This is a genomic window from Candidatus Dependentiae bacterium, from assembly GCA_035445995.1.
In the GTDB taxonomy this organism is placed as follows: Bacteria; Babelota; Babeliae; order Babelales; family Vermiphilaceae; genus DAOMRS01.
In genome coordinates this window covers 749,731-865,073 of record DAOMRS010000001.1, presented here as the reverse complement: position 1 = coordinate 865,073, position 115,343 = coordinate 749,731, and the positions used below count along the sequence as shown (strand labels likewise).

Here is a 115,343-nt window from a genome sequence, read left to right as displayed (position 1 = left end):
TCTATAGTGCATGCTAGCTGCAACGTAGGAATCATGTGTACTGACAATAATTCCCATATTGTACGTTTTATGACAGGTATGCAAGAGCTCTACTATAGCTTTACCCGTTTGCTCATCTAAATTCCCGGTAGGTTCATCGGCAAGTAAAAATGCCGGTTTATTGAATAAGGCTCGCGCAAGTGCTACGCGTTGTTGCTGCCCACCTGATAACATGGCAACTTTAGTATCTTTTTTGTGACTTAATTGTACGTGATCAAGTAGCTCAGTTGCACGCGCACTGCATTGATCACGAGTCATGCCTGCAATAATACCCGGTACCATAATGTTTTCTAGCACGGTCAATTCGCGGATTAAATACGGTGCCTGGAAAACAAGACCTACTGATTGATTCAGGAACAATGAACGCTCATGTGCGGAAAAATGTGCAATGTTTCTATCATTAAATAACACAGATCCCGCATTAGGTTTATCAAGTCCAGCCAAAATATGCATCAATGTAGATTTACCTGTACCAGATACGCCGGTAATAGCATACGATGCACCCTGAGCAAATGAGGCTGACAAATTATGCAAAATATTTATTTTTACACCACCAACAATAAAAAACTTTTCTATTTGTTTTATTGCTAGTACGGCAGTACTCATAATTGCCCCCTATTCATATCTGTAAACCCCAAAAAATACGTATTTTAAACGATTCATATCATCAAGACTGCCTTGCTCATCAGTTTTTCTGCGCAGTTGTTACATAATTATTGTATTGCACATAGCACCTTCCGTAAACTGATTCATAGAAAGCCGTAAATTATGGCTCTTCTTACCAAAAGTCGTCTTTGTCAAATATAGGGGGAGCACAATGAAGACTGTATTGAACACTCATGCACTAGATAGCATCCCGGATATATTCCCGGTTATCCCAACTATGGATGTTGTAGTGTTTCCACACATGATTGTGCCATTATTGGTTCTTGATGAAAAAATCATCAAAGGCATTAATGCTGCTTTACAATCATCCAAAAAAGTTCTATTACTTGCGGCACGCAATCCGGTAGATAATCATGGCGCAATTGGTACCAATGATTTATATCAAACAGGAACCATTGCAACTATCATGCGTCTGATTAAAATACCTGAAGGCGGGATAAAAATCCTTGTACAAGGTCTATGTAAAGGACGTGCATTAGAAATCCTGACCGAAGAAGATAGTCTGCATGCACGAGTAGAATATGTGCAAGTAGAAGAAAATGATCCCGCTACCTTATTCACTGCCGTAAAAAATATAAAAAGCATTGCAGAAAAAATGGCTTCTGCAGGCTATACATTCAGCCCTGACTTTCATACCATTCTTGCCAAAATGGAAGATCCAGAAAAAATTGCCGATTTTATTTTATCTCATCTGAACTTGGATGTGATACAAGCACAAAAATTACTTGAATCTCCAAGTCAGAAAGAATTTCTGGACCTGGTTTATCAATATCTTAAAAAAGAAGTCGAAGTCGCTGAAGTTCAAGAAAAAATACGCAACAATGCCCGAGAATCAATGAACAATTCACAAAAAGAATTTTATTTACGTGAACAACTAAAAGCTATCAAACGTGAATTGGGCGATGATGATCAAGAAGATTTTGATAAAATGCACGCACAACTTGATGCTCTTAATATGCCCGAAGATCAAAAAACAGAAGTCCGCAGGCAAATTAATCGCCTTGAACGTACCGCTCCTGAATCATTAGAAGCTACGGTAACACGTAACTACTTAGAATGGGTATTTGCATTACCATGGGGCATAGAATCCGAAGAAAATTTAGATATAAGTCATGCAAAAGCAGTACTTGAGGAAGATCACTTTGGCCTCAAGGAAATAAAAGAACGTATCCTGGATTTTATCTCAGTGCGTAACTTAAAACAAGATGGCTATGCACCTATTTTGTGTTTTGTTGGTCCTCCAGGTACCGGTAAAACTTCTCTGGGTAAATCAATTGCAAAAAGTTTGAATCGTGAATACGCACGTATCTCACTTGGTGGGGTAAAAGATGAAGCAGAAATTAGAGGTCATCGCCGCACATATGTGGGGGCAATGCCAGGTAGATTTATTCAAGCATTACGCAAGGCTGGCTCGTGTAATCCAGTGGTAATTATCGACGAGCTTGACAAAATTGGCTCGGACTTTAGAGGTGATCCATCAGCAGCTATGCTTGAGGTACTGGATCCACAACAAAATAAAACATTTTATGATAACTACCTCGGTTTGCCTTTTGATTTATCAAAAATAATGTTTATTGCAACTGCGAATGGCTTAGATAGTATTTCTGGCCCATTACGTGACCGTATGGAAGTCATTGAGCTCTCTGGCTATACACTCGAAGAAAAAACAAATATTGCTCATCAACATTTGGTACAAAAAGCTGTTATTGATACGGGACTTGAAAACCAAGGTATTACTATATCTGATGAGGTACTCAAAGAAATTATTTCTACCTATACGCGTGAATCGGGTGTTCGTCAATTGGAACGTGTCATCCGTACTTTGTGTTCAAAAGCAGCACGAAACCTAGTAGAAGGCAAAAAACTAGAATCATTTAGCGTAGAAAACATTGAGCGCTTTTTAGGTCCACGTAAATTCCTTGAAGATGAAGTCCACAAAAATGATCAAGTTGGTATTTCAAATGGACTTGCCTGGACAATATATGGTGGTGAATTGCTTAAGATTGAAACAGTACTCATGCCTGGCCGTGGTAAATTACTATTGACCGGACAAATGGGCGATGTTATGAAGGAATCAGCACAGGCAGCATTGAGTTATGCACGTGCACACGCTAAACAATTTGGCATTGATGACAATGCGTTTGTTAAAAACGATTTACATATTCACATACCGGCTGGCGCAATACCAAAAGATGGTCCGTCTGCAGGTATTACCATGCTGACTGCTATTCTTTCTGCATTAACTAATAGACCAATTAACGCACATTATGCCATGACTGGAGAACTCAACCTACAAGGTGAAGTTATGCCAATTGGTGGGGTAAAAGAAAAAATACTCGCTGCAAAACGTAACAAAATGTCTCACGTAATTTTACCGCACAAAAACAAAAATGATTTAGTTGGCCTGGAAGATATTGCAAAAGATATAGAAGTGGTGTTGGTACAACATGCAGATGAGGTGTTAGAACGCGTATTATTACAACCAAATAAAATAATACGGGAACAATAAAAGAAATGAAAAAGGTACTAACCATTGGAGGAGCCACACAAGACATATTTCTAGAATATATATGTCCACCAGAATTACATCAATCCGGGTATGTACTATTACCAATTGGCAAAAAGCTAGAGGTTAAGGATCTCGTATACGCAACAGGTGGCGGCGCTACAAATGCCGCCACCTCATTTGCTCGACTTGGTTTTACTACAGAAAGCTTTTTTAAAATAGGCACGGACACCGCTGGCGATATGTTGCTCAAAGCACTACATACGGATTATATAGCAACCACGCATGTAATACGCTCACATGAAGTACAAACAGGAACTTCTTTTATTATTCCATGCCCATCAGGCGAACGTACCGTGCTGGTATATCGTGGTGCAAATACTACCTTACAGCAACAAGAGCTTCCCCTACATGTTATTGATACACATGATATTATATACATCACTTCATTAAGTGAAACTACAGCTTCACTCATTGTACCCATAACCACACATGCAGCAGCGCACAAAAAACTGGTAGCAACCAATCCGGGAACCAGTCAATTGATTGATGGTGCACGTTATTTGCATGATGCGCTACCATACATCGATATTTTAATTTTAAATAGCCATGAAGCCCAACTACTTGCACAAACATTCAACAAAAAATCACATTCTATCAGTCTAGAGGCTAAATCTGATCTGCCACCACTGCTTAATTCTGTACAAAAAAATAAATTTAATATTCTTGAATTTTTTGCGATCATACACAACCAAGGCGTACAGACTATAGTTGTTACTAATGGTGCAGATGGTGTGTATGTATTTAATCAAAACGAAATCTATTATCATCCAGCACCTCAAGTTGAAGTAATCAGCACTATAGGAGCCGGCGATGCATTTGGTTCAAGCTTTGTAGCATATCTTGCACAAAGCAAACCCGTAGAGGATGCAATACGTGCCGGTATTATACAAAGTGGTTCTGTGTTGCAATACACTGATGCAAAAACAGGATTATTATCCACACAAGACCTTGAACAACAGATAGTACAATTAAATAAGCAGTTATTACAAAAATTCATGGTAAAAAAGTAGACCATGCTTTTTTTACACATGGTCTTTCAATATGGAATCTATTTATAATTCTAACATTTGCAACAGCCCGAATATACCGTTAAAATAAGCATATAATCATATTTAATGGAGCTATTATGAAAAAACTTATGCTACTAATACCTGTTTTGTGTGCGAGCATTGATAGCCTTTCTATGGAAACCTCACAAAACAAGGACCTTGCTCAACTAGATTTATACTTTAATCAAGTAAGCCAAATGTCGTATTTATCAACTAATGATATTGCATACCTACTCAAGCTAGCACTCGTAGCAAGAGTAAGTTTTCCGAGTATTTTATCACGTGTAAAAAAATTAGCATCTGAAAAACTCATTCTGTCAGAACCCATTCAGACTAAATATTACTTTTTTATACTCAATAGTTTTTTTGATCGTGTATTATTCACCAAACAACACAAGGACTATGCAGAAAATGTTATATTAGATGCAATTTTCCCTTGTCTACAAGCTATAAATTACGATCAACTGCACCCCGTTACACAACAGCCTTCTCATACTTGTGTTGATCATTTTTTTTCAGACGAACTTATGTCCACCGATTCAGATACTATTTCTCTAAAATATTAGTTTTAAAAGCAATCTTTACAAACACCTATCCTTACGTTAGCATTAATAAAATTATGTGATGTTTTCAATGCTTTCTCGAGGATACATCCAATGGCACACACTGCCACTCAAGACAAACACGGCACCGTACTGCGCATTAGCGGTACCATTATAGATGTTCAGTTTCCACCAGAACACACTCCCGATATTTTACATGAACTTGAAGTTATCTTACCAGCCACACGTACGATAAAAAAGCGAGAAGCTGCTTATGCCCAAGCAACTGGTGATACACAAGACACCAATAAAGCAAGCTTAGAAGTCGCCCAGCAATTGGGTGATGGTGTTGTGCGCTGTATTGCTATTGAAAATATATTTAATATTAGACGTGGCCTGAAAGTTATTGACACTGGATCGCCTATTCAAGTACCGGTTGGTGATGACGTTCTCGGGCGTATTTTTAATGTGCTCGGCCATACTATTGATGACAAACCAGCACTAAAAGCTCCGCATGAATGGTCTATTTTTCGACCTGCACCACGTTTGGTAGAACAAAAAATAGAAGATGAAGTACAAGAGACCGGCATAAAAGTTATTGATGTCATGTGCCCATACATCAAAGGAAACAAAATTGGACTATTTGGTGGGGCCGGCGTTGGTAAAACCGTAGTAGTACAAGAGCTTATTCGCAATATTGCAACTGAACATGGCGGTGTTTCTGTATTTACCGGTATCGGAGAACGTACACGCGAAGGTAATGAGCTCTGGCTTGAAATGAAACGGACCGGCGTACTCGAAAAAACAGCTTTAGTTTTTGGTCAAATGGGAGAAATGCCCGGTGCACGTTTGCGCGTTGGCCTGACCGGCTTGACTATGGCAGAATATTTCCGTGATGAACAAAAAAAAAATGTACTCTTTTTTGTTGATAATATTTTCCGCTTTGTACAAGCAGGCTCAGAGGTCTCTGCATTGCTTGGCCGTATGCCATCTGCTGTCGGCTATCAACCAACATTAGCTACTGAAATGGGTTTTTTCCAAGAGCGTATTGCCAACACCATTAATGGTTCGATTACTTCGGTACAAGCTGTCTACGTTCCAGCAGATGATATTACTGATCCTGCACCAGCAACAACCTTCTTACATTTAGATGCAAGTACCGTGTTGTCACGCAAGTTAGTTGCGCTTGGTTTGTATCCCGCAGTAGACCCGTTAGTATCTAGCTCAAAAGGTTTGCAACCGCACATTGTTGGTGAAAAACATTATCGCGTTGCGCGTGAAATCCAACGTATTTTACAACGATATAAAGAATTGCAAGATGTAATTGCTATCTTAGGCATAGATGAATTGTCTGAAGAAGATAAAGTTATTGTAAAACGTGCTAAAAAAATACAAAAATTCTTAACTCAACCATTGTTTACTGCAGAGTTTGCTACTGGTATTCCGGGCAAGTATGTCTCTCGAGAACGTGCAGTTGATGATTTTGCAAAAATAATTGCCGGTGATTATGACCATTTACCAGAAGATGCATTCTATATGGTTGGAACACTCGAAGATGTAATTCAAAAAGCAAAAGAACTAAAAGCCGGTAAATAACCATGGAATTACACATTACAAGCCCAGAAAAAACTCAAATCTTTGAAGTTGAATGGGTAGAAGCATTTACACCAACCGGAAGCTTTATTATCCAGCCAGGGCATGCCCCAACTATTTTAATGTTATCTCCCGGTAAAAAATTAATCTTCGGCCTTAAAAATAATACCGAACAATCAATTACTATTCCACGTGGCATCCTAGAAGTAACACGAACACAAGTTATTGCGCTCATTAATAAGCCTATTTAAGACCATTGATTATTTTTCCTGCAATTTAGTAGATTACATACAAATATACTTGAAAAATTGTAAGGGGGAAAAATTATGCAAGCAAGACAACCATTTAATATCATGAACGCACTGCGGTTTGGATTCCGACAATTCAAACATAACTTTTTATTATTAATAGGTGTATCTTTACTCAGCGTTATAAATATATTTGTTTATCAATTTGTTATACAAGTTATTATGAAACAACAGAACATCGTGCTGAAAGAGTTTTTCTTCAAAGGCATTGTACATAGTATGTGGGTATATGGCGGTAATATTAGTGGCTATTTGTTAATTCTTCTTTTTTATATACTCTATAACGTCATTGATTTGTTAATCACTATGGGTTGGATCCGTATAGCATTGGATATTTATGACAATGGAACCAGCTCCATACAGCGTATTTTGAGTACCGGACCCGTATTGGTAGATTATTATATCACGGCACTTTTGTATGGATTAATTGTACTTGGTGGCCTTATTCTATTTGTTATTCCGGGTATTTATTTTGCAATTCGCTATAGCTTTGCACTATGGTATGTTGTCGATACCGGCTGTAGTCCATTTGAAGCATTGCGAAAAAGTGCCGATCTTACTCGTGGTAATATAAAATTGTTAGGTTTGTTTTTATTAATTTGTATTGGTATTACCCTGGCAAGTGTTATCACTATTGTAGGACCTATTATTCTTTCTTATACGTTATTTTTATCATATGGCTACATCTTCCGCACATTACAAGAAGAACAAGCTGGCAATATTCCCGTACCTATTGATGTGCCATAAAAATTTTGCATAAAAACTAGAGCTGTTTCATACTTAATACATTACATTATTTTTATGAAAAGATTTTTTACGTATGAAACAGCTCATTGGTTCTATTATTTCCGGTTCACTGACAGAAGGCTTTGTCATGCGCGTACAGCCTGATGCAGATTTAGAAACTATAAAAACAGGCAAATTTGTATCTATTGTCGGAAAAAACCATAAATTCTTTTCACTTATTACTGACTTAAGCTTGGAAGTTACGCATCCTGATATTCTATTATTTCCACCCAGTGAACATGAAACTTTATTGCAACGCACCCTCAAGCATAAAGATATTTATGCTACCGCAACTCTCAAGCCTATGCTTATGCTTGATTACGAACAAAAACCAAAACCGGTTAAAACAATCCCTCCACATTTTGCCCAAGTTTTTGAAGCAAGCAAGCAAGACGTGGCCCTTATTTTTGGTGATGAGCATGATCCGAGTAAAAAATTCTTTAGCATTGGATCACCGCTTGATATGAGCACGCCCGTGTGCTTGAATCTTGAAAAATTAACTGAACGAAGTAATGGTATATTTGGCAAAACAGGAACGGGTAAAACATTTTTAACTCGATTAATTTTAGCAGGCCTTATTAAGCATGAGAAAGCGGTTAACTTAATTTTTGATATGCATAGTGAATATGGCCTACAAGCGCGCAAAGAGGGTGCACAAACATTTGTTAAGGGGTTGAAAACTTTATTTCCAAGTAAGGTAGTAATTTTTTCTCTAGACCCAACGTCTACACGCCGTCGTGGTGGCAGCCCAGATGTGGAAGTTACCTTGAGCTATCAATCTATCCAAATAGAAGACATTATGTCACTTAAAGATGAACTTAATTTGCATGCTACCGCAGTAGAAGCTGCATACTTGATTGCTGCAAAATATAAACACGATTGGCTCCAAGCATTACTCAACCATGGTGAAGATTTAAAAGAATTTGCACAATCACTCGGTGCACATCCAGAATCAATTGCAGCACTCTATCGCAAGCTTAAAAAATTAGAACGCTTACCATTTTTTAAGCCTATGCATACCGGCGCATACCATACTGATGTCATCGATCAAATGATGGAATACATAGATAAAGGTATTAATATCATTGTTGAGTTTGGTAATTATACCTCGACGTTTGTATATCTATTAATTGCTAACATTATATCCCGCCGTATACACAGCCAATATGTAGCAAAAACTGAGCAATTTTTGGGCTCTCAACACAGTGCCGATGAACCAAAAAAATTACTAATCACGATTGAAGAAGCTCACAAATTCTTGAACCCAAGTGCAGCACGACAAACAATTTTTGGTACTATTGCGCGGGAAATGCGCAAATATTATGTATCATTACTTGTTGTTGATCAGCGGCCATCTGGTATAGATGAAGAAATACTCTCACAGATTGGTACTAAGGTAGTTGCGCAACTGAATGATGAAAAAGACATTCAAGCAGTGCTAACCGGCATTAATGGTGCAGCAAATTTACGCACCATTTTGGCATCTCTTGATAGTAAAAAACAAGCACTGCTCATGGGTCACGCAATGACCATGCCGGTAGTTATAGAAACACGTGAATATGGTCAAGATTTTTATCGCGCCATGGGTGAAAGCATTACCACAAAACAAATTGATGAGTTTGTAGAAGAAATATTTTAACTAGGTAATTTTTTTTAATATTTCTTTTCCTAATTCTAGCTGTTCTGTATCGGATAGTTGTTTATATGATGTTGACCGCATGAAATGATATAGGTCCTCACCCGTTTTTACCTTATCTACCATTCGCTTGCACAATGCATAGGCAAATGAACCTAATCCCCATACACTAATAATCTTATCATTAGAAACTAAAAATAGTCTGTTATGCTGATTATCGGGGCAAACAAGTGTATTATTTCCTTCAAATACTTGCGTTCGTATACGCTTTGAAAGGCCATAGTCATAATTAGTATTTTTATTATATGGAGATGCTCTACGTACAATAGTTGCCATATCCCATACCTGAAGATTTGCCCATCTGCCCCATAAAAATAATCTAGTATGGTGTGGATCATATGTAAACCTATTAAATGAATGATTATTTGTGCTCAACCTATATATTCGCTTACCATTCTCCACGTTCCATACATCAATATATTTCTTATTATCAGCTAGGTCATACTCGAATCCCGTAATCAGTCGGTCATGCTCAACATCATACGCGAGATCCCATATTGCTTTAAACTTATATATATCATCACGCATCATTATAGTAGAAATACATGTCCCCTGGGCTAGATCCCATACATTAATGCTCCTATCGTCTCTATGACCAGATGTAGAAAATAATCGGTTGCGTTTTGAATCGTATGCCAGATGCCTAATATCGCACGTATGTCCCATTAATACATGCGTCCGTATACCACTCAGCATATCCCATATACTGATTGTTTGATCTTGACTACCTGAGAATAATCGATCACCCTCTTGATCATACAAAAGACATGTAATAAACTGCGTATGCCCCGTGAGTGTGTTTATTTGTTCACCACGTGCCATATCCCATATACTAATTACATCATGATTATTAAAAAATAATCGATTATGTTTTGCATCATAGACAAGACACGCAAGTGCATCAACGTACCCTGTAGTCAACATTTGAATTGGTAAACTACCAGAAGCATGCCATACACCAATTCTGCCAGAGCCAAATCCTAAAAACAACCGATCATGCTGTGCATCGTACACCATACAACAAACAGTTTTATGTTGTACAGATAGTTCTTTGGTCTTCTGGTACAGACCATAACGCTGTAGATATGTTTGTTGTATATCTTGCTGCACGTCTTGATTAATTAGACGCTTTTTTATATCCAAACACGGCAGCTGTTCGGCTGCGTTGACTCCTTTGTGATCAAGAGTTTCCCATATTTGCTGACAACATTTTTGCAACAGAATGTTTTTAAGCGTAGGTACTTCTACATTGGTTGGAATATCTTTTTCCATGCAACATAGTGCCACATGTACACCTAACAATATACATATGCTATATAACTTCATCTTACTTAGATAATCCATCTATTCCCATCAATGCAAATCTAGTTGCTGCAAAAAGACATTTAGTTCTTCTTCTATGTGCTGATTTTCTGTAAAGGATAAATTTTTATATGTTCGCGAACGCCTAAAAACGATACCGTCTTTCTGGGTCTTTATATTACTTATTGCTTGCCGGCACAATGCATACGTAAATGAAGCCGGCTTCCATATGTCAATTGATTTGCCGGATAATGAGAATAACCGGTCTTGTGCTTTATCATATATAGTAGAGGAAAATAGCGTTTGCAGGCGTGAATTATACAGTGTATTACGCCACTCGCTTATACCCCATATTTTAATTGTCTTGTTACTAGATCCTGAGAATAATCGAGCATACGCCACATCACATACTGAATGCATGAGTACTCTATTCCTTTCATTTCTAATATAAATATCCTCTCCTTGTATGCACTGACCATACGGTGTATCCCATACGGTAATCGCTTTATCATCCGATTTGGAAAACAAGCACCCTGGTGCTCCATTATTATATATACCAAGAACATGCTCTGGGTTTGACAACTGTTCATGATCTATCAGACATAGAGCCCTACTACAATGAAAACACAGCTTTCGTATGCATTCACCATGTACAATATCCCATACTCTAATCGCGGTGTCACTACCTCTAGAAGAATTCTCTGCTGAAAACAAATGTCCATCTGCTGCATTGTATGCTAATCCAACTAAATCATGTGAGCAAAACAGTGTTTGTGTACACTTACCACTCATTGTATTCCATATTTTAATTGTGCCATCATCAGATCCAGAGAATAATCGATCTTGTACCGCATCATATGCTAAACAGGTAATGTCTCTAGTATGACCTTCTAGAGTATGCATACATTCACCACTCATTACATCCCATATTCTAATAGTATTATCCCTAGATCCTGAGAATAAGCGGTCTCGTGCCACATCATACACTAGGCATTCGACCGGATAAGTATGACCTTCTAGCATTTGTATACACGCACCGGTATTAGTGTCCCATATTCTAATAATGTGATCCTCATATCCTGAAAATAATCGATCATATGCCGCATCATATACCAAACAAACAACGGGATCATCATTTATCTGACTTAATATCTTTATCAACTTACCACTTTCTATATCCCATATTTTAATTACGATCCTCTCATAACCATTAGATCCTGAGAATAATCGATTATGCACCGCATCATATGCCAAAGGACACATACAAAAATTATCATTGTTCTGTAGAGATGTTGTCTTTTGATATATGCCACTTTGTTTAACATAAGCTTCTTGTATTTGCTGTACGATATGTTTATGAATTTTATTTTTTTTAATAAATCTTTTTTTTAAGTATGGAAGCCGCTCAACTGCTCGAATACCTTCTTGCTCCAATGTTTCTTGTATTTCTTTGCAAAACTTTTGCAAACACAGCGCTTGGAGCGTGGGAATTTCTACGTTAGTTGGAGTATCTTGCTTATCCATCACCAAGTCAGATTCCATACCATGCAATTGCGCGGTAAATAACACAAGAAAATTTATAACATGTAATTTTCTTTGCATCATTTTTTTAACCTTTTAATGTGCCGATCTATTGCTTTTTTTTCTTCATCAGACAATTGTTGGTATGTTTGTGATATTTTCACATTATTCAATTTATCTTTGTCCTTTGTGCTACACACTGCTAATGCACACAATGTGTATCCAAATGACCCTAGTTGCCATATTCTAATAGTATTATCATCAGATCCTGAGAACAATCGTTTGGTATCTGCATCATAAATTAGACATTTGACCCAATCAGTATGGCCTTTTAATGTCTGCATGCACACACCAGTATTGGCGTCCCATATTCTGATATCCCAATCATTAGATCCTGAAAATAATCGGCTAGTGACTGCATCATACACCAGACATGCAATACTATTAGTATGACCTTTTAATATCTGTGTACACATATCAGTATTGGTATCCCATATTCTAATAGTATTATCAGCAGATCCTGAAAATAATCGCTTGGTAGCTGCATTATAAATTATACATTCGACCCCATTAGTATGGCCTTTTAATTTATCTTCCCATATATCGGTATTGGTATCCCATACCCCAATAGTGCTTTCCCAAGACCCTGAGAATAATCGCTTGCTCGTTGCATCATACACCAAACATTGAGGATGTCTTTCTCTTAATCCTTGTATACGCGTACCAGTATCAGCATTCCATATTCCAATATTATAATCAGATCCTGAGAATAATAGTTTGCTAGCCGTATCAAAAACTAGACATCTGATCCAACCAGCATAGTCTTCTAGTATCTGTACGCACACACCAGTATTGGCGTCCCATATTCTGATAGTATTATCATCAGATCCTGAAAATAATCGGTTAGTGACTGCATCATACACCAGACATGCAATACTATCAGTATGACCTTCTAATGTCTGCATGCACGCACCAGTATTGGCGTCCCATATTCTGATAGTATTATCATCAGATCCTGACAACAATCGCTTGCTCGTTGCATCATAAATTAGACATATGATCCCACCAGTGTGACCTTCTAATATTTGTGTACACGTACTGGTATTGGTATCCCATACTTTGATAGTATTATCGTCATGTATCAACCCATTGGATCCTGAGAATAATCGCTTGCTAACTGCATCATATACCAAACATGTAATACTATCAGTGTGGCCTTTTAGTAATGCTGATTTTTTATATAATCCAACATCTTGCACTAATGCTTTTTTAATTTGATCTGCTATTTCCGGTGCCACAATTTCCGGATTCAAGTACGGCAGTTGTTCTGCTTCCTGTATTCCTTCTTCATCCAATGTCTCTTGTATTTCTTTGCAAAACTTTTGCAAACACAATGCTTGGAGTGTGGGTATTTCTACGTTGGTTGGAACATCTTGCTTGTCCATAGTAAAGTCAGATTCCATACCATGCAATTGTGTGGTAAATAACATAAGAAAACTTATAACATATAATTTTCTTTGCATCATTGTTTTAATCTTTTAATGTGCCGATCTATTGCTTCTTTTTCTTCATCAGACAATTGTTGGTATGTTTGTGATGCCTTCACATTATCCAATTTATCTTTGTCTTTTACGCTACAGACTGCCAATGTACACAATGTGTACGCAAATGATCCTGGTTGCCATATTCTGACAGTTTTATCACTAGATCCCGAGAACAATCGCTTACTAACTGCATCATATACTAGAGAGAGAGTCCAATTAGTATGGTGTTTTAATATCTGTGTACAAGTACCAGTATTGGTATCCCATATATTAATAGCGCAATCACCAGATCCTGAGAATAATCGGTTATTATCTGTATCATACACCAAACATGCAACCCATTTAATATGGCCTTCTAGTGTCTGTATACATGTACCGGTATTGGTATTCCATATGTTAATAGTACAATCATTAGATCCTGAAAATAATCGATTACTAACTGCATCATATACCAGACAGAGAATATTATCAGTATGGCTTTCTAATGTCTGTGCACAAGTACCGATACTGGTATCCCATATTCTAATAGTATGCTCATTAGATCCTGAGAACAATCGCTTACTAGCTGCATCATATACCAGACATTGGACACGATCAGTATGACCCTTTAATGTCTGTGTACACACGCCAGTATTGGTATCCCATATATTAATAATGCAATCATCAGATCCTGAGAATAATCGCTTGTCAGCCTCATTATATACTAAACATGAGACACAATCATTGTGACCTTTTAGCGACATGGATTTTGTATAGAGCTCAACAACTTGCACCAATTCTTTTTTAATTTGATTTGCTAGTTCTGGCGCCACAATTTCCGGATTCAAATATGCAAGTTGTTCTGCTTCTTGTATTCCTTCTTCATCCAATGTTTCTTGTATTTCTTTGCAAAATTTTTGCAAACACAGTACTTGGAGCGTGGGGATTTCTACGTTAGTTGGAGCATCTTGCTTGTCCATCGCAAAGTCAGATTCCATACCATGCAATTGCGCGGTAACACAAAAAACAAAAAATATAATAGAAAAATTACGGTATACCTTTACCATAATGCCCACCAAAGACACGTTGTGATTGCCTGCAACCCAAGTACATACAATTCATATATTGCCTCATGTTGAGGCAATCCGCTTTGTTTAATGAGTTGATCATAAGGGACTGTTGCGTCAATGTTATATTTATCTGCAAATGCCTCCAATGCCATCCCATACACGGGATTAATAGCACTCTTCATAATGCGGTCAGCCGTGTCAGGAGACCATGTTTTGGCAAGTAAATATCCCTGTGCAACCACCGGGATTCCCTGTAATATGTGCGCACTTATATTGTTTTTATCCGTAATCTTCAACCCGGTACGCACCGTGTTTTGTAACATCTTGAGCGTTTTGATTACCACTGCACGCTCTTTCTTTGTCAATTTGCGAAAACATCCAACGTACCACATAACCGATTTCACCTTAATCCCGGCCCATGCTTTGGCAGTATATAATGGGTTCGCTGCGCATATGGGCAAAAATACTACCATAAAACTCAATATTATTAATCGAATTAATTTCATAAAGATTTACCTAAGAAAAAGTGGATATATTCGCATTTCTACACTTTTTAGTGTAATAATGACTTGTAAAATGTAAATGATAACCCGTATTATCAACAAAAAAAGCGCCCGAGTAGGCGCTTTCTCACGTTACAACATAGATTCTATTCGTTATGGCTGCATCTGTTTCATAAACTCTGCCAGCAATGCATCTTGTTCTTCTTTAAGCTCATTAACCAGTTGTGTATAATGCGTATTAATATAATCAACGTATTTTTGTAATTCTTGTACTTGATCAAGGAATACTTTTTTAATTTCACTCTTATATGTTTTGTTACGTAATGCTTTATTGGTTGCACGTTTAAGTGCCTTATCCAAATCTTGCTCATCATGCGGCATGAGCTGTTCAATTTTTTTCCATGCAATATCAAATGTAGGCAAGATCGCCAGCGCGGGAAACGCTGGCAACATAACTTCTTTATATTCATCATTAAAAGGAATAAATCCACCGGTAGCAATTTGAGTATAATATTGCATCAGCATGTTATATGATTCCAAGAACGCATCTGCACCTTTTTCCGTTGCATCAGCACACATGCCCAGTACTTGACTAGTTGCCTGTATATGACCAATCACAAATTTTTTACTTGCATCTTGCAAATCAGTAAATAAAGCAGTATCCCATTGTTGCGGTGTTTGAGCAGAAATAACAGTACTAATAATCAGGATGCTTATAGCTAGTTTTTTCATAGAAAAAATCCTTTTTTTGCAATTAAGTGAAAATATTTTGTTGCAGTATAACAACATAATACCCTGGTGTATATTATTACCTAAGCAGTATGATTATAGTGTCGCCACTCTTGAAACGCTTGCCAAAGTGCTGCTCCGGTTTGATAGTTAAACAGTAGCATGCGTGATTTATCGATTGGCATCCAATTTTCTTTAACCAAGTTACACATAGAAACCATAGAGTTATGCACATCAAGCGAGGTAGTTAATACATCCTGTTTTTCAAAATGAGCAAGTTCCAAACGTAAAACGTGATACGTATCTACAATATTGCAATCTATGTGATCTGCATCTAATGTTAGTTCACGTTTATCAAATAAATCGAGCAATAACGGTGTTAGTATCGCAATAGGTAGTGGATCGAATGTATCACTAATCTTTTTTTCACGCCCCATAAGCCACATATGTGTATGACCAATAGTACGCTTGTTGCCATTCAATAATAAACGTACATCATAAATCTTGTTTTCATGCACATCAGGACAATTAAGTGTAGCTTTTTCATCAAAGATACGCTTGTAGCTATAACGTTCTTTGGTAGAAAAACGATCATTATTTTGTACATTATCGCCATCTGAATAACAATTGATAATACGCTTGAATATAGGGTGATATGCGTGCATAACTGTTTCTGGTTGTATTGGCGTACCAAACATAACCACATTATCTATTGCAAGACTTCTTTTGCACTGCTCATGTACATCCGCCAAGTTCAGTACAATGTTACCACCATGGCTATGTGCAATCAGCGTAACACGCACCTGCCAGTATTTTTTCTGTAATTTGGCTAGTTCATCACATAATGCATGATACAGTTCATCTGCTGCATTACGGCGATACCGCTGGCTCAATAAACCCAAATGACCGAATAAGTAATATTTTCTCTCAACATGGGCATTATGCGCCTGAAATAGTTTGTCATATACCGGAATAAACTGATAAGCAGCTTTTGGACGATCATCTGGAATTAAGGTACGTGCAAAAAATTGATCTATGTATACCTGATCAAATGGATGCAATCCTTCAGCTACCATAATTTGATCTTGCCAAATCAGCGGGTTTTTGCGCACACTTTTGACCAAATTTACATAGGGTGAATTTTCTTGTAATGCATCATTCAAAACACGTTTTGCATCAAGCATAGAAAGTACCGTGTAGACAGAACCATGCACAAAGACGGTTACCTCTATACTTCTTTTACCTCGGTAGTACTGTTGAATCAATGCAGAAAGATCTCCCATCAAGAGTAAGCTTGATCCCAAGGTAAAAACTATGATACCGATACGGAATAATGAAGTGTTTTTAAAAAAAATCAATATGTTCATGAGTGCTTAGGCCTAGATTGCCTTACTAGAAATGATATTCTGCTTTCTTTTAGATTGCACCAATAAACAGACCCCGTCAATCAAATTTCAAATAACCACCCCATTTGACCGTCTTTGACAAGCTCGCTCGTGTAGAAAATCTACTTGAAGATTTAGATATTTAAAATAAAAAAAGGAGCCTAATTTACAAGCTCCTTTTTTTATTTACATACATATTTATTTATCTATGTTGTTCCATAAATGCTTCTACTTTTTCATTGAATTGCGCAATTGCATCACTCAACTGATTAAGTTCAAAGTTTACTTTTTCACTCAACATAGTAGCACTTGGGTACGTTTTTAAGAATTTACGTGCATTTGCTTGTAGATTATCAAATTCTTGATCAAGCATCCCTAATCCAGAATTAACACTACTTTGTATGTTTACACAATTTTTTTCTAGCTCATAACATTTTTGAATTTTCTTTACAATATTGTGTGTTTGTTGTGAAACACGATCTTCATTAATTTTTACTGCTTTAATTTGCTCTTGCTTAAGGTTGTTCTCTTTTACAAATGATTCAAGGGCATCTTCAACGTTACCTGCATATTTCTCAATGTTCTTACCCCACGCTTCTACACCTTCGTATATACTGCCTCGGTGTGCTAGCGCCGACATTGATGCACCTACTGATGTCATAAGCAACGCTATTGCCAATTGTTTCTTCATGTTCCTACTCTCCTTTTTTTATTATTAATAATATTATTCTCTTTATTAAATTCTATTGATTATGTTGCTGGATAAAAGCATTCACTTCTTTTTCAAAATTCGAGATTGCTTTATTAAGCTGTTCTATTTCATCATTTATTTTATTGTGTAATGCTTGAGCATCTGGGTACATTTCTAGAAATTTGTTTGCATTACTTATCAAATAACCAGATGTGCGATCAAGTAGTTGCAGTTCTTTATTTATTTTATTATGAACAGGTAAACATAACTGTTGTTTACAACATTTTTCAATCATGTCTTCAATATTATCTGCATGTCTAATAACTGCTTTTTCCCATTTGCTTACTAATCTGTATTGCGTCTTATCAAGATTATTTTGAGACACAAAAGACTCTATAGCATCCTCAATATTATCAGCATGTTTTTTAATCGCATCTTCATACATATCTACTTTTTTGTATTGTGCAGACATATTCATGTGAACCGCAAACATAGATGACCCACTTGCTGATACTACTAATAACATTAACCACAATTGCTTTTTCATACACTTCCTTTTATTTTAACTAACAATTTATTTCTTATTATTTTTTAGCATTTCTTTCAGTCATACGTTTTTGCATTAATTCAGTATGTTTTTTCTGTAAATTATCTAAACGACGCTGCAATATATTCTTTTCTACTTCTTTACTTGGAATATCTTGGCTAGCAAAATCACATACGGCGCTCTTTGTATATCCTTGCGCCTGCTCACAATTCATTTCTGACTTGCTTATTTGCTGTTCTAATTGTTGTATCTTCATTCTTATTTGTCTTTGTTCCATTTCATTCTGCTCTATTTTCATTTGTGTTGCTGATTCATAATAAGGTGTGCTCTCTTTAATCCATGGGAACCAACCGCTTTTTGCATCTTCTGCTGCCTTCACCTGCGCACCACACACAAAACTTGCACATGTAAGGATAAGCATTACTTGTTTTTTCATACAATTTCCCTCTTTTTTTAACCTTTTAATTTTTCCTAATTAAAACTGATATAGGTATTTACTATATCTTCTATAACTATATTACAAATAGTCAATTGAGTATTGCAACAATTTTATTAAAAAAAGCCTATTTTATCCTTAAAAATTCCCCATAATACCCATATAGCAGACGAGCAATATCATGAAGCGTATTGACTGTTAGGCAGATACTGGTATTATTTGACCAACTTTGGTTACCCTCCGGCTAAAAAAAGGAAACTTTATGAAAAAACATATATCTATGATTTTTTTAGTACTTTTAACCGTTAACATCCATTCTCAAGAAACTCCTCAGAATCAACCGTTGGAAGAGCCTACTCCAGGAGCACGTATCCAATTTGTAGACTTCATGTTTACCGATTTAAGCGGATCCTTTAAATCTGTAACGTATCCTTTTTGGCTCGTTGACCGTGCAATGCAAGACGGTATTTGCTTTGATGGGTCATCTGTACCTGGATGCACCAGTATTAAAGATAGCGATATGCTCCTTAAACCAGATATCAATACCGCTCGAGATATACCATGGACGCAAAACCCCGACCGCTCGGCATGTGTAATTTGTGATATAGGCCGTAATGAAACCACACCATATGAAGGCGATCCACGTTACATCCTCAAAAAAGAACTCGCTCGTGCTCATGCTATGGGGTACACCTTTGTGGTAGGACCTGAACTAGAATTCTTTTTGTTCAAAAAAGATGAACACGGCAAACAAATACCTTCTGACAATCGTAACTATTTTACGCCCGAAACAAATGTAGGGGTTGCACGTTTTAAAAAACATATGTTACGCGCACTAAGCGAACAAAACATAAAAATAGAAAAATTACATCATGAAGTTGCCCATGGACAACTTGAAGTAAGTATTCGCTATGGAGATGCATTAGAACTTGCTGATCAAGTTATGCTCGCAAAGCATACTATTGCATCGTTAGCACCTCTGGGCGGTTTTGAGGCAACCTTTATGCCAAAACCGGTATTTGGTCAAAATGGCAGTGCAATGCATGTTCATTTCAGCTTATATGATCATGTTAATAACCGTAATGCATTCTATGATCCACAAAATCCCTATAAACTTTCTGACATTGCTCAACACTTTATTGCTGGCATACTCAAACACGCAGAAGAAATTACCGCAATTCTAAACCCTACGGTAAACTCCTTTAAACGACTTGTTCCTGGCTATGAAGCACCAATATTCGTTTGCTGGGGAACCAAAAATAGAAGTGCGCTCATACGTATTCCTCATATTAATGAAGGAAACGGTAATGCAGTACGCGCAGAAATCCGCTCACCAGATCCTATGAGTAACCCATATCTTGTGTTTGCTGCATTACTCCATGCAGGACTTGAGGGTATACAAAACAAAGAACCATTACCCAATGCTGTTGAGCATTCGTTATATGAATACACATCAGAACAATTAGATAAAGAACATATTCGTTCATTACCAACATCATTAAGCCAAGCCTTGGATATTTTGAAGAATAGCTCATTTATTAAAGAATTACTTGGAGAAAAAGCTTTAGAAGAATTTGTTCACCTTAAAACAAAAGAATTACGTTCATTCAACACTACAATAACTGATTGGGAACTTAATCATTATTTTAGGCCCTAAAAAATGTTTTTAAATAAGGGCTAAAATCAGTAGGCTTGACACATGAATATTCTATTGTTACGTTCATAAAAATTATATAATGTCCCTACATGAGCAATACATCTTCCGTATTGTTCACCCCCTAACCCTTCAGCTTGTTCTAAGTTGAAGGGGTTATTTTTTCTAGGAAATACGCAATATTTTAATAAGACACGTGCACATATATGTATCTTGCTCTGTTCGAACATATTGTATGTGCGTACATGTCATCAACTGACGTAAATTATGTAATTGTGTAAGAAATGAATCAATTTGTTCTAAAGATCCAGAAAAACTAAACTGTATAGGACTACTGGCATACCAATCTTTTTGTTTCTCGTGTTGTTTTGCATACGAACGTACGTAGAGCCCTGCTTGCTGTACACACATTAACGCTTGTGCACATTGTTTTTGTTGCTCAAGATTATCTTGTTTGTACGCATCTATTTCTTGGCGTAAATCAGTAAGATATGCAACATCTTGTGTATTATTTTGTTTCTTAAAATACATCATGCTTTGTTTCTCGAATAAACATCCGGTAGCCATATATGATGCTATCGTCCTGGTAATAGGTTGATATATACAAAACCACCATAAGGCAGCAATACCACATAAACCACTGAAGGTAATCATATATCTATATCGAGGTGCTATATGCGCAACCCAAGCATACAAGCGATGACGCTTTGGCATAAAATACATACTATTCTCCTTGAAAAAAAACTGCGGCTTTTACACCGCAGTCTATTTTAAAATGTATTTTTAGTCCATTGCATCGGATCAACTGCAATGTTGTTGACACGCATCTCCCAATGCAAATGATAACCAGTTGCATAGCCAGTTTTGCCAAGTGTGCCAATTGGATTACCTTTGGCAATTTTGTCGCCAACGTTTATTTTTGCAAAATCATCAAGATGGAAAAATAAAGACAGCACCCCACAACCATGGTCAATAACCACCGTGTTACCACTCGCGTCATACCGCTCTTTCAAAACGATTTGTCCATCCTGTGGAGCCCACACTACACTCTTTGGTGTATTAATTACATCAAGAGCTTTATGTGCATAGCGCCCTTTATGTTGCGTGGTACGTATCGTACCAAATTCACAGGTAACACGTTGAATATCAATCGGCGCACAGAAAGTCCCTCGCCATAATTTTTCATGAGGAGAACTCTGTGCAAGCACTTGTAGCTGATCTTCTAACTCTTTCATAGATATACCCATTTCTTCTTCGTGCTTAATTTTTTCTGCATCAACTTGCAGTGTTGTTTTTTTGAAAGGATACATAACTACCTGAAATTTGTTATCAACATGCAGGGTATTACCAACACGATCGGTTATATCAACTGATAGTAAATATTCGTTCGGATTTTCTTCACAGGTAATAGGAATAAAACATTCATACACTAAAGAATTCTTAGATTCGGGAAAACATTCATAGGTATTTGCTAATGCTTGTACACGTGCAGAACGAATCGGTTTACTTACTTGAAATTGTAAGTGTAATGTGCGGCCCTGCAATACTTTAAGATCAGATTCTGTCTTGGTGAATGCTGCTTGCAATGGCAAGTTATCTACATAAAATTCTCGCTCGATGATAGTCTTATTTTTATGATAGGTAGAATCAACAAATTCTGCTTTCAGAACATGTTTGCCATTTGCAATGGTTTTAGTTGGGATAGTAAATGGCTGTTCTTGTTGGCTTTTATTTAATCTAAAATTATTCACTAATTGTTGCTGATCATCAAGCACAATAGATATTACACCTTTTTTATCACAAGAAAATACACAAGAAACTTCACCCGCATAATAGTTGCTATCTTCAATTCCCATAATTCGTACATGCGGTACTGACATATCAAAAAAATAAGCATATGAAGACCAGCCTAGCCAACCACTCAGTAAGACACCAAAAAGAATTAAGAAATTTTTTAAACGAAAAATCATTACTGTAACCTCATTATCGCAAAATAGGATATATGTTAGACATGTTTAATTGGTACCTAGTATACTTTTTTTAGTTGAGTGCGCAAAACAAAAAATATTTTTTTTTAATCACATGAAAATAACACCAATAATTATTTTAAGTACATTGCTTATACACGTTCACACTACTCAAACTTCATACTTCAAATCATTATTTGCAATTACGGTATGTAGCGTAAGTATTGTTGGCATATACACTTTATTCAAACCACGTACGCCCGAACCGTTTATACCTTCAAAAGATAACTTGAACGTGTACACCTTTGGACCGGCTCAATCAATCGATCACACGCATGATATACAAACTTCTATAGGTATTAATGATCTTGTTGATACTATCGTGCAGAATAAAAAATCTGAGCATGTACAATTGGTAGTAACCGATGACCAACAAAAGCCACAAAAAATTGTGTCAGTGGATCGCGGCATCAAGCCATATCCCGACCATAAAGTAATTTTTATTTCATCACGCGGATACGCCAAACGTAATGTACCATTGACTGATGATTATTTAGAGTTAATAAAAAATGGTGGCTGCGCAATTGCAGCGCATGCATTCATTAAAGATAATATTATTCACGATGCACCATGTATTACATTTGATTATCCAGATACGCGTGATTATTTTAATTTTGGACAAGACCTTGATGTTGCTTGCTTGAAAACCGTATGGAATGAAGTTACCAAGTTACATCCTCATGCAGACTTAGTTGGTATCGGTGATTGCCGCGGTGGTAAAGCATTGTTAGAATTTGCAACTGAACAACCAAAAAATCTAAAAGCATTGGTATTATTATCTCCCTTTGTCTCAACAAAAGATATGACTAATCAGCTCGCAAAAAGTTATCTCAATTGGTTACCAAAGTCTGATATATTACTGTACAATTTTTTCGATCGTTATTTCCCCAGCTTTAATACAGCGCGCGATAATTTGTTGGACAAAGCACACTTAATCAGCCCAACATTACCTATATTTATTGGATATCGTAAAAATGATCGGCTAGCATCCTTGCAAAGTATGTATGATCTGATGAGTATTTTACGATCACATGGCAATCAGTATGTGCATTTTGTTGCAGTATCAGATGACCATGCAACCCATAGTCGCATAACCCCTATAGCCAAGCTCCAATGCTCGGTTAATGCCTTCTTGGCTATATATGGATTACCACACAGCCCAGAGCTAGCGCAAGCAGGAATACACCATTTATTCAAGAAAAACAGCTTCAAGCTGACCCTAGCACCCATAGGCAACTAAGCCATTTTTTGCTATACTAGCTATAGATGGAGAGATTTCTTGGGAGTACCCATATGCACACAAAACTTACCAAAACCCTGCCGGCATTACCTGGCGTATATCTATTTAAAAATCAACAAGACACGGTTATCTATATTGGCAAAGCAAAATCCCTTAAAAACCGTGTACACTCCTATTTCCAAGATCACAATAAAGATTGGAAAGTCATAGCCTTGCGAGCAGAATATGCTGACCTAGACTTTATAATCACCAAGAATGAAGATGAGGCTTTATTGCTTGAAGCACAACTTATTCAAGAACACAGACCAAAATTCAATACGCTCTTTAAAGATGGCCAGCCATTCGTATACATAGTATTTACCCAAGGTGACATGCCTACTATCAAGGTAGTACGTAACAAAAAAGAAAAGGGAACTTATTTTGGCCCCTTTTTGCAAAAAATAGACGCACGGCGCGTACATGACTTTTTAATGCATACTTTTCGTCTTAAGCTATGTAATAAAACGCTAGAAAATGGCTGTTTAAATTATCACCTGGGCACATGTCCGGGTAATTGCAAAAATGACTTTGATCGTGATGCATATATGTTTAGATTACAACTTGCACATGATGCACTCAAAAAAAACCACCAAGGATTTTTACATAACCTAAAAACTAAAATAGCTGAACACACACGCAAATTCGAGTTTGAACAAGCAAAGCGTTTAGTCCAATACCTAGATAATATAGACAGTATCTTTAATACACTTGATACAAAATATCACACAGCAAAATACGCTCAGCATATATTCGCCACTACTACACCTACACCATATGCACATATAGATGCAGATGAAACCGCATACGTATTACAAGCCCTACTCGCATTGCCTCATCCAGTACGCACCATTGATTGCTTTGACATTTCACACTTTCAAAGTAAATATATTGTAGGTTCATGCGTGCGCTTTACCAATGGCAAACCGGACAAAAACAAATTCCGTCGATTCAAAATTCAAACTCTTGATACACAAAATGATTATGCCGCACTACAAGAGATTGTCGCACGCAGATATAAAGATAGTGATGATATACCTGATCTTATATTGATTGATGGTGGGAAAGGACAACTACATGCTGCACAACAGGCAATACCGTATGGATTTTTTGCAAGCTTGGCAAAGCGCGAAGAAATCTTGTATAGTTCTACCATGAAAGATGGCATACACCTGGATATACAAACAAACATAGGAAAATTATTAATTGCACTACGCGATTATGCACATCATTTTGCTATTAGCTACCATCGCCTAAAAAGGAAAAAATCGATACTGCAATAAGGAGGCATCATGAACGGTCAATTTGCTGAAAAATTAACAAATGCAGCACAAGATGTTATTCAGAACAGTATTTATATCGCACAGCAACATCATAATCCAGTTTTAAAACCTTTGCATATTTTGGCAGCATTGATTGACCATGATCTTATTCAATCATTACTGCATTCATTCAATGTCCCACTCACTGGATTATTCGAACTCACTGAAAAACATATTGAACGATTACCACAAGTATATGGTGGTGAGCTTGGCATTGATGAAACAACTCAAGGGTTTTTCCAGAATTGTAACCAACAAGCACATAATCTAGGTGATCAATACATCAGCCTTGAGCACCTACTACTTGCATGCGTATCCACAACACACCTACCAGAAGAAATACGAACATTTTTTACACAACATCAATTGACTGAAAAAACTATACTCACGTACATGAATACACTCAGACAAGGTCGCTCTGTCGATAGCAAGACAGCTGATACACAATACCAAGCACTTAACAAATACTGTATAGATATCACCAAGCAAGCACAAGATGGCAAACTTGATCCGGTTATTGGTCGTCATGAAGAAATTAGACGGGTTATGCAAATATTGTCTCGTCGCACCAAAAACAATCCCGTACTCATTGGAGAACCGGGTGTGGGTAAAACTGCCATTGTAGAAGGTATTGCACAACGGATTGTTGATCATGATGTTCCGGAAAGTTTAAAAAATAAAAAAATACTATCACTCGATCTTGGGCTACTTATTGCCGGCGCTAAATATCAAGGAGAATTTGAGGACAGACTCAAAAGTGTTCTTAAAGAGATAGAACAAAGTAAAGACAACGTTATTCTATTCATCGATGAGTTACATATGTTGGTTGGCGCAGGATCAACTGGTGGCGGTATGGATGCATCTAACTTGCTCAAACCAGCTCTTGCTCGCGGCACATTACACTGCATTGGCGCCACTACGCTTAAGGAATACAAAAAGTACATAGAAAAAGATGCGGCACTTGAACGCAGGTTTCAACCAGTTGTAGTACAAGAACCATCGGTAGAAGATGCTATTTCTATTTTACGCGGCATAAAAGAACGATTAGAACTACACCATGGTATTCGCATTAAAGATCAAGCGTTAGTTGATGCAGTTGTATTGGCAACAAAAAATATTCCAGACAGATTCTTACCGGATAAAGCAATTGATTTGGTTGATGAAGCAGCTTCTATGGTAAAAATGACTATTGACGCACAACCTGAAGCGCTCGACAGACTTGAGCGCAGCATACGGCAGCTGGAAATAGAAAAAGTTGCTCTTGCCAAAGAAAAAGAAGACCCAACAGCACAAAATCGCCTGAAAGCCCTAGAAAAAGAACTGGCCGATCTGAAAGAACAACATAAAACACTACGTGTGCAGTGGGAAGCTGAAAAAAAACCATTAGAAAAAATCAAAGACATTAAACGCAAAATTGAAGAAGCAACTTATCAGTATCAACTTGCAGAACGTGAATACAATTATGACAAAGCATCAGAAATAAAATATGGCACTATTGAGAAACTCAACAAGCAGCTCGAACAAGAACAAGAAAAGCTCAAAACACTGCGTACAACACTAATTAAGCAACAAGTTGATGAAGATGATATTGCCAAAGTACTGGCACGCTGGACCGGTATTCCAGCAGAAAAACTCAAAGCAACAGAACAACAAAAACTATTAGAATTACCAAACATATTAAAACAACGAGTTATTGGGCAAGATGAAGCAGTCGAAAAAGTTGCACATGCCATTCAACTACATCGTACCGGGCTGACTGACCCGAACAAGCCGATTGGTTCATTTTTATTCTTAGGCCCTACCGGTGTGGGTAAAACTGAAGTTGCCAAAACATTAGCAGACTTTTTATTTAATGATGAAAAAGCCATTATTCGCATAGATATGTCTGAATATATGGAACGTCATGCAGTAGCACGTTTGATTGGTGCTCCTCCCGGGTACGTGGGATATGAAGAAGGTGGCCAGCTGACTGAACAAGTGCGCCGTAAACCATACAGCGTGATATTGTTCGATGAAATTGAAAAAGCACATCCAGAAGTGTTTAATATCTTTTTGCAGATTCTTGATGAAGGGCGTCTGACTGACAGCCAAGGACGCACGGTAAGCTTTAAAAATACCATCATTATTATGACGTCTAATATTGGCTCACACATTATATTAGAAGCACCTAAGTTGACCGAAGAAGTAAAACAAAAAATAGAAAAAATATTGCATCAAACCTTCAGGCCGGAATTCTTGAACCGTATTGATGATATTGTGTTCTTTAATAAACTCAGTCAAAAAGATGTACTTGAAATCGCCCACTTACATATTAATAAACTAATTGCTCGTTTACACGAGCAGGGTCTTTCTCTGCATGTAACAGAAGCGGTTATCAAAGAACTAGCCGAACGTGGTTATGAACCGGAGTTTGGTGCTCGTCCGCTAAAACGGGTCATTCAACGCGATATTGCCGTACCACTATCCCAATTCATGCTTGCCAACCCGGAGGTTAAAGATCTCCAGGCAACCATGAAAGGAAATACTATTGTAGTTGATAAGAAAAAGTAATAACCAGTTTTCATACATTTTTAAGCTCAACCTTACCCTACATAGCTAATTTTCTCCCTCCTTTGCTAACTATTGCTATTTGTAAATGATATCTGCTAAGGTTTGTAGTAAATAGGTATTCTGCAGGTATCATAAAAAGGATGGTTGTATGAAAAGCATGAAAAGGTTACTCGTTATTCTTGGGCTCATAACACTCAGTAGCTCAATCCTGGGCATGCAAAAAGAAACCCACATAACTCTGGTTGGCAAAGACGGCAAACAAATCAATATAGCACGAGAAACTGCGCAAAGAATTCCAACCATTCAGAATATGCTTACACCTGGACTTCAAGAAGCAGAAACCCGTACTATAAAATTCGAATTATTTGATGGAGCTACTTTGCAATCAATTGTAGATATTGTGGAAGAAGTATACACGCAAGCACCAGTGTTAAAATTAGATCCTCTATTCTTTGAACAAACTGATAAACACCCTGCTTACACACCCGCTGATATTCCTGAGCAAGTTAGAAATATAATTACTGCACAGGGGTTGCAAAATAATACAGCATTTATGCAAGCTGCCGACTTCTTAGGTCTTGATTGGGTACAAACAGTCATGCAAGGTGGCAAGAGTATTGCTGATTTGATTGCATACAATCAATCGCCTCCAATATTCGATAATACACTTGATTTAAAAAATAAAAATATAACAAGTATTGTAGGGCTTCATTTGTTGCCTCAGGATATTCGTGATAATTTACAACACCTCTGGCTCCATAATAATCAACTAACTTCTATTCCTGAACATGCCTTTGCTGGCCTTAACAATTTACAAATGCTCGGTCTGAGTAATAATCAACTAACTTCTATTGCTGATAATGCCTTTGCTGGTCTTAACAATTTACAACAGCTCAGTTTGACTAGTAATCAACTAACCTCTATTGCTGAACATGCCTTTACTGGTCTTAACAATTTACAACATCTCTGGCTCAGTAGTAATCAACTAACCTCTATTGCTGATAATGTCTTTGCTGGCCTTAACAATTTACAACAACTTAGGCTCGGTAATAATCAGCTAACTTCTATTGCTGCTAATGCCTTTACTGGCCTTAACAATTTACAACAGCTCTGGCTCGGTAATAATCAACTAACCTCTATTCCTGAACATGCCTTTGCTGGCCTTAACAATTTACAACTGCTCAGTCTGAGTAATAATCAACTAACTTCTATTGCTGATAATGTCTTTGCTGGCCTTAATAATTTACAACAACTCAGGCTCAAAGATAATCAGCTCGACCAAGCAACCAAAGATCGTATACGGGAACAATTACCAAATGTAAGAATAACATTCTAGCGACAGAAATTTTTATCCCTCACACATTGTTGACTTATAAGACACGTCTTATATCATAATGACCAGTTATTTTAACTATTCACACCCAGGCCATTATGATTTTCAAGCACATACTAACATGCTGTATATTAATTACATGTATTACATTCTTAATACAATCCATGGAACCTGAAAACACACTTTTTCATCAGGCTGAAAAAATAACATTTTTATGTAAAGACAATGTGGAAGTTGACATTGATCGATCTACTGCGCAACTTATGCCTCTCATACAGGATATTATTGATTCCTCAATACCAACCAATCTTATTCCAGTACAACAATTCAAAGCTCATACAGTAAAACTGCTCATTAATATAATCAAACATGTATATACACAAGCACCTATCTTAAAATACGATCCCCATTTTTTTGAAAAGACTGATACGCATCCAGCATTTACCCTTGCAGATATTCCATATCAATTAAAGCAAGCTATTAATGAAAAATATCATCCCATTTTTGCTCTTGGTACAACAAATGAACATATGGATAATACCATACAATCTATTTTTGCTGCTATCAGCTACTTTTTTTACTTAAGTGATCGAGTAATTACAAATCCTTGTGTAGGAGATAAGAGCATTGCTGATATTGGTGCATGCTCTGATCAGGCATTATTTAATGAAACAAGTACATGTAAACAGCTAGATATTCATCATATAAAAAGTATAGCTGGCATTCATTTATTACCCTCTGAAATCACAGCATTACGTTTAAAATCAAATTATATCACTACAATATATCCGTATGCTTTTACACATTTTAAAAACTTAATCAAACTTAACTTAAGTAACAATCAATTAACTTTCTTACGCAGTAACACCTTTGCAGGATTACATGCATTAGGATTTTTAGATTTGAGTGAAAATAGAACATTAATTATTGATGATAATGCATTTGCAGGACTTACTGCACTGGAAAAACTTTATCTTCAACATAATTACTTAAAAGATGTACCAACACTTACTTGCCTACACAGTCTCCAACATCTTGACTTGAAACAAAATCACATCAAAAGACTCAAAAAACATGCGTTTTCTGGGTTATCAAATCTTCTATCTTTGAATATATGCTATAATCGAATTACCTCCCTGCATAAACACGCTCTTAGAAGTTTAAATTCTCTGGAAGGTCTATATCTTAACAGCAATAGAATACCTCGCATTCCTGACAATTTATGCCGATATTTAAGCAATTTAAGAAGTTTTAATTTAAGATCTAACCGCATAGAATTTTTATCAAAAAAAAGTCTGAGAGGGTTGTGTCAAGCTGATTATATCGACATATCATCTAATAACATAGAAATTATAGCTGATCATGCATTTCAAGATTTATCACAAGTAAAGACTCTTTATCTGGAATCCAACAGAATTACCACTATTACAAAGAATACGCTTGTAGGCTTGAGCAAGCTTAATTATTTATTTTTAAGTGAAAATAACATAACCAAAATTGAAGATAGCGCACTTGTTGATCTACCAAATTTAAAACACCTTTTTTATGGCAATGATGGCGATAACAAGTCTCCCTTCAAAGAAACAAACAATAAAAATACATAAGCATATTACTTTTTTTAAGTTGACTTGCAAAGCAATCCTTATATCATAATGACCAACATACTTTAAACCATTAAAAAAGGGAGTAATTATGGTATCTAAGCACATATACTTACTAAGTATATTGATATTCAGTTCATTCATCACTAGCTTTGCAGATAGCCCACTTTCGCAAGAATTGCATATAGGATCTCAATATCTACCGGTCGTTCTAGTTGCTGGTATTAATTCTGATTATACCGATATGCAGCCAACCGAAGAATTAATTAGAAAACATATGCCAGGAGTATACGTAAAAAACGTTAACCTTGGACTGGGCAGGTTAACCTCTTTCTGGAATATGTATGACCAAGCAAAACTACTTGCACAAACATTGTATGAAGATTATAACTTACGCAATGGATGCAATATTATTGCACACTCACAAGGTGGTTTGACTGCACGTTATTTTATCCAAAGATTCAATTATCCACGCGTGTACAATCTAATTACCTGGGGCACCCCGCATCGCGGTGTTTGTGGCACACCAAGCACTATTGACGATAAATATATATGGCTTAATTTTATGGAATCATATGCTTCATATGTACTCTATTTATCAACATTTCAACAATGTGTAAGTTTTGCAGGCTATTGGAATGACCCAATTCATTACCGCGACTATTTAACAAAATGCTGTTTTTTGCCATATCTAAATAATGAAATTGAACATGAATATACATCTGTTTTTAAAGAAAACTTATTAAAGCTCGATAACTTTGTGATGGTTAACTCAACTCAAGAAGAAATTGTAGAGCCGGCCATTTCTTGCCACTTTGGTTTTTATATACGTGGATCTATGTCTGAGACAGAATCCCTGCTCACATCAGATCTTTATAATAATGATGCACTTGGTTTAAAAACATTATATGAAAGTGGACGCCTACACTTTAAAGAAACCAATTGCCCACATTTCTGTTACCAAGAACATGAAGAAAACTTTATAAAAAACACCCTGCCATTTTTAACACAAAGTACATATAATAACCAAGCAACTACTAGAGCTATCATACATGACAAAGAAATTATAACAGAAGACATAATCGAGGCATAATGGCACAACAGTTTACCTATATAGCGAATTGGAAAATGCAAAAATCATTCCACGATGCCGTGGATTTTTGCATAACACACAAAACTCAATTGCAAGAACTCGCACAAGAAGCTGCTCTAATTTTATGTCCTACGTTTCCTGCTTTGTTTCCCACCGCACAACACATGCATGATACAGGGGTATATATAGGTGCACAAAATTGTTCTCAACATCAACATGGTGCATTTACCGGACAGGTAGATGCACTTTCTTTATTTCAAGCAGGATGCACATATTGTTTAGTAGGGCACAGCGAACAGAGAAATTTATTTGGTGAAAGTAATGAAGTTGTAGCAGATAAAATGCTACGTGTGCTTGAAAACAATATGACCCCCATTATATGCATAGGAGAAACTCAGGAACAGTTCCATCATAAAGAAACATATCATATACTCGAAGCACAATTGGAGTCGGCACTGCAAAAGCTTATCGCGTATCAAAATAGTACGTTCTTAATCGCCTACGAGCCGATATGGTCAATTGGAACCGGAATTGTCCCTCAGATAGATTATTTGAACAACCTGTTTTCATGGCTAAATCAACACATAAAAACCTACGCTCCTACAAACCCTATACTCCTATTATATGGTGGCAGCGTAACAGACATGAACATTCGTGATTTAAAGCAAATACCTTATGTTGATGGCTTTTTAATTGGGGGTGCAAGCCTTGATTTCAAAAAATTGCAAAATATAGTAAAATATACATACTAAAAACTTAGAAATTATAATCTATACGGAGCTCATCATGCTATATGGTTTACTTATTACTGTTTATACGTTTATTTGCTTTCTTCTCGTCTTGATTATTCTCATTCAAAAAAGTAAAGGCAGTATGGGTTTAGGCGCTTTTGGTGGCGGAACTCAAATGTTATTCGGTGGCTCAGGCGGACAAGATATTTTCCAAAAAATTACGTGGGGACTTGGTGCAATTTTTCTGGCCGGATCACTCGTGCTTTCACTCATGAAATCAAATCAAAGCAGAGACATGCAAATTAGAAAAAGCTATACACCGGTACAACAAATGCCATTTTTTCCAGAAGAATAAAATCTAACCACTCGTCATCACAGGATGACCGATAAAGAGAGAGTAGTGTGGTTCGAGTTACATATATTCTAGATTATATAGGTCAAGTAACCATAGCAGCATGCGAGCATGTGGGATTTTTTACGCTCTTTCTTGTACGTGCAATCAAAACACTATTTACAACCAAGCTCAAACTTCACAAAGTATTTACCCAAATGAACCGCATTGGTGTGGAATCATTCAATATTGTTGCCCTTACGGGCGGATTTACCGGCATGGTATTTGCACTACAAAGTTATATTGGATTCCAACGTGTGGGCGGTGAGCAATTTATTGGTGCAGTAGTAGCGCTTGGATTAATTCGTGAACTCGGTCCCGTGCTGACTGGGCTTATGATTACCGGACGCGCCGGATCGGCAATTACTGCAGAAATAGGCACTATGCGTATTACCGAACAAATTGATGCATTGCGAACACTCCGTATCAACACATTCCAATACTTAGTAGTTCCACGTATTTTGGCAAGCACCTTGATTGTGCCATGCTTGACTATCTTTGCAATGATTTTTGGTATCGTGGGTGGTTACATAATTTGTGTATACGTACTACAGCTAAGCCCAGAAGACTACAAAAGTAGCATACAAAATTTTGTTGAACTGAGTGATGTACGTGGCGGCCTCATTAAATCATCAGTATTTGGATTTATTCTTGCTTGGATAGGTACCTATAAAGGTTATTACACAAGCGGTGGTGCTCGTGGTGTTGGGATTGCAACTACACAAAGCGTAGTACTGAGTTCAATTTTAATTTTAGTTTCTAATTATTTCTTGACCAAAATGTTAGAGCAAATGTGACCATATGGAAACGGTAATAAAAATTGAAAATCTTAGAAAAAAATTAGGTGATCGCTATATTACTGATGGCGTCAATCTTGACATTCCTGCAGGTCAAATGACCGTAATCATCGGACGATCCGGTGAAGGTAAATCAATTTTGCTCAAACAGGTGATTGGCCTAATCCGTCCAACATCCGGTAAAGTTATTGTTGAAGGTACTGACATTACGCAGTTGTCTGAAGTTGAGTTAAATAGAGTATTCAAAAAAGTAGGCTATGTGTTCCAATTTGCAGCACTACTTGATTCACTCAACATATTTGAAAACATCGGTATTACATTATTAGAGTCCGGCATGCCGGAATATAACGTGTTGCCCATTGTCAAAGAAAAACTCAGGCTCGTACACTTAAAAGAAGAAAACCTATACAAATATCCATCAGAACTATCCGGAGGTATGCGCAAACGCGCTGGATTGGCACGTACATTGGTAACCAATCCAAGTATTATCTTATATGATGAACCGACTACTGGTCTTGATCCCATTACCACACGCGTAATCCATGAGTTAATGTATGATATGCAACAACGACTCAAACTAACTTCTGTCGTTATTTCACACGATATTGAAATTTTCAAATACGCAGATAATGTTGCATTATTGTATGAAGGTAAGATAAAATATTTCGGTGATGCCAAAACTATTTGGGAATCGGATAACCCATACATTTATCAATTTATTCGCGGCTTATCAGAAGGCCCCATGCAAACTGATTTTAATCATTTTAAAGATAGATATTAATTTTTATATCTACGCAGCCTTCATCCTTTCTTTAAAAACAGTAAAATATAGACATTAACCATAATGGGAAACAATGTGCGCATATTAGCAATTGTTATTTTTTGTACACAACTCTCATGTGCCATGACAAAAGATATTTCATCATCTTTGTTAACCGAGCAAGAACTCGCTGCATACCTTGAAAAAGAATTATTATTTATAAAATGTCTTCAAACTGCATCTTCTTCTGAAGACCTACAATCAATTCTATTGTTCTTTGAACAATATACCTCTTTTGTTCAATGGCGCGCATATGATTTTATACGCATTGTAGAGCAAAATCCTTACCTGATTAACCAAACTACTATTGTATCCATATTGATTATTTATAACCAACAATTCATTAGTCAAATGCCAGCAACTATACATGAAAAACCATTACCATTGGCTAAGCGCCATACCATTGCTAAAATACAAACTAAGGAGCTTGTAAAAAAATCAAAGAAAAAAGTTTCCTTTGATGAAAAAATCACTACATGGTTTAATGATCTTGGTCAAAATATTGCCGGATTATTTAAAAAGAATGATTAGAATTCTTTATACAGCAAACTTGGTTGTATTCCACGGTTGTTTTGATATTTATCACTTTGATAGTTTACAAATTCACCTTCGATGGTGTGGTAAAATATTTGGCAAATTTCTACACCGGCATAAATACGTATTGGCTGAACACAAAATATTTCTAATGTCCAATAGCCACGGAACCCAACATCGCCAAATCCCGCAGTAATATGAATAAATAATCCAAGACGTCCGATAGAAGAACGACCCTCTATCATAGGGACTAATCTATCTGTTTTGGTATATTCAATCGTACGACCTAAATACAATCTACCAGGCTCAAGTAATAATCCTTCTGCAGGAATAACCAAAGACTTAACTTTGTGTTCTTTTTTCAGATCAAGGACTGGCTCATCATACACAAGTAATTCATCATATAAACGTAAGTTATAGCTATTGGGACCCACTTGTTTATCGTTAAATGGCTCAATAATAATATCAGTGTTTAATCTTTTTTTTATTTCTTTTCCAGATAAAATCATAAAAATCTCCTTAGTATACTGAATGTGTCGCATTTGTAAGATTACCACAATATTGCTACAATTGAGATAATATTTTTGTGTTACACAAAAGGTATATAATTATGAATAATTTAACAGCAACTACAACCCCAGCTCTTACGCCTACACCTGAGGTTATTGAGCAGATTAAAGATGCAAGCGAACGATTTCAAGGCTTAAGCATCGAAGTAAGCAAGGTCATTGTTGGACAACGTGAAATTGTTTCTTTTATTTTGAATGCTATTTTGTGCGATGGCCATATTCTCCTTGAAGGTGTGCCGGGTGTTGCAAAAACAACTATGATCAAAGCAATCACGAATGCACTTGGTCAGACATTCAACCGAATTCAATTTACACCAGATTTGTTACCAGCAGATCTAATTGGTTCATTAATTTACAATCCGCGCACACAAGAATTTGAAACAAAAAAAGGCCCTATCTTTGCCAACTTAGTACTTGCAGACGAAATTAATCGTGCACCATCCAAAGTGCAAGCGGCACTGCTTGAAGCTATGCAAGAGCGACAAGTCACTATTGGATCAAATACCTATCTTCTTGATAAACCATTTTTGGTATTTGCTACACAAAATCCTATTGAACAAGAAGGTACATATAGTTTGCCGGAAGCACAGGTAGATCGCTTTTTATTTAAACTTATTGTCGGCTATCCTACACTGCAAGATGAGCGAGAAATTTTGAAACGTTCACTTGATGTACATACTATTTTGCCAATTTTGCAAAAAGAACACGTTTTTGAAGCACAAAAACTAGTACGTTCCATTTATCTAGATGAAAAAATCGTGGATTATATTGTTTCTATCATTTTTGCAACACGCGATCCAAATGCATACGGGCTGAAAGATATTGCATCATATATTAACTATGGCGTGTCACCACGTGCTACACTTGCATTGCACATTGCGGCAAAAGCACATGCTTTTTTGAAAAAGCGTCATTTTGTGACGCCTGATGATGTAAAGGCTATTGCGCCGGCAGTATTGCGACATCGCTTACTCCTTACTTACCAAGCAGAAGCAGATCATATAACCACTGACCATATCATCAAGCAAATACTTGGTACAATACCATCACCATAGTGCTCTTATCAACGAACATTATGGTTCGGTGATCCTCTTTGATCAAAAAACCCCTTAACTTGACAAAGAACTGACAAGGAGGGTATTGTGGTGAAAGTACAATAATGTAAGGAAATGTTGGATGAAACATCCTTTTTGGATAGCAAATAGCATACTTCTTTTTCTTCTTTTGGTGAGCCTTATAGTTATGTATATTGCTCGTACCACATTGAGTGAGCGCGAAGAAATTGAACCGCGCGAACTTGCACCGCGCAAAAAAGAAGCAACCATTGCCATTAATATAAGCAAAATATATGAAAACGATCTATTCGATACCTATATAAAGTCTGCTCAACAGCCAGCAGAAATTGCATTGCCTCGTATGCCAGAGCCACCGCGTCCACAAATAGCTCCGCCACCAAAAGCACTCGAGCCACAGTTCGTTGATCCACTCGACGTTACGCTCAAAGGCATTGTGGTATTAAGTGCCCAAGATGTAAAAAATCGCGCTATTATAGAAGATAATAAAACAAAAAAAGAAAAAACTTATAAAGTTGGCGACACTATAGAAGATGCGCAACTTATTCGTATTTTTGGTAATAAAATTATTTTACTTCGTGCAAACGGCCAACAAGAAGTACTTTATTTGCGTGAACAAGATGCACAATTAGATCCTATGTACGCACAATTGGGCAATTGGCATGAAGTAGTACAAGAAATAACTGCATACAATTTTATTATTAACCAAAAAGCATTTTTAATGCGTATAAAAAATCTGGCACAGTTTATTGATTTGGTAAATTTAACTTCCGTATACAAAGCAGGACAGAGTGTGGGATGTCGTGTTGGACAATTAGAAAACAACTCGCTTGGTACAGCGCTCGGATTAGAAAGTGGGGATATTATTGTAACTATTAATAATATACCAACTGCCACAACAGATGATCGCCTTAAAATTTACAAGGCTATTACTGCTATGCAAGAAAATGATGAAATTAATGTAAAAATCTTGCGTCGAAATAATAACATAGAACTTACCTATTTATTGCAAGAATTCAAGAAAGATGAAAAATCACCTGATAACAAAAAACAATCAGAACAAGAAAAAGTAAAAATTATGCGGGAACGCTATAAGTTTGCACCAACTGTACAGGAACTACGCAATCAAGAAAAGCAATTTATGTACAATCATGGAAAAGCTCCCCGTACGGCAATGCCAGATAAAAAAATAACTGAAGAGAATACCCATGAATAAGATACGCATTTCATTCTTGTATAATCTTGTACTTGTATGCGGATTTTTAACTCACACATACACTGATGCATCATGGCTTACACGCCATCGCAATCGTCGATCAGAACGTCTACAAAAAGATACTGAAATAAAAAACAGCCTTCCTAGAAAACATAAAGATGCTGACTTAAAAGCACTTATAGATACTTCAGATGACTTAACACAAATAACAGCAACAAATCAAACTGTTACACCTCAACAACAAGATAAAAAACAACCTAGTATTTTTGATGAAGATAAATTTGTATTACCTCCTGAACTACAACCAACTCCGCAAAAAGAATTAAAAAAATTAGAACGAAAACCAGAAGAATGTATTGAACTTCAGTTTGAAAACGCTGATTTAGAAAATTTAATTAAACAAATTGAAGCTATATTTGAAGTTACTTTTATTACTGATGATATGATTGAATCAGCAAATAAACAAGCAAAAGGTACCATTAGGGGCAACAAAATATCATTTAAGACTAATAGACCGTTAACTAAACAGCAAACATGGGGACTCTTTTTAACTTTTTTAGAAATAGCTGGGTTTAGTGTTGTCAAGCAACCAGAAAAAGATATATATCGCATTGAACAATTAGCAAGTGCGCGAAGATCAGCTATTCCAGCATACATTGGCAGTAAACTAGAAGAACTACCTTCCAATGATCAAATTATTAGGTATGTATATTTTATTGAAAACAGCTCAATAGATTCATTACGCCCGGTAGTTGAATCGCTCAAAAGTAAAGATGCACCACTTGTTGTTCTGCAGGATCATAAAGCATTTATTTTGACCGATAAAGCGTATAACATAAAAACATTAATGAACATTGTTAAAGAATTAGACAAAACAAGCATGCCGCAAGCAATGTCTGTACTCAAATTACAACGTGCTGATGCACAACAAGTCAAAAAATTATATGATAGTTTAATTCAAGCTGATCAAGGAGGTCCTGGTGCACGTATGCTTGGCCCTCGCAAATCACCTACTTCATTATACTTCCCTGAAAATACACGTATTATTGCTGAGCCACGCACAAACTCATTAATTTTACTCGGTGCGCAAGATGCTATTAAAAAAATAGAAGATTTTATTAAAAAGAATGTGGATGTTGATCTCGAACAACCATATTCACCACTCTATGTATATCAGCTCAAATATGCTGATGCAGCAACTGTAGCAAATATTATGACTAAAGTTACCGAATTTGGCAGAAGCACTGCTGCCGGACAATCTGGTGGCGTGCGGGGTGATGACAAATATATGCAACCAATAGCATTTATACCTGAAAAAGAAACAAATCAGTTGGTTATAAAGGGTAATTATGAAGATTATTTGGCTGCCAGAAACATTATTGAAAAACTAGATGAACCACAACCACAAGTTGCTATCGAGGTGCTCATTTTAGATATTACCTTACAAGATCAGAAAAATTTAGGTGCACAAATACGCTCTAAGGTGCCAGGCATAAATGGCCTTGTCGGTAATAATATAAAATTTCAAACATCAGGATTGTTTGGTAAAGGCATCGTAGAGAACCAAAATGGGCCCGGTGTAGATCGTCTTTTGGGTAACCTTGTTGATTTGGTTACCGGTGTTGCACCAGGTAATACCATTTTTACTTTAGGACAAGATATTTTTGGCGTTTGGGGAGTGCTATCTATTTTACAAACAATTACCAACGTACAAATAGTATCTAATCCATTTTTAGTAGCAACAAATAAAACTCCAGCTAAGGTTAAACTTGGTGAAACTCGTCGCGTAGTCAGTGGACAAATTACAACTGGTAGTGGTGGCGAAGATTCTTTTGACGATTCTAATGCTTTTTTAGAAGTTGGTATTACACCGCAAATTAACTCTGATGGTATGATTATTATGGAACTTGAAGTGCATATAGATCAGTTTACCAACAGAACTGATCAAAGGAATGGTAATAAGTCGGTCAAACACATTAAAACCCATACTATTGTTGCAGATAAAGAAGTGCTAGCTTTAGGTGGTCTCATAAAAAACACTACCGATGATAATATGAGCAAGGTACCCGTACTTGGCAATATTCCTATTCTCGGTTGGCTCTTTAAAAACAGGCAAAAACGAGAAGATAAAACTAATTTGCTTGTACTAATCTCTTCCCAAATCATAAAGCCACAAGCAGATACCGTAGCAAAACGATTCACGGATGAATATTTGAACGAATACAATAAAGATCGTGCAAGCGTATTATCAGCACCGGATTTACGCGATCCAATTACTCGTTCTTTCTTCCGCCCACAAGAGGTAACCCAACAGGATACTTTAGACAACTTTTTATTCAAACGACGCGTCCAATCAAGCACACGGCGTACACGAGAATTTATAAAAAATAAAAAAGAAAACCATATACAATCAGTTACGCAAGCTGAGTTGCCACAAAAAACTACCGATACTTCGCCAATAAATAACAGCACAGATCAAGCTACAATACCTATACAAACAGAAGTATTACCCGAGCAAATTACGGCTACACGTATTAAAAAAAGAAAGCTAACTCGACAATCGTTGCATGATTTTGTAGTACCTGATGAGGAGGCAGAAGCATGATAAAAAATATATTTCTGCCAGAAAAAATTGGAAATAACTATTTATTTGCCAAGCGTATTGTTGGTATTGATATAAATACTACCCATGTACATGCAACGCAGGTATATGCAAAGGGTACCATGCTGACTATTGAACGAGCAGTTGAGCAAGTGGTAGAAAGTGGTGATCATAATGAGCGCATTATTGAAGCACTAAAAATCCTGATTACCAAGCTTAATAATTATCAAGAAATACGTTCAGCTATACCAAGTGCACATGTAGTGTTTAAAACATTAAAATTACCATTTACTGCATATGACAAAATAAATTTGATCATAAATTTTGAGGTTGAACCTTTATTGCCATTTTCTCTTGATGATGCAATTATAGATTTTATTATTACTAAAATTCATCCACAAGAAAACAGTGCTGAAGTTTTGGTAGCCGCCGTACAAAAACAATATATTGCACAACATCTGGAATTATTAGCACAGGCAGGAATAAATCCCCAGGTCATTACGGTTGATCTATTCGCATTGTATGGACTATATAATGCGATACCACAATATGCCGAGCAGAGGGGAAACGTTGCACTGATTGATTTACGTTTACATGATACACGCATTGCCTATATTGAAAACGGCCAATTACGTTTAATACGTACATTGCCAAAGGGCATGTCTCATATTGCAAAAAAAATTAGTGATGCATTATCTATTACTCCTGCACAAGCGCTTGACCATATGTTACGCTTTGGGCTTGAAAAACCTGATTGGCAAGAATATGAAACAGCTCTCAAGCAGGCATATGAATCGTTTTGGAAAGAAATACAATTTACATTAGCTTCATGCGCTGCACAAGCCGGGTCAACGCAAACAACTAATACCATTCTGTTATTAGGGGAAGGGGCATCACTCAAGGGTATTGCTTCTTTTGCAAGTAACGCTCTAGAGCTATCGGTATCATTATTTAACATACAGTACATTACACAAGCCCCTCACATTAACATTAAAACAAAATCTGCACTTGCCAGCAGCGCTATTATGAGTGCTGCTATTGCATTGCCATCTGAAACAACAGCTTTATTTAATTTACGCAAAGATGAATTCGGCATGATGGACACGGCTTTATTTTATAAACAATTTGTTGTTACTTGTGGGCTCATACTTATATTACTCGGCACACTTATTGGTTATAGCTATTGGAAATCAAGTAGGCTAGCGGCACACGTGCAAGCATCTGAACAAGAAGCACGACAAATGCTTATAGAGCAATTTCCTAAATTAGAAGAAGAAGATTCTCTTGAAGATATGATTGAGGATGCACGTACCGAATTAACACGCGGTGAAAAAACATGGGTAACTTTTGCATCACAACCTTCGTATTTAAAATATTTACTGGAATTAACTGAACGAATAGACAAGGAATCAACAGGCTTGGTCATTGAAAAAATGGATTTAACCGGAGATACGCTCACGCTAAAAGGACAGGTCAAAGATTTTAAGGCACTCAAAATACTTGAGCGTGAATTACGTCAATCACCATTATTTAAATCGGTTGAACCACAAACTGATATCCGATTTGATGCAATGAAAATTAAACTTGCAGCAAATGGTAGAGGGGGTTAAATGGAACTAATCGATAAGTTGTATATGTATATAGAATCGCTTGATAACAAATCTTTTTATCAATATCTAGGTATTGTTCTTGCAATCATATTAGTACTCGTCAGCCTGGTTACATTTAATTTTTATCGTACCGTGTGGTATTGGCAAGAGCGAAATGAAGTGGTCAATGAACAACGTGAAGAAGTTCGCGAATTGCTGACAAAAGCAAAACAAGTTAAGCTATTGCAAACTGATGCAGGGCGCATGATTGAACAAGATGAAGACTTTAAAATTCGCGATTACTTTGAGACACTTCTACAACAACTACAAATACCACGCGCAAGTGTAGTAGAAATTAATATTACTCCGGTAGAACACGATGCAGCAACACGAGAAGATATATTAAATGCAAAATTAACTGACTTGGATATGAAACAACTATCAGAGCTACTTGAAGCTATTGAGCAAAATAAACGCGTATACATAAAAGAATTGGACATTGTTAAATCAAAAAGAAAGCCGCGCTCGCTCGAAGTCAATATAACCTTTGCGACACTCAATAAAATTACCGGAACATAATAAGGGGGATGCGCATGAATGTATATGTAATATTTATTCTACTTTTCAGCATGCAATCATATGTATATGCCGTTGATATACAAACAGAATCAACTACTGAGCCAGTGACTACAACTAAACAAGACAAAAAAAGAAATAATAAAAAAACATTTTTATTTCAATACAAAGATGAAGATTTAATTAATATTATTAATCTTATAGCTGCAGAAAAAAATATTAATGTTGTGCTGCCACAAGGGGGCAATGCTATACAAGCAAAGGTCACGCTTGATATAGAAAAAAAACTTTCATTACAAGAAGCATGGAATATTTTGCTCACCGTACTTGAAGTAGCTGGCTTTAGCATGGTGCCCAAAGATGATATTTATTCAATTGTTCCTACATCACCTACTATAGGCAAAGAACCATTACCCGTATTTATTGGTACAAATATTAAGGATCTACCTAATTCAGATCAACGTATTCGATTTGTACATTATTTAACCAACATCCAAGCATCAAAAGAAGCAGATAATGAGCTTGCTATTATTTTTAAAGAACTCATGCAACCAGACACCATATTTGAAGTTGATCCAGCAAGTAATGCTATAATTGTAGTAGGCAAATCGCATGATATTAGGTCAATTATGCATATCATTAGCGAACTCGATCAAGCAGGATTTCATGAAAAAATGGAAATAATTAAATTAAAACACACTGAAGCTCCTTTGATTGCCGACCTTTTTAATCAACAAATTCTCAGACCCAATGAACAAACAGGCATCAATCGCTACCGTCTTGATACACGCAAACAGGCTGTTGATACCTATTTTTCTCAATATACACGTATAATTCCCGATTTGCGTACCAATTCATTAATTGTACTTGGACGTACACAAGCAGTAGACCGCTTAAAGGAATTTATTCACGAATATATTGATGTAACCCTTGATTCCGGTAGATCAATATTACATATATTTCAACTGCAGTATCTTGATGCCGTGCAAGTTGCTGATGTACTGCAACGCGTTGTACAAGCTGAGCGAGCAAGTACAGGGCAAGCACAAGCCGCACAGCAACAACCTGGTGGTATTGAGCGCTATTTTGATGAAGTTGTTATCAAAGCTGACAGACCAGAACAAGTAGGAGATAAAGAAACTCCAGGCTATCAATATGAAGGTGGCAACAAGCTAGTTATTGCTGCACGTAATGATGATTGGAAACGCATCAAAAAATTATTAGAAGAAATAGATATTCCGCAGCCGCAAGTACTTATTGAGGTGCTCATTGCTGATTTGATTATCGATGATGAACGACAACTTGGTCAACAAACACGCAATCCAGATAAACTTCCTAATCCAAGTGATGTAAATGTGCAATCAGCACAACTGACCAATCCAATATTAAACTCAGATACTAATCCAACCACCGTAGCAGCTGATTTACTTAGATTATCTAGTGCGTATCCCGATGCTCAAGACAATCCGCAAAGTTATGCAGCAACTGTGCCTGCCGGAACTTCATTGATATCTTTCAATGATAGTGATGGTAAAACATGGAGTTTACTCCAAGTACTGCAATCATTTGGTCATACAAAAATTATTTCTCATCCGCATGTTATGGCAACTAATAATAAAGAAGCTGTCATCAAAGTTGGAGAATCGCGTTTATTGCGTGACCAATCACAACTTGGTAGCACGGCAGCTAATATTAAAAATAAATATGTTGATGCATTATTAGAAGTTAAAATCACACCGCGTATCAGCGCTGATGACACAGTAAACCTTGGTGTGAATATTGAAATTCAGGCCTTTTTTGGCTTACAAGATGCAAAAATAAACCGTATTGTTACTACTAATGCAAATGTAAAAAATGGTAGTATTTTAGCATTAGGTGGATTAATTACTTCGCGGGATGAACAGTTAGAAAGAGAAACACCGGTACTTGGTAAAATTCCAATTCTGGGTTGGTTCTTCAAAAATAGGGCAGGGTCAACTATAAAAAATAATTTAACAGTATTTATATCCCCTACTATAATTCAACCACGCCTGCGTCGTGGAATTAGTGAATATACACGAGACTATATAGATATTGCCAAAGAATATTCACAACAAGGCGAATTATTCGATGGGTTAAGAGACCCGATAACACGATGGTTCTTCAAAACCGGAACACAGGCAGAAGATACCATGGAACGATTCTTGGAAAAAGATGAATTCCAAAATGGCAAACACGAAGAGTCAGATTATCGAGCTCGACGGCAGGCACGCAAACAAGAGCGTATAGTGGCACGCCAAGAACAACAACAATCACAACGATTGAAGGAGTTGGTAGCTCAAGATGGAAATCCTTTACTTACAACTTCTCATAAGAAGAAGTCAGCGCATCCTCGATCATAAGGATATGATTATATTTCGCCATGCGCTCACCACGTGAACAGCCGCCAGCTTTTATGTATGTTGCACTCGCAGCAATAGCCAAATCTGCTATAAATGTATCATTTGTATCACCTGAGCGATGTGATGCTATAATTTGTATACCACTTTCATCACATAACTGTATTGCTTGTAACGTTTCAGTTACCGTACCAACTTGATTTGGTTTTATGATAACACCTTGTGCAACATCTGCTTCTATTCCTTTGTAAATGCGTTGTGGATTTGTTGCAAAAATATCATCACCAATAATGGTTGCTTTAGTCTGTAACACTTCACTCATCTGTTCCCAGCCATCCCAATCATCTTCATGTAAACCATCTTCAAGTGCAGTTATTGGATATGCATCACATAATTGCATATACCATGCAATCAATTCATTTGTTGTCAATGATTGCCCATCAATAGTGTAGCGTTTACTTTTTGGATCATATAATTGCGAAGCGGCAATATCGAGTCCAATAGTTCCAACACCACCACATAAAGACTCTGTTTGCTCTATTGCTTGCTGGACCAAGCCTAATGCTTCTTGTGTATTTGCGAATGACGCCGCAAAGCCACCCTCATCACCTACTGCAGTTGATTTACCATGCTCATGTAATAAATTTTTTAATATATGATATGCTGTTGCACCAAATACCATTGCTTCTTTAAATGAATCCATACCTGATGGAATAATTAAAATTTCCTGAACCGATAAATTATTGTGGGCATGCAGTCCACCGTTAATAACATTAAGCATAGGAGCGGGCAAACTAACTGCTTCAAACTCGCACAGGTGTGCCAACAACTCATATAAATCCATCATTTCAACAATTGCTTGTGCACGACATATTGCTATACTAACTGCGAGCATAGTATTGGCACCAAGATTGCTCTTATCATCCGTTTCATCAAGCTGCAGCATTTTAATATCCATATCTACAATATTGGGCTCTTTACCAATAAACATAGGAGCTATCATCGTTTCTATTTTTTCAATAGCCTTTTGTACTCCAAGACCCATTAACCGCGTTCCTCCATCACGTAGTTCTTTTGCTTCATGAGTACTGCGTGATGCGCCAGCCGGCACTGAAGCAGTCACCAATGAACCGTTATGCAATAGCAAATCACATGCTATGGTTGGATAACCTCTAGAGTCATAAATTTCACGCCCACGTATTCTTTCAATCTTCATATCTACGCTCCCTCTGGCTTTATAGCGTACCTTTTGATATCCAGACTATATCAATAACTTGATATAATGCTATGATTATATAAAACAAAACTTTAATAATTTGTACTGTACACAAAAATAGGACAAAGATGAATAGACCTATTCAGGCAACTCATAGTATAGCCCTTTTGCCATTTGCAGTATTTGTGGGTTTATTTCTAACCTCTGCAATCTTTTTTAATTCTGCACTCTCACCATTGTTCACTTGCTTACTTGCGATTACCGTCTCCTTTTTTACGTTTAAAGAAAATTTATCCATCAATCGTAAAGTAGAAATTGGGATAGAAGGCAGCGCTCAACCCACCGTCCTTGCTATGTGTTATATTTTTATTTTCAGTGCAGTCTTCAGTTACACACTTAAATTAATAGGCGGTTTGGATGCAGCTGTTAATCTCGGGCTATATATTATTCCAAATAATTTTATCTTGCCCGGGTTTTTTATTATAGTCAGTTTATTTGCTACAGCAATTGGCACATCTATGGGTGCTATTGCTGCATTCGTTCCTATTGGTATGGGAATCGCACATCAACTTGGTGTTGATCCTGCACTCATGGCAGGTGTTGTGGTAAGTGGCGCAATGCTTGGTGATAATTTATCCATAATTTCTGACACTACTATTGCCGCGACACAAACAACCGGTGCCAGAATGAAGGACAAATTCAGAATAAACCTACGATTGGTTGCTCCCGCATTTTTCCTAACTATAATTACCTTATTTATTATCAATCAATATAGTTCACCCGATAGCACACTGTTGACACTGACAACACTCAATCTAAATGACATCATTACCACACTCCCTTATATGCTCATATTTTTGTTTGCGCTGCTTGGACTTGATGTTATTGCCGTACTCATTATTGGTACATCTGTTGCCGTTGCCATTGGTATTTGGCAAGGCACTTTTGATATTACACGTGGCACCGGTATTATTTTAGAAGGATTTGTAAAAGACTCGAGTGGCATACAAGAAGTTCTTATCCTTTCACTGTTGGTTGCAGCTCTTTCGCACATTGTTGCATATAATGGGGGCATTGAATATTTGCTCACTCATATGCGCAAACGTATTCACACCAAAGGTGGCGCAGAACTATATATAAGTATTTTAGTATTTTTGGTAAATGCAGCTGTTGCTATCAATACTATTGCTATCTTAGTTACTGGCCCGGTAGCAAAAAAAATTGGCGATTCATTTGATATTGCCAAAAGCCGTGTAGCTTCCCTTATTGATATTGTTGCATGTGTTTGTCAGGGTATATTGCCATATGCGCCACAACTGCTGCTCGCAGGATCCTTAGCTGGGGTATCTAGCATTGCGATCATTCCGCATCTACATTATCAAGGATACATTTTATTAGTTGTTATTGGATCTATTGTGCAAACGTATATAAAAAATTAGATTATAGAACAATTTCTACGCCCTGCGCACTTTCCACGTCAAGCAGTACATAAGTTATATATGTTGTACCTGGTTCTATAGTAGCTTGATTATAAAAAAATGCTGCAGATAACGCTTTATTTTCTGCATACATTGTCCACCAATAATATGGTGCAACAACACATGATGCTAATGAAATTTTATGGCTAATATAACCAAATAATTTGTGAGCCTTTTGCGGAAACATGTAACACCAAAATCCTGGCACAAACATACCAGCCCATAATCCAATAGCCTTTGATATTGCAGCATGTTGTATACATGAAACATCCTGCACAGGAATATTAAATGAATCAGTTGAAATAGTAATAGGTTCCGGTGAGTTATTTGTCACAATAAGTTGTGCAAGCTGTATACCAGCATCTAGTAACGTTTGTATGTTTATCATTCGGCCAGCAATGCTTACATTTTGTGTAACAAGCTGCAGATTGGTAGTTACTAATTCTTGTGCATATGTGCTAAAAATAAACATGCTCAATAATATGCTTACGTACACTTTCATATCAAGCTCCCTAAAAAAGAGTGAAATTCATATGTACGGTATAATACTACTTAAGCAGTACGCAGGTCAACATCAAATACGGCAGCTATATCTTGTGTATCTTTGGCAAATACACGGAAGTTAAACAAGCGTTTATATGATTTGCTGTCAAGAAGTATAAAAGTCTCAATTTTCTCACCTGGCGCTATAATCATTGATTTATGTAAAATATATTCTTTCATAAACAATTGACTGTTTTCTAAATTAATTAACCCAGACACAATAGTAGAATACAATGTAACTGTCATCCCAAACTTGACAGATCTTTTTGCTCTCTCAAAAAAACCATACGGATGAAAATCTTTATAGTCACTCCAAGCATATGCTCCAGTAACACCTATAGTTATAACACTACAAAAAAGAAAAACCGGTAATATAAAGTTGGTATCTTTCGAAATTAAATATTGCGCTAAAAAAATAGATTTTGGGCTTATTTCAATAAAATTATCAGAATTATTTACTACCATAATACATAAAGGGTGCGCCCCTTTTGTCATAAAATCATTCGCCCTAATCACCTGACCCTCTTTATAATAAAGGATAGCATCCTGATTATCCATATAATCCACAATGGTCAGATCAATATTATTTCTTTGATTTTTAAATATCTGCGCTTGCAATGAAACTGTACAACTGATCAGTGTAACCAGTACTATATTTAAAATTTGTTTTACATATTTCATCATAAACCCACATTATACTTATTTTTTGATATCAAAATATGCCACACCATTTTCTATGCGTATATTGCATTGTACTTCTTGGTTTTCAGACAACTTTGTTGCATCCAAGAATATAATTTTTTCTATTTTATTGCCGGACTCAACCATTTCTTTTTGATGCAGTACAAATTCTTTTAAAATAGCATCAATATTATTGTTATATTGATGTACATACCACCAATAAAATGGCGTCGCTAAAAGACCAGCGTACCCAAGATATTTAGTTATAGGGAGCAGCTTAAAATCTTTATCTATTAAATTTATATATAAATTCCTATCTCCAAAAAAAGTAAGATAGCATGCTTGGGAAAAACTACACTCATTATTGTCCATAGAAAAAATTCCCTGCTCAATAAGATCTCGTCTGTTCTTTTCTATGTTACACCCCACTAACAAAGCACTACCTAACACAAAACCTAGTGATGCCAGCTTGCTTTTATAAAAGCATTGTTTTGCTACATTTTCATAATTCAATATCACATCGCCAAACGATTGTGGGCAAATCACTACTGGCTCCCCACTATTATTGGCAATGCCAACTAATACAGGGCGAATATTTTTTGTTGTGTAATCAATATCAGGTAACCCAAGTGTATCTCTGATAAAAATACATGGTACATCATTGGCAACTACCGTAAGGGTAACACCATGTTGTGTTGTTGGCGCTGCATATAATACATTTGCAAAAAACGAACATAGAATACTAATGATAACGAATTTTTTAGCAAACATAGAAATGTCCTCCATTTTAAGCTTTATCATGGCTTATTTTCAGGTTAATAAGAAATATAAAAACATAATTGGGCAGGTATTGCTCTACTCCCATGTTTCTTATTGCATAGAAAAGAAGTTTAATCGTTACAATGGTAACTTTTATACCTCTTTTTTGTTATTTTCAGGCTTTGCTATCGGCACAAAACGCAGCCCATATTCTCGCAACTGTTCAGGATCAACCGTAGTAGGTGCCTCCATTAACGGATCATTACCACGCTGTGTTTTAGGGAATGCGATAACATCACGAATGGATTGTGACTTAGTAAGCAACATCAAGAACCGATCAAGACCAAGAGCTATGCCACCATGTGGTGGAAAACCAAGTTCTTGCGCTTCCAGCAAGAAGCCAAATTTTTTCTCCGTCTGTTCTTGAGTCAATCCCAATAAATCAAAAACTTTTTGTTGCATAGCACGATCATGAATACGGATAGAGCCACCACCAAGTTCAATACCATTGAGCACAATATCATACGCACGCGCTTTCATGTCACCTGGTTGTTGGTTTTCCCATCCTGCTTGTGGCGCGGTGAATGGATGATGCATCGCGTTCCAGCGCTTAGCATCTTCATCATATTCAAATAATGGAAAGTCAGTAATCCAACAAAATTTAAGCATATCTTGCGGAATTAGATCCATTTCTTTTGCTAGTTCAAGGCGCAACCTACCCAACGTTTCCCATGCCTTTTTATATGGTCCTGCAACTAAGAACAATACACTACCATGTGCAAGAGTTGGAACCAACTGTTGTGCTTGTTCAAAAAAGTCCTGCGGTAAAAATTTTGATACTGGTGATTCAATAGTATTTTCATCTTTGATACGAATCCACAATAGACCTTTTGCACCAAGTTTTTGTGCTTTGTCTACCCAGCTATCCAATTCTGAACGAGAAAATTCTTGTCCTCGCACATGTAATGCACCAACCTTACCCCCATCATTAAGCACTGCGCGCAAGAATTTAAGTTCCGTGTTTGCAAATAATGGCGTTGCATCAGTAACTTTTAAATCAAAGCGTAAATCTGGCTTGTCTGAACCATAATTTGCAAATGCATGATCATATGTCATACGTTCGATGGGTATTGCAAGATCGAGTTTGAATACTTTTTTAAATACATATTTGAGCAAGCGCTCCATAACATCCTGAATATCTTGTTCTTGAATAAATGACATCTCAAGATCGAGTTGGGTAAATTCTGGTTGGCGATCCGCACGCAAGTCTTCATCACGAAAACAACGTGCTACTTGGAAGTATCGCTCCATGCCACTTGCCATCAATAATTGCTTATAAAGTTGTGGTGATTGTGGTAATGCATAAAAAGCCCCTGCATGCATGCGTGATGGAACCAAGAATTCTCGAGCGCCTTCTGGTGTATTCTTTGTTAAAATAGGGGTCTCAATTTCATAAAAACCATCGCCGTGTAAAAATTCACGCATACCAAAAATAATATCATTGCGCAGTGCAAACCTCATGCGCATAGATGGTCGACGCAAGTCTAAATAACGATACTTCAGACGGAGCTCTTCATCCACATGCTCAGCCTCTTCCAATGTAAATGGTAAGCCTTTTGCAGCATTTAAAATAGTCAGTTGCTCAACCTGTAATTCATATGCACCTGTAGCTAACTCTTTATTCACTGTTTCTGGTGAACGTTCAACAACCTTACCACATATTGCAATTACATATTCAGAGCGCAACGTATGAGCTTCTATATGCGCATTGCTACTAAATGCAGGATTAAACACCAATTGCATCAACCCACTACGATCGCGTATATCAATAAAAATTAGTCCACCATGATCGCGTCGTTTATTAACCCAGCCGGCCAAACAAATTGTTTTACCTAGAAATGTACTATCAATTTGTCCACATCCTGTGGTTCGTTCAATCTTTTGCATATTTAGTCCTAACTACATAACTCTCAATATGTAGTACATAAATTAGAATTTAAATTCTAAACCAAGGTTAAAGGTAAATGCAGTATCATCACCCAAATTAGGAATTCTATCATTCCCAGCTACCGCATCCAGACGATCTAAAGCTCTATCTTGCTCAGCATTCAAAGGAATACCTTTAATATCTGTATAATGAGAACCCGGAAATACAACTGCGCCTACAAAAAATAATCTAAGATCTTTGAGCAAGAAATAATGTGCAAAAAGGTTCAACTCTAGACCAAGGTAGGTACTTGCAAGTTCATCTAAAAATGTTTTAGTGAATGCATCAAATTTACGCGTTGGTTTTTCTTGCCAATATGCAAGTACGTTTGGATTGAGTTTAAAGTTTTTCTCCCAACCTTTTGGTTCCCAATCAAGAGCCATACCGGTATAAATCAAATTGGTAAAATCAGAAACTTCTTGTGCAAATTTGCTTGGCGCTTGTTCAAATTGCGGAGCTTCAAGTGGGCGTCTTAACTTGCCCCCTAAAACAAAACTACTACGTACACGTTTACCTGAATAAATACTTTGTAGTGGAATAAATCCAGTATAATTACCATCTATTGTTTCTTCATTTGGATTATCATCACCAGATGCCAAGCCAACTGCCATAGAAAGTTTGAGGTCTTTTTTGTAAATCCATGTAGAAAAATCTGCTACAAACATCCAACCTTCAAAAATATTGGTATATGGATTGCGAAAACGATTTGATTTATTAATCAATTCCATGCCATCAACTACCGCAAATTCTTGGCTATTTTGACTTTCATTTTGATACGACTCATTAATAGCTTTTTGCACGGCTCTACCACTGCTACTTGCTGGATTAAAAGTAACATCATTACCATTGCCATTTACTACGTGTGTATTTACTTCTTTGACAAAGCCAGTATCAGCATCTATAGCAAATCTAATTGAATTACGATCCCAACCTTTAACTTTTTGATTACCAAGATTCAAGGCATATTCAAAACCAAAATCAATAATATCTCGATGTTCATATTCTAATGCTGCCCCAATAGTTCCTAAACGGCTACTTGCATCTCCTAAAAATTCTACTTTTTGCTCCGGATCATTATTGAATAATCCGTATGGCTCTAACATGAGCGTGCCAAATTTCTCACTATCAAATACATACCATTGAAATCTGCCAGCTACCACATAATTAATCTTGCCAAAGCCACGTTCTGGCTTAAGACGTTTGCCATATTCCTGCCCCAAAATACGGCGATTAATGTCACCAAAGCTACTACTATTATTCTGCAAAATAGCGGTATATAAATCGTAATACAAAATATCTTTAACAATTTCGCCAGAAAGCTTTGCACCAAATGCATATTGATCAACTACGTTATCAGTATAAAAACCAAGAACACCACCATTTACTGCATATGCATCACCAAGTGCAATACCACGACCCAGTTCAAAAGGAAAAGCTCCAATAGTAAAATCGTGCTTATTTACCAATCCAAGTCCCATTGCAGCTTCTAAATCAAAACGCAACCAACCCTCACGCATCCAAAAAATAAGACGTGGTAATGCGTGGCTGTGACTACTTCCCACAACGTCAATATCTTTTATATCAGCATCAGTCGTACGAGTAATACTGTCTTTGTTTCCCCAAGTAGCTTTATTACGGAGTGTAAAAAGAACCTCTGCAACTGGACGATCATACGTAGCAGCACCATACAAAACATCAAGCGTTGCATCAAGCGTATGGCGCATGTACCACGTCTGGTCATGCGGAGTGTTATTGTTCAATAAATTAACATTTTTACCATAGAACATTTCCGGTCTAAATTTACCAGAAAAATCATATTCAAAATTTCCCTGCTTACCACTAATTTTTGCATATATTGGCATACAAAAAAGAAGAAAAGATAACACGAGTAGACTTAGACTGCTGTGCTTATTCATGGTGAGGCCCTTATAATGTGGAAACTAGTGATGAAAAAGAAATAATCCCTATTAGCCTAATCATCCGCCCTATGAGAATAGTGCCCTAGCTGTTTTAAATTACCTATAAATGGTCAAAATTCTATTACTTTTTGCTCATTTGTCAACCTTAGAATTTTACCATAAATCACCATGTTTTCAATGTTTATAGACACAAAATACATTTACTTGTACGGTAGAAAAAGAAACTTTTGAACATAAGGATTACATGAACCCAAAAATACATCGCTTGCTACTAGGAGCTCATATGTCTATTGCGGGTGGACTGGTGCAGGCGCTCGAACGCGGACACTCGATTGGTTGCACTACTATACAACTGTTCACCAAAAGCAATCGTCAATGGGGGGCTAAACCACTAAATTCAGTGGAAACACAAGAATTCAAAGAGGCAGCAAAAATATTTAACATAGCACCCGTCATAGCACATGCAACCTATCTAATCAATTTAGGTTCTCCTGATATCACAATACAAAAAAAATCAATCGACGCAGTCATTATGGAGTTAGACCGATGTGCTGAATTGGACATTCCGTACTTTGTATTACATCCAGGATCATGCCTACAAACAAATGAAAACGACTGTTTGCAACGAATCGCTCAAAACCTTGATATAGCACTCAGTCAAACGACAAGCAAAACACTTGTCTTACTTGAAACTATGGCTGGACAAGGAAGTGTTATGTGTTACTCCTTTGAACACATAGCGCATATACTGCACCAATCTCAGTATAAACAGAGATTAGGCGTTTGCTTTGACACCTGTCATGTTTTTGCTGCCGGATATGATTTTAGAACAATACAAACATACAATGCCATGTGGGAAAATTTTGATAAAATAATTGGTCTGAGACAACTAAAAGTAATCCACGTAAATGAATCTAAGAAAACTCTAGGTTCGCGGGTTGATCGGCACGCACATATTGGTGAGGGTAATATTGGATTAGAAGCTTTTAGGCTTTTATTCAATGACCCACGTTTTTTTGATATTCCAAAAATACTTGAAACACCAAAAGACAGTCTTGAAGACGATATGCGCAATATAAATGCTATAAAGCAACTTATATCACCAAAAACAAAAAAACTATTATATATAGAAGATTAGATGGTTGAGCTAGTAATAGACTAGACCCTAAAAGCTATGAGCTAAGAAGGAATTGTAGAAAATTCTTTCAAGGATCCTAGTCTATCACTCTCTCAGTAAGCAGTGCTTCTAACCATACCCCCTATTGTTAAGGAGGAGTAAAGCCTAAGTTAAGAAGTAGTATAAGTTTGCGTCAATACGATAAAAAAACAACATTTTTTGAAATATGCAAAAAAGCAACAAAACTAAACACCTCAATTTACGGTGTTTTTTGTAAAAAATGATTGCTTTTTGCAAAAAACAACAAAAAAGCAACAGTTTTTACAGGTAGAAAATATGACTAAAAAACTAGCTAACATTAACCCTTTTTTAACAATAAGAAAAACCACATAACAAAAATGATGCCACCAAAAAGCAACAGCTCATGTATTGTTATGATATTCAGGACAAATAATACTGAAATAATGCCCAAAATAGCTGATAAAATACTAATATAAAGCAAGATGTTATATTTTGACCATCCTTTTTCTTGTAAATATATACAAAAATGATCAGGACTTCCTTGATAAAAAGGTATACCCTTCCAGGTACGCACAACTATAAGCACTAAAACCTCAAGAAGAACTATACCCAATACTATTACCGGTGTAACAAATCCATATATTTGATAAGTTCCCCAATTAATCAAAAAAGGGACCGTTGCCAAAAAACCACCTACCCATAAAGCGCCCGCATCACCTAAATACATGTGCGCAGGGGGGCGATTATACCATAAGAACGCTACTAAAGCTCCAGTAAAACTCGCAAGCAAGATTGCAACAGCCCAATTGTGCAATATCAACGCAATTATAAAAAAAGAAATCGATGCCATAATTGCTAATGCTGTTGCAAGCCCATCCATTACATCTACTAAATTAAATCCATTTATTATCGTCATAATCCATAAAAATGAAATGGGCATACTCCAGCAATTATAAAAAATATGTTCTTTAAGATAAAAACCAGATTTTAAAAAGCAAAAGGCGGCCAAACACTGGCCAAACAATTTTTGATGTGGTTTAAGTGGAGCTAAGTCATCGGTTAGCCCAACAAACAACAACAATGTAATGCCAACAAAAAATAAAAACATATTGTTTTCAAAAGGAACAGTAAAAACCAAACTTGATAAAAAACCACAATAGATGGCAACCCCTCCTAGATACGGAGTTGGCTCTTTATGTCGCTTGAGTGTACCATTTGGATTATCAACCAATCCAAAACGTAAAGCAATAGAGCGAAATATAGGAATTATATAAAATGTTACCAGTAACGAAAAACTAAATGCAAAAATAACTTTTATATACAAAAAAACCATAAAAATCCCCTTTGAAAATTGTAGATACAATAGAAAATTACTGTATACAAACTACAATAGAATGCAAAGGGGAATATAATTATTTTTTTGGTATCTTTATAAAACATTCAACGCGATCACCAGGCATCCAGTCTTCTATACCTTCTATAATAAAACCACACTCAAAGCCCGCATGAACCTCTTTAACTGTTTTTTTATCACGCTGCAAGCTGGTAATTTTACCCTCGCCAATCTTATCACGACCACGCCATGCAATAACAAAGCCTTCTCGCGCAAAACGACCATCTTTTATAATGGAGCCAGCAATAACACCAACATTTTTTATATTAAAAACACGCAACACTTCGGCTTCACCAATTTTTGTATTTACCATTTCAACTTCTTTAGCACCTTCTGCACGTTTTTCAAGGTCCTCGAGAAGCTTGTAAATAATATCAAATAAATCAACAGAAATAGCTCGGCGTTGCGCTAAAGAAGCTGCATTCGCTTCAGCCTTAACGTGTAAACCAACTATGCTTGAACCCGTATTAAACGCAAGCTCAACATCACTCTCATTTATATTACCGACGCTCGCATAAATAATATTAAACCCAACTTCTGATTTTCGGGATAATTTATTAATAGCTTCAAGTAACGCTTCTTTAGATGAATCAGTATCAGTTTTTACCAGAAGATTTAATGCACCTTCTTGAATCAATTTATTTGTTGGCGTAGATTTACGAGCTTGTGCCGCAGTTAACGCGTGACGAAATTCCACTTTTGGCACAACCTCAAAATAATCTCCGGCTTCTGCTAAATCCTGGAATCCAGCAATTTGAACCGGAATAGATGGACCTGCTTCCACTAAACGCTTGCCATAAGAGTCTACAAGAGAGCTCACCTTGCCACCAGTTGCACCAGCAACAAAATAATCACCTAATCGAACTGTGCCATGCTGACAAATAACAGTGGCAACCGCGCCACGACCTTTTTCAATTTTTGCTTCTAGAACATATCCGCGCGCATCACCTTCAAAGTTTGCACGCAATTCCATCATTTGTGATTGCAAAATGATCATTTCAAGCAAACTTTCAATGCCCTGACCAAGTTTTGCAGAAATAGGCACGCAAATAGTTTGACCACCCCAATCTTCAGGCAACAAATCTTGTTGCGCAAGTTGGCGCTTTATAACCTCAATACGAGCCGCATCAACCTTGTCAACTTTATTAATAGCAACAATAATAGGAACGTGCATAGCTTTTGCCTGCCCTATTGCTTCAAGAGTCTGCGGCATAATTCCATCATCTGCCGCAATAACTATAACTGCTATATCTGCCACCTTGACACCACGTTGCCTAATTTTTGAAAACGCTGCATGTCCAGGAGTATCAAGAAAAACAATGTTTCCCTGTGGTGTAGATGCTTCATAAGCACCTATATGTTGTGTTATACCACCTTTTTCACGAGCCGCAACGCGTGTTTTTCTAATAAAATCAAGAAGAGTTGTTTTTCCATGATCAACATGGCCCAAAACAGTAACAATTGGCAGACGCGGCTTTAAATTCAAGCCTTCTTGTGCTGTAGATGTTTTTAACTTTTCTGAAGAAACTTCTGGCTCAACAACTTCAAGTTCATAATGACCAGCAAGTCGAGCAACAATATCTTGTGATAAAATTTGGTTTTTAGCAGCTACAACTCCCCACCTTAACAAAGTGAGAATAACCTCATTTATGGGTTGCGCTGCTTTTTGAGCGATATCTGCAACTGTCATGGGTTGAATAATTACCGCTTGTGGCTTTGCAGGTTCTTCTTTTTTATCTTTTTGGAATCTTCTTGGAGTGCTGATTTTTTGTATTTGCACAGGGTGCCTATCTTTTTTGGGTACTGATTGTTTTTGCCCACTTGTAGGCTTGTCTGCCGACATCACACTTTTGGTCAACTCGGAGTCTTTGGGCCTAGAAGATATTTCTTTTTTTACAGGCTCTCCTGCTGGCGCTAGCGTATTTTTTGACTGATCTTTTTTTCGAGTATCTTTTGGTGTATCTGGTGCAGGTTGAAATTTTTTTTGCACAAACACAAGCGCCTCACCATCAATGACCGACATGTGATTTGCTATTGCAAACCCCTCCTTCTGGAGAGCCGATACAACTTCTTTACTTTCAACACCTACTCGCTTTGCAAACTCATAAACTCGCATAGCTCTACACCAGCCTTATCTAATAATTTTTCTATTCAAAGTCCTCATCAATACCCGAGAACTCTTCAATTTCATCTGACGAAGCCTGACCACGCCCGCCCGCCGCACTCATCAACTGAATATCAACTCCAGCCAAACGTGACGCTAGTGCAATGTTTTGCCCCATTCTACCTATAGCAAGTGATCGTTGATCCTCATCGAGCCATACGTGCGCAACTTTATTATCATCAGAAAGCTCAACGCGGCTAATTTGAGCGGGCTTTAGCGCGTTGCGCACAAGAGTTTCAAGGGAATCGCTCCAGCCAATAATGTCAATCTTTTCACCGCCAAGCTCCTTGAGTATTGGCTTAATACGACTACCGCCAACACCCACACAAGTTCCCACCGGGTCTATATTGGAATCGTGCGAAGCAACAACAACCTTTGACTTATAGCCAGCGATCCGAACTATTTTTTTAATCTCTACAAGTTTTTCAAAAATTTCTGGAATCTCAAGCTCGAATAGCTCGCGCAAAAAATCTTCAGAGGCGCGATCAAGAATCAATTGATTGTCATTGCGAGGCTCTTCAAGGACCTCCTTAAGCAATGCACGAATAGAAAAGCCGGCAACCAACTTCTCACCTGGAACAGAAAGGGATTTTGGCAAGAAAGCAAAGGCATCATCAACCTTCACGGTAACGCCACCGCGTTCAATTTTATGAATAGTGCCGAGAACAATCGAGCCTTCTCGCTCTTTAAACTCATCGTAAATAGCCGCAGCCTCAATTTTGCGAATACTGCTAGCAATCACCTGTTTTGCGCGCAAAATTTCAATTCGACCAATTTTGCCGTCAAATGAAACCCACACCTTATCGCCCTCATTTAATTTTTTATCTATATTTCGGGCTTTTTTTAGACTTATCTCAGTCTCATCATCAGACACGGTGGCTACTACGGTTTTTTCAACCTGTACAATAAGCTCACCTGTTTGAGAATCAAAGTCAACTCTAAGGACCAGGTCCGGGTATTTTTTACTATATGCAGCAAGCATACTTTCGCAGATGATGGAACTTAATACGTCGCGATCAAGGCCACGTTCTTCAACAAGTTCCTCAATGACATTCGCAAGATTCACGCTATCCTTCACTTCATAATTTATGGGTTAATAAGAAATGTGGCCAAGCTGACCACGTCTTGCACGTATGCGCTTCATAAATACATTTTTATTGGAAGTATAACTAGTGTAATACATCTTTAACCTTCTGGCAACAGAAACCACGACAATAGCATTGCACAAGGGCTACACAATCCCCAAATTTTCTTCCGACAAATTTTGATATTATTACTTTTAGTTTATTAATAAATATTTATATATAAGAAGAATAATAATAGGCTTGGTGGATAACTAGGTGCCAGCTTGCCAAAAAATATTAAAAATACCTGGATGTAAGCCACTTTTTCCCCCTGTCGATGTGGTTGATAAGTGGTGGATAACTGGTTAATAACTGGTTAATGTATTTTTGGGTGGCTTCGCAAGTGGCCATTAGATGCACCTATTAAAAGAGCGCCGTTCATAAGTCCTGATCTATTGGTCGTATTGACAGGTATGGCTAAAGTTATTAACCAGTTATCCACCACTTATTAACCACTTATCCACCACTTATCAACCATAGGTTTGACTAGGGTGGCTATGTAAGCACTTCTTGGTCCTGCTTGAGCCAGTTGGTTGCGGTTTGTATATCTTGCATGAGAAACTGGAGTTCTTTTGCATTGCGCAGTATGTATGCCGGATGATAGGTTGGTATTACTCGGGTATCTTCGTAAGTAAATTCTTTTCCGCGTATTTGGGTAATTTTCAGACCATAATCATTCAGGAGCCCCTGAATTGCCGCTGAGCCAAGAGTGCAGATTACTTGTGGGCGTATAATTTGAATTTGTTTTTTGAGGAGAATTCTTTTGCACGTTTCGCTTTCTGTGGGTAATGGCTTTCTGTTGTTCGGCGGTCTGCATTTGACTATGTTGGTAATAAATACTTCTTCTCGATCCAATCCAACAGCCTGCAGAATGCGATTGAGTAGTTGTCCTGAGCGGCCTACAAACGGTAGTCCTTGCTTATCTTCTTCTGCCCCTGGGCCCTCTCCGATGAACATGAGCTCAGCGTCGGGGTTGCCGTGCCCAAAGACCACTTGTGTCCTGCCTAGATTTCCTAATGGGCATTGGAGGCATTTTTTGTATGGCTCATACAATTCTTCTAGTAGGTTTTGTTTAAATTTTTTCGCATCCATAAATTAACTTTTTGTTGCTTTTTGTGCAACGCAACACTTTTGCAACGGATTTTTCTCGGTTGCGCAACGTGTTTTGTGTTGCTTTTTGAGGTAGCTGTGCTCTAGTATAAATGTGTTTGTGTCAAAAGGCGAATAATTAGAGGCGTATATTTTGTTCTATAAATGCAAGCCAATTGTTATTCCTTGCAAATGGAGAGCTGCGGTATGAGCTATGCATTCGTTGATCGGGTAGATAAATGGAAACTCCTTTTGCTTTTGCGAGATTTTTTCCTGTAGAGTTTGCAATTACCATTTTGTCAATGATACCCAGTCCTTGTTGCAATGTACTTTGTAGGGCTTTTTGTGTGATTTCTGTGGATCGCGGATTGCTAAGGCGTACTTTGTTTACATTTAGCAATAAATTTGAATACATATGGTGCAGATCTTTGTAGCTTGGCTCATCAAAATGTGTGCATAATACTTTTGTGCAGCTTGATTTTATCAGATTTTTTACTGAATTATTTTTTTGGTTTTGTAGTGCGCTAAGTAATAAGTTTGCAAGTCTATGAATATTGTTTTCCAGTTCTTGGCTTATTGAAAGGTCAAGTGCTGATTGAGTAAAATCGTTGGTAATTTGCATATATGCTTTTTTGTAAGCGTCTACCAAATGTTGAGCAAAAGCTGCCGGAGAAAGGCTTTGATCTTGGAATGGCGCAAGGGCATATTGATAATGCCAGCCGGTGCCTAGCTCAACTTCTTGTGAGCTGACCATGTAATTGCAATAATTTCTGAGTAAATGTGCAATCTCTATACTTGCCATTAAACATGCATCGAATCCGATAATATCAAATTTTTTTCCTTCCATACATGATTGGCATATGGTATTTAGTGCATATTCTATTTTTTGATTACTTAAATAATTGCCCGTTGAATCATCCCAGCAAACACCGCGTTGTTCCTCTTGTATATATGATATTAATTCTAAAAATCCTATTGAGCGGTCAAGTTCTAATTTGTTGAGCAGTGGGTTAAAGTTAAATAGTGATGCTGGGTTTATTACTTTCCCATGTGGTGGATCTATTGGTCCAGTTCCATGATTCCAAAAAACTAGGGCATAATGCTCAGCTGGGTATTCTTCTATGGCCCACTTGCAGCATGAAATTAGCGTTTCTGGGTTGCCGCTATCCATCCGTTGTGTTGTGATATCATTGGGGTTGGTCTGGACAAGTTCTTGTTGTTTTACAAAGTATCTGTGTGTAATTTTTTGATTGGTGTTTGTTTTTATATCTAGGTGAACTAATATATTGATGTTTTCATTGGAGCCTACGCTTGCCATTTGCTTAATGTTGCGTGATGCAAAGCTACGCAAGTCATTGTCTGCTGCTATGTAAGCTATAAATGTCCAATCTTTTTTTGCATTACTTTTTGAACGTAGAGCGGATGTATGTTCTTGGGTTATTCGTATATCGGGATCGTTTTCAAATAATAGATAGTCAAAGGCAATATCGATTGCGTTATCCTCAGATATTATTGCTTTATTGCCAAACGAGATGCAAACATAGCACAGCATGAAATACGTTGTTATTTTTTTTATACGCATCATATTGTCCCCCTGAGAATTTTTTTAAATTCTTTATTATCATAAGAAAAAAAGGGGGGGTATAGTCAATGAATGAAATGTTTAAGTCAATTTCTTGCTCTGCATATAATTAAACCATGTTAGTGCAAAGGTAAGCATAAAGCTCAATTGAAAGTCTAAGAAAAATAATTGAATTGGGTTTATCAAAAGCGTAATAATGCATACAAGTGTTAGTAGGTGTGTAACATGTCCTTGTCTTTTATTGAGTGTGCATATTTTAAAAAGTGTGAATGTTGATAATGCTCGTATAAAAGAGATGCTTGACCAACTAAGAGCTGCGTATAGAAAAGTAAGAGCCAGCAATATAAATTGTTTTAGGATAAGTGCTACTGGAAGAATGGATAATAACATATGCCACAATGCTATAAAGATAACTAGATGTAGCCCGGATCTTGCCAAATAGTGCGATAACCCCCACATTTGAAACTGATGTGTCATGGGTTCCAATTCTTTTTTATAATTATTTTTATTGCCTAAAAATAGCGATGCAAACAGGCTTGATGTGGTATTTTTTAATTTTTTTGCACATTGCTTAAGTATTTGATTTCTGATTGTATGAATCCAGTATCTCCAAGATTTTGGTGATGGATGTATCAAGTAATAATTTAGATTTTTTACAAATACGCAACCAGCGATACCTTGTTTAATAAGATAAGTGACAAATGAATTGTTTTTTGTTTTTTTACAAAGAATATTATGTATGCAAATTTGATCACCTATATTTAACTTATCTGTGTTATTCGTATATATGTATAAGCTTCCTGAATAATTTTGCCATGAGCTAGTATGTGGTTGTATTTCATTGATTTTTATAGTCACCTGCTTGTGCATGGTATTATGAGGGGTCTCTTCTAGGTCAGTTATGCTTCCGATAAGTGTAAAGGGCTTTTCTTGTGTTATATGATAAAAGTGGTCATAACTACTCTGTTGGTAGATTGAGCTTATTGCTCCACTCAAAAAAACAATGACAAAAAGCGCAATTGCTTTGATGGACTTTGGGGATAATGTATTTTTGTATATCAAAAGGGGAACTATAATTATCAATATGGTGCTCAATATAAAAATTGCTATACCGGGTAAATACTGCTGGGTTATAATGCCCAGGATAAGTGCAAGGGTGGCAATGGATAAAGGGGGTAGTGTCTTAAGGAGTTCTATAAATGCTTCTTTGATCATAAAAATATACTTATAGTTCAAGAGATACTTAACATACCAAGTATAGACTTACTAATAGTAAAGAGAAGCTTTTTGCTTTATAAATACAGCTTTTTTAAGTATGATAAATAATACCTAAAAAATAAGGAGAGGCCCAATGCATAAGTATATTTGGTTTGGCATAGGGGGTATGTGTATGGTATGGTTTTTGAGTAATTATGGGAAGGTAGATGATACAATGAACAAGGGTAATGACGTGCAATCACATGTTATAAAAAGGGTCCTGGATAATGGAATGACTATACTGGTCAGGCCCGTCCATCATGTTCCAAAGGTCTCTGTGCAGCTTTGGTATAACGTTGGGTCGAAGGATGAGAAAACAGGTGAAAAAGGGCTCGCACATTTGATTGAGCATATGATTTTTAAAGGTACTGATACACTGTCAGAATCTGATATTAATGTAGCGACTCACATGCTTTCTGGTAGTTGTAATGCTTTTACCTCGTATGATTATACTGGCTACCTATTTAATATGCCTAAACATAATTGGACAGAAACGCTGCCTATAATGGCAGATTGTATGCGTAACTGTCGTTTTGATACAAATATGCTTAATTCAGAAATGAAAGCGGTTATTCAAGAGCTTAAAATGTATCGAGACAACTATAGTGCTAGTCTATTTGAACACCTTGTTTCTACTATTTTTGAGGAACACCCATATCACTATCCAATAATAGGGTATAAACAAGATCTGTGGGGAGCTTCAAGTGATGTGTTGCATAAATTTTATAAAAAACATTATGTGCCCAATAATGCAGCATTAGTAGTAGTGGGTGATGTTAACCCTGAAGAAGTATATGCATTAGCAAAAAAACATTTTGCGGTAATAGCTGCAGATACAACGTATAAAAAAGCACAGAATTATCTCAATAAAGATATTGCATCAAAATCTATTACTCTCTATCGCGATTTGCAACAACCAATGGTTGCATATGCATTTACCGTGCCAGGATTACAAGAAAAAAAAGATCATATTTTAAATTTGATTGCTTGGGTTCTGGGTAAGGGTAAAAGTTCTCGTTTATATAAAAAATTGGTTAATGAATTACAACTTGCTACTTCAGTTAGTGCGGATAGCGATGATTTATTTGAGCATGGTATTTTTTTTATAGCATGCGAACCAAAGCGCATCGCAGATATTGCAGAGATTGAGCGGGTTATCAAGCAAGAATTGCTCAATATTATTCAAGAAGGATTTACTGAACAAGAGGTAAGTCGCGCAGTTAAGCAAACAGAAATGAGTTTATATAATTTACTTGAAAATCTAGAGAGTCAAGCATATCAAATTGGTAAATATTTTTGGGCAACAGGTGATGAGAATTATGCATTTAATTATTTGCAACAACAATCAAATGCTCAGTTGCAAGAAGCGATGCAAGAAATGGTTGCAAAATATTTTCGTCCATCTGTTATGCATAGAGGTGAAATATTGCCACTAGCACAAGAAGAAATTGATGTTTGGGCTGAATTGCAAACTGAGTCTGATGCAGAAGATAATCGTATATTAGACGCGCATCCACGCTCAACTCCAATTGAACCTGCAGTATATGCCAACAATTTAAAGGTGGGTGAGCCGGGAGTATTTAATTTCCCAAAACCACAAATAATTACACTCTCCAATGGTCTAAAGGTTCTATATCATCATAATTCAAATACCCCAAAAATAGATGTTATGCTACAACTTAAGGCACGTTCTTGTTATGATCCCCAGCAAAAACAAGGGCTCTATACTTTTATGGCAGACATGTTAACAGAGGGTACGACGCGTTATTCTGCAGAGCAACTGGCAGACATTGTAGAATCTCGTGGTATGGGACTTGGTGCATATCCAGGGGGTGTTTCTATGTATATGACTCATGAAGACTTTGGCTTTGGTATGCAAATGCTACATGAGGTACTCAGCAATGCTTCTTTTGATGAACAGCATATGGAAAAGGTTCGCGCTCAAGTACTTGCGGATATAAAAAATTATTGGGATGAACCTTGGAGTTTTTCTGGTCAATTATTGCGAGAGCAATTATATAAAAATCATCCATATAGTAAAAATAGTATGGGTGTTAGACAGGTTATTGAACAAATTTCTCATGATGATCTATATAATTTTTATAAACAGGTCGTAACTCCCGAAGGAGCTACGCTTGCAATTGTCGGTAATTTAGATGGTTACAATATCAAAAAAGAGCTCGAGCAAACTATTGGCAAGTGGCATGGGCAAAAAGTAAATGATATAGAGTTTCCTAGTTTGTGTAGTGTTGAGCCTGCAGAAGTCAATTACCCTATCAACAGGGATCAGGTTGTGCTGTGTTTTGCGGGTCTTTCAATAGATCGCAAGCACCCTGATTATGATAAATTATTATTATTTGATCAAATTTTTGGCGGAGGGGCTCTTGGTTCCATGAGTTCTCGTTTATTTCAACTACGTGAGCAATCAGGTTTATTTTACCGTATCAATGGCTCGCTTGTGGCTGGAGCAGATGAGCAACCAGGGGTAGTTTTGGTCAAAACTATTGTATCTATGGATCGTTTAGCAGAAGCAGAAAAGGTTATTAAGCAAGCAATTGATATGGTACCAGATACATTAACAGAACAAGAGCTTAATGAAGCAAAGCGCGCAATAGCTAATACGCTGATCGATCAATTTGCATCTAATCGTGGTATAGCGCATATGTTCCTATTGGCTGACCGTTATGGATTTGCACCAGATTTTTTTGACAAACGTGCAGAACAATTGGCACATATAACATTGGCCGATATTCAACAAGCAGTTAAAAAAATAATGAGTTCTGACAAATTAATTACATTGCGCGTTGGCCGTGTTGAAAAGCAATTAGGCTAAATTATATAATGGCATTTATAAAAAAAGGGCTTCTTTCAAAAAGAAAGAAGCCCTTTTTTATTTCGTATGTATAATGTAATTGATTTATGAGTTTCTATTACGCTTCTAATTTATATACTACTTGAGTCTTCATCACTGCTTGCAGCATTAATCCAGCCTTCATTAATTGCTTCTATAAGATATGTTGTTTCTTGGCCGCGTGGAGGACAGACATAATGACGTTGTTGGGTAAGTTGATCTAGTATTTTGAGGTGTCTTGCAAACACTATATTTTCTCCCATAGAAAGTGTCGAACTTGTTGATGTGCTTGATTTGATTTTAGGAGATGTTAATGCCATTTTGGTTAATTTTTTGAAGTTTTCCCAGCTAGCTTTCATACAATAAAGAGGAATATGTGCAAATAGCAGTGATATTATAATAATTGATATTTTCTTCATGTGTTATTTCCTTAGATAACTAAAAATAAAATTTTATAGTATCAATAGTTGTTGTTTTTGCAAGAAGATAAGCGTTTACTTGAGCATATTTTTTAAGACTGTGGCAGCACGAGCTAGGCTCTCTTGCTCATGGGAATTTAAAGTAATATCCAAAACTTGTTCAATGCCTTGTTTGCCAAGGATTGCCGGCATGCTCATACATACGCCAAAGTTTTCAAGATATATCGATAATGGAAGTATAAATTTTTTATCAAATATTATTGCATGGCATATAATAGCAACACACGTGGCAATACCATAAAATGTGGCGCCTTTGCATGAGATAATCTCATATGCTTTATTGCGTGTTTCTTGTGCAATGGTATTGAGAGTTTCTTCGGATAGATTAAACATAGCTAATGGTTTTTCATTAATACGCGTAATTGACCAAGCAGGAAACTGCATATCTCCGTGCTCGCCCAGGATATATGCTTGAATTGATTCACGGGAAATATTGAGCTTCTGTGACAGTATTCCTTGTAACCGTTGTGAATCCAGAAATGTACCCGTACCAAAAATTTGAGCGCGAGGTAAACTTAATTTTTCTTGTGCATACCAAGTTAAGGGATCAAGCGGATTGGTAACCATAATAACTATGGCATGTTTTTGTACGAATCTAAGTTGATCAAGTACTGCTTCAACAACTTTTTTATTAGTTTCTAATAATTCAGAGCGTTTTTGCCCAGGTTTTTGGCGTGCTCCTGCGGCAATAACAATAATATCAGCATTGCAAGCATCTTGGCATGTTCCGCTATATATACCAGGCGTGCTTGAGAATCCAATAGTGTCAGCTAGATCTAGAACTTCTCCTTTGCAGCGGTTGTGATCAATATCAATCAAGATAATTTCTGCGGGTGTGTTGTATAGAATTAATGCATATGCAGTTGTTGTTCCGACTGAACCTGCACCAATAATAGCAATTTTTTTATGATTCATACTGATTTTCCCTTTTATTTACAATATTATGTGTTCTTATTACACTAAAGAATCTTTATATAAATCAAGGCTCTTAATAGTATATGCAACTGACTAAAGACAAGATTCTTTCATTTCAAAGTTTTATCTGGCAATTTTACCATACGCAAGGGCGCAGCTTTGCTTGGCGCAACATCAACAATCCGTATTGTATTTTAGTTTCAGAAATTATGTTGCAACAAACGCAGACATATCGTGTGACGCCCAAATATGAACAGTTTATTGATCTGTTTCCAAATTTTATTGTACTTGCACATGCGCCACTCAGGCATGTACTTGCCGCATGGCAAGGCTTAGGATACAATCGCCGTGGTAAATATTTGCAAGAAATTGCACAAAAAGTTATGTGTGAATTTGAAGGGCAATTGCCTAATGATCAAGACGCATTAAAGACTTTTCCTGGTATTGGCCCAAATACTGCAGGATCAATTTGTGCATTTGCATTCAATATGCCAGTTGTTTTTATAGAGACAAATATTCGCGCGGTATTTTTACATAGTTTTTTTCGTGGTAAACAAGATGTGCATGATAAAGAATTATTACCGCTTATTAGTGCCACACTCGATCATAATAATCCGCGTGAATGGTATTATGCATTGATGGATTATGGCGTATTGTTGAAAAAAATGCACCCTAATCCAAGTCGTAATAGTAAGCATCATGCGGTGCAAACTAAATTTGAAGGATCAGATAGGCAAATTCGTGGCAATATTATTAAGATACTTGTTGAGCAACAGATTGTTACCAAAGAACAGTTGTTGATATTACTCAAACAAGAAGAGCATCGTATAAATACTATAATTACACAGTTATCTAATGATGGGTTAATTAAGCAAGAAGGCAATCAGCTATATATTTAACCTACTTTCTTATACAGTAATTTTGTTTTTCTGTTTTCAATAGTATGATCGACTATTGGGCGTGGGTAGTTTTTTATTGGTTGATGTGTATTTTTAGACCACGTATGTATAATTTTATTGGGTATATGTCTTAGTTCCGGGATCCATGTCTTTATATAGATACAATCAGGATCAAATTTTTTTTGTTGTGTCCAAGGATTAAAAATACGGAAATATGGTTGAGCATCGCATCCTGTTGATGCTGACCATTGCCAATTTCCATTATTAATTGCTGGATCATAGTCAACAAGTTGTTGAGCAAAATATTTTTCTCCCTTTAACCAATTTATATGTAAGTCTTTAGTTAAAAATGATGCTACAATCATACGTACCCTATTATGCATAAACCCTGTTTCATTTAGTTGTCGCATACCTGCGTCAACAATAGGAAAACCGGTATTTCCTTTAGACCATGCATTAAAATATACATTACTTTTTGACCACCATAGTTTTTTATATTTTTCATGATATGGTGCACCAAATACAAACGGAAAATGAAAGGCAACATGTGTAAAAAAATCACGCCAGTATAATTGCCTAATTAATGGGTGATGCTTACCAAGTTTTTCTTCAATAGCATAAAAAGCTTCACGTACAGAAATGCAGCCGAATTTTAAGTAGGCAGAAAGATTAGTAGTGTCTAGGGAAGGAAAGTCTTTTGTTTTTTTGTAATTTTTATAAATACCGAGCGATTCTAATATTTTTTTACCCTGGATTGTTCCACCGTGTACATGTAATTTTTTATTTTCTTTTTTTACGACATATTTATACATATGCACTGATTGCGAACCAGTAATATTTCCTGTCAGAAAATTTCCGCGAGGAAGTTTTTTTGGATTAATAATTTTTCTATGTATTGCTTTTTTAAAAAATGGTGTGAATATAGTGTACGGAGTCCCTTTGCCTGTTTTTATATCATCTGGTTCTGTGAGTAGTAGATCATTATATGTAAAGAACTCAACTTTCTTTTTTATACATATTTGCGCAATGGTCTTATCGCGTTTAGTACTAAATGGGGTATAATCACGATTAAGAAAAACAGCATCTATTTTTTCTTGTTTGATTAGTTTGCTCACAATATTTTTAGGGTTACCTTTGAATATATAGAGTTTACCTTTTTTTGTTTTTAGTTGTTTATCTAGATCTTGCAATGATTCAAGCATAAATTGTATAGCATTGAAGCTACGGAATTTATTTTGAGGTCCAATTTGTTGTAGATCAAAAATAAAACAAGGGATGACACAATCAGATTGTTGTAGGGCTGCAGTAAGCCCGTTATTGTCTTGTAGGCGTAAGTCACGTCTAAATATAAATAAACTTTTTTTGTATGGTTTTACCGATATATACTTCCCTTTTTTTGTAGCGTAGCATGGTGTCAGTTGTGATGCAATATTCAGAGCGTCGATCTATAAACGATTTTATTTAGTAGGTATACATTTTTTGAGCTATGTTATTTAAAAACTAAAGAGAGTTTATTTTTATGTATTATTCACTTTTATCTTTAAATAAAAAATTGAACCAGGATCTAGGAGATCCTTTTTTTCGAGGACTATCTTCAAGTTTTCGAGGGCTATTTTTAATATAAGAAATCTCTTGAGAGTAGGTGCTGCTTTCGGATCGTGGGCTTTCTTTCTGCCTAATAAGTTTTTTTGGACTATTATCACGAGGGCTACTTTTTGAACGAGGCCGTTTTGTTTTTTTAATGACAATATTGTTAACTTCTAAATCTTGTGCCTTATAACGTTCATGCATTGCCTGCCATGTTTTTTGTTGCTCAATCCAGCGCTTGTTATTATTAACCAATACATTTTCTACGACGGTATTATTAATATGTTTTATTTTCAAAATCGGTCCAAAACTGTATTTGTTACCAGGTATGTAATCGTCTGGCATGATTTTTGATAATTTGCTATATGCCACAATACATTTTGTAATCATATGTAAATCTAGGTGTGGCCGTATAAGCGTACTTTCAACACGCGTTTTATGAATAATTTCTAATGTTTTTTTGCTCCAAAAATTCCAAATACCCCACGGTGTAAACAGGCCAGCAGGTATATCGTCCTTAAAGTATAAATAAAGTCCCATCTTAGACTTATGTATATCAGGTAAATGTAGTTGGCGGTATGAGGGATGTATATTATTAGCTTCTCTGCTTTGAAAGCTATTTTTGACAATTTGTACAATACTCTGTGCCATACAAAATAGATTATATTCTTTTTCTGTATAAGTAATGTCTATATCGATATTTTGTTCAAAAGAATTTGTACTCGAGCTTCTTTTGAAATGTCTTTTTGCTTTATTGTAGACAGTGTTTTGTATGGTAGGACTAAAAAATGAATTCTCTTCAGTTTCAGACGTAGAGGAAGATCCACTTTTTTCCATGCATATAAGAGGCGAGGATATACAAAAAATTAAAAATGTACGATAAAGCATAGGTTTACTGCAAGTACTTTTTGAGTAATTCTTGTATGATTTTTGGATTGCCTTTTCCAGCCGTTTGCTTCATTGCTTGACCAACAAAAAATGCAAAGATACGTTGATTACCAGATTTGTAATCTGCCGTTTGACTAGGATTATCATGTACTATTTTTTGTATAATATGTTCAAGCTCTTCAGATGCGCCTACTTGCTCAAGTCCTTTTTCTTTAACTACAGCCTCTGGGTCTTGACCTGTTTGTGCAACGATTAAAAATACTTCTTTAGCTGCATGATTATTGATTTTATCTTGCTCAAGCATATCAATAATTGTGGCAAGTTTATCAGGGGTAACTTTGCATTGAATAAGCTCAATTTTTTGTTCTTTTAAGTATCCCATGAGATCACGTAGTACCCAATTAATTAATTGTTTGCTTTGGGTAATTTTATGTGCGTCATCATAGTAGTTTGCAATTTCAAGATTATCTACGAGTATTTCTGCTTCATATGGACTAAGGCCTTGGTGGCAAAGTCGTTCAAATTTTTGATATGGTAATTCTGGAAGCAGTTTTTGCATATGCTCAATCCAGACGCCATTTACTTCTATAATTGGTAAATCAGGATCTGGTAAATAACGATAATCAGCAGCTTCTTCTTTTGAGCGCATAGGAATTGTTTTTTTGTTCTTAGTATCCCACAGTCGTGTTTCTTGTTTAATCTTGCCACCATTTTCTAATATATCGATATGGCGTGCGACTTCATATTCAATTGCGTCACTAATAAACTTAAAAGAGTTAATATTTTTCAATTCACAGCGGGTTCCAAATTGTTTTGCTCCTTTTTTACGGACAGATATATTTGTGTCTGCGCGAAATGCACCTTCTTCCATATTACCTGAGCAAATATGCAAATATTGTACAATGGAGCGTAATTCCTTTAAGTATGCTTTTGTTTCTTCAGCACTAGAAATGTCAGGATAACTTACAATTTCCAGTAATGGGGTACCAGCACGGTTTAGATCCACAAAGCTTTCATTACTATAGTCAGAATGGATATTTTTTCCTGCGTCTTCTTCTATGTGTATGCGCATAAGTCTAATTTTTTTAACGCTACCATTGTCTAAACGAATAGGTACATATCCATCAATACAAATAGGTTCATAGTTTTGAGTAATCTGATAGTTTTTTGGCAGATCAGGATAAAAATAATGTTTGCGATCAAAACTTGATTTTTCAGCTATTTTGCAATGAGTGGCAAGTCCGGCAAGAATAGCATAGTTAATCACTTCTTTATTTAGTACAGGGAGCACGCCGGGATGTCCCGCGCATATATGGCAAATATGACTATTAGGGTCCTTAGTAACTTCATTTTTGCTTGCACAAAAAATCTTACTTTTTGTAGCTAGCTGGACATGTACTTCCATGCCTATAGTTATTTCATATTCAGGATATTGATCAAGAATAGATCCTGTCTTTGCCATAGCAATATACCTTCCGCTTGCTGCTTGTGCTGCTATACATCATGACTATAATTACCTAAAATATCATTTTTTTTCGATTTTGTATGTATTCAATGCTAATGAAGGCTCAGTAGCTATTGTAATTTTGATGTGATATTTTTTTTCAAGTTCCAAAATGGCATTATATTCAATAGATGAGATATAATCGAATAGTGTTGGATGTACCATTACGGTAACCGATGTTTTATCCTTCAAATCGGTTAAATCTTGCTGTAAGTTGCGCAATAAGGCATAGCATTCAGTTTGTACTGATGGGACAAAACCAGACCCCTTGCAAGTTGGACAATCGTCAGTCAATTGCTGTATAAGGGTTTTGCCTGAGCGTTTGCGAGTCATTTGGACAAGGCCGAATTCCGATATCTTTAAAAGAACCGATTGAAACTTATCTTGTTCGCGTAGTGTTTTTTCAAAAAAACGAGATAGTTTTTGTTTATTCGCAGAAACCGTCATGTCGATAAAGTCTATGACAATCAGACCTCCAATATTGCGCAGTTTTAACTGGCGCACAATCTCTTCTGCAGCCTCAATATTGGTTTGTAGAATAGTATCTTCCATACTCTTCTTACCAATAAATTTACCCGTATTGACGTCAACAACAGTCATAGCCTCTGTAGTTTCAATAATAAGTGACCCGCCGGATTTAAGTGACACCTTCTTATCAAGAGCTTGAGTTATTTGTTTCTCAATATCATAATGAGTGAAGATGCTTCGATCACCGGTGTAAAGTTTTATTTTTTGGCTATACTCGGGCGCTATTGACTTAATAAAGTTATAAATATTAGTTTGATTTTGTTTATTGTCAGTAATGATTTCTTCTACATCATCATCCAGATGATCTCGGACAATTTGCAGTGGTAGTGGAATGTCTTCATGGAGTTTACAAACCGTATGATCGCCTTTTGCCTTTTCAAATGCATCTTCAATGGTTTTCCATTTTCTGACCAAATAGTTTAAATCTTTGATTATTTCTTGTTCATTACGCCCCTCTGAGGTGGTACGGATAATGGCTCCCATTCCTTCTGGCAAATGTGAACGCACAATATCTTTGAGGCGATAACGTTCTTCTTTTTCTGCAATTTTTTTCGATACGCCAATACGTGGGATATTTGGCATCAGCACAATAAATCTACCTGGCAATGTATAACAAGTAGTAAGTTTTGCACCTTTTTCATAAATAGGTTCTTTGCTTACTTGTACAAGGACCTCATCTCCTTCATGGAATATTTTACTGATATCTTTTTTTTGATGAACCTTGCGTTCGACTTGTTCTTCTTCATCCTCAAGTTGTAAATTTTTACTCATTTCGGACAATGCAAGTTCACGATCAATTTCTGATATGTGTAAAAAACCAGCTTTTTCTTGGCCAATTTCCACAAAGGCGGTTTGGATACCAGGTAGCACTTTAAGGATAATTCCCTTAAAAAATGCTCGCTCTAAACTCTCTTGTGCATGGGCAGAGAAGTATAAATTTTGTAATTTACCATCCCGTGTAATAGCAATACGGGTTTGCCACGAATTATCGTTAATTAGTATTTTTTTCATAAATCCTTTGTTGTACCTGCGTGATTATGTAGGATACAGTGTGTTTTTATCGTTACTACTCATTATTCAATATACTTGATCTGATGAATAAAAGGTAGCAAATTAGAGAAAAATATGCTAAATTCGCTTCGCTTAACCAGAAAAAATCAGTGGGGATTCAAAAAGAAAGGTAGGTTTATGAAAAAGACTCTTCTGGCGTTACTAATAGTAATTGTTGGATTGCCTGGTTGTGGGGGGAAAAAGGTAAAAAGTACCAAAATAGCAAAAAACAAGGTTGTTGAAATCGATATTCCATTAGCCGACGATAATTTACGCAACTTTTTTGATGATGAAGTTAATGATTTTGCCCTTCTTGATCAAGAAGACATTATTGATGTAGAGGTAGATGAAGATCAACACAGTAGGCATGATGAGTTCTCTTGGGCTCACGAAGCCGAAGGTGATTGCCAGGTTGTGTACTTTGACTTCGATCGCTATGCTTTACGCAAGGATCAAGAAAATGCTGTTCAAAAAGACATAGAATATGTCAAAAAAGAACTCAAAAAGATAGCACAAAATGGTATTGAACCAACAGTGGTTATAGAAGGCCATGCTTGTCATTCAGCCGGTTCAGCCGTATATAATTTAGCAATCTCTGAAAAACGTGCAAAAACAGTGGCAGATCGGTTTAGCACTGAAGGGCTCTCTGTCAAAACAGTTGGTCGTGGTGCAGAAGTCCCTGCGGTAATTAATGGTAAGAAAGTTACCGGTAATCGCGAACAACAAGCAAAAAATCGTCGCGCAGAGATCAAAGTTATCTATAGCTAAATAAATAACGATATTCTAAGATAAGGGCTTGCTAGACGGCAAGCCCTTATTGTTGAGTGACATTTTGATAAACTTTGGTATTTCTATATTTGCTTGTTTCTTTTCAATTTTTGAGAAATTTTGTTTTATCTGAATCAGGTAATTAGTATTTTTTAGGATTGAGTCTACAATTTGTGGTATTTGCCTATAGTCTGTAATGCTTTGCCCTAGTCCATTTTGTTCAACAAATACATGATTTAAACGTTCCCATTTTAAGATTGGTCCACTGGCATCTAGGAGCATAGGCATATTGCTGTATATAGCTTCACATACACTTAATGATCCTGACTTCATAATGCTCAAGTCTGCTATTGTCATCAAATTTGCTATATCCTGCACAAATCCAAAAATTGTTACTGAAATATGTATAGGTATGTGGATGGCTTCAAATTTTGAGCGCATAGCTTTATGTCTGCCGAGTACGATTATAATGTGAAGAGGCTGTGTTATTTGTAATAACTGCTTAAAATAGATGTACGATGCATGAGATCCTGCCGACCCCATTAACAGCAGTAATACCGGTTTGAATATAGGAATATTGTTTTTTTCTTTTAGTAAAGTAATGTTTTTTGGGTAAAAAAAATCAGTACGAAGAATAGCGCCTGAAACAAATATTTGAGCAGCAGGCATGTGATACTTAGACAATATTTTTTTGCTTAATATAGTATCAAATGGGAGTCCAATATAAAAGTTTTTGTATGTTTGCTTGGTAATGTTATATACAAAATGTGAGGCATCCAAATCGAGTGGAAATAGAAAAAAGGGTATATCAAGTTTTTCCGCTGCAGCAATACATGCATTATTGATAAATGGGATAACAGAAATAACAACATCAGCTTTGTGGGTGTGCAAGTAATTGTATATGAGATGTGTAATTTTTGTATTTAATAAATTTATATAAGGTTTGCCAACATAATATAAGCTATTTAGTACTCGGTACCATTTGCCGACAATAAAAAGATTATATAGTTTTTCACTATGCCAATATCCTAATGTAATCAAATATATAGGGTCAAAATTTTTCAATATTCCGGCAAATATATAGTGAATAACTATATCGTATTCATCACCCAGATATTGCTCAAGAGCTTGTGCAGCTGCAACATGTCCGCCGCCACCCGAACTTGTGAAAATAATAACTTTTTTTTTCATAACCACTACATGGGTAAGGTGTTATACAATTGCCCTTGAAAGATTGCACAACATGATGATCTTGATGATATAGTAGCTATATGCACATGCTTAAGACAAGAATAAATCGCTGGAGATAAATTTATCTAAGAAGCTCAAGAATTTGGTCTAATGATGTTCTGCCTTGAATTGTTAATTTTTGCTTTAGTTGTTCAGCATATATATAAGGTAAAACATAAGTTTCTTCAATTTTAATTGCTTGCGTAGGGCTTGCGCCAGCATCGAGTAATAGTTGCAAACTAATTGGATCATAATTACGGATTGCAAGTCCCACAGGAGTAAATTCTGATTTTTGTTCAATAACGTTAAAATCTTCTGGGTGCTCTTTCATACAATTTATTAAATATGCAGCAATAAATATGACTGAATTTCTATAGGCAAAACCAAGGTGTAACGGTTTATTCCATGCGCGTAAAACTTCTCTTTTGTGTTTGTTCTGAGAAAAATCTTTTTCTTCAGGATAGATATCAATATTAAGCGCCCGAAACAGTGGGCTGCATCCATCATCTTGCGTAGGTCGAATGTCTGCATTACAATGCTTTATTAGAAAAGCAATCATTTCTATATCATAGCTAAGAACTGCTTGGTTTATATTAATACTCTTTAACATATGGTAGGTAGTTATATACCTCATAGAATCTTTTATATTCTCTATTTTTCTTGTACTGATACGTGGTATTTCATCTGATGTGTCATTATTTTTATATTTAGGAATCAATTGTTGTGGTATACAAAAAGCAAATCGGGGCAAGTTACAAAAAGAAGCTACCTTAACTAAATTAAATTCTGCTTCCAAATAACTATATCCACCCGCTTTTTTATATTCAAAAAGAATGTCTTCTTCAGGTTCTGTGTACGTAGGAATAGTAGCGGTATCTGTCTGTTGCAAAATGTGTTCAAAATTTTTTTTCAATTGTTCTAATTCATATATGTCTTCATCATTGATATTGGCTTGGGTGTTATTTTGTAAAACATAGGTAATAAGATTTAGCTTTTTTTGTTTATTTGCTTTGCTTATTCCTAAATATCTAAAAATGATAGGCGCAAGCATTAATCGGTATCGTGAGCCATTGATAAGGTGAAAAATATCTTCAATAGAGTCAATGAGTTCTATTTTTTGTAGAAAATTTTGGCAAGAGTTACTATCAAGTGCTGGCCTAAGAGTGATATTTTTTAATTTGGATAACTCATCTTTAGCCAAATCTGCTGCTTGCTGTATAATATCGAATTTATTCGATACATTAGTGCTCATACCATAAGAAAAGCAGGTATATACCATACCTGCTAGGAATAATAACTTTTGCATTGCGATAACTAAGTTGCCTAACGTTTACTTTATTAATTAACTAATTCATGTACCAGAGATTTTATCTCTCGTCCAAGGCACTTCTTTTTGTTAGTTTGTATATTTTTTCTAATTTGGGCAAGTGTTTTAGGATTTGCTAGCAACTCATTTACTAGTACATAGATTTCACGGTTGCGACCAATACTATCGCCAAATTCTTGTTCTTTATTATAAATATGGTTGTATTGTTCCCAACGAATAGTGCCAGTTGTTGCATCAAGTAATACGGGCAAGTTGCTATACAATGCTTCTATATAGGTAACTGTACCTGATTTAATGATGCCAAGATCGGCTATTGCCATCAAATCTGCTACACGGTCAGTAAATCCGACAATCGTCATAGTAATGTGTGTAGGTAATGCTATAGCTTCTAATTTTTTACGCATATCCTCATTTTTTCCAATAGCTGCTACCAAGTGAAATGGTTGTTCAACTTGTGTTAAATATTTTACATAGGTATACAAAGCATTGGTACCTTGTGCCCCCATTAGCAAAAACACAATTGGTTTATTTTGAGGAATTTGAAAATCTGCTTTTATGCGCCGCATATTTTTGGGTGTAAAAAATTTTTTAGCAATAGGAAAACCAATAGTTGATATCTGTTCTTTTGGTATGCCTGATTGTTCCATGCGCTTGAAAATATTCTCATTATCAAATGCAATACCAACATGAAATTTTTCATAATTAGGTTTATATATGCTATTTACAAATGTAGTTGCATCAAGGTCAGTTGGAATAAGCAAGAAAGGAATATTCATTTTTTTTGTTGCAGATAATATTGCATTGTTGATGACTGGTACTACGGAAATGACTAGATCCGGTTGTTGTAATTCTAGGTAGTTGCAAATTAATTTAGTAGCCCGCTTATGAAATACGCTGAAATACCAATGCCCAAAGCGAGAAATTATATTAATCATACGGTACCATTTTTTGCGCATGCATTCATTGTATGCATCTTCACCTGTTTGTTTACCAAAGGTAATACGCTGCATAGGGTCCATACTACCAAGCACTTCTTCAAAAATATAAGAAACTTTAACCTCATAGGTGTCGCTCAAATATTCTTGCAAAGCGTTTGAAGCTGATACATGCCCCCCCCCGCCGGAACTGGTAAAAATAACGATCTTTTTTTTGCCAGTATTGAACGTTAATATTGAGGGGATTTCATGGTTGTAGGTTAAGAAATAGCCAGTGAATAAAAGAGGCACTATAAATAGCGCCACAATTTTCTTTTTGTACATAAAATCCTAAATTTCAGTTAAAAATACCTAATATGGGTAATTATGTATATATGTTAATTGTAAAGGTATTGGAGCTTTATTGTCAAATGCCTGTCCACTGAAACGGCTTATTTACCTACGCAAAACTCCCTAAAAACAGCATCCATACCTGCCTCAGATATAGATTTACCTGTTAATTCGGCCATATGCGCGAGCGCTCCTTGTAAATGGTGCGAAATAAGCTCATATTGCACATTGTGATCTAAAAGAGGGGTAATGGCAGCCAATTGCTGTTCAAGGCCCAACAAAAGCCCATATTGGCGCTGATTAAGTAAGAAGGGAGACTCCATAGCATCAAATAAGGTATTGATTTTAGCTTGAATTTGTTCATCTAGGTTATTAATTCCCTTTTGTTGGGTGTTAGAACATGCTACTGTTTGAGCCATAGGGATGCTTTGTGGGGCGCTTGGCAAATCCACCTTGCTGAGTACCATAATGATTTTATGAGCATATTGCGTGAGTAATTCTTGATATACCCTTGCTTCTTCTGAGCTTAATGTTCGGGAATTATCAAGTACTAATAAAATGATATCTGCTTGCTGTGCTTCTTGGAATGATCGCTTAATGCCCTGCTGCTCAATAGTATCTTGGGTTTGGCGTAGTCCTGCTGTATCAATCAAGGTCCAGTAATTCCCATGTCTATATAAACCTGCTTCTATGACATCACGTGTAGTACCGGCAATATCAGTAACAATAGCACGATCTTTGCCAAGAAGTGCATTAAATAAAGATGATTTTCCGGCGTTGACTGAGCCAATAATGGCAATGCGAATACCTTGTCTGATGTGTTGTTGCTGATTAAATGTTTTTTTTAACTGTGCAATGGTTGCTTGTGTTGAGTGGATAATTTCTTTAATTTGATTACCAAATTCTAATTCTTCTTCATCTATAAATTCAAAGCTAGCTTCTGATAATGCAAGTGCTTTAGTTAGCTGCTTTTCTATATTTGCAAGCCATTGTGAAAAACTGCCATCAAGTTGTGCGAGTGATTTTTTTAATGCGAGTTGTGTATTGGCATGAATTAGTTCATTAATAGACTCAGCCTGCACTAAATCTATTTTATCATGTAAAACAGCGCGCTTAGTGAATTCACCTTGCTGTGCTATGCGTGCGCCATATGCAATGGCTTGTTGAATAATTTGTTCAATAATAAATGGATTATTATGACAGGTGATTTCTACCGTATGCTCACCGGTAAAAGTTTTTGGTGCATGCATTACCAAAAACAATACATTGTCTATAGTTTGTTTATTTTCGGTAATGATTTGACCATAATGAATAGTATGGGTTGGAACATCGATAATTTTCTTCCCTGAAGATAGCGAACTTATATTCGTTGCAATAATAAGTGCATCAGCACCACTAATACGTATAAGTGCTAAAGCGCCACTGCCAGAGGGCGTGCATTGTGCAATGATCGTTTGATCATCGTGGTGTGCGAACATGGTCATAACCTCCTACCGTTGACTATGTACTGCTTAATACTACTTTGAGTCCTCGTAGTTCTTTTTTAAACTTGTTACGCATTGATGCCATAATCAAATAAGCAAAACTACTAAACAAAGTTTTTTCCTTGGTATGATTTTCCAGAATTTTAGAGTCAAACTGGAATCGTAAATGATACTTGGATGCGGTAGTTGTAAAATTTATATTAGGAAGATCTATTGATGATAAACTTTTTTTTACCCACGCAGTAGCTGCATCAATCATCTCTGGTGACCATGCACTTGACTCAGTTTGATTTACCCCTGGCGCTTTCTCCTGAACTACTTGAGGTTGGGGCTTTTTTTGTGCTGACTGCTGAATTATGGGTGTTTTCTTTTTTTCTTGTTCGTGTGGTTTGCGTTGTGGTTGTTGTTCTTCTCTGGGCTTATGTTTACGTGAAGCAGCCAGTTGTTTTGATTGTTGTTTTTCTGATTTTTCTTGAAACAATAGACCAATTTTTGCAGATTTTGTAGTTAAGCCAAAGAAATTACGTTGAGCATCTTCAAAAATTTTTACCGAGAAGTTATCAGGTTTTCCTGCGCGTATCCATGCGTTTTCTATAGCTTTAAAGATAGATGATGCTTCTTCAACAATTGATTTCATATATATAACCTTATGAGTTCTGGTTTTTGCCAGACGTATAAATAAAAAATGCCTACAATATGGACCTTATCAATAAATCATACAATGTACAAAAGGGGTTTTTGGAGCGGGAAACGGGACTTGAACCCGCGACCTTTGCCTTGGCAAGGCAACGCTCTACCAACTGAGCTATTCCCGCTTAGAGATCGACATTTTTTAAGATAATTTGAATAAGTAATAATGTACCACTCATAAACTCTTTGTCAACAAAAAAGCCACCATTTTACTATAGTTTATAGGGTAAAATTACCATATACGACTTGCCCTATGTCATATTTTTCGCTTAACTGAATATATGCCAATATAATAGACTCGAAGGAATAAATGTATGATGAACTATTTTTCTGGAACAGTAAAACAGATCTCAGAGCGAGCTATTACCCTGGAAGTAGGAGGTATAGGCTTTGGACTCCAAGTTCCTAGTGGTTCAGTTTTTCCCTTAGATAAATTGGTACATGTTTTTGTTTATATGCATTGGAGTAATGAGCAAGGGCCATCTTTGTATGGGTTTGCCACTGAACTTGAAAAAGCTGTATTTATCCTTATTATTAATTGTTCAGGGGTTGGTCCTAAAATAGGGCTAGCGGTGCTATCTGATTTGGGGCCTCATAATTTTTTGCAAGCAATACAAACTGGTGACGAAAAGATGTTAAGTAGGGTGAACGGTATTGGTGAAAAAAAGGCTGAACAAATTATAGTGCAGCTTAAGCACAAAGTTGGACAACTTATCAAATCGGGGGTTGATTTGACTGGCGCGCAACGGGTATCCGAGTGGCATACGGTGGTACAAGCGCTTGAATCTCTGAATTATTCACGCAATGAGATTAATAATGTAATGCAGTATTTGCAGAAAAATTATGGGCAGTCTAATTGTTCATTTGATCAATTATTACGCCATGCTTTATCACATTTGACTAAGCAGGTTTGAACTCATTGACAGATGGTATACTTTTAGAAAGGTTATTATGGATTTTCTTTCGTTTTTTTCATGGCTTAATGAAACTGTATTTGCAATACCATCAACACTATTGTTTTTTGGTGTTGGTGTGATTCTGACATTAAAGATTGGTGTTTTACAAATTCGTGGTTTTCCGCGGTTCATGCGATTGCTTACCAGTGGGATAAAGGGTAAAGGTAAGTTTGATGAATCGGGAGAAAAACGCACCATTAACCCATTTCATGCGTTATTTACGGCCATGTCTACTACTATTGGCATGGGGAGTATTGTTGGTCCTTCAATTGCTATTATGACTGGCGGTCCCGGTGCATTATTTTGGATGATTATATATATCTTTTTTGGATCTGCGACTAAGTTTGCAGAAGTTACATTTGCATTAGATACTCGTATTCAAACGGAAGATGGCCGCGTAATAGGTGGTCCTATGCAATATCTTTATTCAGTTAGCTCATGGTTAGCCAATTGGTATGGTATTGCTATGATGATGTTATTTGCAGGGTGGTCAAGTTTACAATCAAATACGTTGGCTACTATTTATGCACAAGAATCAGTCCCAAAATGGACTGTTGGGCTTGGTCTTGCCGTACTTGTATGGGTAGTTCTACATGGTGGAGCACAGCGCGTAGGCGCCTTGGCAAGCAAGTTGGTTCCATTTATGTTTGTATTGTACATTAGTTGTGTGTTTTTTATTTTATTCAGTGATCTATCTGCTTTTGCTCATGCTATATCTTTGGTGAGTTATTCTGTTTTGCAACCTGAAGCAACGATTGGTGGTTTTTTAGGTGCGACCATGTTCGAAACCGTTCGTGCAGGTATGCATCGTGCGGTATTTATTACGGAAGCTGGTTTGGGTACAGCATCAATTCCACACGCAGTAGCTGATACTAAAAATCCAACCGATCAAGGTTTATTAGCAATGTTTTCTGGTATTGCAGATATCATTTTATCCTTTTTATCCGGTATGCTTGTATTGGTAACGGGTGTTTGGTTGAGTGGCGATTTTAGAAGTACTCTTATTTATGAAGCATTTAAATTGCGTGCACCTGGGGTTGCACAACTAGCACTTCTTGTAAGCATTTCATTATTTATTATAACAACAGTTATTGGCAATAGTTTTAATGGTTCACAAAGCTTTGCATTTATGACTAATAATCGTGGAACTCAGTTATATATGACATTTTTAGTAGGCGTTATCTTTTTTGGAGCTTTAATGCCAGTACCATTAATATGGACGATTATGGATACTATTACAATTTTTGTAGCTGTACCAAATTTGATTGGAATCTTGATTTTATCATTCAGAAAACCACAGGTTATTAAGTGTTAATTAAGTTGTTTTAATAACCATTCTTCTTGTGCTTTCATAACGGTATAATCTTCATCTTTAATGTGATCATAACCAAGTAGATGACAGATACCGTGTACCAAAAGTATGCGCATACGTTGATCGAATGTTTGTCCCCATCGTTCTAGGTCGTCCATTACATATTGTGGTGCAATGATTATATCTCCTAGATTTTTTTCATCAGCACTTGTTGCAATAATGCGCTCACCGGCAACAATTTGATGAAAAGGAAAAGATAGAATATCTGTTGGTTTGTCTTTATCGCGGTATTCACGATTATATTTTTGCATAACTTTGTTAGTGGTCAGCAAAATGCCTATATCAAAATCATGATAATCAAGTAGATCAAGAATTTTCTGCGTGTCTTTATACAGCAGGTCTACATCTACGGATATAGTTTTTTGAGTGTTTTTTATTGTAATCATAATACTACATTATAATACATGTAGTGTTATTGTCATATTCTTGGTGTGATTGTGTTTCTGCTTGTTGTAATGCATCTTCTATTAGTTGATACACTTGCATATGTTTGCCTAACTGCTTTGGCAGATGATGTATGGTGTGTAACGCATAGGCATTTGTCCTTAGTCTATTGATTATCATTTTTGGTGTTTCACCATGATTATTTTGTATTAATACGTTTGCATTATTCTCAATAAGCTTTGTAACGAATGGCAAATTTTTTTCTTTAGTTGCAAGGTGTAATGGCGTATCACCATCTTTGTTTTGAATATCTATATTTACATGGTACTGTAAAAGCCAGTTTATAAAAAAGTCATCTTTTAATAGTATGGCAGCATGTAAAAATGAAAGTCCGCTGTCTGTCTGGGTATTGATAAGTGCTCGAGAAATTGAGGACGGATTGGGGTTTGATGAAGAATGTTTTATAAGAAAATCAATCACATCGTGAATAGCAACTTTTTTGCTTGCATATAAATTGATCATTAATTCTGTATGAAGCTGTGCTACCGATTTGAGAGGTAACTGCATGGCACTTGTGGTTATTGGTACCAATGCAAGAATGCTATATATTTTCATATGCTTGCCTTTCATATACTTAAAATGGCCAGCAACCGTAACACAGTGGTACCTGTTTAGTATGTTCAAGATGAGTAGTCAATAATGCTAGGCAATAATAATAGCCTTGCATATCTGCCACGTGTTTTTTTTGTAACATTTCATTAATTATATCTATTGGTGTCTTGCCTTCTAAATTTGCCATTCTTGGTTGTGCACCAATAATCAGAAGATAGTTCATAAAGTCATGAGCACCTTTTTTTGCGGCAATATGGAGCAAGGTATTGCCTGCATCATTTTGTGTATTAACCAGTAGCGTTTTGAGCTCAGCTGCATCAAAAATATCTTTTAATTCTTGTTCTTTTATCTGATCATTATCAAATGCGGTAATAATACTTTGATAGAAAAAAAGGGATTCTCGAGGTGGATGCGTTGAGATTGGTTGATAATTCATGGCATACATAGTTGTTACAAAAAAAGATAAAAATGAGAAATAAAATCTCATACCAGTCCCCTTCTTTATTTGAATCCTAGCTGTAAAGGAGTACAAAAGTCAATAAGCTTGTTTTTTGTATGCCAAGCAAGGGATGAATAATTAATAATAATATTCTTGGACAAGTATGCCAAGTTAATACTTTACAGATAGGGCACGTAAAAAATCGTAATCATACATACTTAAAAAGTTTTATACTTTATTAACTTTGTATTTGCGCATGCCACAAACCAGCAACCTCTTTTAATTCAGAGGTTTTTTCTGAACCTACTTTATAATCAATTACTTGTGTTTGCGTGACACCCCGTAAAATATGCTCATATAGCTTGATAGATACGATAGCTATGTGTTCCGGTACATAAATAAGGAGTTTTTCTAGCGGTGTTTTTAATGATAGTTGTTGTTCAGTTTTGAGTTTACGGACTAATGCTGCAATGTGCAAAACATGTTCGGCAATGGCAATGCTACTGGTGAATACATATGGTTGTTGTACTTGTGCAAACTTGGTTTGATGTAGTGATGCAACTTTTTCATGTGTTTTGTACAGTTGCTCATAAATAGATTCAGTCACAAAGGGCAAATACGGTGCATATAGCTGTAAAATACGAAGCCCAACGTGGTATAAGGTCCATTGGGTAGCATGAATATCTGTTTGTTTATAATCTTGTGGGTTGAATAATTGATGCTTAATGAGTTCTAAGTAATTATCGCAGAAATTGTTCCAGAAAAATTTTTCTACTACATCAAGGGCAAGTCCAAACTCATTTTGTTCAAAGTATTTCGTGTACTGCGTAAATGTTTCTGTTGCACTATGGAGTAACCACTCATTAATGGCCCCAAGTTCTTCTGGCAACTGACTCGGATTATCAAGCGCCATGATATGCTCTTTGGTGAAGATAAATGCATTCCATAACTTAGTAACCAGGCGTAATCCGATTTTGAGTTGATTTTCAGAAAAAGCTACATCATGACCAAGTGAACCAGATGCTGTCCAGTACCGAATAACATCCGCAGGATATTTTTCTAATAGATTTTCAGGTGCTAATGCTGCATTATCTTTTGATTTTGATAGTTTTTCTTTTTGATCACTCAATACATGGCCGGAAATTACAATATTTTGCCACGGTATAATACCATGATGCATCCAGCTCTTGACTATGGTATAAAAAGCCCACGTTCGAATGATATCATGAGCTTGTGGCCGCATACTCATTGGGATAAAGTTACTTATATTTACCGAAGGATCAAATGGAGACTGTTCATTGTCGGTAAATAGTTGATAGCAAATATAAGGGGAAATTGATGAAGTATTCCATGTGTCCATTACATCAGTATCAGGCACTATATTTTTGCTGCCACAGGTACAAGTGGGAGGAGTAACCTCTTGAGGATCAACAGGAAGTTGCTCGGTTTTTGCAAGAATTATCTCATTACAATCTTGGCAGTGCCATACCGGGAATGGAATACCAAAAAACCGTTGGCGTGAAATACACCAATCCCACCCGATATTTTCTACCCAATTAATATACCGAGATTTCATAAATGTCGGATACCAATGAATACGGTCAGCCATATCTAAGAAGGCTTGTTTATGGTCTAATATATTAATAAACCATTGTTTAAGGCTTAAATATTCAATTTCTTTCTTACAACGTTCATGTACATTGACCGCATGAGTAATAGGTCGTTGACGTAGCAATAAATTTGTTTTAATTAATTCTTCAATAATTTTTTTGCGAGCATCTTCTACTTTAAGATCTGCTATAAGTTGAGTAGATGCAAGCATTTTACCATCAAAGCCTATTGATTGTTTGTAGGGTAAGCTGAATTTTTTATACCATTCAATATCTGTTGTATCACCGAAAGTGCAACACATAACAAGGCCGGTTCCTTTGTCTGGATTTACTTTTTCATCAGCAAGTATTGGTACTTCAAAATCGAATAAAGGTACACGAGCAGTGGTTCCTCGCAAATATTGGTAACGCTCGTCTTGAGGATGATAAAGTAATGCTACACATGATGGCAGTAACTCCGGCCGTGTTGTGCCGATAATTAAATCGTTACCATTATAGTCTTTAAAAACAATATCATTAAAAAAAGAAGGAATTTCTATGCTATCTAATTCTGCTTGAGCAACAGAAGTGCGACAAGTAGTACAATATAATGCTGGTTCGTCCTTGCGGTAAATAAATCCTTTTTTGTACAAATCGATAAATGATTCTTGTGATAGTTTGCGTACCGATGTTGAAATGGTTGAATACCAGTTGCTCCAATCAGCAGATAACCCCATGCGTTGCCACAATTCTTGGAATGCGCGCTCAGCTTGTTGTGTTTCTTCTAGGCATATATCGATAAATGCAGAACGACCAACTTGATGTGCTTTGACTTTTCGTTTTTTTTCTACATAACGTTCAGTGGGTAATCCATTATCATCAAAACCAAAAGGGTAAAAAACGGAAAACCCATTCATGCGTTTATAGCGGGCAATAAAATCGGTTTGTGTGTAGGAGAAAATATGACCAATATGCAACGAACCAGAAACGGTTGGAGGTGGTGTATCTATACTATACAATTGTCCCGGGTTATTAGCCATATCATAGGTTTTTTCATGTTCCCATTTTTTCTGGCAAAGTTGTTGATGGGTCTGATGATCGAATCGTTTTTCCATGTTCCTGTATTCTACGCTCAAAAAAAGATTTTATAGTATTGCTTATAAACTAGTGTAGCGAGAAAGGTGCAAGTGGTCAAAATGGCTCATGAAACATTATGTCTACCTGTGGCAGTGCTTGACGTACGTGATTTTTTGTTTCTTGGTTGAGTCTATTATAAAGGAGCTCGAGTTCTTGTAAATTGTTAAGGCCTGCAAAAGCATTAATGGCAATAGATGTTAGTTGATTATTATTGAGCTCGAGTTTCTGTAAATTGTTAAGGTCGGCAAAGGTATTAGCGGCAATAGATGTTAGTTTATTACTACCGAGCCCGAGATACTGTAAACTCTTAAGGCCGGTAAATGTATTGGCGGCAATAGATGTTAGTTGATTACCACCGAGATAGAGTTGTTGTAAATTGTTAAGGCCGGCAAAGGCATTGTAAGAGATATAAGTTATTTTATTATTGCTGAGCAAGAGCCTTTGCAAGTTGCTCAAATTGGCAAAAGCGCGTTCAGGAATAGAGGTTATGTTATTTCCAGACAGATTGAGTTCTAGCATGCTAGTTTTGATATCTGCAGGTAATAGGTCAAGACCTGCAACACTAACTATCCGCCTACCAACCAAGTTAAGAATATTGTTGTGAATAGCAGGCAATCGCATATTTATAATCATATCAGCAATGCTTTGTTCAAGCTCAAATAAATTTTTACCTTGATCTTGATATTGACGTACTTGATATGGACGCATATGGAGTGTGTAGATTTCTTTATTAATACCAGCATTAATTGCTTGTTGTTGAGTATATCTTTGGGTAACCCAAATTTTGCCAATAGCATGAGCTAGCCATGTCAAATCCAAAAAGCTAGTAGTAATAAGTATATTTGCTAAAACATTTGGCTGTAATAAATGTTGTTTCTTTAGAATAGGTTCAATTGTAAGTAGAACCGTTCGAGGAATATCATTTGGAGAGTATTGAGTAAAAAAGGTGGGAAATTGTTTGATGAGTGGCTCTAGAGTATATACGGCCTGGATGCTATCAAGAATAAATTGCATAGAAATTTTTGTAATGGGAATAGGAAAAGAGTCCACTAAATCAATCTCATCGGAATCGGTCGTTGTTTCAAGCAAACTTGCAAAATATGGGATTTTCAGAAGCGTATCTTTTTGTACGTTTATAGTGGTACGAAATTGACTTGGTTCTAAGGAGTGTTCCATGGGATCTAGTGGATTGACATCAGAAACAATTAGGTTGATGGTAGAAACATCTTCTCGCTTCATAGCAAATACAGAAGATGTTACCAATGTGGATACGATAGCCAAAGACACCAACATACGTTTCATTATATACTCCATGAGTATTATAAGTAGATACCTATTTTTTATCTTCTATTTACTATCATACCCATTCGTATATTCAGATAGCAATAATTGTGTAAATATGTACAAACTACCCTAAAAAATAGAGAGAAATAGGTGAAATATGTGCTATGTAACTATATTTTTTGCTTTTTCGAACTGTCCAGTTTTTTTATAACATTCAGCCAAACGTGTAGCTCCCCGTTGTCTGCTGCGTGGTGTTTTTTCTAGATATTCTATAGCTTTGTCATAATAACCAAGACGTGCGTAGGTTTCTCCAATATTGTATATGAGCATTTCATCACTAGGGTCTTGCGCATACAGTTGCTGATATCTTTGCAATGCCTTTTCAAATTCACCGGTCAAGTAATAGCAGTTGGCTAAATTGAAACGAGCGGGTCTATCTGTTGGATTGATCTCTAACAATTTACAATATCCAATAATGGCATCAGTATATTTTTGTAAGGTAAGACTTGTTTGGGCATATGTTCTAAAGCCTATTTCATTATCTAAATCACCCTTCATACAGCAATTTTTAAAGCATTCCCATGCTTTTTCTTGATTACCTTCTGCCATATACACGCGCCCCAGATTGTAGAATGCTTTGCCATAATAAGGACGGAGTTTGAGTGCAAATTCAAGGGATTGTTTTGCATTAGCATAATCTTTTTTAGTCAAAAAGAATGATGCTAAATTATTATATCCTTCAGGGTAAGCTTGGTTGATCCGTAGCCCCTGCTTCATAGCTTCAATTGCATTATCAATATCATTGGTGCGCGCATAGGCTACGGCTAAGTTATTGCAAGGATCTGGATATTTTTTGTCCATGGCTATTGCTTTTTTAAAGTACGGAATAGCTTCTGCAAATTTACCAAGTTCTTGTGAAAGTTCTACGCCATAATTATTGTATGCGCGTGCCTTGCCTGGTGCATTTTTTATAATATTTCCCCAGAATTCAAGACCAGAGCTCCAGACCAAGTTGCGTTGCTGAGTTGCATAGCCAAGGGGGAGTGCAAGAAGTAATGCAAGTATTGCATGCCCACGCACACCAGTAAGCCAAGATATGTGATAAGGTAATGCATTCCTAGTATATTCATATAATTTTATGATTCCTGCAGCAAGCAAAAAAAGCCAACCTATTGATGGCAAATATGTTTTGTAGTCAACCAATAATTCTGGTGATGGAATAATGCTTGAGCGTGGTGCTACAGCAAGCCCAAACCACAAAGCACCGAAAGCAACAGGATTAATTCTATTGTGGTGCAATAAATACATTATGCCACTGGTAAGTAATGTTAATACCATGAATGGAATAATAGCATCAGGTGCAAAAAAGCTATCAGAAAGCATCCAATCATATTCTACTGAGATGTTGAATGGCCAAATAAAAATCCACAAATAATGTAAGATCACTTTAAATTGAGAAATGCAAAATGCTAATGGTGTAATTTGTGCCGTGGGATCTTTGGTAATTACGTTCCCAATGTTGTTTTTTGCAATCATTTTTAAACCAAATAGCTCTGCAAAAAATTTTGGTTTTAGTAGAAATGAGTACATTGCAAACACCGAAAATATCATCAGAACGTGCACCCAAGTTCGTTTTTTTAAATCTTGCCAAGATCCTTGTGCTACAAAAAACCAATCAATCAATAATAAAAGAGCTGGTAACATAATAGTAATTTCTTTAGTTCCGCATGCAAATAATGCAAGGGTATACATAATGATACCAACTATTGTTTTTGAAACTATGCGGTGTGTCGATGTAAAAAGTAAAAAGCATAAGATGGTGCTTAAGCTAAATAATGCTGCCATGCCTTCAAGTTCGCCTTGAATTACATAGGATACTGTTTGTGTATGAACAGGATGTAATAAGAATAGGGTGCTGGTCACAAGAGCTATTGCAAAACTATGTATTTGGAAAAAACTTTTTTGGCGCAATCTTTTTAATCCAAAAAAAATGACTAAAAAGACGAGTAATCCATTTGTGCTATGAATGAGCGCATTGCCAAGGCGATAAGAGAATGGATCAAATTTTCCAATACTATAATGTATTGAGTTAAGCCAATAACTCAGCCAACGACTACCGGTAAAGAAAAGACTTGTGAATGTATGATGACGGATATGAAAATGTTTAGTGATGTTTGCAACGTCATCAAATTGGAAATTATAGTGAAATGAAGGTCTATACACGAATATTGTGATAATACTCAAAATAACAGGCGGGATAAACCAATATTTTTCTACAATATCAGGCTTTTTGTGCTCCATAATTTTTCCCTTTTTTTGTATGATGTACAGGGGGAATTTTTTCCGTTATTGTAACGTGCCAGATTGTATTTGTCGAATGTTAGATTTTGCCTCTGAGTGGCTCAATATTAGATTTGACCCTATCTATGATTTCGCTTATGCTTTAATTTATACGATTTTAAAAGGTTATTATTATGCTCGATATCAAAAGCACTGCATTTCTGATCAATAGTATTACGTTTCTTTTAGCATATTTTTTTGTGGTAACTACAACTGGTGCGTTTCGCGCATGGGTTGCAGAAAAAATGGGTGATGACACTGCCGAACAGCTTGGTTTTTTAACATTAAATCCCATTATACATGCAAGCCCTATAGGGTTAGTGCTTCTCATATTAACATCATTTGGTTGGGGTAAGCATGTGCCTATTAATCCATTCAATTTTTATGGTAAAAATCGCTATCTACGTATGGCTATAGCGTATTATTCTAATGTGTTTTTACATATGGTATTAGCTATCATAGGACTGTGCATCTTGTTGTGGTGGTTTGGACCAATGGTAATTAATTTTGTATACAGTGCCATTGGGCGAGATATTTTTTCTCATGCATCCATGGGCCAATTTTTTACTGGATATAGCACTATATCCTTGGTAATCGGTTTTATTATAGTAGCGATGGTTGCGTTACATATCGGACTAGCTGTATTAGATTTTTTATTAAATACCTGCATGTTGGGGTTAGCAATATTTGCAGAAGATCAGATGAGCTATATGCAATACTCTTTACATTTTACATTATTTGCACCATTAATATTGATATGGTTTTTCTATAGGCCTATGCTGATTGTGGTAATAAAAATTACCACGTATACTGGGGTACTATTAGCACATATGATTGGTGCGTTCTAAGGATAGGTAATGAAAAAAGAGTTGGCACTTATTGAACAAGGTACGGCACAAGTAATCCCAGAGAAAGAACTTGTTCAAAAATTAAAAACTGGTAAAAAATTAAAAGTTAAACTTGGTATGGATCCTACTGCCCCGGACTTACATCTTGGGCATGCAGTAGTTCTTTCTAAATTAAAAACATTCCAAGATTTAGGGCATGAAGTTATTTTTGTAATTGGCGATTTTACGGCACGTATTGGTGACCCGACTGGTCGCTCAAAAACTCGGCCAGCTCTTTCAGCTCAAGATATTGAACACAATATGCGTACTTATTTTGAGCAAGTAGGCAAAATTTTAGATCCTAAAAATCTAACTATTCGCTATAATTCTGAATGGTTAGATACGTTGAGTGCATCTGATGTAGTACAGATATGTGCCAAAGTTACGCTTGCTCGATTGACTGAGCGTGAAGATTTTGCCAATCGCATTAAAGATAATCAACCAATTAGCTTTCATGAACTTTTATATCCACTTTTTCAAGCATATGATTCTGTAGCACTACAAGCAGATATAGAGCTTGGTGGTACTGATCAAACGTTTAACTTATTAATGGGTCGTTTTTTACAAGAGCAATATGGGCAAACACCACAAGTAGTTATTACCTGCCCATTACTCGAAGGATTAGATGGTGTCAAAAAAATGTCTAAATCTTTGGGCAATGCTATAGGAATTGCAGAGGCAGCTGATGATGCATTTGGTAAACTTATGTCAATATCAGATACGTTGATGTGGCGTTATTTCAAATTATTACTCAATATACCCGATGATGCAATAAGCGCTATGCAGGAGCGAGTTGCATATGGAAATACACACCCTATGGCACTCAAAAAGCAAATGGCTCATGATATTGTTGCTAAATTTTGGTCTCAAAATGAGGCTACCAAAGCACAGGAAACTTTTGAGGCATTGTTTCAAAAAAAAGATTATTCTCAGGCGCAAGAGGTTAGCCTTACGCACATTGCAAATCCAATTTGGGTAGTTGAATTGCTCAAAACAATTGGTGCAATTAGCAGCTCATCTGAAGCAAAGCGTTTAATCGAATCGAAAGCGGTATTGATTGATGGTCAGGTAGTGACTGACTTTAAACATGAAGTTCAATGGCAATCTGGTATGGTTATCAAAGTTGGTAAGCACCGTATTTATAAAATTAGCTAAACAAGTATATACCCAGGCTAGTTATTCCATATGCACCGCACAAACCCAATGCACACATGCCTGCGAGTGTTGGAATTACACAAGTTATATAACGCTCGTTTCGTCCACACCACCCTTTAGTTTTCCAGCGCAGATGTGGGGCAATTTTTTGTTGTATGGCCTCTTGGACTTCGGGCGCAAGATCTTTAAGAGCATGATTGACTATGTATTGTGCTTCAGATCCTACCTGTGCTGATTCTAGTTTTGTTTCCAAATTTTGCGCAATGATTCTTTGTGCACGATCACTTTTTGAAAGTGATAGAAAAGTTTGTTTTGGCAAAAGACGTGGATCAATATTATGTTCAATAAAAAATTGTTCGCCTGGATCTTGTATAGCACGCAGTAATTGAGCAAGTACTTTAGGTCGTTCTTCCATAGGATATTTTGTGAGCTGCTCTTCGATTATACAAGTCTGTTTTTCTAATTCAAGATGATAATTAATAATATAAGTTCTTTCCATGCTGTAGATGCATAGTGTTGTACTTAGAAATAATAAAACAAATTTAAACGTATGCACAAAATTCCTTAGCAATAAAGTGTTTATGATAGTGTAATGTTAGGGAATTTTATCTAGCACGTCAATTAGTCAGTAATTGATTTTCTGCAGATTCATTTAAAGGATTTTTTAAAGGCTTAAGTTGTTGTTTCCTTGATTTTCCACGAGAAGTTTTAACTTCAGTAACGGTTTGTAGTGCATTATTAAATTGCTGTGCTTGTTTTTCCAGATTTGCGAGCGCTTGTTCAAGTTGCTGGTTCCTTTTTTCTAACTTGGTAATTTTTGTACGCATATTCAGAGCGTTGAGAGATGCTTGTCGTGCATTTGTTGCCTCAAGATCTGTAAATAATTTATCAAGACCTATAATTTTACGACATGCATCACTGGTGTTTGACTCGCCAATTGCGCGTAATAATTGTTGTTTTTCTTCTTTCAATTGCTGAATTTGGACACGTTGCCGTAATCGTTCTGGCTGGTGTTCTTCGTATGCGTGCATAGGTATAATTAGACAAAATAGAACTAGTGCGTATGCACGTTGCATAATCACTTCCCCCTTAGTTAAATTTGTTTATACTAGAAAAGTGTACCCTACATTAGCAACCCTTCATTATGTGATTGTAATTAATTTTCAAATAACTATGCAAGAAACAAAACAATTATCCGGATTTTTATTAATCAATAAGCCAAAAAATATTACCTCGTATGCATGCGTTGCTAAAATAAAAAAATTACTTGGTAAAAAAGCAAAAATTGGTCATGCAGGTACGTTAGATTTGTTAGCATCAGGATTACTTATTATTGGTATTGATCGAGCTGCAACGCGGTATCTTGCTGATGTTATGAAGCTTGATAAGGTGTATGTAGCGACTGGAAAGCTAGGCGAGCTGACCAGTTCTCTTGATTATGAAAGTGAAGTACTAGAAACATGCCAAAAAGAAGTTACGCAGAAAGATATAATACATGCAATTCAACAGCTTGGCTCAGCATATGAGCAAATACCTCCCATCTATTCTGCGCTCAAACATGAAGGGAAACCATTGTATCAGTTGGCGCGAAAAGGTAGAGTCTCGCAGGCTGAACTTGAAGATGTAGTTACGCAAAAAAGTCGTATTATACAGTTGTATAATGTTGAATTGATTAATTATGAATTTCCATATTTTACGATCAGAGCACATGTTTCTCATGGAACTTATATACGAACATTGGTCAACGATATTGCACGAAAAGCAGGTAGTTGTGCAACAACGTATAATCTCGAGCGATCTGCAATAGGCCCATTCAAGCTTGAAAATGCTACTACCTTAGATCAATTAACCACCATTGAAATTATTGAAAATCATATTATTACCGTTGAGCAGATGTTAAGTTTGCTAGAACATTATGCAGACTTAAAGTTTGGCGCGCAGACTTGATACATTATTTTGTTGTTTTTGGTATAGCCATCGAGCAAGTGCATCGAACATAATGGCTAATTTTGTATCTTGTTCTAGTGCAGGACCAACTGTCTCTGTATAAAAGGTCGGTGGTATTATGGAAGTCAATATTTCATGTTGGTACGGTACATGTGGTTGATTTGAGATTGCTAGTATACTCCCAGCTTCTGGATGATATTCTTTGAGCCAATATGCAATGGTATCTGCAGTAGTTGGACGATATGTTATCGATGCTGGTGTATCAATAAACGTAGTAGTAACAGTATCCCAGTTGCCTGGTGTTATACTTTGTTCAAGTACCAGCTGAATCATTTCTGTTTCTGTTTGAGGGAATGTTTTTGTTGGGTGCCATGTAGCTTTGAATGGTAAAATACTTTCTGTGCTTGCGTATAGTGTTTTTATATTTTCTATAGAAGGATCAAGCGCACGTTTTCCTGTCAGTACAATTAGGTGTTTAAATTGTAAATCATTATTTAAGCATTTAAAAACTAAATATGCCAATCGTAATCGTACGATGTTTACCGGTCCTCCATGCAATAAAACGTAGTCATAGTTTTTTTGTGTTGGAGATGCAGCATTAACCATGCCCAATTGTTTGAACAGTGGTAGGCATTCATTTTTTTTGTCTGTATGAATTTCTTCTATCTGCCATCGTTCTGTTTTACTTTTTCTAAGCCAACCACCATCAGTTTGTGCTTTTTGTGTTGCGTCAACAATACTAGACAGTGAATTATTATGCGTGATGTGGGTTAGAGCAAGTAATTTGTTGAGTGGCTCAGATGATACATTATTTTGGAATAATGGTGCATATTCACATGTTTGTGTAGTAATAGTTATGCAAAATACCAGAATACTAATTAATTTTTTCATAATTAACTACATGAAATAATACGAGTATCATGAACGTGCGCAGAGTGGGTCATATTTAAAAAATTTTGAACTGATTCAACATGTTGATTTAGCTTGTTTTCGTCATGTTCAAACTCAGTGTTACAATCAAGAAGCAGAACAGGCACTTTTTTAAGCGCATCCAAGACATTATTTTTTTGAATTAAAAAACTATCATGACGATTGTGAATTTGTTTGAGGTATTGTAGAGAAATAGTTTTTTCTGCATGGCGATTACGTTTTTTGATGCGCTCATATGAAATTTTAGGATCAACACGCAGATAGATGAACCCAGTCGGTGGTTGACAGTGTTTTTGTACTAACCAATCAAACCACTGTTCATATATTCTCCATTCCATAGCATTTAAAAATCCTTGGGCATAGCTATTGTGGGCAAAGCAATAATGACCTGAATAAACTGATCGCTCTACAAGGGTTAACGGGTCTTCTTGTTTTTGTAAGGTAACATGCTCTTGTACGCGATTCATCATAGTAAGTGTTTCGAATGTGTATGCCCAGCGTTGTGAATTTTCATAAAAATTCGTTAATAATGACTGCCCATATATTTGTTTTTGCCAATTATTGACTGGTTCTAGGCTTACCGAAAGGTACGGTAATTTTTTTGCCATTAATTTTAAAAAGGTAGACTTACCAGCGCCTATATTACCTTCAATAATAAACATAGCAACCTTCTGATTATTAAATATAATTTTGTATGAAAAATTTAGTATAGAATATTATGCATTATTGTTCAAAATATCATAACACTATTGTGCGTTCTATGTGTGGATAAATATTAGTCAACACTTCACGGACATTGTTATTGCCAGTAAATTGCGCAAATCGATAAGGATTAATTTCTTGATCATCAGACATTAGAGTTACTAATGTACCAATGTGTACATCAGATATATTACTTATATTGATTATGGTATGATTCATGCATACCCTACCAATAATGGGTGCGTATGTATCATGTATTTTTACCACTCCTCTGTTACTATATCGAATATCATAGCCATCATAATAACCGATTGGTATAACTGCGATTGTGCTATCCTGCATCAGTTGGTGGGTACGATTGTAGCCAACAAAAGAACCAGCTTTAAGTTTTTTAACATGCATAATTCGCGTTTTCCAGGTAAGTATTGGTTGTAATGTAAATAGGGGATCACGTTCGAGTGTGATTTTTTTCACTGTTGGTGATGGCCATAATCCATACATGCCTGCACCAACACGAAAAAAATTATACCTATCAGAAAAAAATCGTGTTGCTGCTGCGGTATTGGCAATATGCTTCAATGGAATATGGATATGTTCGTTTTTAAGTTGCTCAAGTATGCTATTGAATGTTTGTAATTGCTGTTGTGTAAATGTATCATCTTCCAATTGAGATTCTGCCAAATGTGAGTAAATACCTCTGATAGCAATATGTGGCATCTGTTGTATTTTTTTTATAGTGCCTATTGCTTCTGCTGGTAGTATACCAAGCCGTGAAAGCCCTGTATCAATTTTTATATGTACATTGAATGTGTATGTATGCGCTTTGCCAATGGTATTTAATGTTTGGGCAGTTTGCATATCATGAACTAATAAATCGATATTTTGGTTGATCGCCAATACCGGATCAACATCAATATGACCCAAAATAAAAATTGGCTTAGTAACACCTTGTTTACGCAATACAAGCGCGTCAGACAAAAGCGCTAAACAAAGCCAGTCGACATGAGGACTTTCCTGGCATATAGATGCAATATGTTGCATGCCATGCCCATATCCATTTGCTTTTATGACCGGAGCAAGTATATTATGTGGACCTATAAATTTTTTATATTGTGCAAGATTGCGCAAAAGTGATGATTTACTGACTTCGATCCAAGTATATGGCATGGGACATGTCTATTTAAAGTGTTTTTAATCGTAGGAAATACTGAACTTTTATATTGTATCTATACTTTTACAAAAATATAGTTGTCCCAAACATATCGGATTGTTTTTTTGATATATACATATTGTTTAATTAAAAAATTATATGATGTTTTTATACAAGCAGTATAATCAGGCGGCATAGAAGCACCACGTATCAGGAGAGTCTCTATGGTACGTGTACGTATGTTTTCAGGTATGTAAGGACATTTATATACTTTGCAGAGTAATGCTGTAGCTGCTTGAGTATTCATAGATTGCAGATAGGAAGCAACAAGGGAGTCCATATCATCAATAGGACGTTGCCCAAGTTTATTTTGTATGTTGTAATCTGCTCCAAATTCAACCAATTGTATTAGTTCCGGTATATGGGCATACCAGTACTTGCGTGCTATAAAGTGCAGAGCTGTATTGCCATCTTTATCTTGATAATTTATAGATATATTATGTGCCAAAAAATCAGGTAGTTTTTCTTCAAACCAAAGAGAAGCTGTAGCAAATTGTTCAGTTAATTCGCAGTCAGTATATTCTGAAATATCATAAGGTAATCTTGGATCTTGTACATTAAGATGAATAGCAGGGTGTTGCCAATGCGTTTCTAGATACTTTAAGCATAATTTTTTTAAGCTCGCTACTTCTTGCATGGCATACAAAGGAGGGCAAAGGGCTGATAGTATAAGTAGACGGTACATATGATCCTTATAAAATACACGTATCATAAAAAAAGGGCTTGAGTACAACTCAAACCCTTTTTCCATACAATAAGTATAACCATTATTTTATTTTTTTATATTCACTGGAATAGTTTTACCCTTTTTTTCCATCACATATGGCAACATGATAGAAAGTTGCTGGGTAGAAGTATTATAATCTACCTGTACCTCGTTTAAGTTTGTGGAATGTTGAAGGGTAAGTCCGGACGCGCAAGAGCTGAATGCTGCACTATGAGAAGTATGGCCCTGCTCAGTTGTTTGTTTTTCTATATGCTCAGAGATAGTCAGAGAAAGATATTTACCATCGAGTTTTATATCAATAGTTGCTGTATCGGTCTTGATATGTATGGTATTTTTATCCTCTTGAGATATTGCCTCCACTTGTTGAGTAGTTACGTTATCTATGGAAATCAAGAGATGGTCATCAAGTTGCTGAATATGGGGAGCTAGTGCCTTTTTGCTGGTTTGGACTAAGGCATAAGATGCTTTTTGCATTTTTTTCATGCTTTTACGCATATGCCGTAGATGTTCGTCTATTTCTCTGAATCCAAATAGATTCGGGTGTACTGATGTGGTTTGTGAAGCTAGAAGGAATGTAGTAATGGCAAGTGCTTTTTTCATAATGAGTCTCCTTTGATTTATGACAATATATGAATAGTTACACTCTACTGGAATTATACCTTATTAAATTTTGCAAATCAAAGGGTTCATAGGTGGCTAGAATTCAGGATTTTGTTATACTGAATTTTAATACTAAGTTTCTAAGGGGGATTACCATGGCTAAAAAATCAAAACCAGCAAAAAATAAAGTTACCGGTGAATTAATTTATGGGATTAATCCCATAGTTGAACTACTCAAGGCAAAAAAACGTAAGCTAGTATCTATCTATACTACTAAGCCAACCCCCAAAGAGTTCAAGCAGATAGAACAAGCATTGCCCAAATATCCCGTACCTATTCAATATGTTGAGCGTGATGTTTTGCATCGAATGGCAGAAACAACGGATCATCAGGGTGTTGTTGCTTGGGTGCAATCGTTTCCTTTTCGTAAAAAATTCTTTGATCCTTCGCGTGAAAATTTCTTAGTCATGCTGGATGGAATTCAAGATCCGCGTAATCTTGGTGCAATTCTGCGTTCTGCATATTGCACGGGAGCAGATGGCGTAATTATTACGCAAAGAAGTTCTGCGCCACTGAATGCTGTTGCCATCAAGGCATCAGCTGGTCTTGCAGAACACTTGGATATTATCATGGTACCATCAGCAGAAATGGCAGCCCAAGAATTGAAACAAGCCGGGTATAACATATATTTGGCAGCTTTTGGTGGTAAAAATGCTGCAACGTGTGAGTATCACATGCCGCTCTGCTTAGTAGTAGGTAGTGAGGGAGCTGGTATTTCTAAAAATATGTATGCACATGGCACGCAAGTAACCCTACCACAACGTACCAATGATATTTCTTACAATGCGTCTGTTGCAGCAGGGGTCTTATTGTTTTTAGTAGCTACAAAAAAAGGTAAGATTTAACCTATTTTTTCCCACGGAAATTCTACAGAATCATTGTATTCTTGCTTTGCTTGATCACATGCTGCCTGTACTTGTTGTATGAGTTCTTCTGTGCAGTTATCACCTGGTTGCATAGCGGTTGCTATCTGTTTAATAACTTTTTTAAGAGCCATTTTTTTTCTATTTTCTAAGCATAAACAGCGGCATACAGGTATCCAGGTAATTATTCTGTTTACCGTACTGTGCCATTCATTATTGTTTGTGATTATTGTTCTATGTGTGGTAAGCCATGTGCCCAAAGTAGTCATATGTGTAAGATTGCCATCATCTGCGTATTCATCTATTTCATCTGTCATATAAGCAAGGGGCGTAGTACTTAAATCATCTGTTTTTATTGGTGTCTCCATGCTTACTAAAATATGAGAAACTAATAAGATATTGCTCAGGAGTATTAATTTGATTGTGCGCATGACCTTCTCCTTGAAATAAAGATATTTTTTCAAATGATCCTAACAGGCAAATGTGAATTGTCAAAAACGATTACTATATCATGTTCACCTCTATCAAATCTATAAATCATTGACTATTTCCTTTCAAAAAAGGTAATAAATGAATGAACATGATTGTTAGTAAAAACTACAATCTGTAAATTCAGGGGAAAAAGATGAAGGGACTTCTGCGTATACGCTATGTAGTATGCCTAGTCATATTTACTATATGTGGGACTGGTATTAAAAAAGGTATTTCTATGCTTTATGCACAACAGCAATTAGCGTGTATTTGTGATCAACGCATTGCGCCAATAGAGCAGAAAAAAATTATTAATGCATTGCATACATTATTTAAACAAAATGAACTTTCTATGCATACATTAACCTTGGATATACAAGAACGGTTTCCGTTTATAAAATCATGTACTTTGTCATATATGCCAGGGGTTACCTGTTGCTCATTAAAGGTACGGAATCCATTTTGTTTAATTAATGATGTATTAGTTTTGACAGATGATGGTGTATTAGTCATCAAAGATGTGTTTAAAGAACCTATTATAGCCACGCTCAAAACGGCTATAGTTGACCGTGTTGCTATTCAAAAAGAACATGCAATTTGGGGATTTCAAGAATGTATAGCAGCATTGCCTGCTACTATTTTAAATATATATGATGTGATATGGCATGATCGATTACATGCTCAATTGAGAGATAAAAAGGAAAAAAGATTTTCCATACTTTTTGATGTCGATTCGCTACCAGATGAAGAGTTATTCAGGCAATGTGAACGTATTAAAGATGATTTGGTAGCAAAAGATGTATTTCAACAATCGCGGCGATCATGGGTAGCTGATGTTCGCTTTACAAAACAAATTATTGTTTTTGAAGATAAAGGGGGATTGTGGTATGGCTAAAATAAATTCTGATCGTCTCATTACGTCTGTTGACGTAGGAACGACTAAAATCTGTGTTTTTGTTGCGCGACAACTAGATGATGATCGGCTTGAAGTTATTGGTATTGGTAAATCACCATCAGATGGTCTTAAAAAAGGTGTAGTAGTAGATGTAGCGCGCACCGTACATTCTATTCGTGCTGCAATTAAAGAAGCAGAGTTAATGGCTGGTATTGATATATTAACTGCCTCAGTTGGTATTGCTGGTGCACATATTTCTTCTCGTAATTCACATGGGGTAGTTGCTATTAAACGTGGTGAAATTACCAAGGAAGATGTACAAAATGCACTGAATGCAGCCAGAGCTATTCCTATTGCTGAAGGTGAACAAATTTTACATGTGTTATCGCAGTATTTTATTATTGATGGTAAAGATCGCGTATTAGACCCTATTGGCATGCATGGTATTCGCTTAGAAGTGCAGGCACATATTATTTTGGGAGCCATAGCATCGGTACAAAATTTAGTAAAATGTTGTCAGGCTGCAGGTATACAGGTGAATGATATAGTTTTAGAGCCGCTTGCTTCTGCAGAAGCTGTTTTAAGCCCTGATGAAAAAGAACTTGGTGTAGCGGTGCTTGATATAGGAGGTGGCACTTCTGATCTGGCTATATATCAACAAAGTAGTATCCGTCATACTATGGTACTTCCGGTGGCAGGTAATCATTTTACTAACGATTTGGCTATTGGTTTGCGTACCACTATTGCCGATGCAGAGCGAGTTAAGGTTTTGCATGGAACTGCATACAAAAAAGGCCTGAAACAAGATGATCTAGTGGAAGTAGAAATGGTGCAAGGTGGAAAAAAACATATTATACAATTAACTGATCTAGCAAAGATTCTGGAGCCACGTGCACGAGAATTGTTATCAATTGTGCACGAAGAAGTTATATCAAAGCATTTGCAATCATTTATGGCTACCGGGTTGGTTATTACTGGAGGTGGTTCACTATTGCATGGCATGCAAGAGGTTGCACAAGAGATATTTGGTGTTCCGGTGCGTATTGGTAACCCACGCATTGAATTTGATTTGCCACAATCATTACATAACCCGATGTATGCTACAGGATATGGATTGTTATTGTATACCTTAAAAAAGAAACATAATAGTGCGATGAATAACCTAAATAGTCCTCTTATGACACGGGTATTTGATCGTATGAAGTCGTGGGTGTTAGATTTTTTTTAGACCATCAAGGGTATAATTAAGAAAAAGGGGAGATAAAAAAATGATAGAATTTGATCCAAGAGAAGAACAAAAAGTAATTGCTTCAATAAAAGTACTTGGTATAGGTGGTGCAGGAAGCAATACAGTCAATAGTATTATCGATTCAGGGTATCAAGGTATTGATTTTGTTGTAGCAAATACTGATGCACAGGCACTTGAATTGTCAAAAGCAAAAACAAAAATTCAAATGGGTATCAAATCAACTAAAGGACTTGGTACCGGTACTAATCCAGAGATTGGCAAGCGTGCGGCAGAAGAAGATATAGACAAAATAATGGAAGCAGTTGGTGATGCGGATATTGTATTCTTAGCTGCAGGTATGGGTGGTGGCACCGGTTCAGGGGCTGTTCCAGTGATTGCGCGTGCCCTGCGTGAACAAGGTATTTTGTCTATAGCTATTGTAACCAAACCATTCTTATTTGAGGGTAAACGTCGCTCACAAATTGCTGAGAAAGCAATTGAAACACTCAAAAAAGAAGTTGATACTTTAATTATAATTCCAAATCAAAAGCTAATCGAAGTAGTTGATAAACATGTATCAATGATAGATGCTTTCGGTATGATTAATGATGTGCTTAGTCAGTCGGTGCGTGGCATCTCTGATATTATTGCAAAACCTGGTCACATCAATGTTGATTTTGCAGATGTGCGTACCATTATGAAGGACCGTGGTCTTGCAGTAATGGGCACCGGACGTGCCACAGGTGAAGAACGTGCAGGAGAAGCTGCGCTTAAGGCTATATCTTCTCCATTATTAGAAAACATGAGCATAGAAGGTGCACATGGTGTATTACTCAACATAACTGGGGGAACAAACCTTGGTTTGCATGAAATTAGTGAAGCAGCTTCAATTGTATATGAGCAAGCAGCAGAAGATGCAAATATTATTATTGGTTCAGTTATTGATCCAACATTGAACGATGAAGTTGTGGTAACAATTATAGCAACAGGTTTTACCACAAAAGAGCAGGTAAAACATAATATTCATGCATCAATAGTTGATGCAGCAGAAGCAATTAAGCATGAGTCAGAAGTTGTATTGCAAGCAGAGCAAAAGGTGCAAGCGCACAAGGCATTAGAAAAAGCGCTTGATGCAGCAGAACAACTTTGTAAAAAAGAACAAGAAGCACAAAAACTAAAACCAGCACAGGCAGATATCTCAGATGAAGAAGTTTCTTTTGATGAGCAGCAAGAAGAAGAAATGCTCTATGCCAGTAGTGATCTGATAGACACACAGGATCTTGATGTTCCAACCTATTTACGCGATCGTGCTGAACAAAAAGAACAAAAATAGACATCCGTATTTAAATTAAAAGAGAGGAGAGACTATTTGTTTTTCTTCTCTTTTTTTTTGATTCTATCTTTTCAATGTGTGCAATGATCTTATATGGGTAGTAAGCCTTTTACATGTACACTTCTTAGTGTTACTATACAAATCTAGATGAGTTCTTTAACGTTAATGCTTTAATATGTATTATCATCTGTTGGCAAGGAGGTGCCATGAGTATGCGCAATAAATTCATAACAGGAATATTGATAATAAATTGTACAATCCCTCATCTTTTGTTTTCTACGGGGCTAAGACAGCAGGAATCAGAAGGTTACGGGGCACAATTTACCAGTGCATGGTATTGGCAGAAGGAAAATTATAAAAATACTAAATGGTGGGCAACTTGTGGCGTAATAACTGGTAGCGCTATCGGGTTATTATGGTATTTTTTAACTGATCGCCGAACTCCTGAGCAGGTTTATGAAGATGCATGCAATTATTATGATGAAGTCTTTAATACTCATAACAAACATATTTGTTTGTTTGAGTCTGCATATCATATTACCAGTCTAACTGAGCATATATCAACACAAGAGGTGGATGAAGAATTATTGAAAACCTTTGCGGTGTTGAATTTATCTACATGGTCTTGGTATGACAATACTATCGATTATGCTATGAATCGATTGCAAAAACAGATCGATGTTGTGCAGGAGCGCATACTACAACTCAAATCAAATACACAAGATAATGCATTATGCCGCAATATGCATTTGTTTGTAGAACGAGCAAAAAAACTACATATACGCCTCAGGTATGTACGGAATTGGTACAAGTACAATCGACCTTATTTTACGTTGCATAATACAATAAATCGATTACTAGATAGGTATTCAGACAATGAGCGTAGCGCACAATATTCTGTGCAGCAATTGCAAGTGTACATAGAGCAGCTCAGAAGCACCCATGAATATCCATATATTGCTTATATGCAGCAGATAGAATCCGATATATATATATTAAAACTAAGCATTGATAATGCGCAATATGCTGCAGTTACCACATTAATGGATAGAGCTCGTCTGTTATACAAGGATCTCGTTACTATACAACGTACCTTACAAAACAGTGGTGTATTCAATCGTATGGCAGAACAAGAACGTGCCCATAAGCGGTTGCAAGAAGAGATTGAACGCCTACACAAACAACGTAAACAACTAGAGCGGGAACGTATTCAGATTGAACGGGAGCGATTACGGCAAGAGCGCGAGCGTCAGGAATTGGAAAAAAGCAAACTCGAACAAACGCAGCGTAAGCTTGAACAAGAACGACAGCGCGTAGCACAACAACAAGTTGCTCAACAGCACTATGATGACTTTGCACCGTCTGCACCACCAATGACGCAAGATGAATATGCTGCATATTATGCACCATCTGCGCCGCCAATGGAAGAACATGTTAATTCATAAAGCGCCGCTGTTCCACATTTATTTTGGTAATAAGCAGGATAATCTTAATCCTCAGGAATATCTTAATTTTTCGGCAGGTTATGATCTTTTTTCGCATAGCTCATTTGCTAAAGTCAAAAAAATATTACAACTCAAACAACTTATTTTTCTTCATCAGGTTCATAGCGCATATGGTGAGCAGGTTACTGTTCCCAAGATCAAACAGCTACAGCCTTTTGTGCACCAGGGCGATTTTTTAATTACTAATGTACGTCACGTGGGTATTGGGGTAGTAACAGCTGATTGTTTGCCGATTGTTCTGTTTGATACACGGCATTATGCAGTTGGTATTGCGCATGCCGGCTGGAAAGGGTCAGTACAATCAATTGCCGTAAATATGACCAAATCCATGCAAGAAACATACGGTACCAATTTGGATGAGTTGCAAATATTTTTTGGGCCATCTGCTCAAGTATGTTGTTATCAAGTAGGGCATGACTTTGTAGAGCATCTTGAGTCATTTGCTTATGGGGAACATGTTTTGCAACGACGAGAAAATGGCTTATATTTTGATTTACCTCAATTTAATAGGCTGCAACTTGAGGCAATGGGCATAAAGAAAGAAAGCATACATATGTCGTATGCACTTTGTACTATTTGTGATAAAAATTTTTGTTCTTCGCGTAGAAAAGATGCTGTACGACAGATGACAGTAGTTAGTCTTAAGTAATTAGGTACTTTGTAAAACTATTCTATTTGTGGTAAATTTTTAACTATATTTTTTTCATATGAATTTAGATTAAGGACGTTGGTATGATAACAGGCATTTTGGCAAAAATTTTAGGGACTGACAATGAGCGTAAGATACAAAAATTGCGTCCTATTGTTAACCAAATTAATGCCCTTGAGCCAAGCATAAGCAAGTTAACCGATGAACAGCTTGGTGAAAAAACAAATGAATTTCGTAAACAACTTTCTCAGGGGAAAACGCTCGATGATATATTGCCAGAGGCTTTTGCCTGTGTGCGAGAAGCAGCCAAGCGTACCTTGGGGCAACGTCACTTTGATGTACAATTGATGGGTGGTATTGTTCTTCATCAAGGTAAAATAGCAGAAATGAAAACCGGTGAAGGTAAAACGTTAACTGCAACGCTTGCCCTTTATCTAAATGCATTGGAAGGAAAAGGTGCACATCTGGTTACGGTGAATGATTATTTAGCTCGTCGGGATGCTGAATGGATGAGACCTGTTTATACTATGCTTGGTCTTACGGTAGGTTGCTTGCAAAATAATATGGATGATGCAGAGCGTAAAGAAGCCTATGCCAACGATATTTTATATGCAACAAACAATGAGCTTGGTTTTGATTATCTACGCGATAATATGAAATTCAGACTTGAAGATTATGTGCAACGTGATCTTAACTATGCAATTGTTGACGAGGTTGATTCTATTTTGATTGATGAAGCCCGTACACCATTGATTATTTCCGGTTCTGCTGAAGCAAGTAGTAAGTTATATATTGATGCAAATCGTGTAGCTGCAAGCCTTAAAAAAGGCGTTGATTATGAAGTTGATGAAAAAGCACGTACCGCATTACTAACTGAATCAGGCGTTGATAAAATTGAGCAAGCATTTCATATAGATAACTTGTATGCCATTGAACATATGAATTTGTTGCACCATATGAACCAAGCCGTTCGTGCACATGCTTTATTCCGTCGTGATGTTGAGTATGTAGTCAGAGATAATCAAGTACTCATAGTTGATGAATTTACGGGACGTATTTTGTCCGGGCGTCGCTATTCAGATGGATTGCACCAGGCTCTTGAAGCAAAAGAGGGTGTGCCTATCGAACGTGAAAGCCAAACTCTTGCATCTATTACCTTACAAAATTATTTTAGACTTTATAAAAAACTTGCTGGTATGACAGGGACTGCTGCTACTGAAGCAGAAGAATTTTATAATATTTATGGTTTGGATGTCGTAGTAATTCCAACCAATGTACCGCTAGCGCGTGCTGACAAACCACACTTGATATTTTTGACTAAAAATTCAAAATACAAAGCAATTGCTCAGGATATTAAAGAGCGTTATGCAAAAAAACAACCGGTATTAGTGGGTACTGCATCTATTGAAACCTCTGAACTTTTGAGTAATGTATTGCATGCGCAAGGTTTACCACATGATGTACTGAACGCAAAGCAGCACCAACGTGAAGCAGAGATTATTGAGCATGCAGGTGAGCCGGGTCGTATTACCATTGCAACTAATATGGCTGGTCGTGGTACGGATATTAAGCTTACGCCGGAATCAAAAGAAACGGGCGGTCTTTATATTCTTGGTACTGAATTGCATGAAAGCAGACGTATTGATAATCAATTGCGTGGCCGTGCTGGACGCCAAGGTGACAAAGGTGAATCACGTTTCTATATATCATTAGAAGATGATCTAATTCGTATTTTTGCGGGTGATAACCTCAAGAAAAATATGGAACGTTTTGGGATGAAAGAAGATGAAGTTATTGAGTCGCCCATTGTATCAAGAACCATTGATCGTGCTCAAGAAAAAGTAGAAAAGCATAATTTTGAAATCCGTAAACATTTGCTTGAATACGATGATGTACTTAACCAGCAACGTATGGTTATTTATCGTTATCGTCGTGACATTTTAGAAGGCGAGCATCGTACCTATGAGCTAGTGCGTGATTTTATTACTAAAGTAATTCAAGATTTGGTTTTTGCACATTGTTCAAAACGTACCGTGACTCATGAACAAGCAAACCTTATTATGCATGAAATATCTCAGTTGTTTGGCCTTACGCCAGAAATGTTACATGATGCCAAGATTAATACTACTACCGTAGCAAGTTTGGAGTCTGATTTAACACAATTTATTCTTTCTCGCTATGAGTTATTACGTAATCAAGTACATGCTGAAGCATTTCAACAAGCAGAAAAATGGCTCCTACTTGAAACTATTGACCAAGCATGGAAGCAACATATGCTCAATTTGGATCACTTGAAAGAAGGTATAGGTCTGCGCGGATGGGGTCAAAAAAATCCACTTATTGAATATAAGAGAGAAGCATTTGATATGTTCAGAGAAATGCTTTCTGATATATACAAAGATGTAGTGCGTCATATTTTCCGTTTAAAAGTTGACCAGTTTGATGAACGAGAACTAGAAGAAAAACGTGAAAAAGAGCTTGATGAATTGCGTATGATTTCAAGTGAAACAGGCCCAGCAGAACCCGCGCAACGAGCAGAGGACAAAATTGGCCGTAATGATCCATGTCCATGCGGATCAGGCAAAAAGTATAAAAAGTGTTGCGGTGTTGGCAAATAACGATTTCTGTTAATGATTAGAAATCAAGGGTTGTAGTTGGAAATGCTCTTCTTAAGCGTTCTTTATTTGTATCACTTAAGTTATTATCCTCTAGGTTAAGTTTTCTTAGTTGAAGGCCTTGATTGGCAAATGCATTTCTAGACAGATGTTTCAATTTATTGCTATATAAAAACAATGTATGCAATTGAGGTAACTGAGCAAATGTATTGTTGGCTATGGTTGCCAACTGATTAGCCCCAAGATTGATATAAAAAAGGTTGGGCAATGAACCAAAGGTGTTTTCTGCGATACTCGATAGTTTGTTACCGCTTAATTCTAATTTGTTCAATTGCGCAATAGTACTAAAAGTACCCGGTTCTATATAGGTAATATTATTATCAATGAGTACTAGTTTTTTAAGTTCTATAAAACCATCAAAATCATTTTTTGATAATGAAGTCAGATAGTTATGAGCTAGATCAATTATTTCTACAAGACGACGTGTTGAAAACGGAATTAAATACATACCAACCAGACTTATTATGGATCGCTTATTGAGATCAAGTATGATTTTATTACTATCTGATTTTATAAGTTCAGGGAACTCTTTTAATGCAATCAAATCAGCGATACTATATTTTTTTTGTGTACCGGTTTCTTCATATGGTTCTATATATTTTTGTATTATGGTATCTGTAATATTATAATTACTTGCAGTTATTGCTGCAGATGGGGCAAATATATTGTACCATGGCTTTACGCGCATAACCCATAAAGCTCCTGCAGCAGATAAGATGCTTTCATCCACAGCAAAGTAATCAAGTGCGTTTATAAAATGAGCCAATTGCAAAGTATCTACATTATTGCTTATTTCTTCTAAAACGTTTCTTGTTTGTGCAGGAATATCTTTGTATGAATAATGATCAAAAAATGTTGGATCTACATCTTTGATAGGCACATGAAGTAATTTGTCCATAGCATGTATAACAAGCGCCATAGTGGATACGCTTTGGGGTACATGTATTGCACCATTAGAAAGCCCTGAACCCATCATATCGGCAAGTGTGGGTAGCATACTTATAATAGAAGTTGTGGTAAGTATTGTTTGTTGGTCAGCGGTTTGAATAGTGATAAGGCTATTACCATCTATCTCTTTTTTTATTGCGTATACCGGTAAGGTAAGCAGTACGGTTAATGTATATAGTATATTTTTCATAAAAAGATCTTTTAGTCGAAAATTATATCGGTATCAGGCAAACTTGCTGCAATACGATCCTTCGTTGCTTGATCAAGTCGGTTGCCTTCAAGTGAAAGCTCGTCTAGATTAAGTCCTGTAAATGCTCCCGGTGTGATGCGGGATATCTTATTATCAGATAACCAGAGTGATATTAAGTGGTGGTTATTTGTAAATAATTGATCATTAATTTCAGTCAAATTGTTATTATTCAGATTAAGATCTTCTAATATAGGTAAATTGTGGAATGCATGATCATCAATAAAGTCTAGGCTGCATTCAGATAAGTCTAGATCCATTAAGCCAGCAAGTCCTGCAAATGCACGTTCATTAATGGTACGAATCGGATTATTATTCAGGTTGAGGTACCATACATTTGATAAATTTATAAAGATATTATCTGGAAGAGATATATTATTAAACTCTAGATATAATTTTTTCAATAGTGGTATATCAGCAAACATATCGGCAGATAATTTAGATATTGCATTACTAGCTAGATTTAAAAATTGTAATTTATTAATACCATGGAAAGCATATGGTGCTATATCATCTATATAATTATCTTCTAATTTAAGATAGTTGAGTTCAGATAAACTTTCAAAAGCTCTATTTGGAACATGCCGTATAATATTTTCTTTAAGATTGAGCATGGTAATCTTGAGACGCTCTGGTATTAAATAGATACCTACCAGATTTATTATGTTTCGACCAGATAAATCGAGTTCATTAAAACTTACTTGTTGATTCGTAGGTTGGTTATACACAATAGATGGTAATTGCCCAAGAGCTACTATATCAGCAATACTACATGCACGGGTAAATTTTGAAAAATCATCCTTGGTGTATTTGCTTATATAATTAATACTGTCATTGTTCCAACCAGATGCTTGCGCATCTCCTTCGTGTAACTCTTTTTCAACCCATAGCTTTGCAATAGCATCTTGTAACCATTCAAGTTGCAAAAACCCGGCAGTATTGACAAGTGATGCTATTATACGAGGATCTTTGTTTTTTATTTTACTTTTTACGATGTGTTTTACTTGTAGAGGGATATCTTCTAATGTATATGTTTCAAAAAAATCAGGATCAAGTTTGAGTATTGGTGCTTGTGTATGTATTTCTTCTATAATCGTGATGGTAAGTTGGAATGTTTCTTGAGAAATCTTACTTAAATCTATTACAGTTTCAGGAAAAAATTTCAACATATCGTGCAGAAGAGGTATTTTTTGTACGGTATCTCGTTCCACGACCATTTGTGTGGAATAATATTCTGGATTTAAATATATATCCACCGGGTCTAAAGCACCCAACGTGTTTACGGTAAATGTAATAGTGTCTGATTGTGCTGATTCTTCACGTAGGCGCTTCATCCCCGTTAAAGGAAGAATTATTAATGTACCTATAAGAAGCAGTTTTTTCATGTTATTCCTATTCAAATATTATTTGTACATTGGGTAATGCTTGGCGTATGCGATCTTTGGTTGCTTGATCAATAGAATTGTTATTTAGCCAAAGTTTGCGGAGCCTACGTAAGTTGATAAATATATCCGGTGTAATTATAGATATTTTATTATTATTTAGACGTATGAATTGTATACTATCAAGTCCTGCGAATGTGGTTGGTATTAAAGAAGCAATATTATTATTATAAAGCCATAATTTTTTGAGTGTATCTAGTCCCACAAATGCATCATTTTCAATAGTAGTTAGTTGATTATGAGAAATAGTTAATTCTTGTAAATTATGCAATTCATGAAAAGCACGCGCAGGAATTACTTCTAGTTTGTTGTTTGCCAAAGAGAGAACCTGAAGAGCACGTAATCCAGCAAAGCTATTTGTGGTTATGGTATTAATTTGATTATTAACTAAATACAGATTTGTTAGATCTGGCAAGACTGCAAAAATATTATCTGGTATAGAACTAATACGATTATTTGTTAAATTTATAGAACGTACATTCAGACGAATGTCATGAGGAATAATATGTATACCTGCAAGACTTGTTATATTTTTATGAGTCAATGCAAGTATTTTATTATTGGTCAAGTTAGGTAATTTATTTAACACAACTAAATCTGCAATGCTATATGCATCTGTGTTATAGTTTACTAACCACTGTAGCCCTAAAAAGTTTGCTGTTTGAATAAGAGATTCATAGTTTTGTAACGTTTGGTTTTGAATGTTTTGTTGTACTATCTGTTTTACTATAGCTGGGATATCCGTTGGGTCATATGACTGAAAAAATAACGGATCTAAGTCAAGTAGTGGTTTATAATTATAAACATCTTTTACTATGCGTATAATCGTTTGCATGGTGTGAGCATCAATTACTGAAGATGTAATAGTATGCTCTGCAAGACTCATTAATGTTTTGAGTGTAGGAATATTAAGTGCAGTAGCACGAGCTATAGATAGTGTTTGACCATCTTTGGTAGTAAAAATGATATCAGGTCCCTGTTTGGCTACAACGGGTTCTATGTCCCATTCTTTTTCCATTGTAGTGAGTGGAGCCGTAATTATAGTGCAGATTATACATAAGAAAGTTATTTTTTTCATAATTGTTTCCTGTTAGTGGCTGCAACCGCAAGAATTTTTGGCATTACTGTTTGTTATTGGATTATGTGTTTTTTCTACATAAAAATGCGGAATGCTATATGTACCAACATGAGAAGCTTTTATATTAATCAAATGGGTCTCTGAACATGTAGTTTGTTTTAATGTATAATCTTTATGTTCTTTATTCAAAATAAAAACTGCCTTTTGATTTGAATTACCAAAAGTTAGTGCACCATGTGGTGCTACCGTGGTTACTTCACCCTGTTGTGTGCGGATGATTATCGGTGTATCTAAATCATTTTCTAGATTAATCAGGCAAGCCTGCACGGAAAGAGAGGCTATAGACAAACTTATGATTATTACTAATTTTTTCATATTGTTCCCCTTTTAAATAGCTATACTACCCATCTGGTATATTGCATTGCCAAGGCTATCTCTACTACCTATATTAGCAAGTGCAAGTTACAAATAGCAATAATTTGTGGGTGATGGATGATCTATTTTATTATGGGTTGTGTGGAGTGGTATTTCTGTCTGTAGGTATGGTATCCAGCATAGGCACTTTGCAGAATAAAGGTTATATCTGAGTATCTGGGTTGCCAACCCAGGATATCATGTGCTTTGCTTGGGTCAGCGACCAGCGTAGGAGGGTCGCCTGCACGTTTTTCTGCGTGGATTACGGTAATAGGTGTTTTGCAAATTTGTTCTACGTGGGCAATCATAGTCTTAACTGATATACCTTTGCCGGTTCCCAGATTAAATGCATCAGAAGGGTTATTTTGTTGTACATGAAACAATGCTTTCAGATGAGCATGAGCGATATCCCAGACGTGTAGGTAATCTCGTACGCAGGTACCATCGGGTGTTTCATGATCTATGCCGAAAACATAAAATGGTTTTTTTGTGTGTGTAGCCCTAAACAATAATGGTATTACATGAGTTTCTGGTTCATGGTGTTCATATAAATTATACTCAGCCAGAGCTCCTGCTGCGTTAAAATAGCGCAAATTTACAAAACGTATATCGTAGGCGTGAGCACAGTCTTGCAATACATGTTCTATCATAAGCTTGGTTCTGCCATATGGACTGATTGGATTCTTAGGGTGGTCTTCGGTAAGTGGTATATAATGAGGATTACCATAGACCGCACAACTAGAAGAAAAAATAAAATTATTACACCCATGCATGTACATTGCTTCGAGCATATTAATGGTATTGCTGACATTGTTGTGATAAAACTTGAGTGGGTTTTTGACTGATTCACTTACCTCTATGTTGGCTGCAAAATGCATGACAGCAGCAATATTATGATGGGTAAAAATATGATTGAGTATTTTTTTATCACCAAAATTACCTTGGATAAATGTAGCCCACGTGTGATTGAATGTTTGATTATGCAGTAATGCATCCAAAATAATGACATTATATTGTTGTTGTGCAAGCAGCAATGCGGTATGTGAGCCAATATATCCTGCACCACCAGTGACTAAAATTGTTTGCTTCATTATGGCCTCTATATAGATGTCTAGCTCATAGTAAAGCATAATCTGAACAAGAAAAAAACCCCTGCTTTTTATGCAGGGGTATCATAAGCTTCTGGTAATTATTGTCTTCGTTGTAGAATTTGAGGTTGATAGGGAACGTGCATAACATTGTTATTTTGCTGTTGCTGCATAAGTTCTTGATTTATTTGTTGAGCTCGTTGTTGCCATTGACGCAGTGGGCGTTGAGCTCTTCTTGCTACCTTCTCAAATACTTCTTCCTTGCCTTTTGGTGCCATGGCTTGTGCCATACCACCTAGTATTAATAATACTATGCTCATAACTAATGATAATTTTTTCATATTATTTCTCAAAATTGTGTGATGGTGCTGCCAGTCCGCCTACACCATGTTGAATCATATCTGTTTCACTTATAGAGTAAAAATTACGAGCATCTTCTGGTTGTTCTACAGCAGACTTAAAAGAATCAGCTGAAGAATCAATACTTGATTGTACACTGGTAAAGTTATCAAAAGATTCTTGTGCTAGTTCAGGCTGTTCACTGGTTGCATGATCTGCTAACACATCTTCATCTCTACTAATTTCATCAGAATTTAATAATTCTGCTGGTGATGGCATAGAAGTACTCGCTATTTTTTCAGAATTATCTAATCCTAATCCAGCAGCTGAGTTGGTATTTTCTTCTTCATCAACATGTAGTAGATTTGGTCGCTTTTCTGTTGGTGTAGGAGCTAATGTAATAGTGCTTGAGCGTGTGCTTTGTTCAGTCGAAGATGTATGTGGTGTTGCAAAAGGTGTTGGTATTGCGGTATTTAGATTTACCGTAGGTGCGCTAGGAGCTGAAGTTGATGGACTTAAACCATTAGTTTTATCTGTAGAATCATCATTATTACCAAATAAATTTTGTAATCTATTAAAAATAGGTGCTAACAATGAGTTCCCATTGTCAGAATTATATGCGTATAATTCATGTAACGCGAGCACACCCGCTGCAAGTAAGGCTGGCATCATAAGGTTGCTTAGCATACCACCATTATTTTCTTCTTGTGCTTGTGATGGTGTGTGAGCTACGGTATGTGCTGGCTGCTGAGTTGGTGTTGTATCAATAGTGCGCTCTGCTTTTGCTTGTTGCGTCATTTGTTGTAATCTTTGTTCACGCAAAGATAATTCTTTATTAATACGTGCTGCACTTTTTGGTGCATTACGTTTGTCATGGTACACCAATAACAATGGATTGAATACTTTAGTTGCATATTGTTTTGCAATACGCAGTAAAGCTTCATAATCTTGTACG

At 36.4% G+C, this 115,343-nt stretch carries 100 protein-coding genes and 1 tRNA gene (2 of these 101 only partly in view); 42 read left to right on the top strand and 59 right to left on the bottom strand.

Annotation, left to right across the window (positions count from 1 at the left end; all coding sequences use genetic code 11):
* Positions 1-645 carry the 5' portion of an ABC transporter ATP-binding protein gene (locus PK943_04160; protein ID HRN78409.1) on the bottom strand. 36 nt of this gene lie to the left of the window's left edge, so 645 of the gene's 681 nt are visible here — the first part of the coding sequence; it begins with the start codon at positions 643-645; the stop codon falls past the left edge of the window.
* Positions 646-856: 211 nt separating this feature from the next.
* Here PK943_04160 and lon point away from each other — a divergent pair, with 211 nt between their 5' ends.
* The 7 genes from lon (at position 857) to PK943_04125 (ending at position 9,191) form a co-directional block, all read left to right on the top strand.
* Complete coding sequence (lon, locus tag PK943_04155; protein ID HRN78408.1) at positions 857-3,214, top strand: endopeptidase La; 2,358 nt, start codon at positions 857-859, stop codon at positions 3,212-3,214.
* A gap of 5 nt (positions 3,215-3,219) precedes the next feature.
* Positions 3,220-4,284 carry a carbohydrate kinase family protein gene (locus PK943_04150; GenBank protein ID HRN78407.1) on the top strand — a complete coding sequence of 355 codons (1,065 nt, stop codon included), beginning with the start codon at positions 3,220-3,222 and terminating at the stop codon, positions 4,282-4,284.
* Between the two features lie 116 nt (positions 4,285-4,400).
* Positions 4,401-4,889, top strand: coding sequence for a hypothetical protein (locus PK943_04145; protein ID HRN78406.1), 489 nt, complete (start codon positions 4,401-4,403; stop codon positions 4,887-4,889).
* Positions 4,890-4,979: 90 nt separating this feature from the next.
* Entirely contained in the window at positions 4,980-6,461 is a 1,482-nt protein-coding gene (atpD, locus tag PK943_04140) for a F0F1 ATP synthase subunit beta (protein ID HRN78405.1), read from the top strand.
* A 2-nt stretch (positions 6,462-6,463) separates the two neighbouring features.
* The gene (locus PK943_04135) at positions 6,464-6,709 is read left to right on the top strand and encodes a hypothetical protein (GenBank protein HRN78404.1); all 246 of its coding nucleotides are present in this window, start codon (positions 6,464-6,466) and stop codon (positions 6,707-6,709) included.
* Between the two features lie 75 nt (positions 6,710-6,784).
* Positions 6,785-7,513: a hypothetical protein gene (locus PK943_04130; protein HRN78403.1), complete on the top strand. Its 729-nt coding sequence runs from the start codon at positions 6,785-6,787 to the stop codon at positions 7,511-7,513.
* Positions 7,514-7,586: 73 nt separating this feature from the next.
* Positions 7,587-9,191, top strand: a complete 1,605-nt coding sequence (locus PK943_04125; protein ID HRN78402.1) for a DUF87 domain-containing protein — start codon at positions 7,587-7,589, stop codon at positions 9,189-9,191.
* On the opposite strand, the gene PK943_04120 is transcribed toward PK943_04125, so the two are convergent.
* The 10 genes from PK943_04120 to PK943_04075 all read right to left on the bottom strand — a co-directional run bounded on the left by PK943_04120 (position 9,192) and on the right by PK943_04075 (position 18,955).
* Positions 9,192-10,535: a hypothetical protein gene (locus tag PK943_04120; GenBank protein HRN78401.1), complete on the bottom strand. Its 1,344-nt coding sequence runs from the start codon at positions 10,533-10,535 to the stop codon at positions 9,192-9,194.
* Between the two features lie 66 nt (positions 10,536-10,601).
* A complete protein-coding gene (locus tag PK943_04115) occupies positions 10,602-12,155 on the bottom strand; it encodes a WD40 repeat domain-containing protein (GenBank protein ID HRN78400.1) in 1,554 nt (517 codons plus the stop codon).
* Positions 12,152-13,597: a WD40 repeat domain-containing protein gene (locus PK943_04110; GenBank protein HRN78399.1), complete on the bottom strand. Its 1,446-nt coding sequence runs from the start codon at positions 13,595-13,597 to the stop codon at positions 12,152-12,154. The genes PK943_04115 and PK943_04110 overlap by 4 nt, the downstream gene beginning before the upstream one ends.
* Positions 13,594-14,661, bottom strand: a complete 1,068-nt coding sequence (locus PK943_04105) for a WD40 repeat domain-containing protein (GenBank protein ID HRN78398.1) — start codon at positions 14,659-14,661, stop codon at positions 13,594-13,596. The genes PK943_04110 and PK943_04105 overlap by 4 nt, the downstream gene beginning before the upstream one ends.
* Entirely contained in the window at positions 14,655-15,170 is a 516-nt protein-coding gene (locus PK943_04100) for a hypothetical protein (GenBank protein HRN78397.1), read from the bottom strand. Before PK943_04100 ends, PK943_04105 begins: the two co-directional genes overlap by 7 nt.
* A gap of 150 nt (positions 15,171-15,320) precedes the next feature.
* Positions 15,321-15,899: a hypothetical protein gene (locus PK943_04095; GenBank protein ID HRN78396.1), complete on the bottom strand. Its 579-nt coding sequence runs from the start codon at positions 15,897-15,899 to the stop codon at positions 15,321-15,323.
* A gap of 80 nt (positions 15,900-15,979) precedes the next feature.
* Positions 15,980-17,263 carry a hypothetical protein gene (locus PK943_04090; GenBank protein ID HRN78395.1) on the bottom strand — a complete coding sequence of 428 codons (1,284 nt, stop codon included), beginning with the start codon at positions 17,261-17,263 and terminating at the stop codon, positions 15,980-15,982.
* A 220-nt stretch (positions 17,264-17,483) separates the two neighbouring features.
* The gene (locus PK943_04085) at positions 17,484-17,972 is read right to left on the bottom strand and encodes a hypothetical protein (protein HRN78394.1); all 489 of its coding nucleotides are present in this window, start codon (positions 17,970-17,972) and stop codon (positions 17,484-17,486) included.
* A 52-nt stretch (positions 17,973-18,024) separates the two neighbouring features.
* Positions 18,025-18,519, bottom strand: a complete 495-nt coding sequence (locus PK943_04080; GenBank protein ID HRN78393.1) for a hypothetical protein — start codon at positions 18,517-18,519, stop codon at positions 18,025-18,027.
* A gap of 37 nt (positions 18,520-18,556) precedes the next feature.
* A complete protein-coding gene (locus PK943_04075; GenBank protein HRN78392.1) occupies positions 18,557-18,955 on the bottom strand; it encodes a hypothetical protein in 399 nt (132 codons plus the stop codon).
* Between the two features lie 262 nt (positions 18,956-19,217).
* Here PK943_04075 and PK943_04070 point away from each other — a divergent pair, with 262 nt between their 5' ends.
* Positions 19,218-20,612 carry a glutamine synthetase family protein gene (locus PK943_04070; protein ID HRN78391.1) on the top strand — a complete coding sequence of 465 codons (1,395 nt, stop codon included), beginning with the start codon at positions 19,218-19,220 and terminating at the stop codon, positions 20,610-20,612.
* 162 nt (positions 20,613-20,774) lie between these two features.
* On the opposite strand, the gene pilO is transcribed toward PK943_04070, so the two are convergent.
* Together pilO and PK943_04060 are read right to left on the bottom strand one after the other, a co-directional pair.
* Complete coding sequence (pilO, locus tag PK943_04065) at positions 20,775-21,332, bottom strand: type 4a pilus biogenesis protein PilO (protein ID HRN78390.1); 558 nt, start codon at positions 21,330-21,332, stop codon at positions 20,775-20,777.
* Positions 21,333-21,379: 47 nt separating this feature from the next.
* Positions 21,380-22,579, bottom strand: a complete 1,200-nt coding sequence (locus tag PK943_04060) for a M23 family metallopeptidase (protein HRN78389.1) — start codon at positions 22,577-22,579, stop codon at positions 21,380-21,382.
* Positions 22,580-22,691: 112 nt separating this feature from the next.
* Between PK943_04060 and PK943_04055 the strand changes: the two genes are divergently transcribed.
* The 11 genes from PK943_04055 (at position 22,692) to PK943_04005 (ending at position 35,081) form a co-directional block, all read left to right on the top strand.
* The gene (locus tag PK943_04055) at positions 22,692-23,876 is read left to right on the top strand and encodes a hypothetical protein (protein ID HRN78388.1); all 1,185 of its coding nucleotides are present in this window, start codon (positions 22,692-22,694) and stop codon (positions 23,874-23,876) included.
* 53 nt (positions 23,877-23,929) lie between these two features.
* A complete protein-coding gene (locus PK943_04050; GenBank protein ID HRN78387.1) occupies positions 23,930-25,195 on the top strand; it encodes a GIY-YIG nuclease family protein in 1,266 nt (421 codons plus the stop codon).
* Between the two features lie 9 nt (positions 25,196-25,204).
* Complete coding sequence (locus PK943_04045; GenBank protein HRN78386.1) at positions 25,205-27,784, top strand: AAA family ATPase; 2,580 nt, start codon at positions 25,205-25,207, stop codon at positions 27,782-27,784.
* Between the two features lie 148 nt (positions 27,785-27,932).
* Entirely contained in the window at positions 27,933-29,120 is a 1,188-nt protein-coding gene (locus PK943_04040) for a leucine-rich repeat protein (GenBank protein HRN78385.1), read from the top strand.
* 95 nt (positions 29,121-29,215) lie between these two features.
* A complete protein-coding gene (locus PK943_04035) occupies positions 29,216-30,721 on the top strand; it encodes a leucine-rich repeat protein (protein ID HRN78384.1) in 1,506 nt (501 codons plus the stop codon).
* A gap of 88 nt (positions 30,722-30,809) precedes the next feature.
* Complete coding sequence (locus PK943_04030; GenBank protein HRN78383.1) at positions 30,810-31,811, top strand: hypothetical protein; 1,002 nt, start codon at positions 30,810-30,812, stop codon at positions 31,809-31,811.
* A complete protein-coding gene (locus PK943_04025; protein ID HRN78382.1) occupies positions 31,811-32,563 on the top strand; it encodes a triose-phosphate isomerase in 753 nt (250 codons plus the stop codon). The genes PK943_04030 and PK943_04025 overlap by 1 nt, the downstream gene beginning before the upstream one ends.
* Before the next feature lie 34 nt (positions 32,564-32,597).
* Positions 32,598-32,897, top strand: coding sequence for a preprotein translocase subunit SecG (gene secG / locus PK943_04020; GenBank protein HRN78381.1), 300 nt, complete (start codon positions 32,598-32,600; stop codon positions 32,895-32,897).
* 47 nt (positions 32,898-32,944) lie between these two features.
* Complete coding sequence (locus PK943_04015; protein HRN78380.1) at positions 32,945-33,730, top strand: ABC transporter permease; 786 nt, start codon at positions 32,945-32,947, stop codon at positions 33,728-33,730.
* A 4-nt stretch (positions 33,731-33,734) separates the two neighbouring features.
* Positions 33,735-34,511 (top strand): ATP-binding cassette domain-containing protein, encoded by a 777-nt coding sequence (locus PK943_04010; GenBank protein ID HRN78379.1) that lies wholly within the window; start codon positions 33,735-33,737, stop codon positions 34,509-34,511.
* A gap of 75 nt (positions 34,512-34,586) precedes the next feature.
* Positions 34,587-35,081, top strand: a complete 495-nt coding sequence (locus PK943_04005; protein ID HRN78378.1) for a hypothetical protein — start codon at positions 34,587-34,589, stop codon at positions 35,079-35,081.
* Here the strand turns inward: PK943_04005 and dcd are convergent.
* Positions 35,078-35,593, bottom strand: a complete 516-nt coding sequence (gene dcd / locus PK943_04000; protein ID HRN78377.1) for a dCTP deaminase — start codon at positions 35,591-35,593, stop codon at positions 35,078-35,080. The two genes, PK943_04005 and dcd, sit on opposite strands and share 4 nt — an antisense overlap.
* A 101-nt stretch (positions 35,594-35,694) precedes the next feature.
* Between dcd and PK943_03995 the strand changes: the two genes are divergently transcribed.
* The 6 genes from PK943_03995 (at position 35,695) to PK943_03970 (ending at position 45,090) form a co-directional block, all read left to right on the top strand.
* Positions 35,695-36,708, top strand: a complete 1,014-nt coding sequence (locus PK943_03995; protein HRN78376.1) for a MoxR family ATPase — start codon at positions 35,695-35,697, stop codon at positions 36,706-36,708.
* 121 nt (positions 36,709-36,829) lie between these two features.
* Positions 36,830-37,942 carry a type II secretion system protein N gene (locus PK943_03990; protein ID HRN78375.1) on the top strand — a complete coding sequence of 371 codons (1,113 nt, stop codon included), beginning with the start codon at positions 36,830-36,832 and terminating at the stop codon, positions 37,940-37,942.
* Positions 37,935-40,547, top strand: coding sequence for a secretin N-terminal domain-containing protein (locus tag PK943_03985; protein ID HRN78374.1), 2,613 nt, complete (start codon positions 37,935-37,937; stop codon positions 40,545-40,547). The genes PK943_03990 and PK943_03985 overlap by 8 nt, the downstream gene beginning before the upstream one ends.
* On the top strand, positions 40,544-42,154 hold the full coding sequence (locus PK943_03980; GenBank protein HRN78373.1) for a type II secretion system protein GspL: 1,611 nt from the start codon (positions 40,544-40,546) through the stop codon (positions 42,152-42,154). Before PK943_03985 ends, PK943_03980 begins: the two co-directional genes overlap by 4 nt.
* The gene (locus PK943_03975; GenBank protein ID HRN78372.1) at positions 42,155-42,712 is read left to right on the top strand and encodes a hypothetical protein; all 558 of its coding nucleotides are present in this window, start codon (positions 42,155-42,157) and stop codon (positions 42,710-42,712) included. It abuts the gene before it with no gap.
* 14 nt (positions 42,713-42,726) lie between these two features.
* The gene (locus tag PK943_03970; GenBank protein HRN78371.1) at positions 42,727-45,090 is read left to right on the top strand and encodes a secretin N-terminal domain-containing protein; all 2,364 of its coding nucleotides are present in this window, start codon (positions 42,727-42,729) and stop codon (positions 45,088-45,090) included.
* On the opposite strand, the gene eno is transcribed toward PK943_03970, so the two are convergent.
* Entirely contained in the window at positions 45,047-46,303 is a 1,257-nt protein-coding gene (gene eno, locus PK943_03965) for a phosphopyruvate hydratase (protein ID HRN78370.1), read from the bottom strand. The genes PK943_03970 and eno overlap by 44 nt on opposite strands.
* A 128-nt stretch (positions 46,304-46,431) precedes the next feature.
* Between eno and PK943_03960 the strand changes: the two genes are divergently transcribed.
* The gene (locus tag PK943_03960; protein ID HRN78369.1) at positions 46,432-47,742 is read left to right on the top strand and encodes a Na+/H+ antiporter NhaC family protein; all 1,311 of its coding nucleotides are present in this window, start codon (positions 46,432-46,434) and stop codon (positions 47,740-47,742) included.
* A 1-nt stretch (position 47,743) separates the two neighbouring features.
* Here the strand turns inward: PK943_03960 and PK943_03955 are convergent, their stop codons facing one another.
* The 5 genes from PK943_03955 to PK943_03935 all read right to left on the bottom strand — a co-directional run bounded on the left by PK943_03955 (position 47,744) and on the right by PK943_03935 (position 53,667).
* On the bottom strand, positions 47,744-48,283 hold the full coding sequence (locus PK943_03955; GenBank protein ID HRN78368.1) for a hypothetical protein: 540 nt from the start codon (positions 48,281-48,283) through the stop codon (positions 47,744-47,746).
* Positions 48,284-48,333: 50 nt separating this feature from the next.
* Entirely contained in the window at positions 48,334-49,008 is a 675-nt protein-coding gene (locus tag PK943_03950) for a hypothetical protein (protein ID HRN78367.1), read from the bottom strand.
* 15 nt (positions 49,009-49,023) lie between these two features.
* Complete coding sequence (locus tag PK943_03945; GenBank protein HRN78366.1) at positions 49,024-49,776, bottom strand: hypothetical protein; 753 nt, start codon at positions 49,774-49,776, stop codon at positions 49,024-49,026.
* 141 nt (positions 49,777-49,917) lie between these two features.
* The gene (gene aspS / locus PK943_03940; GenBank protein HRN78365.1) at positions 49,918-51,711 is read right to left on the bottom strand and encodes an aspartate--tRNA ligase; all 1,794 of its coding nucleotides are present in this window, start codon (positions 51,709-51,711) and stop codon (positions 49,918-49,920) included.
* Between the two features lie 42 nt (positions 51,712-51,753).
* A complete protein-coding gene (locus PK943_03935) occupies positions 51,754-53,667 on the bottom strand; it encodes a hypothetical protein (GenBank protein HRN78364.1) in 1,914 nt (637 codons plus the stop codon).
* Between the two features lie 247 nt (positions 53,668-53,914).
* Here PK943_03935 and PK943_03930 point away from each other — a divergent pair, with 247 nt between their 5' ends.
* On the top strand, positions 53,915-54,808 hold the full coding sequence (locus tag PK943_03930) for a deoxyribonuclease IV (protein ID HRN78363.1): 894 nt from the start codon (positions 53,915-53,917) through the stop codon (positions 54,806-54,808).
* A gap of 337 nt (positions 54,809-55,145) precedes the next feature.
* Here PK943_03930 and PK943_03925 read toward each other — a convergent pair whose 3' ends face one another.
* From PK943_03925 to PK943_03900, 6 genes are all read right to left on the bottom strand, one after another.
* The gene (locus PK943_03925; GenBank protein ID HRN78362.1) at positions 55,146-56,141 is read right to left on the bottom strand and encodes an MraY family glycosyltransferase; all 996 of its coding nucleotides are present in this window, start codon (positions 56,139-56,141) and stop codon (positions 55,146-55,148) included.
* A 79-nt stretch (positions 56,142-56,220) separates the two neighbouring features.
* Complete coding sequence (infB, locus tag PK943_03920; protein ID HRN78361.1) at positions 56,221-58,317, bottom strand: translation initiation factor IF-2; 2,097 nt, start codon at positions 58,315-58,317, stop codon at positions 56,221-56,223.
* 31 nt (positions 58,318-58,348) lie between these two features.
* Positions 58,349-59,431, bottom strand: coding sequence for a transcription termination factor NusA (gene nusA, locus PK943_03915; GenBank protein HRN78360.1), 1,083 nt, complete (start codon positions 59,429-59,431; stop codon positions 58,349-58,351).
* A gap of 553 nt (positions 59,432-59,984) precedes the next feature.
* Complete coding sequence (locus tag PK943_03910; GenBank protein HRN78359.1) at positions 59,985-60,581, bottom strand: uracil-DNA glycosylase; 597 nt, start codon at positions 60,579-60,581, stop codon at positions 59,985-59,987.
* Positions 60,582-60,717: 136 nt separating this feature from the next.
* On the bottom strand, positions 60,718-62,163 hold the full coding sequence (locus PK943_03905) for a clostripain-related cysteine peptidase (protein HRN78358.1): 1,446 nt from the start codon (positions 62,161-62,163) through the stop codon (positions 60,718-60,720).
* A 78-nt stretch (positions 62,164-62,241) separates the two neighbouring features.
* Entirely contained in the window at positions 62,242-63,375 is a 1,134-nt protein-coding gene (locus PK943_03900) for a ComEC/Rec2 family competence protein (protein ID HRN78357.1), read from the bottom strand.
* 136 nt (positions 63,376-63,511) lie between these two features.
* Between PK943_03900 and PK943_03895 the strand changes: the two genes are divergently transcribed.
* A complete protein-coding gene (locus tag PK943_03895) occupies positions 63,512-66,250 on the top strand; it encodes a pitrilysin family protein (GenBank protein HRN78356.1) in 2,739 nt (912 codons plus the stop codon).
* 110 nt (positions 66,251-66,360) lie between these two features.
* Here the strand turns inward: PK943_03895 and PK943_03890 are convergent, their stop codons facing one another.
* The gene (locus tag PK943_03890; protein HRN78355.1) at positions 66,361-66,687 is read right to left on the bottom strand and encodes a hypothetical protein; all 327 of its coding nucleotides are present in this window, start codon (positions 66,685-66,687) and stop codon (positions 66,361-66,363) included.
* Positions 66,688-66,762: 75 nt separating this feature from the next.
* Positions 66,763-67,662 carry an L-lactate dehydrogenase gene (locus PK943_03885; GenBank protein HRN78354.1) on the bottom strand — a complete coding sequence of 300 codons (900 nt, stop codon included), beginning with the start codon at positions 67,660-67,662 and terminating at the stop codon, positions 66,763-66,765.
* An 83-nt stretch (positions 67,663-67,745) separates the two neighbouring features.
* Here PK943_03885 and PK943_03880 point away from each other — a divergent pair, with 83 nt between their 5' ends.
* On the top strand, positions 67,746-68,561 hold the full coding sequence (locus tag PK943_03880; GenBank protein HRN78353.1) for an A/G-specific adenine glycosylase: 816 nt from the start codon (positions 67,746-67,748) through the stop codon (positions 68,559-68,561).
* On the opposite strand, the gene PK943_03875 is transcribed toward PK943_03880, so the two are convergent.
* The 4 genes from PK943_03875 to PK943_03860 form a co-directional block, all read right to left on the bottom strand.
* The gene (locus tag PK943_03875; GenBank protein ID HRN78352.1) at positions 68,558-69,943 is read right to left on the bottom strand and encodes a deoxyribodipyrimidine photo-lyase; all 1,386 of its coding nucleotides are present in this window, start codon (positions 69,941-69,943) and stop codon (positions 68,558-68,560) included. The genes PK943_03880 and PK943_03875 overlap by 4 nt on opposite strands.
* A gap of 142 nt (positions 69,944-70,085) precedes the next feature.
* The gene (locus tag PK943_03870) at positions 70,086-71,036 is read right to left on the bottom strand and encodes a hypothetical protein (protein HRN78351.1); all 951 of its coding nucleotides are present in this window, start codon (positions 71,034-71,036) and stop codon (positions 70,086-70,088) included.
* A 4-nt stretch (positions 71,037-71,040) separates the two neighbouring features.
* Complete coding sequence (gene gatB / locus PK943_03865; protein HRN78350.1) at positions 71,041-72,498, bottom strand: Asp-tRNA(Asn)/Glu-tRNA(Gln) amidotransferase subunit GatB; 1,458 nt, start codon at positions 72,496-72,498, stop codon at positions 71,041-71,043.
* A gap of 63 nt (positions 72,499-72,561) precedes the next feature.
* Entirely contained in the window at positions 72,562-74,079 is a 1,518-nt protein-coding gene (locus PK943_03860) for an Rne/Rng family ribonuclease (protein ID HRN78349.1), read from the bottom strand.
* Positions 74,080-74,256: 177 nt separating this feature from the next.
* On the opposite strand from PK943_03860, the gene PK943_03855 reads away from it, so the two are divergent.
* Positions 74,257-74,886, top strand: coding sequence for an OmpA family protein (locus PK943_03855; protein ID HRN78348.1), 630 nt, complete (start codon positions 74,257-74,259; stop codon positions 74,884-74,886).
* 15 nt (positions 74,887-74,901) lie between these two features.
* Here PK943_03855 and PK943_03850 read toward each other — a convergent pair whose 3' ends face one another.
* The 6 genes from PK943_03850 to PK943_03825 form a co-directional block, all read right to left on the bottom strand.
* Entirely contained in the window at positions 74,902-76,077 is a 1,176-nt protein-coding gene (locus tag PK943_03850; GenBank protein ID HRN78347.1) for a hypothetical protein, read from the bottom strand.
* A gap of 121 nt (positions 76,078-76,198) precedes the next feature.
* Positions 76,199-77,422 carry a hypothetical protein gene (locus PK943_03845; GenBank protein ID HRN78346.1) on the bottom strand — a complete coding sequence of 408 codons (1,224 nt, stop codon included), beginning with the start codon at positions 77,420-77,422 and terminating at the stop codon, positions 76,199-76,201.
* A gap of 32 nt (positions 77,423-77,454) precedes the next feature.
* The gene (locus tag PK943_03840; protein ID HRN78345.1) at positions 77,455-78,702 is read right to left on the bottom strand and encodes a glycosyltransferase; all 1,248 of its coding nucleotides are present in this window, start codon (positions 78,700-78,702) and stop codon (positions 77,455-77,457) included.
* 107 nt (positions 78,703-78,809) lie between these two features.
* Positions 78,810-80,186: a tRNA uridine-5-carboxymethylaminomethyl(34) synthesis GTPase MnmE gene (mnmE, locus tag PK943_03835; protein ID HRN78344.1), complete on the bottom strand. Its 1,377-nt coding sequence runs from the start codon at positions 80,184-80,186 to the stop codon at positions 78,810-78,812.
* A gap of 22 nt (positions 80,187-80,208) precedes the next feature.
* Complete coding sequence (locus PK943_03830; protein ID HRN78343.1) at positions 80,209-80,829, bottom strand: hypothetical protein; 621 nt, start codon at positions 80,827-80,829, stop codon at positions 80,209-80,211.
* A 102-nt stretch (positions 80,830-80,931) separates the two neighbouring features.
* Positions 80,932-81,007 (bottom strand) — tRNA-Gly (locus PK943_03825).
* A gap of 189 nt (positions 81,008-81,196) precedes the next feature.
* On the opposite strand from PK943_03825, the gene ruvA reads away from it, so the two are divergent.
* Both ruvA and PK943_03815 read left to right on the top strand, forming a co-directional pair.
* Positions 81,197-81,796 carry a Holliday junction branch migration protein RuvA gene (gene ruvA / locus PK943_03820; protein HRN78342.1) on the top strand — a complete coding sequence of 200 codons (600 nt, stop codon included), beginning with the start codon at positions 81,197-81,199 and terminating at the stop codon, positions 81,794-81,796.
* A 37-nt stretch (positions 81,797-81,833) separates the two neighbouring features.
* Positions 81,834-83,153, top strand: a complete 1,320-nt coding sequence (locus PK943_03815) for an amino acid carrier protein (GenBank protein HRN78341.1) — start codon at positions 81,834-81,836, stop codon at positions 83,151-83,153.
* On the opposite strand, the gene ybeY is transcribed toward PK943_03815, so the two are convergent.
* From ybeY to PK943_03785, 6 genes are all read right to left on the bottom strand, one after another.
* A complete protein-coding gene (gene ybeY / locus PK943_03810) occupies positions 83,150-83,596 on the bottom strand; it encodes an rRNA maturation RNase YbeY (GenBank protein HRN78340.1) in 447 nt (148 codons plus the stop codon). The genes PK943_03815 and ybeY overlap by 4 nt on opposite strands.
* Positions 83,597-83,600: 4 nt before the next feature.
* Entirely contained in the window at positions 83,601-84,209 is a 609-nt protein-coding gene (locus PK943_03805) for an ankyrin repeat domain-containing protein (protein ID HRN78339.1), read from the bottom strand.
* A 19-nt stretch (positions 84,210-84,228) separates the two neighbouring features.
* Positions 84,229-84,693, bottom strand: a complete 465-nt coding sequence (locus PK943_03800; protein ID HRN78338.1) for an ankyrin repeat domain-containing protein — start codon at positions 84,691-84,693, stop codon at positions 84,229-84,231.
* Positions 84,694-84,883: 190 nt separating this feature from the next.
* Positions 84,884-87,349: a valine--tRNA ligase gene (locus PK943_03795; GenBank protein HRN78337.1), complete on the bottom strand. Its 2,466-nt coding sequence runs from the start codon at positions 87,347-87,349 to the stop codon at positions 84,884-84,886.
* Between the two features lie 76 nt (positions 87,350-87,425).
* Complete coding sequence (locus tag PK943_03790; protein ID HRN78336.1) at positions 87,426-88,673, bottom strand: leucine-rich repeat domain-containing protein; 1,248 nt, start codon at positions 88,671-88,673, stop codon at positions 87,426-87,428.
* A 144-nt stretch (positions 88,674-88,817) separates the two neighbouring features.
* Positions 88,818-90,956 (bottom strand): tetratricopeptide repeat protein, encoded by a 2,139-nt coding sequence (locus PK943_03785; GenBank protein HRN78335.1) that lies wholly within the window; start codon positions 90,954-90,956, stop codon positions 88,818-88,820.
* A 173-nt stretch (positions 90,957-91,129) separates the two neighbouring features.
* On the opposite strand from PK943_03785, the gene PK943_03780 reads away from it, so the two are divergent.
* Together PK943_03780 and tyrS are read left to right on the top strand one after the other, a co-directional pair.
* Entirely contained in the window at positions 91,130-91,843 is a 714-nt protein-coding gene (locus PK943_03780; protein HRN78334.1) for a hypothetical protein, read from the top strand.
* Positions 91,844-91,852: 9 nt separating this feature from the next.
* The gene (tyrS, locus tag PK943_03775) at positions 91,853-93,037 is read left to right on the top strand and encodes a tyrosine--tRNA ligase (GenBank protein ID HRN78333.1); all 1,185 of its coding nucleotides are present in this window, start codon (positions 91,853-91,855) and stop codon (positions 93,035-93,037) included.
* Here tyrS and PK943_03770 read toward each other — a convergent pair.
* Together PK943_03770 and PK943_03765 are read right to left on the bottom strand one after the other, a co-directional pair.
* Positions 93,030-93,593 (bottom strand): hypothetical protein, encoded by a 564-nt coding sequence (locus PK943_03770; protein HRN78332.1) that lies wholly within the window; start codon positions 93,591-93,593, stop codon positions 93,030-93,032. The two genes, tyrS and PK943_03770, sit on opposite strands and share 8 nt — an antisense overlap.
* Before the next feature lie 61 nt (positions 93,594-93,654).
* Complete coding sequence (locus PK943_03765; GenBank protein ID HRN78331.1) at positions 93,655-94,113, bottom strand: hypothetical protein; 459 nt, start codon at positions 94,111-94,113, stop codon at positions 93,655-93,657.
* A gap of 70 nt (positions 94,114-94,183) precedes the next feature.
* Here PK943_03765 and truB point away from each other — a divergent pair, with 70 nt between their 5' ends.
* Positions 94,184-94,984 (top strand): tRNA pseudouridine(55) synthase TruB, encoded by an 801-nt coding sequence (gene truB / locus PK943_03760; protein HRN78330.1) that lies wholly within the window; start codon positions 94,184-94,186, stop codon positions 94,982-94,984.
* Here truB and PK943_03755 read toward each other — a convergent pair.
* From PK943_03755 to PK943_03735, 5 genes are all read right to left on the bottom strand, one after another.
* Positions 94,961-95,875: a hypothetical protein gene (locus PK943_03755; GenBank protein HRN78329.1), complete on the bottom strand. Its 915-nt coding sequence runs from the start codon at positions 95,873-95,875 to the stop codon at positions 94,961-94,963. The genes truB and PK943_03755 overlap by 24 nt on opposite strands.
* A gap of 2 nt (positions 95,876-95,877) precedes the next feature.
* Positions 95,878-96,576: a deoxynucleoside kinase gene (locus PK943_03750; protein ID HRN78328.1), complete on the bottom strand. Its 699-nt coding sequence runs from the start codon at positions 96,574-96,576 to the stop codon at positions 95,878-95,880.
* Between the two features lie 76 nt (positions 96,577-96,652).
* Positions 96,653-97,783, bottom strand: coding sequence for an alanine racemase (gene alr, locus PK943_03745; protein HRN78327.1), 1,131 nt, complete (start codon positions 97,781-97,783; stop codon positions 96,653-96,655).
* A 59-nt stretch (positions 97,784-97,842) separates the two neighbouring features.
* A complete protein-coding gene (locus PK943_03740) occupies positions 97,843-98,511 on the bottom strand; it encodes an ankyrin repeat domain-containing protein (GenBank protein HRN78326.1) in 669 nt (222 codons plus the stop codon).
* Between the two features lie 87 nt (positions 98,512-98,598).
* The gene (locus PK943_03735; GenBank protein ID HRN78325.1) at positions 98,599-99,153 is read right to left on the bottom strand and encodes a hypothetical protein; all 555 of its coding nucleotides are present in this window, start codon (positions 99,151-99,153) and stop codon (positions 98,599-98,601) included.
* A 155-nt stretch (positions 99,154-99,308) separates the two neighbouring features.
* Here PK943_03735 and rlmB point away from each other — a divergent pair, with 155 nt between their 5' ends.
* On the top strand, positions 99,309-100,058 hold the full coding sequence (rlmB, locus tag PK943_03730) for a 23S rRNA (guanosine(2251)-2'-O)-methyltransferase RlmB (GenBank protein HRN78324.1): 750 nt from the start codon (positions 99,309-99,311) through the stop codon (positions 100,056-100,058).
* Here rlmB and PK943_03725 read toward each other — a convergent pair.
* Complete coding sequence (locus PK943_03725) at positions 100,055-100,507, bottom strand: hypothetical protein (GenBank protein ID HRN78323.1); 453 nt, start codon at positions 100,505-100,507, stop codon at positions 100,055-100,057. The genes rlmB and PK943_03725 overlap by 4 nt on opposite strands.
* A 194-nt stretch (positions 100,508-100,701) precedes the next feature.
* Here PK943_03725 and PK943_03720 point away from each other — a divergent pair, with 194 nt between their 5' ends.
* The 6 genes from PK943_03720 to secA all read left to right on the top strand — a co-directional run bounded on the left by PK943_03720 (position 100,702) and on the right by secA (position 108,775).
* Positions 100,702-101,442: a hypothetical protein gene (locus PK943_03720; GenBank protein HRN78322.1), complete on the top strand. Its 741-nt coding sequence runs from the start codon at positions 100,702-100,704 to the stop codon at positions 101,440-101,442.
* Positions 101,435-102,670, top strand: a complete 1,236-nt coding sequence (gene ftsA / locus PK943_03715; GenBank protein HRN78321.1) for a cell division protein FtsA — start codon at positions 101,435-101,437, stop codon at positions 102,668-102,670. Before PK943_03720 ends, ftsA begins: the two co-directional genes overlap by 8 nt.
* A 40-nt stretch (positions 102,671-102,710) precedes the next feature.
* On the top strand, positions 102,711-104,003 hold the full coding sequence (ftsZ, locus tag PK943_03710) for a cell division protein FtsZ (GenBank protein HRN78320.1): 1,293 nt from the start codon (positions 102,711-102,713) through the stop codon (positions 104,001-104,003).
* A gap of 206 nt (positions 104,004-104,209) precedes the next feature.
* On the top strand, positions 104,210-105,448 hold the full coding sequence (locus tag PK943_03705) for a hypothetical protein (protein ID HRN78319.1): 1,239 nt from the start codon (positions 104,210-104,212) through the stop codon (positions 105,446-105,448).
* Positions 105,435-106,157: a peptidoglycan editing factor PgeF gene (gene pgeF, locus PK943_03700; protein HRN78318.1), complete on the top strand. Its 723-nt coding sequence runs from the start codon at positions 105,435-105,437 to the stop codon at positions 106,155-106,157. The genes PK943_03705 and pgeF overlap by 14 nt, the downstream gene beginning before the upstream one ends.
* 83 nt (positions 106,158-106,240) lie before the next feature.
* The gene (secA, locus tag PK943_03695) at positions 106,241-108,775 is read left to right on the top strand and encodes a preprotein translocase subunit SecA (protein HRN78317.1); all 2,535 of its coding nucleotides are present in this window, start codon (positions 106,241-106,243) and stop codon (positions 108,773-108,775) included.
* 16 nt (positions 108,776-108,791) lie between these two features.
* Here secA and PK943_03690 read toward each other — a convergent pair whose 3' ends face one another.
* From PK943_03690 to PK943_03660, 7 genes are all read right to left on the bottom strand, one after another.
* The gene (locus PK943_03690) at positions 108,792-109,970 is read right to left on the bottom strand and encodes a leucine-rich repeat domain-containing protein (protein ID HRN78316.1); all 1,179 of its coding nucleotides are present in this window, start codon (positions 109,968-109,970) and stop codon (positions 108,792-108,794) included.
* A gap of 11 nt (positions 109,971-109,981) precedes the next feature.
* Positions 109,982-111,412, bottom strand: a complete 1,431-nt coding sequence (locus tag PK943_03685) for a leucine-rich repeat domain-containing protein (GenBank protein HRN78315.1) — start codon at positions 111,410-111,412, stop codon at positions 109,982-109,984.
* 7 nt (positions 111,413-111,419) lie between these two features.
* Positions 111,420-112,547 (bottom strand): leucine-rich repeat protein, encoded by a 1,128-nt coding sequence (locus PK943_03680; protein HRN78314.1) that lies wholly within the window; start codon positions 112,545-112,547, stop codon positions 111,420-111,422.
* A gap of 12 nt (positions 112,548-112,559) precedes the next feature.
* Positions 112,560-112,922 (bottom strand): hypothetical protein, encoded by a 363-nt coding sequence (locus PK943_03675; GenBank protein HRN78313.1) that lies wholly within the window; start codon positions 112,920-112,922, stop codon positions 112,560-112,562.
* A 122-nt stretch (positions 112,923-113,044) separates the two neighbouring features.
* Complete coding sequence (gene galE / locus PK943_03670) at positions 113,045-114,052, bottom strand: UDP-glucose 4-epimerase GalE (protein ID HRN78312.1); 1,008 nt, start codon at positions 114,050-114,052, stop codon at positions 113,045-113,047.
* Between the two features lie 98 nt (positions 114,053-114,150).
* On the bottom strand, positions 114,151-114,390 hold the full coding sequence (locus PK943_03665; protein HRN78311.1) for a hypothetical protein: 240 nt from the start codon (positions 114,388-114,390) through the stop codon (positions 114,151-114,153).
* Position 114,391: 1 nt separating this feature from the next.
* A protein-coding gene (locus PK943_03660; GenBank protein HRN78310.1) for a hypothetical protein crosses the window boundary here: on the bottom strand, positions 114,392-115,343 show its 3' portion. It continues 329 nt past the right edge of the window; only the last 952 of its 1,281 coding nucleotides appear in the window; the start codon falls outside the window, past its right edge — the gene reads right to left on this strand; the stop codon is at positions 114,392-114,394.

Excerpts from the sequence above, each read along its gene's own strand:
- PK943_03755 (HRN78329.1), bottom strand. The coding sequence starts at position 95,875 with ATGAAAAAATTAATTAGTATTCTGGTATTTTGCATAACTATTACTACA.
- PK943_03685 (HRN78315.1), bottom strand. The coding sequence starts at position 111,412 with ATGAAAAAACTGCTTCTTATAGGTACATTAATAATTCTTCCTTTAACG.
- PK943_03845 (HRN78346.1), bottom strand. The coding sequence starts at position 77,422 with ATGCAAAAGTTATTATTCCTAGCAGGTATGGTATATACCTGCTTTTCT.
- PK943_03870 (HRN78351.1), bottom strand. The coding sequence starts at position 71,036 with ATGCTTTATCGTACATTTTTAATTTTTTGTATATCCTCGCCTCTTATA.
- PK943_04060 (HRN78389.1), bottom strand. The coding sequence starts at position 22,579 with ATGATTTTTCGTTTAAAAAATTTCTTAATTCTTTTTGGTGTCTTACTG.
- PK943_04075 (HRN78392.1), bottom strand. The coding sequence starts at position 18,955 with ATGAAAAAACAAGTAATGCTTATCCTTACATGTGCAAGTTTTGTGTGT.
- alr (HRN78327.1), bottom strand. The coding sequence starts at position 97,783 with ATGCCATATACTTGGATCGAAGTCAGTAAATCATCACTTTTGCGCAAT.
- PK943_03735 (HRN78325.1), bottom strand. The coding sequence starts at position 99,153 with ATGAAAAAAGCACTTGCCATTACTACATTCCTTCTAGCTTCACAAACC.
- PK943_03740 (HRN78326.1), bottom strand. The coding sequence starts at position 98,511 with ATGTACCGTCTACTTATACTATCAGCCCTTTGCCCTCCTTTGTATGCC.
- PK943_03815 (HRN78341.1), top strand. The coding sequence starts at position 81,834 with ATGGATTTTCTTTCGTTTTTTTCATGGCTTAATGAAACTGTATTTGCA.
- PK943_03930 (HRN78363.1), top strand. The coding sequence starts at position 53,915 with ATGAACCCAAAAATACATCGCTTGCTACTAGGAGCTCATATGTCTATT.
- PK943_04105 (HRN78398.1), bottom strand. The coding sequence starts at position 14,661 with ATGGTAAAGGTATACCGTAATTTTTCTATTATATTTTTTGTTTTTTGT.
- PK943_03725 (HRN78323.1), bottom strand. The coding sequence starts at position 100,507 with ATGCGCACAATCAAATTAATACTCCTGAGCAATATCTTATTAGTTTCT.
- PK943_03805 (HRN78339.1), bottom strand. The coding sequence starts at position 84,209 with ATGAAAATATATAGCATTCTTGCATTGGTACCAATAACCACAAGTGCC.
- PK943_04115 (HRN78400.1), bottom strand. The coding sequence starts at position 12,155 with ATGATGCAAAGAAAATTACATGTTATAAATTTTCTTGTGTTATTTACC.
- PK943_03780 (HRN78334.1), top strand. The coding sequence starts at position 91,130 with ATGCTCGATATCAAAAGCACTGCATTTCTGATCAATAGTATTACGTTT.
- PK943_03950 (HRN78367.1), bottom strand. The coding sequence starts at position 49,008 with ATGATGAAATATGTAAAACAAATTTTAAATATAGTACTGGTTACACTG.
- PK943_03945 (HRN78366.1), bottom strand. The coding sequence starts at position 49,776 with ATGTTTGCTAAAAAATTCGTTATCATTAGTATTCTATGTTCGTTTTTT.
- PK943_03765 (HRN78331.1), bottom strand. The coding sequence starts at position 94,113 with ATGCAACGTGCATACGCACTAGTTCTATTTTGTCTAATTATACCTATG.
- PK943_03750 (HRN78328.1), bottom strand. The coding sequence starts at position 96,576 with ATGTTTATTATTGAAGGTAATATAGGCGCTGGTAAGTCTACCTTTTTA.
- PK943_04145 (HRN78406.1), top strand. The coding sequence starts at position 4,401 with ATGAAAAAACTTATGCTACTAATACCTGTTTTGTGTGCGAGCATTGAT.
- PK943_03795 (HRN78337.1), bottom strand. The coding sequence starts at position 87,349 with ATGGAAAAACGATTCGATCATCAGACCCATCAACAACTTTGCCAGAAA.
- PK943_03960 (HRN78369.1), top strand. The coding sequence starts at position 46,432 with ATGAATAGACCTATTCAGGCAACTCATAGTATAGCCCTTTTGCCATTT.
- PK943_03900 (HRN78357.1), bottom strand. The coding sequence starts at position 63,375 with ATGATCAAAGAAGCATTTATAGAACTCCTTAAGACACTACCCCCTTTA.
- PK943_03925 (HRN78362.1), bottom strand. The coding sequence starts at position 56,141 with ATGGTTTTTTTGTATATAAAAGTTATTTTTGCATTTAGTTTTTCGTTA.
- PK943_03675 (HRN78313.1), bottom strand. The coding sequence starts at position 112,922 with ATGAAAAAATTAGTAATAATCATAAGTTTGTCTATAGCCTCTCTTTCC.
- PK943_04040 (HRN78385.1), top strand. The coding sequence starts at position 27,933 with ATGAAAAGCATGAAAAGGTTACTCGTTATTCTTGGGCTCATAACACTC.
- tyrS (HRN78333.1), top strand. The coding sequence starts at position 91,853 with ATGAAAAAAGAGTTGGCACTTATTGAACAAGGTACGGCACAAGTAATC.
- ftsZ (HRN78320.1), top strand. The coding sequence starts at position 102,711 with ATGATAGAATTTGATCCAAGAGAAGAACAAAAAGTAATTGCTTCAATA.
- aspS (HRN78365.1), bottom strand. The coding sequence starts at position 51,711 with ATGCAAAAGATTGAACGAACCACAGGATGTGGACAAATTGATAGTACA.
- atpD (HRN78405.1), top strand. The coding sequence starts at position 4,980 with ATGGCACACACTGCCACTCAAGACAAACACGGCACCGTACTGCGCATT.
- PK943_03800 (HRN78338.1), bottom strand. The coding sequence starts at position 84,693 with ATGAGATTTTATTTCTCATTTTTATCTTTTTTTGTAACAACTATGTAT.
- pilO (HRN78390.1), bottom strand. The coding sequence starts at position 21,332 with ATGTATTTTATGCCAAAGCGTCATCGCTTGTATGCTTGGGTTGCGCAT.
- PK943_04010 (HRN78379.1), top strand. The coding sequence starts at position 33,735 with ATGGAAACGGTAATAAAAATTGAAAATCTTAGAAAAAAATTAGGTGAT.
- PK943_04125 (HRN78402.1), top strand. The coding sequence starts at position 7,587 with ATGAAACAGCTCATTGGTTCTATTATTTCCGGTTCACTGACAGAAGGC.
- PK943_04025 (HRN78382.1), top strand. The coding sequence starts at position 31,811 with ATGGCACAACAGTTTACCTATATAGCGAATTGGAAAATGCAAAAATCA.
- ftsA (HRN78321.1), top strand. The coding sequence starts at position 101,435 with ATGGCTAAAATAAATTCTGATCGTCTCATTACGTCTGTTGACGTAGGA.
- PK943_03850 (HRN78347.1), bottom strand. The coding sequence starts at position 76,077 with ATGAAAAAAAAAGTTATTATTTTCACAAGTTCGGGTGGCGGCGGACAT.
- secG (HRN78381.1), top strand. The coding sequence starts at position 32,598 with ATGCTATATGGTTTACTTATTACTGTTTATACGTTTATTTGCTTTCTT.
- mnmE (HRN78344.1), bottom strand. The coding sequence starts at position 80,186 with ATGTTCGCACACCACGATGATCAAACGATCATTGCACAATGCACGCCC.
- PK943_03880 (HRN78353.1), top strand. The coding sequence starts at position 67,746 with ATGCAACTGACTAAAGACAAGATTCTTTCATTTCAAAGTTTTATCTGG.
- PK943_03790 (HRN78336.1), bottom strand. The coding sequence starts at position 88,673 with ATGAAACGTATGTTGGTGTCTTTGGCTATCGTATCCACATTGGTAACA.
- lon (HRN78408.1), top strand. The coding sequence starts at position 857 with ATGAAGACTGTATTGAACACTCATGCACTAGATAGCATCCCGGATATA.
- PK943_03995 (HRN78376.1), top strand. The coding sequence starts at position 35,695 with ATGAATAATTTAACAGCAACTACAACCCCAGCTCTTACGCCTACACCT.
- ruvA (HRN78342.1), top strand. The coding sequence starts at position 81,197 with ATGATGAACTATTTTTCTGGAACAGTAAAACAGATCTCAGAGCGAGCT.
- PK943_03935 (HRN78364.1), bottom strand. The coding sequence starts at position 53,667 with ATGAATAAGCACAGCAGTCTAAGTCTACTCGTGTTATCTTTTCTTCTT.
- PK943_03885 (HRN78354.1), bottom strand. The coding sequence starts at position 67,662 with ATGAATCATAAAAAAATTGCTATTATTGGTGCAGGTTCAGTCGGAACA.
- PK943_04150 (HRN78407.1), top strand. The coding sequence starts at position 3,220 with ATGAAAAAGGTACTAACCATTGGAGGAGCCACACAAGACATATTTCTA.
- PK943_03830 (HRN78343.1), bottom strand. The coding sequence starts at position 80,829 with ATGAAATCAATTGTTGAAGAAGCATCATCTATCTTTAAAGCTATAGAA.
- PK943_03955 (HRN78368.1), bottom strand. The coding sequence starts at position 48,283 with ATGAAAGTGTACGTAAGCATATTATTGAGCATGTTTATTTTTAGCACA.
- PK943_03840 (HRN78345.1), bottom strand. The coding sequence starts at position 78,702 with ATGTACAAAAAGAAAATTGTGGCGCTATTTATAGTGCCTCTTTTATTC.
- PK943_03905 (HRN78358.1), bottom strand. The coding sequence starts at position 62,163 with ATGATGCGTATAAAAAAAATAACAACGTATTTCATGCTGTGCTATGTT.
- PK943_03855 (HRN78348.1), top strand. The coding sequence starts at position 74,257 with ATGAAAAAGACTCTTCTGGCGTTACTAATAGTAATTGTTGGATTGCCT.
- pgeF (HRN78318.1), top strand. The coding sequence starts at position 105,435 with ATGTTAATTCATAAAGCGCCGCTGTTCCACATTTATTTTGGTAATAAG.
- secA (HRN78317.1), top strand. The coding sequence starts at position 106,241 with ATGATAACAGGCATTTTGGCAAAAATTTTAGGGACTGACAATGAGCGT.
- PK943_03665 (HRN78311.1), bottom strand. The coding sequence starts at position 114,390 with ATGAAAAAATTATCATTAGTTATGAGCATAGTATTATTAATACTAGGT.
- PK943_03895 (HRN78356.1), top strand. The coding sequence starts at position 63,512 with ATGCATAAGTATATTTGGTTTGGCATAGGGGGTATGTGTATGGTATGG.
- PK943_04055 (HRN78388.1), top strand. The coding sequence starts at position 22,692 with ATGAAAATAACACCAATAATTATTTTAAGTACATTGCTTATACACGTT.
- PK943_04135 (HRN78404.1), top strand. The coding sequence starts at position 6,464 with ATGGAATTACACATTACAAGCCCAGAAAAAACTCAAATCTTTGAAGTT.
- PK943_03910 (HRN78359.1), bottom strand. The coding sequence starts at position 60,581 with ATGGATGCGAAAAAATTTAAACAAAACCTACTAGAAGAATTGTATGAG.
- PK943_04050 (HRN78387.1), top strand. The coding sequence starts at position 23,930 with ATGCACACAAAACTTACCAAAACCCTGCCGGCATTACCTGGCGTATAT.
- PK943_03705 (HRN78319.1), top strand. The coding sequence starts at position 104,210 with ATGAGTATGCGCAATAAATTCATAACAGGAATATTGATAATAAATTGT.
- PK943_04085 (HRN78394.1), bottom strand. The coding sequence starts at position 17,972 with ATGAAGAAACAATTGGCAATAGCGTTGCTTATGACATCAGTAGGTGCA.
- PK943_04130 (HRN78403.1), top strand. The coding sequence starts at position 6,785 with ATGCAAGCAAGACAACCATTTAATATCATGAACGCACTGCGGTTTGGA.
- gatB (HRN78350.1), bottom strand. The coding sequence starts at position 72,498 with ATGGCAAAGACAGGATCTATTCTTGATCAATATCCTGAATATGAAATA.
- dcd (HRN78377.1), bottom strand. The coding sequence starts at position 35,593 with ATGATTTTATCTGGAAAAGAAATAAAAAAAAGATTAAACACTGATATT.
- PK943_03890 (HRN78355.1), bottom strand. The coding sequence starts at position 66,687 with ATGAAGAAAATATCAATTATTATAATATCACTGCTATTTGCACATATT.
- PK943_04090 (HRN78395.1), bottom strand. The coding sequence starts at position 17,263 with ATGAACATATTGATTTTTTTTAAAAACACTTCATTATTCCGTATCGGT.
- PK943_03680 (HRN78314.1), bottom strand. The coding sequence starts at position 112,547 with ATGAAAAAAATAACTTTCTTATGTATAATCTGCACTATAATTACGGCT.
- rlmB (HRN78324.1), top strand. The coding sequence starts at position 99,309 with ATGGCTAAAAAATCAAAACCAGCAAAAAATAAAGTTACCGGTGAATTA.
- PK943_04035 (HRN78384.1), top strand. The coding sequence starts at position 29,216 with ATGATTTTCAAGCACATACTAACATGCTGTATATTAATTACATGTATT.
- PK943_03860 (HRN78349.1), bottom strand. The coding sequence starts at position 74,079 with ATGAAAAAAATACTAATTAACGATAATTCGTGGCAAACCCGTATTGCT.
- PK943_03990 (HRN78375.1), top strand. The coding sequence starts at position 36,830 with ATGAAACATCCTTTTTGGATAGCAAATAGCATACTTCTTTTTCTTCTT.
- galE (HRN78312.1), bottom strand. The coding sequence starts at position 114,052 with ATGAAGCAAACAATTTTAGTCACTGGTGGTGCAGGATATATTGGCTCA.
- PK943_03785 (HRN78335.1), bottom strand. The coding sequence starts at position 90,956 with ATGGAGCACAAAAAGCCTGATATTGTAGAAAAATATTGGTTTATCCCG.
- PK943_04030 (HRN78383.1), top strand. The coding sequence starts at position 30,810 with ATGGTATCTAAGCACATATACTTACTAAGTATATTGATATTCAGTTCA.
- PK943_04070 (HRN78391.1), top strand. The coding sequence starts at position 19,218 with ATGAAAAAACATATATCTATGATTTTTTTAGTACTTTTAACCGTTAAC.
- ybeY (HRN78340.1), bottom strand. The coding sequence starts at position 83,596 with ATGATTACAATAAAAAACACTCAAAAAACTATATCCGTAGATGTAGAC.
- PK943_03985 (HRN78374.1), top strand. The coding sequence starts at position 37,935 with ATGAATAAGATACGCATTTCATTCTTGTATAATCTTGTACTTGTATGC.
- PK943_04095 (HRN78396.1), bottom strand. The coding sequence starts at position 15,899 with ATGAAAAAACTAGCTATAAGCATCCTGATTATTAGTACTGTTATTTCT.
- infB (HRN78361.1), bottom strand. The coding sequence starts at position 58,317 with ATGCGAGTTTATGAGTTTGCAAAGCGAGTAGGTGTTGAAAGTAAAGAA.
- PK943_03975 (HRN78372.1), top strand. The coding sequence starts at position 42,155 with ATGGAACTAATCGATAAGTTGTATATGTATATAGAATCGCTTGATAAC.
- PK943_04045 (HRN78386.1), top strand. The coding sequence starts at position 25,205 with ATGAACGGTCAATTTGCTGAAAAATTAACAAATGCAGCACAAGATGTT.
- PK943_03720 (HRN78322.1), top strand. The coding sequence starts at position 100,702 with ATGAAGGGACTTCTGCGTATACGCTATGTAGTATGCCTAGTCATATTT.
- PK943_04080 (HRN78393.1), bottom strand. The coding sequence starts at position 18,519 with ATGAAAAAGCAATTGTGGTTAATGTTATTAGTAGTATCAGCAAGTGGG.
- PK943_03980 (HRN78373.1), top strand. The coding sequence starts at position 40,544 with ATGATAAAAAATATATTTCTGCCAGAAAAAATTGGAAATAACTATTTA.
- PK943_03970 (HRN78371.1), top strand. The coding sequence starts at position 42,727 with ATGAATGTATATGTAATATTTATTCTACTTTTCAGCATGCAATCATAT.
- eno (HRN78370.1), bottom strand. The coding sequence starts at position 46,303 with ATGAAGATTGAAAGAATACGTGGGCGTGAAATTTATGACTCTAGAGGT.
- PK943_03690 (HRN78316.1), bottom strand. The coding sequence starts at position 109,970 with ATGAAAAATATACTATATACATTAACCGTACTGCTTACCTTACCGGTA.
- PK943_04110 (HRN78399.1), bottom strand. The coding sequence starts at position 13,597 with ATGATGCAAAGAAAATTATATGTTATAAGTTTTCTTATGTTATTTACC.
- PK943_04100 (HRN78397.1), bottom strand. The coding sequence starts at position 15,170 with ATGAAATTAATTCGATTAATAATATTGAGTTTTATGGTAGTATTTTTG.